This is a genomic window from Pseudomonas sp. R84, assembly GCF_009834515.1.
Lineage (GTDB): Bacteria > Pseudomonadota > Gammaproteobacteria > Pseudomonadales > Pseudomonadaceae > Aquipseudomonas.
Genome location: NZ_CP019426.1, coordinates 5,248,652 through 5,363,994, shown reverse-complemented (window position 1 = coordinate 5,363,994; position 115,343 = coordinate 5,248,652). Strand labels below are relative to the sequence as shown.

Sequence of the window (115,343 nt, the reverse complement as noted above, 5' to 3'; positions counted from 1 at the left end):
GTGCCTGTGGGTCGATACTCGCCATCGACTACGACCATCGACAGGTAACCGTTGGACAAGCCATCGGTTATGCCTCGGGCAAAGCCAACGATCTGCGCGCCGAGCAGGGCAATCGCCGTGCGTTGCGAGTGTTCGATGAGTTGTGCGAAATGTTCGCTGGAACCGGTACGGTGCCCCCAGCCATGTTGGCCGAGGAACAGCCGTACCGACTCCACTTCGTCAGATAGCAGGTCGCGTACGGTCAGGTTGTTGTTCATCTTCGCTTCGACTCCTTGTCAGTAATTCTTCGAGACATTGTCCATGTCGCTCGTTTTCAGGATCTGCCCCACGTCTGCATCGCGAATTCGACGAAGCGGCGCAGCTTCGGTAAACGATAGCGATCCGGAGCATAAAGCAAATGCAAGGGACGGCTTGGAGGTTGATAGTCGGGAACGACGGTCACCAGTTTGCCATCGCGCAGATCCTGTTCCACCAGCGCATCGGGCAGCATCACTATGCCCATGCCGGTGCGTGCGGCCTGATGCAATCCGGCGGAAGTGTTCATCAGCATCGGCCCGCTGACGTCGACGAGAATTTCTCCCTCTGGGCCGCTGAGACGCCAGCGTTTTTCCACCGATTGCCAATCGTCACCGGCAGGGTAGGCGAACGACAGGCAGTCGTGTTGTTGCAAATCTTCAGGGGTGTGCGGCATGCCGCGCCGGGCCACGTATTGCGGGGACGCGCACACAGTCAGTGTGTAATCGATCAGGGGGCGGGCGATCAGATTCGACTCCTCGAAATGCCCCAGCCGAAACGCCACGTCCAGACCACTTTCCAGCAGGTCGGGGCGGCTGTTGGTCAGCACCACGTCCATTTTGACCTGGGGATATTGCAGGGAAAATTCGCTGAGCGCCGGTGCCAGGCGCTCTACGCCGAAGGTCAGTGGAGCGGTAATCCGCAGCAGGCCACGCGGCTCATCCAGTGCTTGTTCCGCCAGCCGTTCGGAGTCGGCCACCAGTCCCAAGACATCCAGACAACGCAGGTAGTAAACGCTGCCGAATTCGGTGAGGCGTTGACGTCGAGTCGTGCGCTGCAACAGTTGGACACCGAGCCGCTGCTCCAGCGCGCGCAGATGATTGCCGACCATGGTCGTTGACATATCGCACTGCAACGCGGCCGCCGTCATGCTCCCGGCTTCGACTACTTTGACGTACACGCTCATCGCCTGGAACAAGTCCATTATCAAGCTCAGCTTTTAAATGAATGAAGTTTTACCGAGTTTATCCAGTTTCGCTGGCTAACCATACTGGCAGCACACCGACCTTCGCTGGAGTTTGAAGTCATGACCGCCGCCCTGATGAACACCTACCAACCACTGGCCTTGAGCTTTACCAAAGGCCTCGGCACCCGCCTGTGGGATCAGACCGGCCGTGAGTATCTCGACGCGGTGGCCGGTGTCGCGGTGACCAATGTCGGCCACTCGCACCCGCGGATTGTTTCGGCGATCAGCGAGCAGGCGGGATTACTGCTGCACACCTCGAATCTGTACAGCATCGACTGGCAGCAACAACTCGCCAAACGGCTAACCGAGCTGTCGGGGATGGAGCGGGCGTTCTTCAATAACTCTGGCGCCGAGGCCAATGAAACGGCGCTGAAACTGGCGCGTTTATACGGCTGGCGCAAGGGCATCGAACAGCCGCTGGTGGTGGTCATGGCCAACGCGTTCCATGGCCGCACACTCGGTACCTTGTCGGCCAGTGATGGTCCGGCGGTGCGCTTGGGTTTCAACGAATTGCCGGGGGATTTCCTCAAAGTGCCATTTGGTGATCTCGCGGCGCTCGAGCAGGCGCAGAGAAAGCACGGCGAGCGCATCGTCGCGATTCTCGTAGAGCCAATTCAAGGCGAAAGTGGCGTGCAACTGGCGCCGCCCGATTATCTGAAGGGTCTGCGTGATTTGTGCGATCGCCATGCGTGGCTACTGATGCTCGATGAAATCCAGACCGGCATCGGCCGCACCGGGCGTTGGTTCGCGTTTCAACATGAAGGCATCGTCCCGGATGTCATGACCCTGGCAAAAGGGCTGGGCAACGGCGTGCCGATCGGTGCGTGCCTGGCGCGGGGCAGGGCGGCGGATCTGTTTACGCCCGGCAGCCATGGCAGCACCTTCGGCGGCAATCCGCTGGCGTGTCGGGTCGGTTGCACGGTGCTGGACATCATCGAAGAACAGGGCCTGCTGGAAAACGCCCGGATTCAGGGGGAACGGCTATTAACTCGCCTGCGCGCAGAGCTGGCGGACAATCCCAATGTGCTGGCGATTCGTGGTCAGGGTTTGATGATCGGTATCGAGCTGAAACAACCGGTGCGTGATCTGACCCTGATCGCGGCGCGGGATCATGGACTGTTGATCAACGTCACGCGTGGCAAGACGATACGGCTGCTGCCACCGTTGACGATTGATGAGCGTGAGGTGGGGATGATTGTCAGAGGTGTGGGGCGAGCACTGATCGCGCATTGATGGCTTGTAAGTAGCACTGTGGGAGCGAGCCTGCTCGCGAAGGCGGACTATCGGTAGACATCTCTGCTGGATGATCGACCGCTTTCGCGAGCAGGCTCGCTCCCACATGTTCGGTGTAGACCTTAGTCCGGGTAATCCGCCAGATCCGGCGCCAGCATCCGCGTCTTCGCCGCGCCATTGGAATTGTGCTGAATGATCTCGCGCGGCTGCCCCTGCTCATTGAAAAACACCTGACCGATCCCCGCCGAATTCCACAGCCGTTCGCCCGCCTCAGCATGCTCGGGCGTATACGGCACGATGCGCATGCGTCGGCGTTTGGTAAACCAGTTCAGCGGTGACCGTGGCGAATAGAGCCAGCGGTTGAGACGGTCGAACCATTCCAGCAGGGTTTTCGGAAACTCGTTCTTGATCCCGCTGCTGGTGATCTGCCAGATTCGCGGGCCGGCCTTGCGGTGGCGGATAAGTACTTCGTAGACGAAGGAATAATGCACGTCGCCCGACAGAACCACGTAGTTACCCGGTGTTCGCGAGTGGCGGAAAATGTTCAGGATCACCTGCGCAGCACCGCGATGGGCCATCCAGTTCTCCGCGTCGACCAGTAGCGGGTAACCGCACCAACTGAAGACTTTCTGCACCGTTTCAATCAGCTTCACGCCGAAGATCGGCGCCGGGGACACGATGATCGCTGACGGATGATCAAGCAGCTCCTGTTGCAATTCGCTCAACGCCTCCCAATCGAGCAGGCCCGAGGGTTGCTTGAGCGCCATCTCACTGCGCCAGCGTCGGGTACGCGTGTCGATGACCACCAGCGCAGGACTGGTCGGCAATACAAAATGCCAATGCTGAAAGCGCAGCAGGTCATCGATCAAATCGTCCTGCACCGGGCTGTCGAGATACTGGTCATTGCCACTGGCGCTCAGCCCCAGGGTTTTTGCCAGCACATCCTTGAACGCATCGGGATTGTTGCCCCAGCCCTGACACAACATATAGGCGATCAACGCATTGCCGATAATGCGTTTGGAGAACGGATGGCCGTAAGCCGTTTCCTCCCATTGCGCAGACAGGTTCCAGTCATCGGTGATGTCGTGATCATCGAAAATCATCAGGCTCGGCAGATGCGCCAGCGCACGGGCGACCTTGTCCAATCCGGTCTTGAAGGCATCGATGCGAGTCTGTTCGAGGGCGTAGCGCTTGAGGCGTTCCGGCGTCAGTTCGGGTGCTTGCGGATCGATCAGCGACCAGGCCGTTGGCGACCACACCAGCAGATACATCGCCATGACTTCGGCGAATGTCACCAAGTGATTGTCAGCGCTGCTGCTGGTGAAAATCGGCTTACGTGCACCGCCGAAAAATCGCTCGCGCAATGTCTCGTTGCTCTCTAGCGCCGGTAACAAATCCGCACGGTGGTAGTAACTGGCCGGATGTTCGTAGAGCCTGGCGCTGTCGCTGACCACGGCGCCTTCGAGGTGTTCATCGAACAGGCCGAGTCGTGCGATCAGGGCATGAATCGCCCGCAACATCGGCCCGGCCACGTCGTCGGCGTAGACCTGATCGCCGCTCATCATCAACAGGGCGGGGCGTTGTTGCGGATCGGTTTCCGTCGCCAGTAATTGGTCGACGCACAGCAAACCATCCGCCGCCGGGTGATGCGGCTTGCGGCAGGAGCCATGTAGCAATTGATCGATCCGCGAGCGCAGGACGAAGTTCGGACTGCTTGCATCGCCGTACAGCAAATGCGCCGCCCAGTCGGCGATGCCCGTCGCGTTGTCGATCAGCAGGTCATAGTCGATCCTCGTATCGCAGGGCAGGGCGCTGTCGAGAGAAACGTCGATGAGATGAACAAACGCCTGACGACCTACGGGAATGACCGTGCATTTCTCCGCGTCGAGAGGAATGTCTCCTACACCTTGCAGGCGCAATGTCAGCGACAGCTGGCGCGTACCGATCAACCACAGCACCAACCGCGTCGGCTCCAGCCTGCGCAGCAGTGGACCGGCCAACACGGCAGGCAACGAAGTGGGATCAGCGAGGTGTCGGGACATCGGAGGGCAAAGCTCAAGGCGCACAGGCCGGCGATGATAGCGCAGCCGGCGCCTTGAACCCTTAAATCAGCCTTAAGAGTCGGCTTTTTGCACTTTCAGCGCCAACAAACGCCATTGCGCAGGCAGCGCGTCAACTCGCGGCTGCTCTTGCACGGAGCAATCGAAACGGTAGGTGACATCGTCGCCGTTCATGTTGCGCGCGGTGACGGTGTTGTTGAAGGTGTAGACCTGATCCTTGAAGCGGTGGCTGACCAGCGCTTTGCTGTCAGCAAAACGCGCTGAAGCGGGAAAGCGCAACGTGCTGGTCACAAACGGGCTGCACATGACATAGGCGATCATCGACTTGTCGGCCTGGGCGTCGCCACGCAATTTCTTGTTCAGCGCTGCCAGGGCCATGCGACCGTCATAGTCGCTTTGATCCAGCACGGTCTGTAGTCCGATTGATTTCGGCGCCCGGCCGGCATAGTTCGGCAACAGTGCGGAGTCGGCGGGAGAGGGCTTGTCGTCCGGCTCGATGGCAGCAAAAGCCGGTGCATCCTTCAAATCGGCTGCGGGTGTGACTGCCTCGGCTTCAGGCAATAGAGAGGTCGGCTCGGTGACTTGCGTGTTTTCAGCCTGCGCCGGTTCGTAGTCATGCGACGAAGGAAAAAGCGACAATGTAATCGACAGCACCACCATCGCCACAATGAAGCCGCCCGCTGCTCCAACGATATTGCCGTAGAAAATATTCCAGCTGCCACGGTTCTGCACCACCCAGCGCCACATGAACCCCCAAACCGCAACAATCGCCAGAAAACGCAGAAACTCCATTTGATCCTTTCCTTAAACCTTCAAAACCCTGAAATCAACGCACGCCCACAGTGAACGCTGACGATGGGCGGCAAGATAACAAAACACACGTGTAATACCAGTGACGAGAGCGCTGCTCAGTGAAAGTTGAGCGCGAAAAACACCAACGTCGTCACACCAGCAGCCAACCCACAGATGCCGGCGAACAGTTGGCGAGCCAGTGGATGCTCGGGCTGAGGGCGCCGGACCAGCCACATCCATACACCCGCCAGCACGCCGAACGTTGTCATCACTTGCAGCACGCTACTCGCCAGTTTCTCGGGTGAGGGAGGTACGTGCGCCGGGAAAAGGCCCGAACAGACCACTGAAAAAATCATTGCGACGATGAAGCCGCTGGCGGCACCCGCCAGGTTGGCGAGGATCAGGTTCCAGGCACCACGGGTCTGCACGACCCAAGCCCAAACGGCTGCCCAAACGAAAAAGTACAACACGGCCATCAAGGTGTTTCTCCCTCTGAAAATTGACTCCATCGAGGCGTTGGCGACCTCGTTACTGGCAGTGGACGGCAAGATAGCAAAATAGTAGCGTCGCGCCACTGCCCATCTCCGTAACGGACTACCCAATGCCAGTCAGTACCCATTGTTTGCGCCTGCTCTGCGCAATCACACTCGCCGCTGCAATGACCCCGGCATTCGCCGCCGTGCAAGAACACCCGGAAAACAGCTGGAAGTATTACGCCGGCAACTGCCAGCGCGTGCTGGAGAAAATGGCCGACGTGCAAAGCGACCGCACCACCACCTACGACGTGATGTTTGCCCTGGAAAGCAACCTGCGAACCATGAATGAACACCGCTCGAACCTGACGCCCGATCACCTCGGCTCCCGGGAATTTGCGCAATGCGAAGAGTTCGCGGGCCAGGCCGACGCGATGATCGCCCAAGGCAAAGCCGAGTTCGCCGCGAAAATGCAAGGTGCTGCAGAGGAAGGTCGCATCGCCCACCAGAACTCCCCCGAATACCAACGCGCCCGCGCCCTCGGCTACAGCGACGTCGGTGACATCTCCTTCCTCAAACTGCACGAAGACACCGACGGCGAAGCACGCTTGAAAACCATGCTGATCACCGTCGACGAAATCTGCGGCCAATACTTCCGCGCCACGCAATACGTGAAGCCGTATGTGATCTATACGGTTCGGCCTTCTGACGGCGGTTGTGGCGAAGTGAAACGCGTGGCGGTGGTTGGCGGCCGATCGGTGGAGAAGGGTGATTACATTGATGAGAAGGGCGAGTTTCAGTATCTGGGCTGGAAAAAACTTGTCGGCGCCGACGGGTTCCCAACCGATATCCGCGTGCTGAAAGCCCGTCGTTGAAACAAAGAAATACCGGGATGTTTTCTTGAAGATGAGGATGGACAGATGATCGACTTCAACAACAAAGGCTTCTTCAAACTCAAGCAGAACGATGAGTACGCCGAACGCGTAACCGCACTGTTGCTGGACGGCGAAGAAGTGATCGACTCTTACAAGGCCATGCGTGACGGCGTGGTGTTTACCAACAAACGCATCATCGCGGTCAACGTTCAGGGGATTACCGGCAGCAAGAAGGATTTCACCTCCTTGCCGTACAAGAACATCGTCGCCTACTCAGTGGAAACCTCTGGCACCTTCGATCTGGATTCAGAGCTGGAGATTTACTTCTCGTCACTTGGGAAAGTGAAGTTCGAATTCACCGGGAAGACGTCGATGGTGGAGATTTCCAAGTACATCTCGAAGCATCTGCTGTAACGGCTCAGCCCATTACAAGATGTCTCTCAAATAACCCTTGAGCGCAAGGAGCGGCTGATCCAGCTGCTCCAGCGAACGCGCCTCGCTGAACTCGGCGGACAACTTGTGCAACTCGCGCCCCAGCGGTTTTTCGACACCGCCCAAGGCGTCCATCGCCAAACCCAGGCATTCATTCATCTTGAACTGAATGGTCTCGACATCCCCGCGCCGCACCAATAGTTCGAAAATGTCTTTCTGGTAATCACCCATGACCATGTCGTCCCGCAGGATCGGGCTCAGGCCTTCTTCCTCGTAAGCGAGTTTGAGGGAGAAAAGGGCGACTGTTTCCAGTGACGTTTCCATGGGGTGCCTTTAGCGAAGTCCGTCAGTGTGAAAGTTGATGCCTGGAGGCAGCCACCCTTAGGTGCAAGATGCGCTGGGCTGCCCTCAGAGTGGCGGGATTATACGGAGCGGGATCAACAAGTGCAGCCCAAAGGCGAGGCCGGGCACACTGAAGCCGATCAATAACCTTCACGGGATTGAGCGGTATTTCCATCGGAGGTCGGCGAGTATTATGGTGAGCCCTCACACACTCGACGTTAACTGTTGGATACGAATGGAGTGACGACCATGGAATACGACGACAAACTGATGGAAGACGCCGTGCTTGCCCTGTTGGCAGCACTCAGTTCCGACGACGGCAATGCCTGGAAAGGATTCGATTTCGAGATCATGAACCGATTACATGAGCAGGGTTTCATCAGTAACCCGGTGAACAGGAACAAGTCGGTCTGGTTGACGGAGGCGGGGCTGGAGCGGGGGCGGCTGATAGCGGCGCGGTTGTTTGGGGGGAGTGCTCAGGCTGAGCCTAAAACCGACTCCGACACCTGAGTCCGCGCAATGTAACGTGCGACCCGCGCAGTGGTGAGCGTTCTGCATTGCGCGTCCACTTTATTGCAGACGAACAAAAAGGCCTTGCTAAGCAAGACCTTTCTTAATTTTGGTGCCCGAGGGAGACTGTCGGGTTCCATATAAAACGTGGCTTGCAGCGTGATTATGCCTTTGGGGATACAAGCTGGGATACATGGTATCGCTCGCTGAATCCGCGGTAACGGATTATACGAGCATTTGAGACAACTTCCCCAGCTTGAGTTTTAGCGACTGCTGAAGCTCATCATTGATTCCAATAAGGATCAGTGCTGCCCGCTCGTAGTCGGTCCGACCATTAAAGTGTAGCGCTTTCGCAATAGCGTTGAGCATCCCTGATTCTCTAACAGGGTAACGACATACGATTGCGTCAATGTCCTGAGCGTTGATCATCTCTCCGATGTGCTCCAGCTCTCGAGGATATGGGGATTCAAGCTTGAACTCGATATGGTTCTTCGCTCCTTCCATCATCATTTTTCTATCTGGCAGAGCAAGCAGGAGCTGGTCTCGAATGTGTCGCTCGGATATGCGGCTCGCCAGATGTTCAGATACTCCTTTGGCGGTCACTGCCTGTAACGCTGCCATATGCGCTTCATGCTGTAACTGTTCAACTGGTAGGCCAAACGTTTTGGCTTGCTGGGCGGCCAGTCCTGCTAACACATCAGAAGAATAATAGAGGCTTTCAACTGCGAAAATCGGTAACGGATAGATCCCATGGGACTCAAAATCGAGCACCTGCTGTTCGTCCATCCCATCGTGATCAATGAGACCGAAGGCTTGCGCCCTATGCATTTTTTCCACGGCTCGCAAACCTTCTACCGCCCTCATAACCTCTCGGCAGCTTTCACGCGATCTCACTGAGACCTTAGGGAAAAGTAGTGAATAAAGAGGATGGTCCAGGCTGTTGGCTGTTCCTTCTATAAACAATATCTTCTGGCGCGAACCGATCAGATCGACGCATAACCATTCTGGTATTTCTTCAGGGGCTTCCAAAACGTCTACTTGCCACGATTCGACTACGGTCCCAGACCATTTACAACCTCGAACGAGGATGATTTTCGACTCAAAGGAATTACCCGGTAGCTCTAACTCATGCGTGCATATGACAAAACCGCATGTAGGGCGTTCTGCAATGAGCGCTTTAAGCAGCGGAACGACGATTGCCGGGTGGAGATGAAGCTCCGGCTCATCAATTAGGAAAATGGCTCCATCAGGAGCTGCCACGACTTCAGCTGCAAAAATAAGGGCGGCACGCTCTCCATCAGACATTCGAGCAAAGCTGTAAACGGAATCGCCTTGCTGGGCTTTTAGTTCACCTTCAGAAATTAGAACTCGAACCTGCAGGTTTGACTGGGATAGCAGGGCATTGATGCGATCTAGAGGGGCGTTGTTTGACTGGAGTCGAGCAATCGCGCTCGATTGAGCACCTTCAGCTTTGATTTCGTTTGCGGCATCGACCTTGTACTGCAATTCAGCGCTTTGCAGGTCATGTATGGCTTTTTCATTTCTGGCCGTCCCTGATGTGACTTTCCACCGTGTGTCTGGATCTGCATCCCATTGAGGCAAGTTGATTGCTAAATCTCTTCTGGACGCAGCTGTCAAATTGAGACTTTCACGATCAAAGTATGCAGGTCGAGAACCTGGCATAAACACTAAATTTTTACCAAGCTTAGTAGAGAGCATTCCCACTAACGCAGATTTTCCGGTTCCGTTTCGACCAAGGATAAATATCGGGCAGCCTGGTTTGATCTCGATTTTTTTAGTGCCATCTTCCGTGTTGATCTCAATGACATTTAGTGTCCCTTCTGATTCACGCTGTTCCATATGCTCTCCTAGTTCATTAATTTTTATGAGCTTAAGCGGCGGTAGTCGTTTCCGCCAGAACATGGCCAAAAGGTGAGGGGGCCCCTGGGACCCGCCCTTGGGTACGGGGTCGGAAACCCGCAGGACTGTGTTAGTGGGAGGGTTTCAAAGTTACTGAAATTTCAGCCATTGAAATCGAAAGAATCCTGCTGAAAAAAGGCCATCGTTACCGCAGCGGTAACGATGGTCTTTTGTGTTGATGATTATGGACACCTTGGGCCGTCAACCAAGTCAACCTGTCAACCAATGTACAAAAATCAGCCACTGCCAAGATCACGCGGGTTTTATGCCCCGTGCCATTCAGAAATGCTCAGGGTCCCCGGCTACCTCTCAACACCTTGTGCAATTGCACTGGTGAACTGTGTGTTCACCCGGTTCACCCGGTTCACCAGTTCACTAAGCTGCGCACCTGTCCGCTAACAAAGTCCGGCGGGTTTCCGACCCCGTATGTGTCAAAAAGCCTCAGGGGCGCCGGCACCTGCTGAGTCTCATCGCTGATGGAACGCATTGCTAATGGGGGGCGGGGACGGATACCTTTCAAATGTGGTGTTACAAGTGTTACAGGTGTAACGTAATAGATTAAATAGTTGTTTTTAAAAGATAAAAGTAATGTAACACCCGCTAGTGGCTTACCTTGTGTCTGGTGTAACACTGCGGAACGGTGTTACGGGATTTTAAGGTCTCGTGTTGGACAAAACCTACAGGTGCAGGCTCCAAGCTCAGACTTTACCTACAGACTGGCACCCGCCCTATGCGTATCGGGCGGTGGATCAGGCTTCCTCTCATCGGTGCCGTGGCGTGTTGGTACGTAGCAATATCACGAGGGCAGCGGCACTGATAGAGAGAGCTTGAAGACTTGTGAGTAGGTTTGTCGTCGCTATGGGACTTCTTGGCCGTTTGCTGTCCGTCGCGAAGAAGATAGCGGTCAGGATCGTTCAGCAGATCATCCGTTCTCCGAAATCGCTTAGCTGCGTTGGAGAAAACCAACGAAGTCATACTTCGCCGCTGTATTTTTCCCTGTGACTATTCCGCTCAGAATCTCGGCGATCAATCGAGTACACCTATTGTTCTTCGAAACTCGTTAGATGAAGACTGTGAAGGCGTATTCACAGGCCCATCACACTAATACCCGTCGGCTTCCTTGCCATGCTTCGCCATGTTCGGTCTCACGTATCCCGATCCCCCTATTCCGACATTTTCTGATGAGCATTGTGCTGGCCGACCATTTCCAAGAAAGCAAGCAACCTTGCGGACATTACAGCGAGGGCTCATGTATATACTTCCTCGCTGAGCGGTTTACTGGTATGTGGTCCACTGAGCGAGGCTTTTGTGAGCGAGTACGATTTTTCGCGACTAAACGACAAAGAATTCGAAATCTTTTGTGCTGACCTGCTGAGCGCGAGGGAAGGGGTGAAATTCGAAAGATTCAAGCCCGGACGAGACGCCGGAGTGGATGGACGCTTTTTTAGGTCCGAGGGAAATGAGTGGATTCTCCAGTGTAAGCATTGGATTTCGACGCCGTTAGAAAAGCTAGTTAAATATATTGCGGACTCTGAAAGCGTTAAAGTTCAGAAATTATCACCGAGTCGATATATTTTAGCCTTGTCTCACTCGCTTTCACGTAATGATAAAAGCATTTTGATGCAAAAGCTTTCGCCATTTGTTTTGTCTCCATCAGACATACTAGGGCGAGAGGATTTGAGTGATATATTGGCCAAGCACCCAGATGTTGAAAGACGGCACTATAAGCTCTGGATTGCTAGCTCAAATGTCCTTGCGTATCTGCTCAACAAGCCTATACATGACAGGAGCCAATTTGAGCTTGGCGAGATAATTGAGGCCTCTAAGCTATATGTCGCTACAGTAAGTCACAATCAATCAATTGAAAAGCTGGAATCTACGAGTGTTGTAATTATCACGGGTCCAGCTGGGATTGGTAAGACAACGTTGGCAGGACAGATAATTTTACAGTATGTCGCGAACGGGTTTGAGCTCTCGGTAATTTCTGATGATATAAGAGAGGCTGAGGGTATTTTAGACCATGATTCAAAGCAGATTTTCTATTTTGATGATTTTTTGGGTCGTAACTACCTAGAGGCGCTTTCCGGGCATGAGGGTGGCAAGGTTGTGAGCTTTATAAGGCGCATAGTCAAAAACCCAAGGAAGCGCTTTGTATTGACATCTCGAACTACTATTCTCAATCAGGGGAAAATTTTAAACGATGTTTTCCATAACTCAAATATAAATCGAAATGAATTTGAAATTACGCTCGAGTCTTTGGCGAAGATCGATAAAGCGCAAATTCTCTATAATCATATCTGGCATTCTGAAATTGATGGTGAATACGTCGAGCAACTATACTCGCAAAGGCGTTATCGAACCATTATTGAGCACAGAAATTTTAATCCTCGGCTAATCCGATTTATTACCGATGCCCAGCGACTGGAGGATGTATCGCCAGAGTCCTACTGGACTCATATCACTGGTTTGCTAGATGATCCGTCTCAGGTCTGGGATCATCCATTTCAAGCGCAACTGGATGATTGCGGGCGTACTTTGGTTTTGCTGGTCGCTATGAACGGGCGCTTGATTACTGAGTCTGAGCTGTCAGAGGCTTTTGCGCGATATCTAGGGAGTCCAGGAGCAGCAAGTCTCACTGGAAAAAAAGATTTTCTACTAAACCTCCGTCACCTATCCGGTTCGATGATCACGAGATTCTTAGTAGGTGAAGGTCATCCTTTTGTCCGTCTATTTAACCCGTCTTTAGGTGACTTCGTACTCAACAGATATGCCACCAATACTCCTGTTTTACGGCAGTGCTTTTGCAGTCTGAAGACACTATCTTCGTTGAAGACGCTGAAGGATATGCTGGATAACAAGATAATCAATGATGGCGTGGCTACCGAAGTGATAGATCATATATTTGCATCCGTTGCAGATATGTTTTTTGTTGGGAGTAATGCCGAATTTGTAGCGCAGTTATGCATTGTAAGATCTGAGCTTGGTAAAAAATTTAACTTATCAGATCGAAGTTTATTAAAAGCTATTGATTTTATCGCTGGTGAAAAATGTGGAATATGTTTATTGGCGTCAGCACGAGTACTGTTGTGGGCGCTGCGCAATGGCAGTGTTGATAAAGTCGCAGTAGAAGCATTCTTGGTGGAGGCATTTACCAAAGATCCAGGTTATGACGAATTACTGATTTTAGTTCAGCTAGTCAAGTGCTTTGATGTGGTAGTACATCAATCGCTTTACGATGCATATGACCAAGCCATCACTGACCACCTAATCGCATCAGTTGAAGATGAGTTTCCAGATGAAGAAGTATTTGCTGATAGCATTTCGCAATCAGCAGCGCGTAGAAAGTTTATCGAACTAATGGATGAAAAAGCATTTGCATTGGGAGCTAATGATTCGTCCAATGTGGCAGACGCTGTTATAGGGTATGTTGATGTCGATAGATTTTACGATAAATATTTTTATGAAGCAGAGCGTGAGCCAGATTATGAGTTTTACAGAGATAAACGCATAAGCTGGTCCGAACAGTCGTTTAGTGCGGTCGATCCAATTGATGATCTGTTTTCCCGTGAATAAACGAATTTATCCTCGATAGACGCCAGGGATGAATCATCTGGTCGAGTAGTATGTACGAGAAAGTCGGCGAGGAAACTAAGAAGAGATTTCTGATTGAAATCGTACGTCGGGGGCGGTTATTGGTTTCATCGAAAGCCTTGCGGGGATCTCAAGACTCTGAAATGGCATTATTGCATGACGACACTGGCCCGTCGCATGTCTCGGTCTTACGAAACCAGCATCGACACCTTCAGGCTACCTCTTGAGTGCCGCCTTTCACATTGACGATGGCGTGGTATCCGATGTTAATCACCCTTAAGCCCGTGGACGCGTCGAGTGACCACTATGGGTCGTTAATTGTTATCGCGATGGGCCTGCAAGCTGTATTTGGTGCGCTTGTGAAACGGAGAGGTCACCCATTGAGCCAGGTTTTGTTAGATAATGAGTTTGGATTTTTCGCTAAACAATGTAAGGAGTGGTAATGAGGCGTACCGGAGGGAATAGACTTTGCGAATGCGGTAGTGGAAAAAAATCTAGGAAATGCTGCATGACTCAAGGCCAGGCTGCTGGAGCTCCTTCAAAGAACTTTGGCGCTTTGATTAATGATGCAGGAAATCTGGCTATGCGGGACTGCAAGAAGTCCAGAGAGTCTGCAATTGAACAATTAAAAGCTCTACTTGCAGTAGATGGGTTGTCAGAGAAAAATATCATAAATGCAACTTTGAGCTTGGCAGTCGCTTATCAGCATCAAGGAGAGCATAAAAACGCAATATCGGTTTTAGAAACTATAGAGTGTGGTGATGAAAGCGATTTGTCAGAAAAGGTAATGTATCAACTTGCTGTGTCTTATGGGGCGTTAGGCTTTACTGAGGGCGCATGTAAGCTATTTGAATCGATTTTCGACAATTGGAATTCTGGAGCTGCAGCTAATTCAGTTCAACGTCGTTTTCGCGGGCTCATGCTGATTGAGGCGGGCAAAGCATTTTCGTCAGATGGAAATAGGTTGAAAGCTATTGATTGCTGGGAGCAATCTATAAAATTATTACAAGAGTTTTCTGCGCGTGAGGCGGAGCACATTGGGAGGGCTCGCGCAAATTTGTCCTTGCAAAAGCTGTATAGCGAGGAAGAGAGCAAGCAGAAAGAAGGAGTTGAAGAACTAAATTTTTCCACAAATACCAAGCTTAAGATAGGAGATTTGAAGGGGGTAGCAAATAATTATTGCAATCTCGGTAGCTATTTTAGAGAACAAAAAAGATATGGCAGAGCAATCGCATATTATAGAAAAGATCTTTACCTCAGTCGATTGATAGGTGATAAGAGAGACTTGGCCAGTACCTTAGGAAATTTTTCGACCATTTATGCAGATCTGAAGCAGTTTAAACAGGCGAAAAAAATTCTAGCGGAGGCGAAAGCTATTGGTGAAGAACTTAAAGACGAGAGACTGTTGTATATTTCGGAGGCGCAACTGGGTTATATTAACAAACTTGCAAAAGAAGCAGGTTTGAGCAAGGTTGGTATTGGCGACAAAGCCCTCTGTGGTTGCGAAAGCGGGAAACTTTACAATGACTGTTGCGGGATGGCTGATTTTGAGCCTGTAAATCTATCGCACATTTATGGAGGAAAATCTGAAGAGGTTACGGAGCTTCACGAAGAGTTTTCGGTGCTGGGCATAACACCTTGTCCTCTTGATTTTATACTTCGGAAAATCCCAAATGGCTCAATGAGGCATTCGTGGATGGAGAATCATCTGCATGACGGCTGGGTGTCGATTACTGAACTGCCTGATATGGCTTCGATTCATATGTTTTCAGCGCAAGAAATGCTCAAGAAAGCATTGGATGACGATAGTCTTAGCTCTGCTTTAGCTACAGTGATTCTCTCAGTTTGTTACTTGGAGGCGTTTATAAATCAAATTTCCTTCTTTTTGCATCAGAATAAGGAAGATGAATATATTCGTACTCTGGATATTCCAGATCTGCTTATGGTGGAAGGACCGCTCGTCTACCAAAGAAAAGGTAGTTTGGAAACTAAATGGCAGGAAATTTCGGATTGTCTAAATGGCGAAGGATGGCTGAGCTCTCAGAAAGAGTGGCAGCAGGTAAAGGATGTCATCCATATAAGAAATGAGTTTGTACATTTCAAATCAAATGGTTACGAGCAAGTCGTACCGCCGCCTCGTAAAAAGGATGCCATTTATTCAAAAATCCCTCGATCTGTAGAGTTAAAAGATGTGCCTCATAGTTGGCCATTTAAATTTTTGACAGGTAGTTTGGCTCGCTGGGCGACTGAATCAGCTGAAGGTTTAGTTGATGTCCTTAAGAGTAGCTACTCGGAACATAGACGGCATAATCCAAAATCAACTATGAGCTCGTGATCCTGTATACGAAGGGGCTGAGCGCTTTTTTCTGAAACAGCCCGTGATCTTCTCAGCGGGAGCTAGAAATTATATCAGCCTAGTAAGGCGGCTGTGAGTTGACGATGAAATTGCTGCAGTAACTATTCACTAAAAAGGGCCCGAGTAGGCCCTTTTTCAGGTGACGCTGTATTACTTCTTCAACCACCCCTCTACGACAACCGCGCCGTGTGCTGCTTTCCACTCTTTTAGAGCTTTGTGATTCCCTCCTTTAGTTTCGATGACCTCACCGGTATTCGGGTTTTTGTACACCTTCAGTTTGCGTAATTTACGTGTGCTCGTGGCCGGAGACGCAGATTGGCGACGTGCATTCGTTTGCGGATCAAGCAGGTTAATAATGTGCTTCAGGCTGAAACCGTAATGTTCGAGCAGCTTGCGCAGCTTCGTTTCGAACTCTATTTCCTTCTTCAGTCCGTCATCACCTTTCAGTGCTTCCAGTGCCTGAAGCTGCTCAGCGAGGTGTTTTTCTAGCTGGCGGTACTCTGCGAGTTTGGACATTTTCTTCCCTTTTCGGAGTGGTCGTGCTTAGTGAATAAGATAAAATGAGCTAGTTATAGTTCAGCGCTATTTTCGACGGTTCAGTTGGCTGTCAATGTGCGTCATTTCCGATTTGATCGCGTTAATCGTCAGCGTTTGTATTGGACTGGATTTGCCCGGCCCTGCGTTGATGGTCTTTAGCAGGGCAATGAGGTGGGCCTTTCGAGTTTTGAGCGTGTCAGACCAACTGGCGCTGTTCTGTATCGGCTTGTTCATTACGTTCATCCTTACGTTGTTCCAGATTGCTCATGACTTCAGGTTGGTTCGGCGTCGCTAAGCCGTCGAGCTGGAACAAGTCCCGCGTGCGGTACTGGCGCTAGCGAGCTGATAGCTCTTCCCATGTCCACTTCCCAAAGTTCTCGCCTTGCTCTGGAACGGCAAGCTTCATAAGGCCAATCTGGTCACGGCCGAGCAGGTTGTAGTTCGCCCAAAGCTTTCCGCCAACCTCGAACAACGCCTTAGCGGCATCGTTCCATTGCTCTTCGAGTACCGTATGCGATAGCAACAGGGCGGTGCGCTCTATCTCTTTATGCTTTAGCTGTGCTTCTGCGATGTATTTATCTACGGTAACCAGCTCCTGCTCCAAGGCTGTCATGATCAGGTGTTGCCGACGATTGTGTTCGGTGGCCACCGTGAGGTTCTTCGCAGCCTTTTGCGCATCAGTATTAGCTGTCTTCTCGCCTTCGGTGTCGCCCCACGCGACAGCCTGCGCGTACGCCGTGGCGGCGTCCGTTTCGGCTTGGCGAGCTTTTCCCATGTCCTCTTCCGCCTGCTGCTGAATTTGCTCCAGGCGTGTGCTGAGGCTCTGACGTTTCTCCCTCAATTCATGCTCATCAGCGGTCCAGTTGTCCATCGCTTCGATGTAGCCAGCCATCAGGGAATCGCAGTTGGCGAGGTTTTCTCGGCGATTGATTCGCCGGTCCAACAGATCGGCATTGAGATTGCGCGAGTCGAATTTGCCTTTCAATTCGCTGTACTTTTCCCGCAGTTCGCGCTCGCGTTCCGGTTCAATGGCGTCGTCGCTTTCCAGTATCGTCTCGAGGGGCAGCATGTCTGCGTGCAGCTGTTCTGCCTCGCTGCGCAGATGGTCGCGACGGTCTTTAAGGTCTTGAATCTCGTTCATGTGTTTAGTCTCTGTTCAATTTGATTGTGGATTGGATTGAGTGGCTGGCGAGGCCGGAATAAGCCGGCGCTACCTCGATCAGCAGAGATGCCCTCAGGCAGCCCGAGCCTCGCTCTCATCCATTCCCGGAATCGTTTTCACTATGTAGCACCGTTGCGTGCCCAAGCCCGGCAACCGCGCCAAACTCGACGCCTTACCATCATTCCCCGGCTCAAAGACACCGCGCTGCAGAAGCTCTTTGTTCACCGCACTGATGTTCATGCCCCGGAAGATTTCCGAGCGCCATAACTCGGGGAGTACGTAGTAGGTATTGGTGGTGTGAAGGGCATCGCCCAAACCGTGCTCCAACGTCTTACGAAAACCTAGTCGGCCGATGGTGCGCGGCCCGTGCTCATCGATTTTTGCCGCCGCCGATTCCCAGCGTGTGAAGCGGCTTTCACCGAAGCGCTCAATGACTTGGCGAAGCCGCGCCAAGATCGCATCGCCCTCGAAGTTAGCGTCGTCGCCGTGCTACTTCGCACGGGCGGTCATACACATGCGAGCGAGGGCAAGGTGTGCTTGCCCGCTGGCGGATACTAGGTGTCATTGATCGATAAAAGCCTTCCCGCGAGCGCAGAGAATGCTTGCTTACAGGTGGTCGGGTAACACCGTAAAAGCGCATGCCGACTGAGTAAGGTCAGTAGAAGTGGTTGGCAGGCTTCAGCGGCGGGAGGGTGGCGTGAATGCACTGAACCCGGCTCGTCTTATGTCTATATCGGTAATGAGGGTTTTAACGCGTCGAGGCGAAGGAGTGGAGCAATGGGGCAATCGGTGCGAAATTGAGCAGCCGGAGTCGCGCTGATTAATTTCGAGGCAGCTAACGCAGCGCATGCGTGGCCGCGCAGGGGGATGAATGAGGATAGTGGGAATAAATCATTTTTCTACAGACGAAAAAAAAGGCCTTGCTAAGCAAGACCTTTCTTAATTTTGGTGCCCCGAGGGAGACTCGAACTCCCACTCCTTTCGAAAACGGATTTTGAATCCGCCGCGTCTACCAATTCCGCCATCAGGGCTCAATGGCGGCGAAGTATAGAGATGAGATTACCGTCGGTCAATCAGGTACATAGAGAATTTTCGATATTTCCGCTAGACTTTCCGGCCCTGCTAGACGAACCCCATCATGCGCGTTGCTGACTTTACTTTCGAGCTCCCTGATTCGCTGATCGCCCGCCACCCTTTGGCCGAGCGTCGCGGTAGTCGCCTGCTGACCCTTGACGGGCCGAGCGGCGCCCTCGCACACCGTCAATTCACTGATTTGCTCGAGCATTTGCACCCGGGCGATTTGATGGTGTTCAACAATACCCGGGTGATTCCGGCGCGGCTGTTCGGGCAGAAAGCGTCCGGCGGCAAGCTGGAAATCCTCGTTGAGCGGGTGCTCGATACGCATCGCGTGCTGGCCCATGTGCGTTCCAGCAAGTCGCCGAAGCCGGGTTCGAAGATCCTGATCGACGGTGGTGGCGAGGCAGAAATGCTCGCGCGTCACGATGCGTTGTTCGAGCTGGGCTTCGCTGAAGAAGTGCTGCCGCTGCTCGACCGCGTCGGGCACATGCCATTGCCTCCTTATATAGACCGCCCGGACGAAGGCTCGGATCGCGAGCGTTATCAGACCGTGTACGCCGAGAAACTCGGTGCGGTGGCGGCGCCGACGGCGGGGCTGCATTTTGATCAGTCGCTGATGGAAGCGATTGCGGACAAGGGCGTCGAGACCACATTCGTTACGCTGCATGTGGGCGCGGGGACGTTCCAGCCGGTGCGCGTCGAGAAGCTTGAAGATCACCACATGCACACCGAGTGGCTGGAAGTCGGCCAGGACGTGGTCGATGCGGTCGCAGAGTGCCGTGCGCGCGGTGGTCGAGTAATTGCCGTAGGCACCACCAGCGTGCGTTCGCTGGAAAGTGCCGCGCGCGATGGCGTGCTCAAGCCGTTCAGTGGCGACACCGATATCTTTATCTTCCCGGGCCGGCCGTTCCATGTGGTCGACGCCCTGGTGACCAATTTCCATTTGCCGGAATCGACGCTGTTGATGCTGGTTTCGGCATTTGCCGGTTATCCGGAAACCATGGCCGCCTACAAGGCTGCCGTCGACAACGGTTACCGCTTTTTCAGCTACGGTGATGCGATGTTCATCACTCGTAATCCCGCACCGACTGCCCCTGAACAAACAGGCCCAGAGGAAACAGAATGAGTCGCGAATGTCGCATGTCCTTTGAACTTCTGGCCACCGATGGCAAGGCCCGGCGTGGTCGCCTGACCTTCCCGCGTGGCACCGTCGAGACCCCGGCGTTCATGCCGGTGGGCACTTACGGCACGGTCAAGGGCATGTTGCCGCGTGACATCGTTGCCACCGGCGCAGAAATCATTCTCGGCAACACCTTCCACCTGTGGCTGCGCCCTGGCACTCAAGTGATCAAGGAACACGGCGACCTGCACGATTTCATGCAGTGGAAAGGCCCGATCCTCACTGACTCCGGTGGTTTCCAGGTGTTCAGCCTCGGCGCGATGCGCAAGATCAAGGAGGAGGGCGTGACCTTCGCCTCTCCGGTCGACGGTGCCAAAGTGTTCATGGGCCCGGAAGAATCGATGCAGGTGCAGCGCGATCTCGGCTCCGACATCGTGATGATCTTCGACGAATGCACGCCGTACCCGGCTGACGAAGACGTCGCTCGCGTATCGATGGAACTGTCGCTGCGCTGGGCGCAGCGCTCGAAAAATGCCCACGGTGAAAACACCGCGGCGCTGTTCGGCATCGTTCAGGGTGGCATGCACCAGGATCTGCGCATGCGCTCGCTCGAAGGCCTCGACAAGATCGGTTTCGATGGCTTGGCCATTGGCGGTCTGTCGGTGGGTGAGCCGAAGCACGAAATGATCAAAGTATTGGATTATCTGCCGGGCATGATGCCGGCTGACAAACCTCGTTACCTTATGGGCGTTGGCAAACCGGAAGATCTGGTTGAGGGTGTGCGCCGCGGTGTGGACATGTTCGATTGCGTGATGCCAACCCGTAATGCCCGCAATGGGCATCTGTTCATTGATACCGGCGTGCTGAAGATCCGTAACGCGTTCCATCGCCATGATGAATCGCCGCTGGATCCGACCTGCGATTGCTATACCTGCCAGAACTTCTCCCGCGCTTATCTGCATCACCTGGACAAGTGCGGCGAAATGCTGGGAAGCATGCTCAATACCATCCATAACTTGCGCCATTATCAGGTGCTGATGGCTGGTTTGCGCGAGGCTATTCAACAGGGTACATTGGCCGCCTTTGTCGATGCCTTCTACGCCAAACGCGGGCTCCCCGTTCCGCCTTTGGACTGAGTTTTCTGACCCCAAGATTCAACATTTGCAACTGGAGTGCTAAATGAGCTTTTTTATCTCTAACGCCATGGCTGACGCGGCTGCACCGGCTGCTGCCGGCCCAATGGGCGGCGGTTTCGAGTGGATTTTCCTGGTCGGCTTCCTGGTCATCTTCTACCTGATGATCTGGCGTCCACAGGCCAAGCGCGCCAAAGAGCAGAAGAACCTGCTGAGCAGCCTGCAAAAAGGTGACGAAGTTGTGACCACTGGCGGCATCGCCGGCAAGATCACCAAAGTGGCCGATGACTTCGTGGTTCTGGAAGTTTCCGACACCGTCGAAATGAAGTTCCAGAAAGGCGCCATCGCCGCCACGCTGCCAAAAGGCACGCTGAAAGCGATCTGAAGCAACAACTTCTACTCAATCGACGGGGCGCGCAAGGCGCCCCGCGTTCATAACGGGCGGCGTGATGCTGAACAAATATCCTCTGTGGAAATACATTCTGATCCTGGCGGTGCTGGCGATCGGTCTGATTTATTCCGCTCCGAATCTATACCCCGATGACCCGGCCATTCAGGTCAGCGGTGCAAGCACTGCGCTGCAAGTCAATCAGGCTGATCTGGATCGTGTGAGCACTGCGCTCAAGGAGTCCGGGATCAACGTCAAGGCAGCCACGCTGGCCGCCAACGGCAAGGGCGGTCTGATCCGTCTGAGCAAGGCTGAAGACCAGTTGCCGGCCAAAGACGTTGTGCGCAAGGCGTTGGGTGATGACTACGTCGTCGCGCTGAACCTGGCACAGACCACCCCGCAATGGCTGCGCAATCTGGGCGCGCACCCGATGAAGCTGGGTCTGGACTTGTCCGGTGGTGTGCACTTCCTGCTGGAAGTGGACATGGACAAAGCCCTCGATGCCCGCCTGAAAGTCTACGAAGGCGACGTCAAGAGCCTGCTGCGCAAAGAGAAGCTGCGCTATCGCAGCCTGCCGCAACTGGGCGGTGCCATTCAGTTGGGCTTCAGCGATGAAGACTCCCGCGAACAGGCCCGTGCACTGATCCGCAAGAACTTCAACGATTTCGACATTGTTCCGGCCGACCTCAATGGTCAACCGGTGCTGCGTCTGGCGATGACCCCGGCGAAGCTGGCGGAAATCCGTGAATACTCCATCAAGCAGAACTTGACCACGGTACGTAACCGCGTCAACGAGCTGGGTGTTGCCGAACCGATCGTTCAGCGTCAGGGCGCCAACCGCATCGTGGTTGAGCTGCCGGGCGTGCAGGACACTGCCGAAGCCAAGCGTATTCTCGGCAAGACGGCCAACCTTGAGTTCCGTCTGGCTGCTGAGCCGGGTGCTTCGAAAGCCACCTCCGAATCCTTTGAATTCCGTGAAGGCAATCGTCCGCCAGCGCAGATCGAGCGTGGCCTGATCATCACCGGTGACCAGGTTACCGATGCCAAGGCTGGTTTTGGCGAGCACGGCACACCAGAAGTGAACATCCGTCTGGATGGTCATGGTGGCGAGCTGATGAGTCGCGCTACTCGTTCGAACGTCGGTCGCAGCATGGCGGTGATCTTCATCGAACAGCGTCCGATCACCACTTACACCAAGCAAGTGGTCGATGGCGTCGAGAAAGACGTTGCGGTGCAAACGTTCAAAGAAGAGAAGAAGATCATCAGCCTGGCGACCATCCAGTCGCCGCTGGGTGCTCAGTTCCGCATCACTGGTCTGAACGGTCAGGGCGAATCGTCCGAACTGGCGCTGCTGCTGCGCGCCGGTGGTCTGGCTGCACCGATGTACTTTGCTGAAGAGCGCACCATCGGCCCGAGCCTGGGTGCTGACAACATCACCAAAGGTATCGATGCGTCGCTGTGGGGCATGCTGTTCGTGTCGCTGTTCATCATCGCCATCTACCGCTTCTTCGGCATCATCGCCACCGTCGCGCTGGCGGTGAACATGGTGTTGCTGCTGGCCTTGATGTCGCTGCTGGGTGCAACACTGACCCTGCCGGGTATCGCCGGTATCGTATTGACCATGGGTATGGCGGTCGACGCCAACGTGCTGATCTTCTCGCGGATTCGTGAAGAGATCGCCGCCGGCATGACCGTGCAGCGTGCAATCAACGAAGGCTTCGGCCGGGCATTCACCGCGATTCTCGACGCCAACCTGACAACGTTGTTGGTCGGCGGGATTCTCTTTGCCATGGGCACCGGCCCGGTCAAAGGTTTCGCAGTGACCATGTCCCTCGGGATCTTTACCTCGATGTTCACGGCCATCATGGTGACCCGCGCAATGGTCAACCTGATCTTTGGCGGACGTGACTTCAAGAAGTTGTGGATTTAAGGGGCTGCCATGTTACGTACAATCAACTTCATGGGCGTTCGCAACTTCGCGTTCGGCGTCACAGTATTCCTCACCTTGCTGGCTATGTTCAGTGTCGCTACCAAGGGCATGAACTGGGGGCTGGACTTCACCGGCGGTACGCTCATCGAGCTGACCTACGAGCGTCCGGCCGACGTTACCAAGGTGCGTGAGCAGCTGGCTACGTCGGGTTACCACGAAGCAATCGTGCAGAGCTTCGGCGCGACTACCGATCTGCTGGTGCGGATGCCAGGTGAAGACCCGCAACTGGGCCATCAGGTCGCGGAAGCGCTGCTGAAGGTCGGCGGCGACAACCCGGCAACGGTCAAGCGTGTCGAGTTCGTCGGCCCGCAGGTCGGTGAAGAGCTGCGCGACCAGGGCGGCCTCGGCATGCTGCTGGCGCTCGGCGGTATCCTGATCTACTTGGCTTTCCGCTTTCAGTGGAAGTTCGCGGTCGGCGCCATTGTTTCGCTGATTCACGACGTGATCGTCACCATCGGCATCCTGTCGTACTTCCAGATCACTTTCGATCTGACCGTGCTGGCGGCGGTGCTGGCGATCATCGGCTACTCGCTGAACGACACCATCGTGGTATTCGACCGGGTTCGTGAGAACTTCCGTGTGCTGCGCAAGGCAACGCTGATCGAGAACATCAACATCTCGACCACGCAGACCCTGCTGCGCACCATGGCGACGTCGATCTCCACCTTGCTGGCGATCGCCGCCCTGCTGTTCTTTGGCGGTGACAACCTGTTCGGCTTCTCGATCGCGCTGTTTATCGGTGTTCTGGCGGGTACTTACTCGTCGATCTACATCGCTAACGTGGTGCTGATCTGGCTGAACCTGACCACCGAGGATCTGATTCCTCCGGCCAACACCGAGAAGGAAGTCGACGACCGTCCATAACGGCCATCGTTTTCCCGGCTGTCAGCCCAAGAAAGGCGCGAGTTGAACTCGCGCCTTTTTTTATGCTCCAAGGCTGGGAGAAGCGCGGGCGCGTCCCGCATGTGATGGTCAGGAGGTTCATGTGAACAAGTCGTTGCTGGTTGGTGCGGTATTGGGTGCTGTCGGTGTGACTGCCGGGGGTGCTGTTGCCACCTACAGCCTGGTTAAAAGCGGCCCTGAGTATGCGCAAGTATTGGCCGTTGAACCGGTTAAAACACAGATCAAGACTCCACGTGAAGTGTGCAAGGACGTGACAGTGACTCGTCAGGCACCGGTAAAAGATCAACACCAGATTGCCGGTACCGTCGTCGGTGCGCTGGCAGGTGGTTTGCTGGGTAATCAGATTGGCGGCGGCACCGGCAAGAAGATTGCCACGGTCGCCGGTGCGGTCGGTGGCGGTTATGCGGGCAACAAGGTGCAGGAAGGCATGCAGGAGCGTGACACCTACACCACCACGCAAACCCGCTGCAACACGGTCAATGACATCAGTGACAAGGTCGTCGGTTACGACGTGCGTTACTCGCTCGATGGCAAGGAAGGCAAGGTGCGGATGGATCGTGATCCGGGCAACCAGATTCCGGTCGACAAGGAAGGCAAGCTGATTCTGTCGCAGAATGAGCCGGCTCAGTAAAGGCCGACTGTTTTAACAAGAAGCACCCTGCGGGGTGCTTTTTTTGTGCCCGCCATTTAAGCAGCACAGCAAATCCCCTGTAGGGGTGAGCCTGCTCGCGATAGCTATTTATCATTCAAAACAGATGGTGACTGGTACACCGCTATCGCGAGCAGGCTCACTCCTACATTGGTCTCGTGGTGTGGCGGGTGACGAATTCCAGGCATAAAAAAAGCACCCCAAAGGATGCTTTTTTCCTTTCGCGTGAAGCTTAGCGCTTCAGCGAAGCCGGCAGGTGCGGCTGGATCGCCGTCAGAACTGCCTTGAAGCATTTGGTGTTGCCGGCAACGATGTGGCCTTTTTCAAGGAAGTCGTGACCGCCGGTGAAGTCGCTCACCAGGCCGCCAGCTTCTTGAATCAGCAGGGCGCCTGCAGCCATGTCCCACTCGGACAGGCCCGATTCCCAGAACGCATCGAAACGACCGGCAGCTACATAAGCCAGGTCCAGGCTGGCGGAACCGGCGCGGCGGATGCCGGCAGTCTGGCCAACCAGAGCGCGGAACATGCCCAGGTAGTTGTCGAGGTTGTCCATCTGGTCGTCACGGAACGGGAAGCCGGTACCCAGCAGGGCGCCGTCGAGGCTGGTGCGGCCGCTGACGCGCAGGCGACGACCGTTCAGTTGGGCGCCGCGACCACGGCTGGCGGTGAATTCTTCCTGGCGAACCGGGTCCAGAACCACTGCGTGTTCCAGGCGACCGCGGTATTTGCAGGCGATGCTGACAGCGAAGTGAGGAATGCCGCGCAGGAAGTTGGTGGTGCCGTCCAGTGGATCGATGATCCACAGGTACTCTTCGCCTTCGATGCCGGTACCGGCGTGCAGGCCAGTCTCTTCACCGCGGATGGAGTGGTTCGGGTAAGCCTTGCGCAGCGCGTCGATGATTTTCTGTTCAGCGGCGCGATCGACCTCGGATACATAATCCTTGGCGTCTTTTTCGTCGACCTTGATGGTATCCAGGCGCTCGATGGAGCGGAAGATCAGTTCACTGGCGCTGCGGGCGGCGCGCAGCGCGATATTCAGCATGGGCTGCATGGATGTGTCACCTAAGGTTGTTAAAGAAAGCCGCGCATTCTATCAGAACTTTTCTTCAGGTGAAGGACGCTGTTCGCTTTCATAGCTTAACGGTAGGCTGTTCTGTAAGATTTGCACCCCTTTCCTGTGTCCGAGAGCGCCTCCCTTGCTGCAGAACATTCGTGTTGTCCTGGTCAATACCAGCCACCCCGGCAATATCGGCGGGGCCGCGCGCGCCATGAAAAACATGGGTCTGTCGCGACTGGTGCTGGTCGAACCGCGCCTGTTTCCGCATCACGAGGCCGATGCTCGCGCCTCCGGTGCCGGTGACATCCTTGAAAACGCGCAAGTCGTCGCCACCTTGGAAGACGCCTTGGTCGGCTGCAATCTGGTGCTTGGCACCAGCGCCCGTGACCGGCGTATCCCGTGGCCATTGTTGGATCCGCGCGAGTGCGGCACCAAAGTGGTCGAGGAGGCCGGGCAGGGCGCCGAGATCGCGCTGGTGTTCGGTCGTGAGGATTCCGGCCTGACCAATGACGAGTTGCAGCGATGTCACTTTCACGTGCACATCCCCTCCGACCCGGAGTTCAGTTCGCTGAACCTTGGCGCGGCGGTGCAGGTGTTGAGCTACGAAGTGCGTATGGCCTGGCTGGCCGCACAAGGTCAGCCGAGCAAGATCGAGAAAGAAGAAGTGGCCTCGGTGAAAAGCGCCGAGCTGGCGACCATGGATGAGCTGGAGCGCTTTTATGAGCATCTGGAACAGACGCTGGTCGCCATCGAATTCCTCGATCCGGAAAAACCACGGCACCTGATGGCGCGCCTGCGCCGGTTGTACGGACGCAGCTCGGTCAGTCGGGCGGAAATGAATATTTTGCGTGGCATCCTCACGGAAACCCAGAAAGCGGCCCGTGGTGAGCTTCTTAAGCGGAAGGACTAAATGATGTTTGAGCGTTTGCGTGAAGATATCCAGAGCGTATTCCATCGAGATCCGGCGGCGCGTAACGCTTTTGAAGTCCTGACTTGCTACCCCGGTATGCATGCAATCTGGATTCATCGATTGGCCGGCATGCTCTGGCGCAACGAGCTGAAATGGCTGGCGCGGCTGGTATCAAACTTCGGTCGCTGGTTGACCGGGATCGAAATTCATCCGGGCGCCAAGGTCGGTCGTCGTTTCTTTATCGACCACGGCATGGGCATCGTCATCGGTGAAACCGCTGAGATTGGCGATGACGTGACGATATATCAGGGCGTGACTCTCGGTGGTACCAGCTGGAACAAAGGCAAGCGTCACCCGACGCTGGGTGATGGTGTGGTCGTGGGCGCGGGCGCCAAGGTGCTCGGTCCTTTCACGGTCGGCGCCGGTGCCAAGGTCGGTTCCAATGCCGTGGTGACCAAAGAAGTGCCGCCAGGCGCCACGGTTGTCGGTATTCCTGGGCGAATCATCGTCAAATCCGATGAGGAGCAGGATGCCAAGCGCAAGGCCATGGCCGAGAAGATCGGTTTCGATGCCTACGGCGTCAGTGAAGACATGCCCGACCCGGTGGCGCGCGCCATCGGTCAGTTGCTCGATCACCTGCAGGCGGTGGACGGGCGGCTGGAGGGGATGTGCGGCGCGCTGAAGGATCTGGGCAGCAATTACTGTGCGAAAGATCTGCCTGAGCTGCGTGAAGAAGACTTCGCCTGCGTCAAAGGCAAAGACGAATCCAAGGCTAGCTGACATTCCCCTGTAGGAGCTGCCGAAGGCTGCGATACCTTGATCTTCTAACAGAGCAAAATCAAAAGATCGCAGCCTGCGGCAGCTCCTACACAGGCTTACGCCAGTCGGTGTGCCATTAGGCCGCAGACCCTGCTATCATTCGCGCGCTCTTTTGCGGGTAATCCTGACTAAAGTACTAGGTCTTAAAGTTGACTTAAATACTCGGGAATTGCATACTCGCCCCATTCTGAACTCCGTGGTAACTGTCCATGCGACTGACTACAAAAGGCCGATACGCCGTGACCGCCATGCTTGACCTGGCGTTGCACGCGCAGCACGGGCCGGTGTCCCTGGCCGATATCTCCGAGCGCCAAGGCATCTCCCTGTCCTACCTCGAACAGCTGTTCGCCAAGCTGCGCCGCAGTAACCTGGTTTCCAGCGTTCGCGGCCCGGGTGGTGGCTACCAGTTGTCCCGCGACATGCAGGGCATTCAGGTCGCTCAGGTGATCGATGCGGTAAACGAATCGGTCGATGCCACCAAATGCCAAGGCCAAGGCGATTGCCATTCCGGCGACACCTGCCTGACCCATCATCTGTGGTGCGATTTGAGCCTGCAGATTCACGAATTTCTAAGTGGTATCAGCTTGGCTGATCTTGTGACTCGCCGTGAGGTGCAAGAAGTAGCCCAGCGTCAGGACCAGCGTCGTTGCAACAGCAAGGCGCCACGCCTGGACAAGATTGAAGCGTCCGCCGTCGAATGACAGCCAAAGAGCTAGCGGCACGCCAGCCCTGATTTAGGAGATAGTCCATGAAATTGCCGATTTACCTTGATTACTCTGCGACCACCCCGGTTGATCCGCGTGTTGCGCAAAAGATGAGTGAATGCCTGCTGGTCGACGGAAACTTCGGTAACCCGGCGTCCCGTTCCCACGTATTCGGCTGGAAGGCTGAAGAGTCCGTCGAAAACGCCCGTCGTCAGGTGGCCGATCTGGTCAATGCCGACCCGCGCGAAATCGTCTGGACCTCGGGCGCGACCGAATCCGACAACCTGGCAATCAAGGGTGCGGCGCATTTCTACGGTTCCAAGGGCAAGCACCTGATCACCTCCAAGATTGAGCACAAGGCTGTCCTTGACACCATGCGCCAACTGGAGCGTGAAGGTTTCGAGGTCACTTACCTCGAGCCGACCGAAGACGGTCTGATCACCCCGGCCATGATTGAAGCTGCACTGCGCGAAGACACCATCCTGGTCTCCGTGATGCACGTGAACAACGAAATCGGCACCGTCAACGACATCGCCGCTATTGGCGAAATGCTCCGCGCCAAGGGCGTTCTGTTCCACGTCGACGCCGCTCAGTCTACTGGCAAGGTCGACATCGACCTGCAGAAACTGAAAGTCGACATGATGTCGTTCTCCGCTCACAAAACCTACGGCCCTAAAGGCATCGGCGCGCTGTACGTCAGCCGCAAGCCGCGTGTGCGCATCGAAGCGACCATGCACGGCGGCGGTCACGAGCGCGGCATGCGTTCCGGCACTCTGGCGACCCATCAGATCGTCGGCATGGGTGAAGCGTTCCGTGTAGCCAAAGAAGACATGGCTGCTGAAAACGTCCGTATCAAAGCCTTGAGCGACCGTTTCTACAAGCAGGTCGAGCATCTGGAAGAGCTGTACGTCAACGGCAGCCTGACCGCCCGCGTTCCGCACAACCTGAACCTGAGCTTCAACTACGTTGAAGGCGAGTCGCTGATCATGGCGCTCAAGGATCTCGCGGTATCGTCCGGTTCGGCTTGCACCTCGGCGTCGCTGGAGCCTTCGTACGTACTGCGCGCCCTGGGCCGCAACGACGAACTGGCACACAGCTCGATCCGCTTCACCTTCGGGCGTTTCACCACCGAAGAAGAAATCGACTACGCCGCGCAGAAAGTCTGCGAGGCCGTTACCAAGCTGCGCGCTTTGTCGCCGCTGTGGGACATGTACAAAGACGGCGTCGATATCTCGAAAATCGAGTGGGCGGCACACTAAATATAGAAGCCGCCAGATACAGATCCTGTAGCGACGTGGCGGTTTACGCAGCGCAGTTGCAGGGTCTCAAGAGCGGCCCTGATGAGTGAGGATTGAGAATCATGGCTTACAGCGAAAAGGTCATCGACCACTACGAAAACCCGCGCAACGTCGGCAAGATGAACGCGGAAGATCCTGATGTCGGCACCGGCATGGTCGGCGCTCCGGCGTGCGGCGACGTGATGCGTCTGCAAATCAAGGTCAACGACGCTGGCATCATCGAAGATGCCAAGTTCAAGACCTACGGCTGCGGTTCGGCTATCGCTTCCAGCTCCCTCGCCACCGAGTGGATGAAGGGCAAGACCCTGGACGAAGCAGAAACTATCAAGAACACTCAGCTGGCCGAAGAACTGGCCCTGCCGCCAGTGAAAATTCACTGCTCGGTACTGGCTGAAGACGCTATCAAAGCGGCTGTTCGCGATTACAAGCAGAAGAAAGGCTTGATCTGACTTTCTGGATTTGGCGACGAGTAAGGAGTCACCGATGGCTATCAGCATGACAGAAGCGGCTGCTCGACACGTGCGGCGCTCCCTCGACGGGCGCGGCAAAGGTGAAGGGATTCGTCTGGGTGTTCGCACCACAGGCTGTTCCGGCCTTGCCTACGTGCTGGAGTTTGTCGACGAGGTGGTTGCAGAGGATCAGGTGTTCGAGAGTCACGGCGAAAAAGTGATCATCGACCCGAAAAGCCTCGCCTACCTGGACGGCACCGAGCTCGATTTCGTCAAGGAAGGGTTGAACGAAGGCTTCAAGTTCAACAACCCCAACGTACGCGGTGAATGTGGCTGCGGCGAAAGCTTCAACATCTGAGGCTTGTCGTGGGTATTCCTTGTCATTTCGCTTTATTCGAGCTGCAACCGGGTTTCCGTCTGGATCTCGAGCAGTTGGCCACGCGCTATCGTGAGTTGGCGCGCGGCGTTCATCCTGACCGCTTTGCCGACGCTTCCGAGCGTGAGCAGCGGTCGGCACTCGAGCAATCTGCACGGCTCAACGACGCCTATCAGACGCTCAAGAGTCCGGCCCAGCGCGCACGCTACCTGCTGACCATCAGCGGGCATGAAGTGCCGATGGAAGTCACCGTCCATGATCCCGAGTTTCTTCTGCAGCAGATGCAATGGCGCGAAGAGCTCGAAGACCTCCAGGACAGTGCCGACCTCGACGGTGTCGCGGTGTTCAAGCGGCGCTTGAAAGTGGCTCAGGAAGAACTCAATGAAAGCTTCGCAGCCTGTTGGGATGATGCGGCGCAACGCGAACAGGCCGAACGCCTGATGCGGCGCATGCAGTTCCTCGACAAGCTCACCTACGAAGTGCGCCAGTTAGAAGAGCGCCTCGACGATTAACCCAGTGCCGCTCCGGTCGCACGCCTGATATACAGATAAGTCCTGATCACGATGGCCCTACTGCAGATCGCCGAACCCGGCCAAAGTCCTCAACCGCACCAGCGTCGTCTGGCTGTGGGGATCGACTTGGGCACTACCAATTCGCTGGTCGCTGCGTTGCGCAGTGGTCTTTCCGAGCCGTTGGCCGACGCAAACGGGCAGGTCATCCTGCCGTCCGCTGTGCGTTACCACGCTGATCACGTCGAAGTCGGCGAGTCGGCCAAGCTGGCTGCCGCTTCCGATCCTTTGAACACTGTGCTGTCGGTCAAGCGCTTGATGGGTCGTGGTCTGTCCGACGTCAAGCAATTGGGCGAGCAACTGCCCTACCGCTTTGTCGGTGGCGAGTCGCACATGCCGTTCATCGACACCGTGCAGGGCCCGAAAAGCCCGGTCGAAGTCTCCGCCGATATCCTCAAGGTCCTGCGTCAGCGCGCTGAAGCGACCTTGGGTGGCGAACTGGTGGGTGCGGTGATTACCGTTCCGGCGTATTTCGACGATGCTCAGCGTCAAGCCACTAAAGATGCCGCGAAACTCGCCGGTCTGAACGTGCTGCGTTTGCTCAATGAGCCGACCGCAGCGGCTGTGGCATACGGTCTGGATCAACACGCTGAAGGCCTGGTCGCAATTTATGACCTGGGCGGCGGCACCTTCGATATTTCGATTCTGCGTCTGACTGGCGGTGTTTTCGAAGTTCTGGCCACTGGCGGCGACAGCGCGCTGGGCGGCGATGACTTCGATCACGCGATTGCCGGCTGGATTATCGAGAGCGCTGGCCTGTCCGCCGATCTCGATCCGGGCGCACAACGCAATCTGTTGCAAACCGCTTGTGCGGCCAAAGAAGCGCTGACCGATGCGGCCAGCGTTGAAGTGGCCTATGGCGACTGGAAAGCGCCGCTGACTCGCGAAGCCTTCGATGCGTTGATCGAACCGATGGTCGCGCGCAGCCTGAAAGCCTGCCGTCGTGCCGTTCGCGATTCCGGCATTGAGCTGGAAGACGTGCACGCCGTGGTCATGGTCGGCGGTTCGACCCGCGTTCCGCGTGTTCGCGAAGCCGTTGCCGAAGCTTTTGGTCGTCAGCCTTTGACTGAAATCGATCCGGATCAAGTGGTGGCCATCGGTGCCGCGATCCAGGCCGATACCCTGGCGGGCAACAAGCGCGATGGCGGCGAACTGCTGCTGCTCGACGTGATTCCGCTGTCCCTGGGGCTGGAAACCATGGGCGGCCTGATGGAGAAGGTGATTCCGCGCAACACCACCATCCCTGTCGCTCGCGCACAAGATTTCACTACGTATAAAGACGGCCAGTCGGCCATGGCGATCCACGTCCTGCAGGGTGAGCGCGAGCTGATCAGCGACTGTCGCTCCCTGGCGCGCTTCGAGTTGCGCGGCATTCCAGCGATGGTGGCTGGTGCAGCGAAGATTCGCGTGACCTTCCAGGTCGATGCCGACGGTCTGCTCAGCGTTTCCGCTCGTGAGCTGGGTTCGGGCGTTGAGGCGAGCATTCAGGTCAAGCCGTCCTACGGTCTGACCGACGGCGAAATCGCCAAGATGCTCAAGGATTCGTTCCAGCACGCCAATGACGACAAGGTCGCCCGCGTTCTGCGTGAGCAGCAAGTCGATGCCCAACGCTTGATCGAAGCGGTGCAGGGTGCTCTGGAGGCCGATGGCGAGCGTTTGCTCGACGCCGAAGAGCGCATGGTTATCGACCTGCAACTGCAGGAACTGGCCGAACTGATGAAAGGTACCGATGGTTACGCCATCGAGCAGCAGACCAAGCGTCTGTCGCAAGTGACCGATGCTTTTGCTGCCCGCCGCATGGATCTGACGGTGAAAGCCGCTCTGTCGGGGCGCAATCTGAATGAAATCGAGGATATCTGATGCCGCAGGTCATTTTTCTGCCCCACGAGAAGTTCTGCCCTGAAGGCATGGTGGTCGAGGCTGCGCCCGGCACATCGATTCTCGAACTGGCCCACGAACACCATATCGAGATGGAAAGCGCCTGCGGCGGCGTGTGTGCTTGCACCACTTGCCACTGCATCATCCGCGAGGGTTTCGACTCGATGGAAGAGGCTGACGAGCTGGAAGAAGACTTCCTCGATCGCGCCTGGGGCCTGGAAGCGCAATCGCGTCTGGCTTGCCAGGCGATCGTCGGTGAAGAAGACATCACCGTCGAAATTCCGAAATATTCGCTTAACCATGCGGCTGAAGCGCCGCACTGACTGGTAAGACTGTCATGAGCTACGGTTGGAACGATGTTCAACGTATTGCAGAAGAACTGGCCGCGGCCAAGCCGGGTGTAGATCCGTTTTCTGTCAATTTCGTCGACTTGCAGCAATGGATCAAAGAACTGCCGGATTTTGACAACACCTCTGGTCGCGTAGGCGAGAAGGTGTTGGAAGCGGTTCAGACGCTCTGGGCTGAAGAATTGGACTGATCGTCCTCGCAGGTTAGGCAATACCCAAGAACCCGCGTATAATTCGCGGGTTTAATTTTTCGCAAATTACCGTTTCTGGAGTTACACCATGGCTGTTCAACGCACTTTCTCCATCATCAAGCCTGACGCTGTTGCAAAAAACGTCATCGGCGAAATCACCACCCGTTTCGAAAAAGCCGGCCTGCGCGTTGTAGCTTCGAAACTGAAGCAACTGTCCAAAGCTGAAGCTGAAGGCTTCTACGCTGAGCACAGCGCTCGTGGTTTCTTCGGCGACCTGGTTGCTTTCATGATCTCCGGTCCTGTTGTTGTTCAGGTTCTGGAAGGCGAAAACGCTATCGCTCTGAACCGTGAGCTGATGGGCGCTACCAACCCTAAAGAAGCTGCTGCCGGCACCATCCGCGCTGACTTCGCTGATTCCATCGACGCCAACGCTGTTCACGGTTCGGACTCCGAAGCCGCAGCTGCTCGTGAAATCTCGTACTTCTTCGCAGCTACTGAAGTAACCACTCGCTAAGCATTGGCTTAAGAGTGAAGGTGAATCCATGACTACATCGACTGTAAAAACCAACCTGCTGGGTCTGACTCAACAGGAAATGGAAAAATTCTTCGACTCAATCGGGGAGAAGCGTTTCCGTGCCGGTCAGGTAATGAAATGGATTCACCACTTTGGCGTCGATGATTTCGACGCCATGACGAACGTCAGCAAGGCCTTGCGCGACAAGCTCAAGGCTATTGCTGAGGTCCGTGGTCCGGAAGTGGTCAGCGAGGACATCTCCAGCGACGGCACCCGTAAGTGGGTGGTGCGCGTGGCGTCCGGCAGCTGCGTCGAGACCGTGTACATTCCCCAGGGCAAGCGCGGCACATTGTGCGTTTCGTCCCAGGCAGGCTGTGCCCTGGATTGCAGTTTCTGCTCCACCGGCAAGCAAGGCTTCAATAGCAACCTCACCGCCGCCGAAGTCATCGGTCAGGTGTGGATTGCCAACAAATCTTTCGGCAGCGTCCCGGCAACCGTCGACCGTGCCATCACCAACGTGGTGATGATGGGCATGGGTGAGCCGCTGCTGAACTTCGACAACGTCGTCGCCGCCATGCATCTGATGATGGATGACCTCGGCTACGGGATTTCCAAGCGCCGCGTAACCCTGTCCACTTCGGGCGTGGTGCCGATGATCGATGAGCTGGCCAAGCACATCGACGTCTCCCTGGCGTTGTCGCTGCACGCACCGAATGACGCATTGCGTAACCAATTGGTGCCGATCAACAAGAAATATCCGCTTAAGATGTTGCTCGAGTCGTGCCAGCGCTACATGTCGTCCCTGGGCGAAAAACGCGTGCTGACCATCGAGTACACCTTGCTCAAGGACATCAACGACAAGGTCGAGCACGCCGTCGAGATGATCGAGCTACTGAAGAATATTCCGTGCAAGATCAACCTGATTCCGTTCAACCCGTTCCCGCATTCCGGGTACGAGCGGCCAAGCAACAACGCGATCCGTCGTTTCCAGGATCAGTTGCATCAGGCCGGTTTCAACGTCACCGTCCGCACCACCCGTGGTGAAGACATCGACGCTGCATGTGGTCAATTGGTAGGGCAGGTGCTGGATCGCACCCGTCGCAGCGAACGTTACATCGCCGTGCGCGAGTTGAGCGCCGACAGCGATCTGGCACAGAACGCCGCGAACACAAATTAAGAGAGGATCTCTATGTCCCTGCGCTTTGCGCTGCTGTTGCTGTTGGCCAGCCTGTGTGCTGGTTGTGTCCTGTCGGGTGACTACAACCCGATGAAGACCAGCAAGGGCCGCGATGAAGCGCGGGCTGCCTACGTGCAGTTGGGGCTGGGATACTTGCAGCAAGGCATGACCGAGCGGGCCAAGGTGCCGCTGAAGAAGGCGCTGGAAATCGATGGTTCCGATCCTGACGCCAACGCTGCTCTCGGCTTGGTGTTCCAGTCCGAAATGGAGCCTGAGCTGGCCGACGAACACTTCCGCAAGGCTTTGTCCTCCCGTCCTGCCGATGCGCGCATCCTCAACAACTACGGCAGTTTTCTCTACGAAGAACAGCGTTATAAAGAAGCCTACGAGCGTTTTGAACAGGCCGCTGCCGATACCCTGTATCCTGAGCGTTCGCGTGTGTTCGAGAACCTCGGCATGACGGCCGCGAAGCTCGGTCAGCGTGATCTGGCGCAGCAACAGCTGGAAAAGGCACTGCGTCTGAATCGTCAACAACCGCGTGCATTGCTGGAAATGGCTGAGTTGTCCTTCGAAGACAGGCATTATGTGCCCGCGCGTGACTATTACGACCGTTTCAGCCTGCTGACCGAACAAAATGCACGTAGTCTATTGCTCGGCGTTCGGCTGGCAAAAGTGTTTGAAGATCGCGACAAGGCCGCCAGTTATGGCCTGCAATTAAAACGACTCTATCCCGGTACGCCGGAATATCAGCAATACCTGTCGGAGCAATGATGAAAGCGGCGCATCCCGAAGTTGTAGCAGCGAATCGCGTTAACCCCGGTGAGACCCTGCGCCAGGCCCGCGAAAGCAATGGCTGGTCGCTGGCCGAAGTGGCCCTCAAGCTCAACCTCACCGTGACTTCCCTGAGCAATCTTGAAGCCGGCGCCTTCGACAAGCTGCCGGGGCATACCTTCGCTCGCGGTTACATTCGCGCCTATGCCAAATTGCTCGGCATGGACCAGACCGTTCTGGTCCAGCAATTCGACCAGTCCACTGGCACTGATTCCCAGGGCAGCAACGTTCATGCCCTTGGCCGTATCGAAGAGCCGGTGCGGGTTTCCCACACCATTCTGCGTATTGTCAGCCTGCTGTTGCTGATCGCGGTCATCGGCGGCGGTTTCGTCTGGTGGCAGGATCAGACCTCGCTGCGCAGCAAGGACTTGACGTCGCTGGCGCCTGAGCACGTTGAAGTCGAAGGTGCTGACGGTACGACCCAGATTCACCCGATTGACGAGCCGGAAGACCAGGCTGTCGAGGAGAATCAGGCTGATACTTCCACAGCGCTGGCGCTGCCTCAGTCTGAAACCACCGCTGAATCGACCGGTGCCGAAGCTACCACCCCGGCAACCACTCCGGCCGCACCGGTTGCGCCGGCGGCAACGACGACCGCCCCGGCTCATACGCCAGCGCCAGTTGTCGCTACCCCGGCAACCCCGGCACCAAACGCTCCCGCGACTCCAGCACCGACCACCACTGCGCCGGTTGCTCCTGCTACCGCCGCGCCAATCGCAGAAGCAACCGCGCCGGTTGCAGGCGACGGTCAGGTCCAGTTGCAGTTCAGCGCCGATTGCTGGGCACAAGTGACCGATGGCCGTGGCAAAGTGATTTTCAGTGGTCTGAAGCATAAAGGCGATAGCGTCACCGTTTCCGGCAAGCCGCCGCTTAACGTACGTCTGGGTGTTGCCCGTGCCGCGCAGGTCAGCTACAACGGCCAGCCGGTCGATATCGCTCCGTTCACCAGTGGCGAGACTGCTCGCCTGAAGTTGGGTCAATAAGTCATGCACGGCGAATCTCCAATCAAACGTCGCGTTTCGCGCAAGATCTGGGTCGGCAACGTACCGGTGGGCGGCGATGCGCCGATCGCGGTGCAGAGCATGACCAACAGCGACACCAATGACGTTGCCGCCACTGTTGCGCAAATCAATCGTCTGGAAGCCGCCGGCGTCGACATCGTTCGCGTTTCGGTGCCGGACATGGACGCCGCCGAGGCGTTCGGCAAGATCAAGCAACTGGTCAAGGTACCGCTGGTTGCCGACATCCACTTCGACTACAAGATCGCCCTGCGCGTAGCCGAATTGGGTGTGGACTGCCTGCGCATCAACCCGGGCAACATCGGTCGCGAAGATCGTGTTCGTGCGGTGGTCGATGCGGCACGTGATCGCGGGATTCCGATCCGCATCGGCGTCAACGCCGGTTCGCTGGAAAAAGACCTGCAAAAGAAATACGGCGAGCCGACTCCAGCCGCGCTGGTTGAGTCCGCTCTGCGCCACGTTGAACACCTCGAGCGCCTGAATTTCCAGGACTTCAAGGTCAGCGTGAAGGCTTCCGACGTGTTCATGGCCGTCGAAGCGTACCGCTTGCTGGCGAAAGAAATCGTCCAGCCGCTGCACCTGGGCATCACCGAAGCCGGTGGATTGCGTTCGGGCACAGTGAAATCCGCCGTGGGCCTAGGTATGCTGCTCGCCGAGGGGATTGGCGATACTATCCGCATCTCGCTGGCGGCCGACCCGGTCGAGGAAGTGAAGGTCGGTTACGACATTCTCAAGTCTTTGCATCTGCGTTCCCGTGGCATCAACTTCATCGCCTGCCCGAGCTGCTCGCGGCAGAACTTCGATGTGGTGAAAACCATGAACGAGCTGGAAGGGCGCCTTGAAGACCTGCTGGTGCCGCTGGATGTCGCGGTGATCGGTTGCGTGGTCAACGGCCCCGGCGAAGCCAAGGAAGCCCATATCGGCTTGACCGGCGGTACGCCAAACCTGATTTACATCGACGGCAAGCCGTCGCAGAAACTGACGAATGACAATCTGGTGGACGAGCTGGAAAAGCTGATCCGCCAGAAAGCGGCCGAAAAGGTCGAAGCTGACGCTGCGGTTATTGCGCGCGGCTGAGCCTGACTGAAGAGCCGAACGAATTTAAGGATTTAAAGTGAGCAAGTCATTGCAAGCCATTCGTGGCATGAACGACATCCTGCCCGAACAGACCCCGCTGTGGCGTTATTTCGAGGGCACCGTAGCGCGTTTGCTGGATAACTACGGTTACAAGCAGATCCGCATGCCGATCGTCGAGTTCACCGAGCTGTTCAAGCGCTCGATCGGTGAAGTGACCGACATCGTCGAAAAAGAGATGTACACCTTCGAAGATCGCAACGGCGACTCCCTGACCCTGCGTCCGGAAGGCACCGCGGCGTGCGTGCGTGCTGTGCTTGAGCACGGCATCACCGGTGGCGGCCAAGTGCAGAAACTCTGGTACATCGGCCCGATGTTCCGCCACGAGCGTCCGCAGAAAGGTCGTTATCGTCAGTTCCACCAGATCGGTCTGGAAGTGTTCAACCTCGACGGTCCGGACATCGACGCCGAGCTGATCATCATGACCTGGCGCCTGTGGGGCGAGTTGGGTATCCGTGATGCGGTCAAGCTCGAGCTCAACAGTCTGGGCACCAGCGAGTCCCGTGGGCGTTATCGTGAAGCGCTGGTCGAGTACCTCTCGGCGCACCACGACAAGCTCGACGAAGACAGCCAGCGTCGCCTGAAAACCAACCCGCTGCGCGTGCTCGACACGAAAAATGCCGACACTCAAGCGGTGCTGGTCGATGCGCCGAAAATGGCCGACTACCTCGACGACGAATCCCGTGCGCACTTCGAAGGTTTGAAAGCGCGTCTGGATGCCGTTGGCATTCCGTACGTGCTCAACCCGAAGCTGGTGCGCGGCCTCGATTACTACAGCAAAACCGTATTCGAATGGGTTACCGACAAGCTCGGCGCCCAGGGCACTGTTTGCGCGGGTGGCCGTTACGACGGTCTGGTCGAGCAGATGGGCGGCAAGCCAACCACCGGCGTCGGTTTCGCCATGGGCATCGAGCGTCTGGTACTGATGCTGGAAACCCTGGAACAGATCCCGGAAGAAATCTCCCGTCAGGTTGATGTCTATCTGTGCGCCTTCGGTGAAGAAGCCGAGCTGGCCGGTCTGGCCCTGGCTGAACGGGTTCGCGATCAACTTCCAAACCTGCGTCTGCAAGTCAATGCCGGCGCCGGCAGCTTCAAAAGCCAGTTCAAGAAGGCCGACAAGAGCGGTGCGCTGTACGCACTGATCCTCGGTGACGACGAAATGGCCCAGCAAGTGGTAGGTTTCAAACCCCTGCGTGGCCAGGGCGAACAACAAAGCATTGCCTGGGATGCGCTCGCCGCTCACCTGGCCACCTGCGTCGTGCAGGGTTGAAGCTGTCCAAACAGCCGATTTAGCGATTAAGGAGTATTGGGGTGTCGAGTACCGAAGACGAACAGTTGGCGGATTTGAAGGACTGGTGGACACGCAACGGCAAACCTCTGGTCACCGGCGGCCTGTTGGCGCTGGTCATCGTGTTCGGCTGGCAGGCTTATCACAAGTATCAGAGCAACCAGTCGCAAGGCGCCTCGGTGCTCTATCAGCAATTGCTGGAAACCACGCTGACGCCTGATGGCAAGCCTGACGCGGCCCGCGTTGCGGACCTGGCCGGCAAGCTCAACAGCGAATTCGGCGGTTCTGCCTACGCGCAGTACGGCAGCCTGTTCGTGGCCAAAGTGGCGGTCGACAGCGGCAAGCTGGATGACGCCGCGACCGAACTGAAAGCCATTGTCGACAAACCGGCCAACCCGGCGCTGGGTGAAATCGCCCGTCAGCGTCTGGCGCAGGTACTGGGTGCGCAGAACAAGGCTGAAGACGGCCTGAAACTGCTCGACGGCGATGCCGACAAAGCGTTCCTGGCCACTCGCGAAGAACTCAAGGGCGACCTGCTGGTGCAGCTGGGCCGTACCGATGACGCGAACAAGGCGTATCAAAAAGCCAAGGCGGCACTGTCGGATGAAGCGGCGGTCGGTGGCCTTCAAATCAAGCTCGACGACCTGGCCAAAGGGGATGCGTGACGTGATCCGTTGGAAGCATGCAGCATTGCTGGCTCTGGCCCTTCTGGCCGCGGGTTGCAGCAGCAACAGCAAGAAAGAATTGCCACCGGCTGAACTGACCGACTTCAAAGAAGAAGTGGTTCTGCACAAGCAGTGGAGTCGTTCGATCGGTGACGGTCAGGGCGAAACCTACAACATGCTGGTGCCGGCGATCGACGGTGACACCATCTACGCCGCTGATGTGACCGGCGTGGTGATGGCCATGGATCGCGGCAATGGCGACGTGAAATGGAAGCAGGATCTTGAGCTGCCCGTCTCCGGCGCTGTCGGCGTTGGTTATGGTCTGGTGCTGATCGGCACCCTGCGTGGCGAAGTCGTCGCTCTGGACACCAGCAACGGTGAAGAGAAGTGGCGTGCTCGCGTAAACAGCGAAGTCCTCGCGCCGCCGGCTAACAACGGTGACGTGGTAGTGGTGCAGACTCAGGACGATCGTCTGATCGGCCTGGATGCCTCCACCGGTACCCAGCGCTGGGTGTATGACAGCACCCCGGCCGTACTGACCCTGCGTGGCACCAGTGCCCCGTTGGTGACCAACCGCCTCGCGGTGGCTGGTCTGTCGACCGGTAAAGTGGTTGCTCTGGACATTTCCAACGGCGTGCCGGTGTGGGAACAACGCATTGCGATTCCACAAGGTCGTTCGGAACTGGAGCGCGTGGTCGACATCGACGGCGGTCTGCTGCTGTCCGGCGGCACCCTGTACGTTGCCAGCTACCAAGGTCGCGTTGCGGCACTGGACCTGGAAAGCGGTCGTCAACTCTGGCAGCGCGATGCGTCGAGCTATGCCGGTATCGCTCAGGGTTTCGGCAGCGTTTACGTGAGCCTGTCTTCGGGCACCGTTGAAGGCGTCGACGAGCGTTCAACCACAGCATTGTGGAGCAACGATTCGCTGGCTCGCCGTCAACTGTCGGCTCCGGAAGTGTTCTCCAGCTATGTTGCAGTGGGTGACCTGGAAGGTTATCTGCACCTGCTGAGTCAGGTTGACGGTCGTTTCGTCGGCCGTGAGCGCATCGACAGTGACGGCCTGCGTGCCCGTCCGCTGGTGGTGGGTGACACGATTTATGTATATGGCAACAGCGGCAAACTGGAAGCCCTGACCATCAAGTAACAACTATGCTTGGGGTTAACACCCCCAGGCAGCTTCACTTGTGAGTATGAATGTGGGAGCGAGCCTGCTCGCGATGGGCGTCAACGATTACGCAGACGGCCTGAATAAACGCGGTGCCTTGGCGTTTTTCGCGAGCAGGCTCGCTCCCACAGAGAACACCCACAGTGTTGCCCCGAGCACCAGCCGCTGCCTCGCAGCGGCTTTTGTATTTTCTGAAATAACGAAGTGGAGAGCCGCATGGTTCCCGTAATCGCCCTGGTGGGCCGACCGAACGTCGGCAAGTCCACCTTGTTCAACCGCCTGACCAGGACTCGCGACGCCATTGTCGGCGACTTGTCCGGTCTGACCCGTGATCGCCAGTACGGTGAGGCCAAGTGGCAAGGGCGTTCCTACATTCTGGTCGACACCGGTGGTATCTCCGGTGACGAGCATGGTATGGACGAAAAAATGGCCGAGCAGTCGCTGCTGGCCATTGAAGAAGCGGATGTTGTGCTGTTCCTGGTAGATGCCAAGGCCGGTTTCACCGCCGCCGACCAGATGATCGCCGAACACCTGCGCAAACGTAACAAGCGTTCCTACGTGGTCGCCAACAAGGTCGACAACATCGACCCGGAAATGGCCCGCGCTGAGTTCGCTCCGCTGGGTATGGGCCACGCGATCCCGATCGCCGGTGCTCACGGCCGTGGCATCACGCAGATGCTGGAAATCGCCCTGGGTGATTTCCCCAAAGACGAAGAAGAACCGGAAGACGGCGAAGAAGAGATCGTTGCCGAAGGCGAGGAAGCCAAGCGCATTCCTGGCCCAAGCGAAAAAGACGGGATCAAGATCGCCATCATCGGCCGTCCGAACGTCGGCAAGTCGACCCTGGTCAACCGCATGCTTGGTGAAGACCGGGTTATTGTCTATGACCAACCCGGCACCACGCGCGACAGTATCTACATTCCGTTCGAACGCAATGAAGAGAAATACACGCTGATCGACACCGCCGGTGTGCGCAAGCGCGGCAAGATCCACGAAGAAGTCGAAAAATTCTCCGTGGTCAAAACCCTGCAGGCGATCAAAGACGCCAACGTAGTGATCTTCGTGATGGACGCCCGCGAAGGCGTGGTCGATCACGACCTCAACCTGCTCGGTTTCGCTATCGAGTCCGGTCGTGCGCTGGTCATCGCGATCAACAAGTGGGACGGCATGACGCCGAGCGAGCGTGACTACGTCAAAGTCGAGCTGCAACGTCGTCTGTTCTTCGTTGATTACGCTGACATCCACTTCATCTCGGCATTGCACGGCACTGGCGTGGGCAACCTCTACGCTTCCGTACAGAACTCGTTCAAGTCGGCGGTCACCCGCTGGCCGACCAACCGTCTGACCCAGATCCTGGAAGACGCGGTTGGCGAGCACGCGCCACCGATGGTCAACAACCGCCGGATCAAGCTGCGTTATGCCCACTTGGGTGGTGCCAACCCGCCGATCATCGTGATCCACGGTAACCAGATCGAGAAAGTGCCGAAGTCGTATGTGCGCTATCTGGAGAACACTTACCGTCGTGTGCTGAAGCTGGTCGGTACGCCGATCCGCATCGAGTTCAAGGGCGGCGAGAACCCGTACGAAGGCAACAAAACCACGCTGACCGACCGCCAGGTCAACAAGAAGCGTCGTTTGATGTCGCACCACAAGAAAGCTGACAAGAAGCGCCGCGACAAGAAGTGATTTATCACTTCGTGTAGGAGCTGCCGCAGGCTGCGATCTTTTGATTTTGCTTCAAAGACAAGATCAAGGGATCGCTGCCTTCGGCAGCTCCTACATGGGTTCGGCGATAAGAAGGGCGCTCACCAGAGCGCCCTTTTTTTATGGGCGCCGGATGGGCTATCCTCGGGCTCTCCCGCGCCGTCGTCAGAGCCGGGTGTTGAGCAGGGAACCCCCGATGATCACCAGTAAGCTGCCGAATGTCGGCATCACTATTTTCACGCAGATGTCTCAGCTCGCCGCGCAAACCGGCGCGATCAACCTGTCCCAGGGTTTTCCTGATTTTGACGGCCCGCAGTCACTGCGTGACGCGGTTGGTCGGCACATCGCCAATGGCCATAACCAGTATTCACCGATGACCGGTTTGCCGGCGCTACGCGAGCAGATTGCGGCGAAAATCGCTCGCAGCTATGGCGTGCAGGTCAATGCCGACAGCGAAGTGACGGTCACGCCGGGCGCGACCCAGGCGATCTTCTGTGCAATTCAAGCGGTTATCCACAGCGGCGACGAAGTCATCGTGTTCGACCCGTGCTATGACAGCTACGCACCGGCAACGGAGTTGGCGGGCGGTCGTTGCGTGCATGTGCAACTGAACCCGGACGACTTCTCCATTGATTTCGATCAGCTCGCCGCGGCCCTGAGCCCGCGCACGAAGATGATCGTCATCAACACCCCGCACAACCCGAGCGGCGCACTGATCAGTCGTGCCGAACTCGATCAACTGGCGGCGCTGATCCGCGATCGCGACATCTATCTGATCAGCGACGAAGTCTACGAACATCTGGTGTTCGACGGCGTGCCGCACGTCAGCGTGCTCGCCCATGAGGAGCTGTATCAGCGCGCCTTCGTGGTCAGCTCGTTCGGCAAGACCTATCACGTCACTGGCTGGAAAACCGGTTACGTCGTTGCTCCACCAGCGCTTACGGCCGAATTGCGCAAAGTTCATCAGTACGTCAGCTTCTGCGGTGTCACTCCGCTGCAATATGCGCTGGCCGATTACATGGCCGAGCACCCGGAACACGTTGAAGAACTGCCGGGCTTCTATCAGGCCAAGCGCGATCTGTTCTGCGATCTGCTGGCGCCGTCGCGCTTCACCTTCACCCGTGTCGCTGGCACCTATTTTCAGTTGGTCGATTACTCGCAGATCCGTCCTGACCTGAATGACGTCGAGATGGCCATGTGGATGACCCGCGAACACGGCGTGGCGAGTATTCCGGTGTCGGTGTTCTACCAGAATCCACCGCAAGGTCAGCGCCTGGTGCGCCTGTGCTTTGCCAAACGCGAGGAGACGCTGCGTGAAGCGGCGGCAAAACTATGCGTGATCTGAGTGCGTTACCCGATCTCAACCTGGCGCTCATCCAGACCAGCCTGGCCTGGCACGACCGTCAGGCCAACTTCGAGCATTTCGAGCAGTTGCTGGAGCAGGCGCAGGGCGCTGATCTGATCATCCTGCCGGAAATGTTCACCACCGGATTTTCCATGGAGTCCGAAACCCTTGCCGAAGTCGAGAACGGCCCGACGCACAAATGGCTGCGGGTTCAGGCGGCGAGGCTCGATGCAGTGATCACCGGCAGTGTGATTATCCAGGCCGCTGACGGCAGCCACCGCAACCGCCTGCTGTGGGCGCGACCGGACGGCGAAGTGTTGCATTACGACAAGCGCCATCTGTTTCGCATGGCGGGCGAGCATAACCACTACACCCCCGGCGAACGTCAGGTGCAGTTCGAACTCAAGGGCTGGCGGATTCGGCCATTGATTTGTTATGACCTGCGTTTCCCGGTGTGGAGCCGCGATGCCCAGGACACCGATCTATTGCTGTACACCGCCAACTGGCCAGGCGCGCGGCGTCTGCACTGGAATCGCCTGTTGCCAGCGCGAGCGATCGAAAACCTTTGTTATGTGGCGGCGGTGAATCGCGTTGGCACCGACGGCAAGGGCTTCGCGTATACCGGAGACAGTCAGGTGCTGGATTTCCAGGGTGAAACCTTGCTGGCGGCGGGGGAGGCGGATGGTGTGTTCAAGGCTGTGCTGGAAGCGGCTCCGCTCGCGGCGTATCGCGAGCGTTTCCCGGCGAATCTGGATGCCGACACCTTCGAGTTCACCTGAAAAGCAAAAGATCGCAGCCTTGGGCAGCTCCACATGGCGTACGACATCACAATGTAGGAGCTGCCGAAGGCTGCGATCTTTTGATCTTCAACAAAAAGGCCCCGGAGTTCAAACGCCGGGGCCTTTTGCATTTCAGCGGTCGATTACGCCGCTTTCGCCTCAGGCTGGCTCAGCGAGCGGTTCAGCGCGCTGAACAGGGCCTTGAAGCTGGCCGTGGTGATGTTTTCATCGATACCCACGCCGTGCACCGCACGTTCGCCATTCACACGCAGCTCGATGTACGCCGCTGCCTTGGCATTGGTGCCCGCGCCGATCGCGTGTTCGTTGTAGTCCATGATCTCCACCGGAACCGGCAGGCCGGCGACCAGTGCTTCCAGCGCACCGTTGCCTTTGCCGCGCCAGTGCAGGTTGGTTTCGCCCTGACCTTTGCTCGCCACTTCCACTTCGACGGCGCTGTTGCCGTTTTCTTCCTGCAGGCGATGGCTGACCAGCGCGTACGGGGTGTTGGCTTGCAGGTATTCGCTGATCAACAGCGAGTGGATCTGCTTGGCGGTCATCTCCAGGCCGAGACGATCGGTTTCACGCTGCACCACCTGGCTGAATTCGATCTGCATGCGACGTGGCAGGCTGATGCCGTATTCCTGCTCCAGCAAGTAAGCGATGCCGCCCTTGCCCGACTGGCTGTTGACGCGAATAACTGCCTCGTAGCTGCGGCCAATGTCGGCCGGGTCGATCGGCAAGTACGGCACTTCCCAAAGCGCGTCTGGTTTCTGCTGGGAGAAGCCCTTGCGGATTGCATCCTGGTGCGAGCCGGAGAACGCGGTGTGCACCAGGTCGCCAACGTACGGGTGACGCGGGTGAACCTGAATCTGGTTGCACTCTTCGACGACTTTGCGCACGCCGTCGATGTCGGAGAAGTCCAGCTGCGGGTCGAGACCCTGGGTGTACATGTTCAACGCGACGGTGACGAGGTCGACGTTACCGGTACGCTCGCCGTTGCCGAACAGGCAGCCTTCGACGCGATCGGCGCCAGCCATCAGGCCCAGTTCGGTAGCCGCAACGCCAGTGCCACGGTCGTTGTGGGTGTGCAGGCTGATGATCACGCTGTCACGACGGTTGATATTGCGGCCGAACCACTCGATCTGATCGGCGTAGATGTTCGGTGTCGCGCACTCAACGGTGGCGGGCAGGTTGAGGATCATCTTGTGCTCAGGCGTCGGGTTCCACACCTCGATCACCGCGTCACAGACTTCCTTGGCGAATTCCAGCTCGGTAGCGCTGAAGGTTTCCGGCGAGTATTCGAAGGTCCACTCGGTGTCCGGCTGCATCGCCGCGTATTTGACGAACAGCTTGGCCGCGTTCACGGCGATGGCCTTGATACCGTCCTTGTCCTGGTTGAAGACGATGCGACGGAAAGAAGGCGAGGTGGCGTTGTACAAGTGAACGATGGCTTTTTTCGCACCGCGCAGGGATTCGAAAGTACGCTCGATCAAATCTTCACGGCCCTGGGTCAGCACCTGAATGGTGGTGTCGTCCGGGATGTGGCCTTCTTCGATCAGGGTACGCACGAAGTCGAAGTCGGTTTGCGAAGCGGCCGGGAACGAGGCTTCGATTTCCTTTACACCGACCTGCACCAGGGTTTTCCAGAAGCGCAGCTTTTTCACCGCGTCCATCGGTTCGATCAGCGACTGGTTGCCGTCACGCAGGTCGGAACTGCACCAGATCGGCGCGGTGTCGATGGTTTTCGACGGCCAGGTGCGATCCGGCAGGTTGATGACAGGAAACGCGCGGTATTTCGAAGACGGATCTTTGAGCATGCTCATCGGGAAATTCCTTATTGTCTGGGCCGAAAAGAGGCGGCCTACCGGTGTTACGAATGTTCTGGGAAAAGCGTGGGACGAGGTGCCGCGATTCAGCCTGGCAGTCGTGCACTGACGAGGCACAGGCTGCGGTGCTGGCGAAGCTGAATGAGGGTGTGAGAGGTTTTCATGCCTTCAACCCTAACCGCGGGGGGAGAGGTTGGCAAGCAGTCGGAAAAAATTGAGAGGAATACTCGGAAAGCGGGTTTTTGCAGGATTTTATTGCGCTGGAGGTCGCTGATTATTGTGATATTTGCGCGAGGTTAGATTGGGGCGCAATTGAGTTTTTGAAGATTCATTGAGTGTGGCGGTGTTTGATAGGCCGCCTTCGCGAGCAGGCTCGTTCCCACAGGGGATCTTTGTTGTGATTAAGATCCCCTGTGGGAACGAGCCTGCTCGCGAAGAGGCCGGTCGCCTCAACACATATTCAAGGTTGAAATGCGCCAATGAAAATCGCCGGATCCACCCGCGCATCATTCAGGCTGACATTCCAGTGCATGTGCGGGCCGGTCGCGCGGCCGGTCATGCCAACCTTGCCGACCACCGCGCCGCGCGCCAGTTGATCGCCGACTTTCACATCAATCTTCGACATGTGGCAGAACATGCTGATAAAGCCCTGCCCATGGTCGACAAACACGGTGTTGCCGTTGAAGAAGTAATTGCCGGTGAGGATCACCTTGCCCGCCGCCGGGGTCTTGATCGGCGTACCCGCCGGCACCGCGAAGTCGAGGCCCGCATGCGGGTTGCGCTCTTCATCGTTAAAGAAGCGACGCACACCAAATTTGCTCGACAGCGGCCCATTGACCGGTTTGTCCAGCAGCAAATTGCTCGGTGTGTTCGGGCTGAAGCTGCGATACGCCTTGATCTGCTCGGCCAGTTCACCCTCGATGCGTTTGAGGTTCGACTGATCCGGGTTGACTTGCTGTTTGTTCTTCAGGGTAATGCGCTGTTCCGGGTATTTCTTGTTGCCCACGGTGAATGGCAGATTGCGCCCACCGCTGCTGATCTGCTGCGCGCCCGGCTTCACCGTCAACGGCACGCCGACAATCGCCAGCCAGTTGTTCTGTTCTTTCACCACCAGCACCGGTTTGCCCTGATACGTGGCTTTCGGTGCCTGCGCGGCCGCGCCCAGATCAACCACCGCCACGCCACCCGGCACCGGTTTGTTCAGCAGCCGGGTGATGTAACTGTCTGCGTGGGCATTGAAGGTCAGGCAGAGCAAAAACAATGGAGCGAGAAAACGCGGCATGGATCAGTCCAGTAAAGAGAGGGTGACAGGCGTCAGGTGATTGTCCTCGACGCGCACTTGCAGTTCGCCTTCGCCGAGTTTGGCTTTCAGGCGCTGGCCGGTGTGGGTCTGGGCGGCGTTGCGGATTGCGTGGCCACGCTCATCGAGCAGAATGCTGTAGCCACGACCGAGCGTTGCCAACGGGCTGACAACATGCAGCGTCTGCATCTGGCTGTGCAGTTGCAGACGGCGATTTTTCAGGCCTTCGCGCATGGCGCGGGGCAAGCGTTCGGCGAGGCTGTCGAGTCGCTGGCGCAGCATCGCCAATTGCCGTCCCGGATGTTGCCCGGCGAGACGGGTTTCCAGGCGGATCAAGCGTTCGCGGCGAGTATTGAGGTGACGCTCGAACGCCCGGCGCATGCGCATGTCCAGATCGTCCAGACGCTGCGCTTGCTGGCGCAGACGTTCACCGGGATGGCGCAGGCGACGGGCCATGCCTTCCAGGCGCAGGCGATCACGCATCAAACGGTCGCGCATGCGCATCACCAAGCGGCGATGCAGGCTTTCGACCTGACGGATCAGATGACTGGAATCCGGAGCGAGCAACTCGGCAGCTGCAGATGGCGTCGGTGCGCGCACGTCGGCAACAAAGTCGCTGATCGACACATCGGTTTCATGGCCGACGGCGCTGACAATCGGCGTCACGCACGCATCAACGGCACGGGCCACGGCTTCTTCGTTGAAGCACCAAAGGTCTTCCAGCGAACCGCCGCCACGGGCGAGGATCAACGCATCGAAGCCACGGGCATCGGCCATTTTCAGCGCACGAACGATTTGTGCGGTGGCTTCGCGGCCCTGCACGGCGGTCGGAATCAGCGTCAGTTGCACTTGCGGCGCACGGCGGCGGAACACGCTGATGATGTCGCGAATCACCGCGCCGGTCGGCGAACTGATGATGCCGATGCGTTGCGGATGCGCGGGCAGCGGCACTTTGCGTTCGGCACTGAACAGGCCTTCGGCGCTGAGCTTTTCTTTGAGTGCATCGAAAGCCAGACGCAGCGCGCCGTCACCGGCAGGCTCCACAGTGTCGAGGATCAGCTGATAGTCGCCACGGCCCTCGAACAGCGAGACCTTGCCGTGCACCTTCACCGCCAAGCCGTCCTTCAACGCCTGGCGCACTCGCGCGGCGTTCTGCCGGAACAGCGCGCAACGCACCTGCGCGCCGCTGTCTTTGAGGGTGAAATAGATGTGGCCGGACGCCGGGCGGGCGAGGTTGGAGATTTCGCCTTCGACCCAAATGTTGCTGAACACGTCTTCAAGCAACACCCGCGCGCGGCCGTTGAGCTGGCTGACGGTCAGGACTTCACGGTCCAGGCCAAGTCTTGCAAAGGGATCTTTAATCATGGGGCGCAGTTTAAAGGCATTTGCCGTTGAATCACCACAAGTCCCCTGTAGGAGTGAGCCTGCTCGCGATAGCGGTGTGTCAGTCGCAGGATAGGTTGAATGTTCAACCGCTATCGCGAGCAGGCTCACTCCTACAAGGGGGTTGTGAAGTTTTCGATGAAGTGGTGAATCAGCGGAGTGGGATTCTGGCGATAGGCGAGGGCGACGGTGCTTTGGCAATCGGGATCGGCCAGCGGTACAAAACGCACGCCGCTCGGGGCGATGTCCTGCATCGATTCCGGCAGCAGTGCAATGCCGAAGCCGGCCCGAATCAACTGTAGCTGCGTGGTCTTGCGCGACATCACCCGCGCCGCTTTCGGGAAGAAACCCTGGCGCATGCACAAGTCGGCACACAGGTAGCTCAGTCCGCCGCGTTGCGGGTGTGGAATGGAGATGAACGCTTCGTCCTTCAATTGCGCCAGATCGACTCGCTCAGCCTCCGCCAATCGATGATCCATCGGCACCGCCAGCAGCAACCGCTCAGTAAACAGCGGCACAATCTGAAGCCCTTCACGCTGGCGTAACACCGGCAGGCGCAGCAAGCCAATATCGAGTCGGCCCTCGGCCAACTCTTCCAGTTGCGCCTCGGAAGACAACTTGCCGATGTCCAGCGATACACCGGGTTGTCGCTGCAGATACGCGCCGATGTCTCTGAGCAAACGGCCGCTGATCGACACTGTGCTGGAATGGCTGAGGCGCAAGGTGCCGAGCTGACCATTGCCGACCTCAGTGGCCATGGCGCTGGCCTTGCTCAGCTCATTGAGCAGATTTCTTGCCCGCGGCAAAAACGCTTCGCCCGCCGCCGTCAGTCGGGGCTGGCGTGCCGTGCGTTCGAACAGCGGTGTTTGCAGACGCGTTTCCATGTCCTTGATTTGCCGGCTCAGCGCCGATTGCGCGATAAACAGGCGCTCGGCCGCCGCACTGAAACTGCCGCATTCGGCGATTTCCACGAAGTAACGCAATTGACGGGTTGAAAGCACAGCAATGCCTTTTTGAGATGGGTCGGTGGCTTTGAAGATATTAGTCGCAACGCTCGACGCTGGCTAAAGTCATTGCAGGCTTATTAAGGACGCGAATCGATGAGCGTGGCGGGATTGTTGAGTGACTGGGCGTGGGGCGCCGGCGGCTGGGCGGTGATTGGGCTGGGGATCGCCCTGGCCTATATCGTTTTCGGCATTGCCGGGTTCGGCACGGCGTTAGTGGCCGGGCCGATCCTGATTCTGTTCATGCCGTTGTCGAAGATCGTACCGTTGCTGGTGCTGCTGGATTTTGTCGCGGCGTTCGGCAACCTGCTGCCGTCGCGGCGGGATGTGGCGAAACCGGAGTTGTTGCGGCTACTGCCATGCATGGCGGTGGGCTGTACGCTTGGGGTTATTTTCCTGCTCAACCTCAAATCCGATGTGTTGCTGTTATTGATGGGATTGTTTATCAGCGCTTACGCGATTTACAGCCTGTGGGTGAAAGCGCGGCCGACGCAATTGTCGGCGGGGTGGGCGGTGCCGATGGGCACGGTGGGCGGGTTGTTTGGGGCGCTGTTTGGCAGTGGCGGCTTTTTATATGCGATTTATCTCAACAGCCGACTGCCGAAAGACTCAGCTCGGGCCACGCAAAGTGCGCTGATCAGTTGCAGCACGGTGGTGCGTTTAAGTCTTTTTGCCATCGCCGGCGTGTATGCCGAGCTACCCTTGTTGATGTTGGCGCTGTGTTTGTTACCGGCCATGGCGTTGGGATTGTGGATCGGGCGGCGGTTGACCATGAAGTTGTCGCGCGAAGCGTTTGTGCGGCTGGTGACATGGCTGGTGCTAGCGAGCGGGCTGGCGTTGATCGGGCGCTACCTCAGCACTTGACCGGATTTCGTCAGGGATTAAGCTGCCGGCCTTTAGGGCCTCTTCGCGAGCAGGCGTCAGAAGCCATACCGCAGGACTTTCCATGAATTCGCAAAGCATCATCGTCCCGAAAATCTCCACCCTGCCGGTCCACGAGCCCCGGGCGCGGGCGATCGTGCGCTGGCTGGTACGCAAGAACATCATCAAAGAAGAGCTGAGCACCTGTGGCCGCACCGGCAATCGCATGGCTTACGCGATCGCTGACGGCGCGCGCGCCGTGGTGCTGCACCCGCAAGCGTTGCCGTTTGGTGAGCCGATCAACGGCTTGGAGATCGTCACCAAACGCTGCATCTACACCCCGGCCAAAGGTTTTCTCGAAGAAGCCGGTTGCGCCGAGTGCCGTCGCGAGGTCGGCGAAGCGCTGTTCGAAAGCCTTGAAGACTGGTTTCCAGGTCGCACCGACAACTTCACTTGCCCGGAATGCGGGCATGAAGATGACATCAACGGTTTTCTGTTTTTGCAGGAATGTGCGTTTTCCAACCTCGGTTTCATCTTCAACAACTGGCTGGAGGCGGGCTTCAAGCAGAGCTTTATCGATGAGTTCGCCGATTGGCTCGATCAACCTGTCTCTTGGGTCAAGGTGGAGCTGTAGGGCCGGGGATCTCCGTACATCAGCAACATTGATATTAAGCTGAGTTTTACATTGAACAGCAGGGGGTGGATGACTATAATGGCGCGCTTCCATTTTCCCGCTCGGGAGCCCCCGCGATGCTGCGTATCAGCCAAGAAGCTCTGACATTCGACGACATTCTCTTAGTGCCTGGTTATTCCGAGGTGCTTCCTAACGAAGTCAGTCTCAAGACCCGCCTTACCCGTGGCATCGAGCTGAACATTCCTCTGGTTTCTGCTGCAATGGACACCGTCACTGAAGCCCGTTTGGCAATCGCCATGGCTCAGGAAGGTGGCATCGGCATTATCCACAAGAACATGACCATCGAGCAGCAAGCTGCCGAAGTGCGTAAGGTCAAGAAGTTCGAAGCCGGCGTCGTCAAGGATCCGATCACCATCGAGGCTGATGCCACGGTTCGTGATCTGTTTGAATTGACCCGCATGCACAACATTTCCGGCGTTCCGGTGCTGCACGATGGCGACCTGGTCGGCATCGTCACCTCCCGTGACGTGCGTTTCGAAAGCCGTCTGGAAGCCACCGTCCGTGAAGTGATGACGCCCAAAGAGCGTTTGGTCACGATCAAGGAAGGCGCGAGCAAGGACGAAGCACGCGAACTGCTGCACAAGCACCGCATCGAGCGCGTGCTGATCGTCGACGACAAATTCGCCCTCAAAGGCATGATGACCGTCAACGATATCGAAAAAGCCAAAGCCTACCCGCTGGCCAGCAAGGACGATCAAGGTCGTCTGCGCGTTGGCGCCGCTGTCGGCACCGGTAAAGACACCGGTGACCGCGTTGCCGCTCTGGTCAATGCTGGCGTGGACGTCGTGGTAGTCGATACCGCGCACGGTCACTCCAAAGGCGTGATCGACCGCGTTCGTTGGGTCAAAGAGAATTTCCCTGAAGTGCAGGTGATCGGCGGCAACATCGCCACCGGCGCCGCTGCCAAGGCTCTGGCCGAAGCAGGCGCTGACGCAGTCAAGGTCGGTATCGGCCCTGGCTCGATCTGCACCACCCGTATCGTCGCCGGTGTCGGCGTCCCGCAAATCAGTGCCATCGCCAATGTCGCCGCTGCCCTTGAAGGCACTGGCGTTCCGTTGATCGCCGACGGCGGCATCCGTTTCTCCGGTGACCTGTCCAAGGCCATCGTAGCCGGTGCTTCCTGCGTGATGATGGGCTCGATGTTCGCCGGTACTGAAGAAGCGCCGGGCGAAATCGAACTGTTCCAGGGCCGTTCGTACAAGGCTTATCGCGGCATGGGTTCGCTGGGCGCCATGTCCCAGGCACAAGGTTCTTCCGACCGTTACTTCCAGGACTCCTCGGCAGGCGCCGAGAAACTCGTTCCGGAAGGCATCGAAGGCCGTGTTCCTTACAAAGGCACCCTGAGCGCGATCATTCACCAGTTGATGGGCGGTCTGCGTTCCTCGATGGGCTACACCGGCAGCGCCAACATCGAAGAGATGCGCACCAAGCCTGAATTCGTGCGGATCACCGGCGCTGGCATGGCCGAATCCCACGTTCACGACGTGCAGATCACCAAAGAAGCGCCAAACTACCGCGTAGGTTGAGCCTTCAAGCAATAAAGTAAGCAACCGGGGCTGTTTGATTCAGCCCCGAGTTGTTTCTGAATCACGACTGTTTCTGAACGACTTAGACGAGACTGAATCATGGCCCTCGATATTCACGCTCACCGCATCCTGATCCTCGACTTCGGTTCGCAATACACCCAACTGATTGCCCGCCGCGTGCGTGAAATCGGTGTGTACTGCGAACTGCACCCGTTCGACATGGACGAAGATGCGATCCGCGAATTCGCTCCTAAAGGCGTCATCCTCGCCGGCGGCCCCGAGTCCGTGCACGTCGCCGACAGCCCGCGCTGCCCAAAGGCAGTGTTCGATCTGGGCGTACCGGTCTTCGGTATCTGCTACGGCATGCAGACCATGGCCGAGCAACTGGGCGGCAAGGTTGAAGGTTCCGAACTGCGTGAGTTCGGTTACGCCCGCGTTGACGTGGTCGGCAAGAGCCGCCTGCTCGACGGCATCGAAGACCATATCGACGCTGACGGCCTGTTCGGCCTCGACGTGTGGATGAGCCACGGTGACAAGGTCACCAGGATGCCGGAAGACTTCCACATCCTCGCCAGCACCCCGAGCTGCCCGATCGCCGGTATGTTCAACGACGACCGTGGTTACTACGGCGTGCAGTTCCACCCGGAAGTGACCCACACCAAGCAGGGCGGTCGCATCCTGTCGCGTTTTGTCCTCGACATCTGCGGCTGTGAAGCCCTGTGGACCCCGTCGAAGATCGCTGAAGACGCCATTGCCAACATCCGCGCACAAGTCGGCACCGACAACGTGCTGCTGGGTCTGTCCGGTGGTGTTGACTCCTCGGTGGTTGCCGCGCTGCTGCACAAAGCCATCGGCGACCAACTGACCTGCGTCTTCGTCGACAATGGCCTGCTGCGTCTGCACGAAGGCGAGCAAGTGATGGCCATGTTCGCCGAGAACATGGGCGTCAAAGTCATTCGCGCCAACGCTGAAGATCAGTTCCTCAACAACCTGGCCGGCGAAGCCGATCCGGAGAAGAAGCGCAAGATCATCGGTCGTACCTTCATCGACGTCTTCGATGCCCAGTCCAATAAACTGGAAAACATCAAGTACCTCGCGCAGGGCACCATCTACCCGGACGTGATCGAGTCGGCTGGCGCGAAAAGCGGCAAGGCTCACGTAATCAAGTCGCACCACAACGTGGGCGGCCTGCCGGAAGAAATGAACCTGAAACTGGTCGAGCCACTGCGCGAACTGTTCAAGGACGAAGTCCGTCGTCTGGGCCTGGAACTGGGCCTGCCGTACGACATGGTCTACCGTCACCCGTTCCCGGGCCCGGGTCTGGGCGTGCGCATCCTCGGTGAAGTGAAGAAGGAATACGCCGACCTGCTGCGTCGCGCTGACCACATCTTCATCGAAGAACTGCGCAAAGCCGACTGGTACCATAAAGTCAGCCAGGCCTTCGTGGTGTTCCAGCCAGTGAAATCGGTTGGCGTTGTTGGCGACGGCCGTCGTTACGCCTGGGTCGTGGCCCTGCGTGCCGTAGAGACCATCGACTTCATGACCGCGCGTTGGGCACACCTGCCTTACGAATTGCTGGAAACCGTCTCCGGCCGCATCATCAATGAAATCGAAGGCATCTCCCGCGTCACTTACGACGTGTCGAGCAAGCCGCCGGCGACCATTGAGTGGGAATAATCCCGCTGCAGGTTGATTAACGAAAAACCCTTGGCCTGAAGCCAAGGGTTTTTTCGTTTCATGCCCTGAAAAACAGTTAGCCGGGCAAGCGACTTTGCAGGGTCAAGCCGATCTCTATCAGGCGCTGGGATAACGCGCCGATGTCACGGAACATGATGCCGCTGATTCGGGGCATCGACTGTGCCCAGATGTAAACCTGACCATCCCCTCGGCGATTCACCATTGTTCGAACAATATTGCCGTCGCTGTTGCGACGCACAAGCGTGTATGCATTCTGGGTTTTTTCGAGCATGAACATGCCGTTGCGATTCAGCAGGGTATTCACTGTTGCCTCAGTCCAACGCGGCACAGGCGTTTCGATCTGCAAGCGCAGATCAGCGAATAGAAAGTCGGATGAGTTGCGCGTCGATGCCCCGTTATCAAACGGGCCCCGAGCGACTTCCAGTCCCGGGTCTATCCTGACGCCGGCCACTTCGGTGGATGTCGCTTCTTCAATCCGTAACCCGATGCCACCCCTGAGTTCGCTGATGCCGGGCAGATTTCTGAAGGTATTGGTGCTCGTTGCCTCGACCAGGGCAACCCATTTGCCTGGTCTGTTGAGGAGCTCGTCCCCCCACATGATTTGAGAGGCGAGCCGGGCGTGGATCATCTGCTCTTCGATCGAGGTCAGCGGTACCTTCAGTTTGTAACTGTGCGCGACTTCAAGACCTTGGGCCCGGATGCCATTGGCCTGGGCTGTCTTGACCAGTTCAAGGATGTTGAATCGGTCATCAGGGTCGGTGCCCAGGCTGGACAAGTAGCCTCGAAGATCCTCTGACATCTCTCCCGACAGGAAAAAGTCGTTGAGATCTGCCTGAGCAAAATCACTCAGCAAACCCCGTACGTACAGCGTGTTGATATGCCGTGCGAACGCCGGCATGTTTTCGATCATGAAGCGTGTGCTGGCGATGCGATCAAGGGTTTCGCCGACGACCAGTCCATCGGTATTGGCAAAGATGCGATCAATCAACTCAGCCGTCTGCATCGCGGCATCGATTGGCGGGATGACGGGCCGTGCGGGCAAGTTGGTCCAGTTCAGCTCGGAGTAATACTCTTTGGCTTCGTTTAGCAAGGACGAGCGTCTGTCGCGAAAATAGGCCGCATACGTATCGACACTTGATGGTTTACCGCGGTTTGCACTGGAGAGCTCGGCGAACGTCTCGGGCAAGTTCATTGCCCATCTTTTCATTCTCGCCATGTCCACGCCTTCGATGTCGTTGAGGGGCGTCACCAGGCGCAGTGGTCGCGCAACCGGTGAAACCGGTTCGACGAGGGGAAGCTCCGCTGACGGCGTTGATGAAGCCTGGGCCGAGGACGAGGACAGGTCGGAGTCCAGGAAACAGGCCTTGCCCACGCATTGGCCGCCTCCCCTGAGACGCAAGGCGGGTATGCGTTGCCACTTGCCGCTACTGCCGAAGCGTACTGGCAATGAGTAAGCGAACTGATTGGGTCGCTCGGGATTGACGATGGCCCAGTTGCCGGCGTCTTCGGAGTCGGCGAAGTAGCGCACGTAGTACGCGCTACCCTCCATTTCGATGGCATGGCCCGGATCCTTGTCCAGGCGGTAAATACCTTCATATTTGCCCGGCGCTGCCTCTACAGAGCGGTGGGCCAGTAATTCGTTGCATCGATATCGGGCAGGAATCTTTGGCAAGGGCGAACCTTGGCGCGCAGCAGCCGTGGCCAACGGCCGGATGGATGCGATGGGAGTCTCGGTGGGGATTTCGTTTGTCAGCTCAACGGCTACCTCTGGATCAACCACCGGGACTGGCGGTTGATCCAGAGGCGGCAAGAAGGGTGAGTCTGGCGAAGTGAACTCGATCAACCCGAGCATTTCTTCAGCTTCGGCAAAATCCACCTGCGGGCCCACTTCAAGTTGCGCGCCCGTGCTGATCAGAAACGGAATGCTGAACACAATGTCGATGGCATTGAGCACTGCACCAGTAACACCGGCCTTGCGTTCGGTGGGCGTAATGCCGTTGATGGCCTGATCGATGTTCAATCCCATGTTCGCGATGCTGGCGCCAATCAAAGGCAACGCCAAGGGCCAGCCCACCGCTGCCATCGGGCCGAATACTTTCAGCCCGGCACTCAAATAACCGATCCAGAGTTTTTTGCGCAGGTCGCTGTTGGACGTGAGCGCCAAGTGCGCCTCGGCAACCATGCCTGAACGTGTCGACTCGCTCAACCAAGTGAATGCGTCACCGCTGATCGCGACGTTGCTGCGATTGATCATGCGGTGATCGCTGTGACCCCAGGTGCTCACCAGGCGGTTCATCAGATCGGTGAGGTTTTCGTTGATGTGATTACGGTCAGCCAGCGGGAAATGCTGGAGAAATGCCGTGCGCTTGTCGTCTGAATTCATCTGCTCAAGTATCCACCAATGCAGATCCGCTTCATTGTCCTTAAAGAGGAATGCTCGGGCCTCGCCTGGCAAGTAAAGGGTCTGGCGGCCACTGCTTTCCACCAGACGCAGAGCATTGAAGGCGACGTGGCCATCGAGATCCAGCGCCCGCACTTCAGCACCGACCGGGTGTAGCGCTTGCAGCATTTGCAAGGTAACGGGCCAAGTGACGGGCCCGATGACCGAGCCGACGATGCGCTGAAAATCAGCGCCATCCAGGTCACCCTGCTGCAGCGCCTGCACAGCCAGACTGAGAAAGTTGCACTTTGCCAGGGCGCGGAAGTTATCCGCCGAGGTTTGCCAGAATCTCGTCAGTTGACCTGTGTAGCGCGCGCTGAAGTCGACATCCCAGAATGCCCTCAGCACATCGCTGCCGAGCAATCGCACTTCATTGCTCTGATTGAAGTTCTCTGCCTCCGGGCCATCCGAGTAGAAGCCGCAGTAGAGGCCAAGCAGATCTGCGTTGTCTTGATCGGTCGCGCGAAAGCGATGGATCACCAACTGCGTGAGGGTGAGCGTTTCGTAAGGTTTTTCCAGCGCATGTTCCCAACCAGTGAAGGTCAACGCACTGCTCTGCGCCGTTTTGAAACGGTGGAAGTAAATCCGGTCAGGATCGAGGCCGGACAGTCCTTTTTCCGCCAGGATTTCGTTGGCGACTTGCCGGGCTGCGTCGAGCAAACTCGGGCAGGTCTGCACGATAGTCGCGGCAATGGCTTTGAGGGCAGTTTTATCCGCTGCGTTTGGCAGGAGACGTCGTTCGGGTGAGGTCATGCGTTCTTCATCCTTGAGAAACAAAGATCGAGCATGACTGATTCGCGCAAGGGCAGTGCACTACCGGGCTACCGCATTGCCCTTGTTGATAATAGGGTGGGAGTGCTGGAGGAGGGCAGATTGCAGGACGTCCTGCAGGCGCTAGCTGGCTTCACAAGTGCGGAGGAAGCTTGATGAAAAATGCCCGTCAGTTTTGCTGACGGGCATTTTTTGTTGTCGGGTTTCCCCTGCTCATGTTTAACCGGAGAGCCTCAATCAGGGATCCGGCTACGCAATATCAGTCCGGTATCGGACAGCCGCTGAGACATGTCCTTCAGGTTGGCGTACGCGATGTCATTCACCCGCTGCCACGCAGGTCGGTGAAGGGAGACTTTGCCGTCGCTCAATCGAGTTATCGGCGTGCGCTGGAGCATGCCTTGTTTGCTGCGGTGGATCAGCGTGTAGCTGTCCCCCGCTTTTTCAAACAGATACATGCCACGCCTGTACAAAAGATTCTCCAGCGTCTCCTCGCTCCAGGCCTGCTCAGGTGCCTGAACTTTCAATCGCAAGTCGGCGCGCAGAAGGTCCGGATTACCTTGCCTGACAGCGCCGCCGGGCGAGCTGCCGCGTGGTACTTCAATACCCGGATCGACATCAACGCCCAGGTCTTCACCGGGGCCGACTTCAGCGATTCTCAGGCCGATTGCTCCCTTCAACTCACTGACACCCAGTAGTCCTCTGAAGGTGTTGGTGTTTTGAGCATCCGTCACGACAATCCATTTCTGCGGGCTGTTGAGGTAGACGTCGCCGGTCATGATGTTGTTTGTCAGGTAGGTGCTCATCATTTGCTCGTCGACGGAGGGCAGAGGTGTTTTCATTTTGTAGCTCGCGGCGCAGTCGAGCGCCTGGACTCGAACCCCGTTCGCTCCTGCTATCTGAACCAGTTTCAGTGGGTTGAAACGACCGCCCGGATCGGTGCCGAGACTGATCAAATAACTGCGCAGGTCCGCGGACATAATGCCACTGGTGAAGTAGCGATTCAGTTCAACCTGAGCGAAGTCACTGAGCAGCCCGCGCAGGTAGAGGGTTTTCGCGTGGCGGGCCAATGCCGGCATGCTTTCAATCAGAAAACGCATGCTGGCGATGCGATCAAGGGTTTCTCCTACCACCAGACCTGATGCGTTTTCAAAAATGCCATCGACAAGTTCGGCCAGTGGCATCGAGCCGCTGAGCTCGGGCAGCGTTGGCCGCGCGGGCTGGATCATCCACGGCAGATTCTTGAAAAAGCTTCTGGCTGAACTCTGCAGTAGCAGGCGTTTACCAACGGCATGCAGCTCGAACGGGTCGTCCATGCCAAAGCCACCGGCCCCGTCGGGCTGTAACTGGGCATGGGTTTCGTTGAGGTTCAACGCCCAGCCTCTTATCGAACGGCGCACGAGCGGATCGATGTCGTAGGCGCTGTTCACCGGACGTGGAGGGCGCGATGTCGAGGGCTGCGGTTCTGCCGCCTCTTCTGCGGGTATCTCGGGCGGTACGGGTTCGAAGGTATCGAGTTCGATATCCGGGGTGCATTTTTTGCCCATGCATTGACCGCCTCCTTTGAGTCCCAGTGCAGGCATCCGCTCCCACTCGCCTGCGCCATTGAGGCGGACCGGTAAGGCGTGGACAAACTGATTGGGTCGCTCCGGGTCAACGATTGCCCAATCACCACTACCGCGAGAATTGGCGAAGTAGCGCACATAGTAGGGAGTGTCATTCATCAGAATGGCGTAGGGCGGATCGGAGTCGAGACGGTAAACACCGTGGTATTTCCCGGACTCTTCGTCGAGTGCTGTGCCGTCGAGCAACTCGTTGCATTGATAGCGTTCGGGCACCGGCGGCGGTGCGGTTTTTTGCGCCGGGATCAGCACGGTCTCGTGAAGATTCGGCAGGGTGATATCGACATCGTCCGGCACCATGATTGGCGATGGGTTGTCGCTCTCGACAGCAGGACTCAAGGCTTCGTTGTACTCGGCCATTTCTACGGCCTCCGCCGCCTCGACTTCTGCGCCAACCTCCAGCATCGACCCGGTGTCGATAAGTAATGGGAGGTTGAATAACAGGTTGATGCCACTCAAGACTGCGCCCAGCAAGCCGGCCTTGCGCTCGGCCCTTGTCTTGCCGTTTTGTGCCTGATCGATATTCAGACCCATGCTGGCGAGGGTGGCGCCAATCACTGGCAATGCCAGTGGCCAACCGACAGTGGCCATCGGCCCGAACACCTTGAGGCCCCCACTCAGGTAGCCGATCCACAGCTTTTTGCGCAGATCGCCATTGGATGTCAGCGACAGTTGGGCTTCTGCAAACATCGCCTGGCGAGTCGAGTCGCGCAGCCAACTGAATGCATCATCGGTCAGCACCAGGTTTGTACGGTTGATCAGGTGATGATCGGACCGGCCCCAAGTGCCCACCAGGCGATTCATCAGATCGGTCACGTTCTCGCTCATGTGTTGACGGTCGGCGAGGGCAAAGTGATCCAGGAAGGACGCGCGGCGTTTCGCGTCGTTCATCTGCTCCAGCACCCACCAATGCAGATCCGCCGCCGTGTCCTTGATCACGAATGCTTCGGCCTCACCGGGCAGATAGATAATCTGCCGACCCGCAGAGTCAACAATGCGCAGCAACCGAGTGGCGACATGCCCGTCGACGTCAAAGGCATAAACATCCCCCGTTGCAGTTCGACTCGCTTGCAGCATGTTCAGGGTGACCGGCCAACTGACAGGCCCCACCACTGAATTTACCAGCCATTGAAAGTCATGACTGGTGAGCTGCCCAAGATCCAGAGCCTGCACCGCCCTGTTGAGAAAATTGCATTTGGCCAAGGTGCGGAAATCGTCGGCGTGAGTGTTCCAGAAGTCCGTCAGGATGGCGGTGTAGTGACCACTGAAATCGAGGCTCCAGAACGCTTTCAAAACCTCGTTGCCATGCAGTCGCACCTGATTTTTTTCGTCGAAATTCCCGGTTTGCGGACCTTTTGTATAAAAACCGCCGTACAGGTCGAGAAGATCGGCGTTGTCCTGGTCGGTCGCGCGAAAACGATGAATAACCAGCTGTGTCAGGGTCATCGATTCGTAGGGCTTTTCATCGATGTGCTCCCAACCGGTAAACGTGTGGACGCTGCTCTGGGCAGTCTTGAAACGATGGAAGTAAACCTGATCCGGATCGAGGCTCGACAAGCCGTTTGCTTCCAGTAGATCACGGGCAGCTTGCTGTGCTGCTTCCTGCAGGCCGGGGCAGTTTTGCACGACAGTAAAGGCGATCTTCTTCAGAGCCGCTTTGTCCGCGGCGTTAGGCAGGGGCGGTGGTAGGTGGGCGTTCATGCTTTCTCCATCCTTGAGAAAATGAAGGCCAAGCATGGCCTGTTCACTCAAGTGGAGTGCACTACATATGTACCGCACATTGTTGTTCGAAACGTGCGGGGGTCAGCGTCGGGCTACGTCGGAAAAGTAGAACTTGTCGAGGGTGTGCCGTGATTCGGTGTACTCGAACTGACGACCGTCCTGAAGGAAGGTCTGGTTGCTGACCACGATCACATGGCTCTGGCCGTCGAGGTCCAGGTGCAGTTGATCGTCCTTGCTGCGCGGCACGGCTTCGATGGTGCGTTGGGCGTAGGCAATCTGTAACTGCAGAGTCTGTTCGATATGGGCGTAGATCGACTGTTCGGCGATATCGAGAGACAGGCCGGGAATCACTTCGCTGACAAAATGGTTGATGTCGAGGATGACCCGTTTGCCGTCAATCCGCCGCACACGCTTGATCCGCGTGATGAGGCTGCCCGGTTCGGCATGGATGTGCTCAAGCAGGGCGCCTTCGAGCGGGATCTGGCTCATTTCGACCACTTCGGTGCTGACGTCGTTGCCCAGGCGTGGGTAGGTCTCTTGAAAGCTGACGATGCCACCGAGCTGAAACTCGATCGGGTTGGTCGAAAGCACGAAGGTGCCCTTGCCGTGGATCTTCTGCGCAAAGCCGCGCTCCTGAAGCAGTTCGATAGCCTTGCGCACCGTGCCACGGCTGGCCTGATAGCTGTCCATCAGTTCGGTTTCAGAGGGCAAGCGGGCGCCGCGCTCCAGGCGTTCAGTCGTGATGCTGGCCAGCAGATCGCTATAGATCTGGTTGTATTTGCTCATGGGGAGGCTCGGTGCCGACGGTGCTCAAAGCTTCGAACCTTACGGCCAGGGTAGGGCTTTGTCCATGTGGACGATGGAAATCGCCTTAGGGACGAGTAGGAAAATTCGTCTTCGGTCTGGCGGGAACATACATAAACAAACTCGTCTGTACGAGTTGTTGCATTAACTCGTACAGACGAGTATTTTTCGCTTCGGCGTGCTGCCAATAACAACAATCCCAGCGGAAGAACAAGCATGAGCCACGACTACCCGAACATCGCCGCGCAATTGCTGCAGAGCCTCGGTGGCAGCGACAACCTCGAACAGGGCGCCCATTGCGTCACGCGGTTGCGACTGGCCCTGAAGGACCCGAGCCTGGTCGACAGCGCCACGCTCAACCAGATCGATCTGGTCAAAGGCTCGTTCTTCACCGGTGGCCTCTATCAGGTGGTGATCGGTCCGGGTGACGTGGAAAAGGTCTATGCCGAATTGCGTCGGCAGACCGGTCTCGCGGCGTCGACCATCGCTGACGTCAAACAGAAAAGCGCCGAAAAGATCAACGCCATGCAGCGTCTGGTGCGGGTGTTTTCCGACGTATTCATGCCCATCCTGCCGGCGCTGATCATTGCCGGCCTGTTGATGGGCATCAACAATCTGCTCGGCGCCAAAGGTATGTTCATCGAAGGGCAAACCCTGCTCGATGCCTACCCGAAACTCGACGGGCTGTGGAGCCTGATCAACCTGATGGCCAACACCTCGTTCGTGTTTTTGCCGGCGCTGGTGGGCTGGTCGGCGGCCAAACGCTTTGGCGGCAGCGAGATCCTCGGCATCGTGCTCGGTCTGATGCTGGTGCATCCCGATCTGCTCAACGCCTGGAACTACGGCAAGGCCGTGGCCGGGCTGGACGGGCAGCAACTGCCGTACTTCGACATTCTCGGGTTGTTCCAGGTGGAAAAGGTCGGTTACCAGGGGCAGATCCTGCCGATTCTGCTGGCCGCCTACGTGATGAGCGTCATCGAAAAATGGCTGCGCGCACGCGTGCCCAACGCGATTCAGTTGCTCGTGGTTCCGATCACCACCATCGTCGTCACCGGCGTGCTGGCGCTGGCGGTAATCGGCCCGGTGACTCGCCACATCGGAATCTTTATCACCGAAGGGCTGGTCATGCTGTTTGACCTGGCGCCGATGGTGGGTGGCGCGATTTTCGGTCTGCTGTATGCGCCGCTGGTGATCACCGGCATGCACCACATGTTTCTCGCGGTCGATCTGCAATTGATCTCGACCCAGGGCGGCACCTTCATCTGGCCGATGATCGTCATGTCCAATCTCGCTCAGGGCAGTGCCGCCCTGGCGGTGTTCTGGATGACCCGTAATGCGCGGGACAAGAGCATGGCGTCGACCTCGGCGATTTCCGCCTACTTCGGTATCACCGAGCCGGCGATGTTCGGGGTCAACCTGCGTTACAAATTTCCGTTCTATGCCGCGCTCACCGGCTCGGCGCTGGGCTGCGTATTCCTTTCGCTGAACAAGGTTCAGGCCTCGGCCATCGGCGTCGGTGGCCTGCCGGGATTCATCTCGATCATTCCGCAGTACATCCCGATGTTTGTGCTGGGGATGCTGATTGCCATGCTCGTGCCGTTTGTTCTGACCTGTGCATTGAGCATGAAGATTGTCCGGCCCGGTTATCGGGTTGCCTGAATCGATCTGTAGGAGCTCGTAAAATTCAAGAGGGAAATGAGCCATGCAAGACTGGCAGCGTTCGGTGATCTACCAGATCTACCCGAAGAGTTTTCATAGCCACGCCGGCAACCCGACAGGTGATCTGCTCGGTATCGTCGCCAAGCTCGACTACCTGCACTGGCTGGGTGTCGATTGCTTGTGGATCACGCCGTTTCTGCGTTCGCCGCAGCGTGATAATGGCTACGACATCAGCGATTACTACGCCATCGACCCGAGCTACGGCAGCATGGCCGATTGTGAATTGCTGATCGCCGAAGCGGGCAAGCGCGGGATCAAGCTGATGCTCGACATCGTGGTCAATCACACCTCGATCGAACACATCTGGTTCCAGCAGGCGCGCAGCAGCCTCGACAACCCTTACCGTGACTTCTATATCTGGCGTGATCAGCCGAACAACTGGGAATCCAAGTTCGGCGGTTCCGCCTGGGAGTACGAGGCCCAGACCGGTCAGTATTACCTGCACCTGTTCGACCACACCCAGGCCGACCTGAATTGGGACAACCCTCAGGTGCGTGCCGAAGTGTTCCGGATGATGCAGTTCTGGCGAGACAAGGGTGTGGGTGGTTTTCGGCTGGACGTGATCAATCTGATCTCCAAGCCCGAAGACTTTCCCGAGGACAGCAGTGATGGCCGACGCTTCTACACCGACGGGCCGAATGTCCACGCGTACTTGCAGCAGATGCACCGCGAAGTCTTCGCAGGGCACGAGCTGATCAATGTCGGCGAGATGTCATCGACCAGCCTCGAACACTGCATTCGCTATTCGAATCCGCAGTCTAAAGAACTGTCGATGACCTTCAACTTTCACCACTTGAAAGTCGATTATCCGAACCTGCAGAAGTGGGTACGCGCCGACTTCGATTTCCTTCAGCTCAAGGGGATTCTGTCCGACTGGCAGACCGGCATGCAGGCCGGCGGTGGCTGGAACGCGCTGTTCTGGTGTAACCACGATCAACCGCGAGTGGTTTCGCGCTTTGGCGATGACGGCGAACACCGCGAGCTCTCGGCGAAGATGCTCGGCACTGCATTGCATTTTCTCCAAGGCACGCCTTTCGTGTATCAGGGCGAAGAGTTGGGCATGACCAATCCGGGGTTCGAATCGATCGAGCATTATCGCGATGTCGAGACGCTGAACATCTTTCGCCTCAAGCGCGAAGCCGGCAGCAGCGATGCCGACAACATGGCGGCGATCATGCAGAAGTCCCGTGATAACGGCCGTACACCGATGCACTGGGACGCCGGCCCGAACGCCGGTTTCAGTAGCGTCGAACCGTGGATCGGCGTGCCGGCGAATGCCGCGCAGATCAACGTTGCCCACCAGATCGATGATCCGGAATCGGTGTTGCATCACTACCGCCGTCTGATCGCGTTACGTCGCCACGAGCCGTTGATCACCGAAGGGCTGTACCGACAATTGCTGGCGGAACATCCGCAAGTCTGGGCGTATGTGCGTGAAGGTGATGCCGAGCGCCTGTTGGTGGTGAACAACTTCTACGGGACAACCTGTGAAGTGGAATTACCGGCGACGGTCATCAGTGAATCGATGAGCCAGCGCCAGTTGATCAGCAATTATCCAGAGGGCGCGTTGCGCAAGCGCCAGGTGACGTTGCGACCTTACGAGTCCTTCGTCCTGCACCTGATCGATCCCTGACCTTTAACTAAAAAAACAACGTTCAAAAAACACGCAGAGCACTGCGCGGGGGATTTCTGCGCGCCGAATTCATGCAACCAGACAATAAAAACAATGGGGTGGCTTATGAAAACAACAATAAATCGCAGCCTTGCAGTCGCAGGTTTTTGCCTGGCCTTACCGCCGAATTCACAAGCGCTGGAGTTCGGCGGTTACTTGCGTAGTGGTGTCGGTACGTCGGTCAACAGCAGCGGTCAGTCGTGCTTCCAGTTACCCGGTGCGCAAACGAAATATCGTTTGGGTAATGAATGCGAGCAGTACGGAGAGCTGGAGTTGCGTCAGGATCTGTACACCCTCGACGACGGTTCGGTCCTGAGCGTCGATGGCATGGCCTCACTGTATAACCGCTACGACCGCAGCCCCACCTTCAAAGAAGACAATGGTTCGATACGCTTGCCGCAGGCCTACGCACAGTGGTCGGCGGTGCCTGCGCTCAATGGCGGTTCGCTGTGGGCGGGGCGCCGTTACTACAAGCGCAATGACATTCACATTTCCGACTTCTATTACTGGAACCAGAGCGCCACGGGAGGCGGGGTTGAAGACGTGCTGATCGGCGACCTGAAATACAGCTATGCCTTCTCGCGCAAGGACAACCTGTACCAGAAGGACTACATCAATCGGCACGACTTCAACGTGGCCGGTTTCAAGACCAACCCGGGCGGTGAGCTGGAGTTCGGCTTGAGTTATATCGACAAACCCGACAGCCGCGATGCCCACCGAGGCTGGGCAATCACCACGCAACATGTGCAAAAGGATTTTCTCGGCGGCAAGAACAAACTGGCCCTGCAATACGGTGAAGGGCCGGGCACCGGGCTGGGTTATACCGGCAACGTCAAACTGGATGACGGCAACAAGAGTTACCGGATCGTCGAGTTTTTCGACTGGCAGGTGACCCCGCGTTTTGGCGGACAAATCGCGGCGGTGTATCAGAAAGACATTCGCCCGGACGGTGCCGATCAGAACTGGATCTCGTTGGGGGTACGGCCTGCCTACGCGCTCAGCGAACACTTCAAACTGGTGAGCGAACTGGGTCACGATCAAGTCGAAGCGCCGGGCGGCACGCGCAAGCTGAGCAAGTTCACGTTTGCCCCGACCTGGTCGCCCAAAGGGCCGGAGTTCTGGGCGCGTCCCGAGGTGCGTTTGTATTACACGTACGCCACCTGGAACGAGGCTGCCAAGCGTGCGGCCAACCAACTGGCGAAAGGTTCTGCGTTGTCCGATACCGGCGCCTTCGGTAATGCCCGCCACGGCGCGAATGTCGGATTGCAGGTCGAATACTGGTGGAAATAAGCGATGCTGATGGCGCGTCGCGCTCCATCGGCACTTCAAAGAATAAAACTGCAGGTGACGTCATGGCCACACCCCAACCCTTGCAACTGCTGGCTCCCTTGTCCGGTGTCCTGATGGCGCTTGAGCAAGTGCCCGATCCGGTATTTTCCGGACGCGTGATCGGCGATGGTCTATGCATCGACCCGACCTCGTCGACGCTGTGTGCACCCTTGGCCGGGGTCATTAGCAACGTCCAGGCCAGCGGGCATGCCGTGAGCATCACTGATGACAACGGCGTGCAGGTATTGATGCACATCGGCCTGGATACGGTGAACCTCGCCGGGCAAGGTTTCACCCGTCTGGTCGAAGAGGGGCAACGGGTTGCTGCCGGGCAGGCCCTGATCGAGTTCAACGCCGATTACATTGCCCGACATGCGCGCAGCCTGATGACGTTGATGCTGGTGGTCAGCGGTGAGCCGTTTACCTGGCTCGTCGCGTCGAGCGGACAGGTCGAAAGCGGTCAGCCGTTGCTTGAAATAGCCAGCACGCAGGCACTCAGCGAGGAAGCCGGGGCGTCAGAGGGGCAGGTTGTTTTCTCGCAACCATTGAAACTGCCCAATCCCAATGGTTTGCACGCGCGCCCGGCGGCGGTGTTCGCGCAAGCGGCGAAGGGCTTCACGGCAAAGATTTACCTGCATAAGCAGCAGGCTCAAGCCAACGCCAAATCGCTGGTGGCGATCATGGCGTTGCAAACTGCTTTTGGCGATAGCGTGCGGCTCAGTGCGGTGGGCGATGACGCTGACGCGGCAATCAATACGCTGACCCGGTTACTGACCGAGGGCTGCGGTGAAACGGTGACGTCGGTGGCGCCTGTCGATGTCGTCGCCACCGAGACGCTGACGCTGCTGCGGGGCATCTGCGCGTCACCCGGTTCGGCGTTGGGCCAAGTGCTGCAGATCAGCGAGCCGGTCTTCGACGTCAGCGAGTTCGGCGGCGGAGCAGAGGTCGAGTGTGCAGCCCTCGCCAATGCCCTGATCGAAGCCGATCTGGCCTTGCAGCATCTGCGTGATACCGCTGCTGGTGAAGCCGAAGCCGAGATCTTCAAGGCCCATCAGGAACTGCTCGAAGATCCGGGTCTGCTCGATCAGGCGCAAGTGTTGATCGACGAGGGCAAAAGCGCGGCCTTCGCCTGGCGCGCCGCCACTGAAGAAACCGCGATCATGTTTCGCCAACTCGGCAGTGCACTGCTGGCCGAACGGGCGGCGGACCTGACCGATGTCGGGCGCCGCGTGCTCAAGCTGCTTCTAGGGATTGGTGATCAGGTGCTGGAGCTGCCGCAAGGGTGCATTCTGATTGCCGATCAACTGACGCCTTCGCAGACCGCCGGCATCGATACCAGCAAGGTACTGGGTTTCGCTACGGTCGGGGGCGGCGCGACCAGCCACGTGGCGATTCTTGCCCGCGCCTGTGGTCTGCCATCGATCTGCGGGGTGCAGGTGCAAATGCTCGCGCTGAGCAATGGCACTCAAGTACTGCTTGAGGCCGACAAGGGCGAACTGCATGTGCATCCGGACCCGTCGGCGATCAAACAATGGCAGGCGCGCCACGCGCAACAGCGCCAACGCCATGAGCATGAACTGGCCAACGCGACCCTCGCCGCGCGAACCCGTGACGGGCATCACGTCGAGGTGTCGGCCAACGTCGCCTCATTGGCTGAAACCGAGCAGGCCATGGCTTTGGGAGGCGCGGGCGTCGGTCTGCTGCGTTCGGAATTTCTCTATCTGGGGCGCAATCACGCGCCGAGCCATGACGAACAGGTCGCTACTTACAGCGCCATCGCCCGCTGCGTGGGACCTGCGCACAATCTGGTGGTGCGCACCCTTGATGTCGGCGGCGACAAACCGCTGGCCTATGTGCCGATGGACAGCGAAACCAACCCGTTCCTCGGCGTGCGCGGCATTCGTTTGTGTCTGGAGCGCCCGCAGTTATTGCGTGAACAGTTCCGCGCCATGCTCGGCTGCGGCGAGCTGACGCGTTTGCACATCATGTTGCCGATGGTCACGCAACTCTCGGAGCTGCGTCTGGCACGGCAGATGCTCGACGAGGAAATCCTTGCGTTAGGGCTAACGCAACGACCGAAGCTGGGAATCATGATCGAAGTGCCGGCGGCGGCGCTGATGGCGGATCTGTTTGCGCCGCTGGTGGATTTCTTCTCGATCGGTACCAACGACCTGACGCAATACACCTTGGCGATGGATCGCGATCATCCGCGTCTGGCCAGTCAGGCGGACAGTTTTCATCCCTCGGTATTGCGTCTGATCGCCATGACTGTGAAGGCTGCGCACACCCATGGCAAATGGGTCGGTGTGTGCGGGGCGATGGCCTCTGAACGTCTGGCGGTGCCGCTGTTGCTGGGGTTGGGCGTGGATGAGTTGTCGGTGAGCGTGCCGATGATCGCCCCGGTCAAGGCAGCAGTGCGCGAACTGGCGCTGGCGGATTGTCAGATCATCGCGCAACAGGTGCTCGGTCTGGAAAGTGCCGGGCAAGTGCGCGAGGCGTTGCAGCTGTTTCACGAGGCAACCGTCGATACTTTACGGGCTCTGGAGAACTGAACATGTTCGATCAATTGCAGAAGGCATTCTGGAAAGCCCTGACCCCGGATCTGGTCGTGGACACACCGACAGCTGCGGCCGAGCCGAGCGATGGGTTGAGCGCCGATATCGTCGCGGCGCTGGGGGGGGTGGATAACCTGAAGTCGCAGCAGCCGCTGGCGTTGACGCGGGTGCGGGTGGTGTTGCGTGATGTGTCGCATATCGACCAACACGCATTGAGCGCCGCCGGTGTCGCGGGCGTGATGCCCTTGGAGGGCGGTGTGGTGCACCTGATTACCGGGCTGCGATCTTAAGTCGGCAGGTGATGTGCGGCCTCAGGTCGCCCTTACTGTTTCTCAACCGCAGGTGTATCGTATTCGCCTTTTGCAGGCCTTCAGGGCCTGTCGCTGATACGTGAGGTAGTTGAGTTCATGTCCTTTACCCGTCGCCAAATCCTCGGTGGCCTGGCCGGTCTTGTTGTCGTTGGTGTCGGTGCGGGGGGCGCGTCGCGGTATTGGCTGGGAAAAATGGCCGACGCCGAGGCGGGCCACGACTATGAGCTGATCGCCGCACCGCTCGACGTCGAGCTGGTGCCGGGGCACAAGACCGAAGCCTGGGCATTTGGTCCGTCGGCGCCGGGCACCGAGTTGCGAGTGCGTCAGGGTGAATGGCTGCGGGTGCGCTTCATCAACCACCTGCCGGTGGCGACGACCATTCACTGGCACGGCATTCGTCTGCCGCTGGAAATGGACGGCGTGCCGTACGTCTCGCAACTGCCGGTGTTGCCTGGTGAATACTTCGATTACAAATTCCGCGTGCCGGATGCCGGCAGCTATTGGTATCACCCGCACGTCAGCAGCAGCGAAGAACTCGGGCGCGGGTTGGTCGGGCCGCTGATCATCGAAGAGCGCGAGCCCACCGGTTTCAAGTACGAAAAAACCTTGAGCCTGAAAAACTGGCACATCGATGAGGAAGGCAATTTCGTCGAGTTCAGTATTCCCCGTGAAGCGGCTCGTGGCGGTACGGCGGGGCGGTTGTCGACCATCAACGGCGTGCCGAACCCGGTGATCGAACTGCCGGCCGGGCAGATCACCCGGGTGCGCTTGCTCAACCTCGACAACACGTTGACTTACCGCATCAACATTCCCGGCGTCGAAGCGCAGATCTATGCGCTGGACGGCAATCCGGTCGAGCCGCGCCCGTTGGGCAAGGAATACTGGCTGGGCCCGGGCATGCGTATCTGTCTGGCGATCAAGGCTCCGGCGGCCGGCGAAGAGTTGTCGCTGCGCAATGGCCCGGTACGTCTCGGCACCCTGCGTTCGGTGGCCAATAACGAGGCGCCGACCGACTGGCCGAAAGCGCTACCGGCCAACCCGGTGGCTGAGCCGGACCTGGCCAACGCCGAGAAACTCAACTTCAATTTCGAATGGGTCGGCTCGGTGTCGGTCAACGTCGACAATGGCCGGCCGCCGAGCCTGTGGCAGATCAACGGCAAGGCCTGGGACATCACCGACAAGACTTGCGCCGACCGGCCGATCGCCAGCCTGAAACTGGGGCAGAGTTATATCTTCGAATTGAAGAACATGACCCAATATCAGCACCCGATCCACCTGCACGGCATGAGTTTCAAGGTGATCGCGTCGAACCGGCACAAGATCATTCCGTATTTCACCGACACCTATCTGCTGGGCAAGAACGAGCGCGCGCAAGTGGCGCTGGTGGCCGATAATCCGGGGGTGTGGATGTTCCACTGCCACGTGATCGATCACATGGAAACCGGCCTGATGGCCGCCATCGAGGTGAAGTGATGCGCCAGATTCGCCCTGCCGCGATCATCGACCGCAGCCGAGACCGTGACTTCATGCGTGAAGCCCTGACCCTCGCCGCACAAGGCGCCGCGCTGGGTGAAGTGCCGGTGGGCGCGGTGCTGGTGCAGGACGGCGAGATCATCGGGCGCGGTTTCAACTGCCCAATCAGCACCAGCGACCCGAGTGCCCATGCGGAAATGGTCGCCATTCGTGCGGCCGCGCAGGCAGTGGATAACTATCGGCTGCCGGGCAGCACGCTGTATGTGACGCTGGAACCGTGCAGCATGTGCGCCGGTTTGATCGTGCATTCGCGGGTGGCGCGGGTGGTGTATGGCGCGCTAGAGCCGAAGGCGGGGATTGTGCAGAGTCAGGGACAGTTTTTCACCCAGGGATTTTTGAATCACAGGGTGTTGTATGAAGGCGGGGTGTTGGCGGAGGAATGTGGCGCGGTGTTGACCGAATTCTTTCGCGCCCGAAGAGCAAAAAGCCCCTCACCCTAACCCTCCCGAAACGTCGGACCGCCCGTAGGGAGAGGGGACTGACCGAATTGGATGGGCGAGGTCCGCCGACCTGAGATACCGAGTCGAACTCAAGTTTAGAAAAGCCCAAAGATCGGCCCCCTCTCCTTGGGGAGAGGGCTGGGGTGAGGGGGGGGCTCTCCTCGGTGATTGGTCGGATTACTTCTTCGCGACAATCACCGCGCGCATCGGTGCCGGCAATCCTTCAATCGTTTTGCTGTGATCTTCCGGATCAAGGAAATCACTCAGCGACTGATACTTCATCCACTCGGTACCACGCTGTTCTTCGACCGTTGTCGTGCTCACATCCACACACTTCACATCAGTGAACCCGGCACGACGCAACCACAACTCCAGCGCCGGCACCGACGGCAGGAACCACACGTTACGCATTTGCGCATAACGGTCTTCCGGCACCAGTACCTGATGTTTGTCGCCTTCCACCACCAGCGTTTCCAGAACCAGTTCGCCGCCCTTGACCAGGCAATCCTTCAGCGCCAGCAAATGTTCGATCGGTGAGCGGCGGTGATAGAACACACCCATGGAAAACACCGTGTCGAAACCTTCCAGATTCGGCGGCAGGTCTTCGAACGGAAAGGGCAGGTGCCAGGCATTCGGTTCTGACAGATAACGCTGCACCGCCTGGAACTGGCAGAAGAACAGCCAGTTCGGGTCAACACCGATCACACTGTTCGCGCCGGCACCGAGCATGCGCCACATGTAATACCCGTTGCCGCAACCGACATCGAGGATGCGTTTACCCTTCAAGTCGAGGTGCGGAGAGACACGCGACCACTTCCAGTCCGAACGCCATTCGGTGTCGACGTGCACACCAAACAAGTCGAACGGCCCTTTGCGCCACGGCGACAGGCCCATCAACGCGGTGTGCATCTGCGCGCGGGTTTCGTCGTCGCAATCGGTGTCGAGTTTCAGACCGTTGAGCAGATCGATTTCGCTCGGCTGAATCTTCGGCAAGGCATCCAGCGCACTTTGCCAGCGCTCCAGATCGCCGTGACCTTTCTCCATTTTCTTGTCGAGTTGCGCTTGCAGGGTGTTAGCCCATTCGGCCAGCGGTGTGCCGGCCAGACGGCGGGCGAGGGGGGACAGATCAATCATGGCAAGGCAATCAACGAGGCAAAGTTAAGACACTGGAACCACGGCACGACTTTCGAGAACCCGGCGGCCAGCAGGCGTTCGCGGTGTTCTTCGAGGCTGTCGGGCTTCATGACGTTTTCGATGGCGCTGCGCTTCTGGGCGATTTCCAGTTCGCTGTAGCCGTTGGCGCGTTTGAAGGCGACGTGCAGATCAGTCAGCAATGCGTGTTCTTCGGCATCGTTGAAGCGCAGCTTCTCCGACAGAATCAGCGCGCCGCCGGGCAGCAACGATTGGCGAATGCGCGAGAGCAACGCGGTGCGCTGATCGGGGGCGATGAATTGCAGGGTGAAGTTCAGCGCCACCACCGAAGCAGGTTGAAAGTCGAGGGCGAGGATGTCGCCTTCGATGACTTCCACCGGCAGCAACTCTTGGAACATCGAATCCTGACCGTTGAGGTATTCGCGACAGCGCTCGACCATCGCTGCAGAGTTATCCACAGCGATCACCCGGCAACCGTCGGTACGCACGTGGCGGCGCAGGGCTTGAGTGACCGCGCCCAGCGATGAGCCGAGGTCGTAGAGCACGCTGTTCGGCTGGGCGAACTGCGCGGCGAGCACGCCGAGGTTTTCGACGATGGTCGGGTAACCCGGCACCGAGCGCTTGATCATGTCCGGGAACACCCGCACGACGTCTTCGTTGAAGGCGAAGTCAGGTACCTGGGCCAAAGGCTTGGCGAAAATGCGATCGGGTTCTTTGCTCACGGCGGTTCCGGCGGTGTCGGTGGAAAGGCCGGCATTTTAGCCAAAGTGGCGTCGGGATGCTTGGGTTGTCTGATAAAGCGGCAAATCAAAAGATCGCAGCCTGCGGCAGCTCCTACAGGGGAATGCGGTTTTCTGTAGGAGCTGCCGCAGGCTGCGATCTTTTAAAGGCTGGCGCGTTTACTTTGAGAGAACGCCGAGGCGGCGATGCCCCATTGGCCAAGCCAGTAGCTGAGGATGATGACGTAAGGTGCGGCGTGGAAAGGGGCGACGAAACGGTCGATACCAATCACGCTGTCTGAGAACACAAACGCCAGCGCACCACCCGCCGCCAGTAGCGCCGAACGTTTCGGCACATCGGTGCCGAGGCGAGCGAGGGCGCGCCAGAGCATTGCGCTGATCGCAGTGCCGTAGACAATCACCGGCGCCAGCAACGGCCCAAGCCCGCTGGAAATGAGCATCCCCAGCAACACCGCGCCGACACCGAGTGCAAGCACCAGCGGCAGAATTGCCAGACGCTTGCAGTCACTCAGATATGCCTTCAGATACGCCAGATGCGCGACCAGAAACGCGCCAAGTCCGAATACAAACAAATCCCCCGGCCAAGCGAGCAACACATCACCCAGCAACGAGAAAATCAGACCAAGACTGATCCAGCGCCGATAGTCGCTGGGCGGCGCATCATGTAGCCAGCCGAGCAGCGCCAGCACCGGCAGCGGCTTCACCAGCAAGCACAGCAGCGCCGCATGGGTGCTGACGCCGTAGAGAAACGTCACCGCGCCCATCAGCGCCAGAATCAGCCAGCCCACGATCAGTTCACCGAAATGGCGCAGTCAAAGGTTTCCACCGGCAACACTTCCGGTGCCCATGGCTGTTGCGAGGTCAGACGCAGACGTCCGGTGCCGGGGGCGAATGCCTGGAAACGCCAGGTCGACAAACCCGCAGCACCGACCACACCGGCATCTTCCGGATTGCTGTAGACCTCGGGGCTGAGTGCACGCAGCACGCCGCCAGCCGAGTCCTGAATGGCCCAGCGATAACCGGTGGTCGGGTTGCTTGGCAGCATGATGATGAGGTTTTGCCCGTTGGTCAGCCGCACCGGGCATTCGCTTTGTTTTTCCACGGTCACGTTGTGTTTCGGTTGCGTGGCGCAAGCGGCAAGCAACGAGAGGGCGAGGGGGAGAAACAGGCGAGTGGGGGACATAAGGTCAGCGGCTCCGGCGTTGGCGACGAACGGCGAGCATAACTGAAGATGAGACAAAGTGTGACAACACCAAGCCCTCACCCTAGCCCTCTCCCAGGGGGAGAGGGCTGAGCGGGGGATATTCCAGAAGTCCACCGACCTGAAATAGATCATTGAATCCATAATCGACTCGGTGTTTCAGGTCGATGTATAGCGCAAGACAACTCGGTCGGCTCCCTCTCCCTCAGGGAGAGGGCTGGGCGGGCGGCGTTCCGATGAGGGGCTGTCTGTCAGAACAGGATCTTCGCCACATCCGCAAACTTCTTCGCGAAGTGCACGGTAATCCCTTCCTTCAGATAATCCGGCAATTCCTCAAAGTTACCCCGGTTCGGCTCCGGCAAAATCAGCTCAAAAATCTTCTGCCGTCTTGCCGCAATCACCTTCTCGCGCACCCCGCCAATCGGCAGCACATGCCCGGTCAGGGTCAGTTCGCCGGTCATCGCCACGCCTTTTTTCGGTGGCTGATTACGCGCGAGCGAGAGCAGGGCGCTGGCCATGGTCACGCCGGCGCTCGGACCGTCCTTGGGTGTCGCGCCTTCCGGTACGTGCAGGTGGACGAAGGCTTCGTCGAAGAACTTCGCGTCGCCGCCGAATTGTTTCAGGTGCGAGCTGACGTAGCTGTAGGCGATCTCCGCCGATTCCTTCATCACGTCACCGAGTTGCCCGGTGAGTTTGAAACCGCGATTGAGTGTGTGGATCCGCGTCGCTTCGATCGGCAAAGTCGCGCCGCCCATGCTGGTCCAGGCCAGACCGGTAATCACGCCAGTACCAGACAGCACTTGTTCGTTGCGGAACACCGGATGACCCAGTGACGCTTCGAGATCTTTCGGCCCGAGTTTGATCACCGCTTTCGGCTCGTCGATCAGCTTCATCACCGCTTTGCGCACCAGTTTGCCCATTTGCTTTTCCAGCTGGCGCACGCCGGCTTCACGGGCATAACCGTCGATCAAGGCTTTGAGCGCGCTGTCGCTGATGCTCAGGCTGCCCTTGGACACGCCGGCCTTTTCCAGCAGTTTTGGCCACAGGTGACGCTTGGCGATGGCAACTTTTTCTTCGGTGATGTAGCCCGACAGGCGAATCACTTCCATGCGGTCGAGCAACGGGCCCGGAATCGAGTCGAGGGTGTTGGCGGTGCAGACGAACAGGACTTTCGACAGGTCCATGCGCAGGTCGAGGTAGTGATCGAGGAATTCGACGTTCTGTTCCGGGTCGAGGGTTTCCAGCAGCGCCGAGGCCGGGTCGCCCTGGTAGCTCTGGCCCATCTTGTCGATCTCGTCGAGCATGATCACCGGGTTCATCACTTCGACGTCTTTCAACGCCTGCACCAGTTTGCCCGGCTGCGCGCCGATGTAGGTGCGGCGGTGGCCCTTGATCTCGGCTTCGTCGCGCATGCCGCCGAGGCTGAAGCGGTAGAACGGCCGGCCGAGGGATTCGGCGATGGATTTGCCGACACTGGTTTTACCCACGCCCGGCGGGCCGACCAGCAGCACGATGGAGCCGCTGATCTCACCTTTATAAGCACCGACGGCGAGGAATTCGAGGATGCGATCCTTGATGTCGTCGAGGCCCGCATGGTGTTTGTCGAGGACTTTGCGCGCGTGCTTGAGGTCGAGTTTGTCGTCGCCGTAGACGCCCCATGGCACCGAGGTCGCCCAGTCGAGGTAGTTGCGGGTCACCGCGTATTCCGGCGAACCGGTCTCGAGGATCGACAGCTTGTTCATTTCTTCTTCGAGGCGCTTCTGCACCTGCGCCGGCAGGACTTTGCCCTCCAGGCGTTGTTCGAACTGTTCGAGGTCGGCGCTGCGGTCGTCCTTGGTCAGACCGAGTTCCTGCTGGATGACCTTGAGTTGTTCCTTGAGGAAGAATTCGCGCTGATGCTCGCCGATCTTGCGGTTAACTTCCGCCGAGATTTCTTTTTGCAGACGCGCGACTTCGACTTCCTTGCGCAGCATCGGCAGGACTTTTTCCATGCGCTTGAGCATCGGCACGCAGTCGAGCACGCCTTGCAGCTCGGGGCCGGTGGCGGAGGTCAGGGCGGCGGCGAAGTCGGTCAGTGGCGACGGATCGTTGGGGCTGAAGCGGTTGAGGTAGTTCTTCAGCTCTTCGCTGTACAGCGGGTTGAGCGGCAGCAGTTCCTTGATCGCGTTGATCAGCGCCATGCCGTAGGCCTTGACCTCGTCGGTCGGTTCGGTGGGCTGGTGCGGGTATTCGACTTCGACCAGATACGGTGGGCGGTGGTGTTTGAGCCAGGTTTTGATGCGTACGCGGCTCAGGCCTTGAGCAACGAATTGCAGTTTGCCGTTCTCGCGGCTGGCGTGGTGGACTTTGACCAGGGTGCCGTATTCGGGGAGGGCGCCGGTGTCGAAGTGGCGCGGGTCTTCCTGGGGCGTGTCCATGAAGAACAGGGCCAGGGAGTGGTGTTCGGATTTGCTGACCAGTTCGAGGGTTTCGGCCCAGGGTTCTTCGTTGACGATGACCGGCAGGACTTGGGCCGGGAAGAACGGGCGGTTGTGGATCGGGATGATGTAGACCTTGTCCGGCAGGTTCTGGCCGGGCAGGGCGAGGCCTTTGCCGGAGGAGGTGTGTTCGATGTTTTCGGCTTGGCTGTAGTCGTCGGGGTTTTCCGGGAATTCTTGCTGGTCGCTCATGGGGCACCTGCGCAATGGGATATGGGTCTTAGATGGGGCAGGGTTTGGGTGGTTTCAATGGGGGGGATGTTTCTGCTTGTGTGTTCAGGGTTTTGACAGGGTTCACGCTTTGGACTTGGCGGCCTCTGGGCCGACCATGTTGGGGGTGTGTTGGGTGTGTATATCCGTTTTTTCGGTAATGGCGGCTTAGGGTTTCGCCCTGACGGCGACTCACTTTTTTGACAAACGCCTCAAAAAAGTAAGCAAAAAAACGCTTGCTCCTACGTGCGGCCCGCTCGCTGGGGATCGGGGTTCCTTCGCTGCGGGATCGATCCGGGCGCAGCGCCTCCGGTTTGCTTCGCTGCACCTCCTCTCGCTGTGTTTGGCTTCGCCAAACGGTCGCTGCGCTCCCACGCCCGGATCAATCCCTCCGCTCAGCCTTCCGACGTCGCCCGTGGATCAAAATCAAGAGCTGCAGCCGAGCTAACGCTCATCCTGTTGAGTGGTGAAGAGCATGCGGTCCGCTTTTGTTCGGTGTTGGATTCGCCCCTCACCCCAGCCCTCTCCCGAGGGAGAGGGGGCCGATTTGTGTGTTTTTCAAAGTCTGAGTTCAACTCGGTATCGCACCTCGGCGTAGCTCTGCCAAACACCTCGGTCAGTCCCCCCTCCCTCTGGGAGAGGGCTAGTGAGGGGCTTTTGATCTGATTCAGAATCTGAGTCCGGCTCGGTATTTCACGTCGGCGTAACACTATCAAACACCACGGTCAGTCCCCTCTCCCTCCGGGAGAGGGCTAGGGTGAGGGGCTTTTGATCTGATTCAGAATCTGAGTCCGACTCGGTATTTCACGTCGGTGTACCTCTCCCAAACACCTCGGTCAGTCCCCTCTCCCTCTGGGAGAGGGCTAGGGTGAGGGGCTTTTGATCTGATTCGGAACTTGAGTTCAACGCGGCATTGCACGTCGGCGTACTTCTGCCAAACACCTCGGTCAGTCCCCTCTCCCTCCGGGAGAGGGTTAGGGTGAGGGGCTTTTGATCTGATTCGGAACTTGAGTTCAACGCGGTATTGCACGTCGGCGTACTTCTGCCAAACACCTCGGTCAGTCCCCTCTCCCTCCGGGAGAGGGTTAGGGTGAGGGGCTTTTCGGCTGTGTTGTTGGCAATGCGCAGGTGACGGCTGATGTTTATTTCACCTCGGTCAATTTCACATCATCGACCAGCATATCGATCAAGCTCTGCAGGTATTTGAAACCCTCATCTTTCTTCCCCCAGCGATCAATGAAAAACAAGCCGTGGTCATTGACCTGGATCGGTGTCACAACGATGTCGCCGGTCTTGGATTTATGCACCAGTCGGGGCCCGTCCGTGCCCGTACGTTCGATCATGAACATCCCGGAATGGGTTAATTGGGTGCGGCTGACAGACGGCGTCGGGTCCGGCTGCTTCGTTCCGGCGACGGCCACTTCCATCAGGAAATCGCTGCGCAAGGCCCGGCTATTGGTGCCGCGTTTGCTGTCCACCACTTCCCACGCCCCGCGGTGGATATCTCTGGCCAGTTCCTGAGCAGTGTCGCGTACCTGGAGACTGACCGCCGAGAGGGTATCCGCCAGACCCGGCACACCCAGGTTGTAGTTGGTGTGGGCGTTGCCGATAAGGGCTACCCATTTATGCGGTCCGTGTGCCAGTTGGTCGGCTTCGATCACTTGGGTGGCAAAATAGCTGAACATCTCGTTTCGCGAGATATCTTCGTCGTACACACCCTTGAGGTGGTAAGACGCGGTGCAATCGAGTGCCCTGATACGGATGTTGTATTTGGCCGCCGCCTGACAGACCTCTGTGTACGTATCGTTACCGTCGTAGGTGGGCAGGTGGCCACGGTCCTGGACGCTTAGATAAGCCTTCAGTCGGTCCGGCATGCGCTGTGTCCGATAGAAAATATCCAGATCGGCCTGGTGCAAATCGGTGAACAGATGTTCCACGTATAGCGTGTCATAGCCGGCTTGCTTAAGCGCTTTCATGTGCTTTTTCAGCAGCGCTTTGCTCGCTATGTGGGAATGGGCCTCGCCGATCAGCAGGTTCAAGCGTCCGTCGGCCAGCAGCCGCAAAAACTCCTCGAACGTTGTGTCGGAGGTGAGCGTCGGGAGCGTGGCCGCTTCGGGGGGCGTGTAGTGAGCAAAAGCATCACTGGCCTTTTTCTCCAGGCGCCCGCGGTTGGCGATGAACGCCTCGAACGCCCGTTTTTCACGCGGTACGGTCGGGGTGTAGCTTGAATCCATGGCGTAGGGCTGATGCAGCATTTGCGCAATATCATCGCGCATGGAGGGCGCGATATCGTATTCGCTGAAATGCTCGACAGCAGGGGCAATCGGTGCGGGCCGGGAGACGGGCTGAGGCGCCCTGTACGCCGTCGGCCATTGCACCCGATAATCGCCCCTGGCGGCCGTATCCCCGGCAATGGCACCGGCCGAATCGAGGGCGATGCGTGCCGGTTGATCGAGTGCGACATCTTCCACGCGCACGGCAACGGCCGCGTGCAGGTCGGCCAGGCCGGGAGTCTTGTCGAAAGTGCTCATGCGTGATTGTTCGGTGAGGACCACCCAGCGTTCCTCGGGCGCATCGGCGCTATCGGCAGCCAGCGTCTTGTGTGAATAGAAATTCCTGATGCGGTTACTGCGTGGGGTTAATGGCGAGACGTCGTTGAGTACCATCGCTCCTTCCAGTTGGTAGCTGGTCGAAGCATCCAGCGCATGGATTTTCAGACCCTTTTCGCGCGCTGTACGCACCAGTGCCAGATAAGAGAATGGCGCGTTTTTCTCATGGCCCAGCGCACGGTCGACGGCTTCAAGATGGGTTTTGATGTGTCTCCAGGTTCCGCCCTTGTTCATTTTTTCCAGCTTGATATTGAAGACATCTCCTGCCAGATATTCCACGTAAAGTCGCTTGAAGCCGTTTTTGACGAGGTCGTCCAGATGATCGATCAGCAGTTTTTTGCTAGCGATCGAAGCGGGCAGGGCGCCGATCACCAGATTTTTCCCTTTGACGGCGTCGCTGGCGATCAGCCGGGCAAATGACAGGTCGTCGCTGACTGTCGGGACTTCGGCGCGGGCTGGTAGCGGGGCAAGTTCGGCGAAATGCGCGGTGGCGTCTGTGCTGAGCTTTTCGACCTGCTTCAGGTAGGCGGTGCGTGTCGAGGCGAGTTCATCGACTACGCCGGCAATTATCAGGTAGGGACTGTTGGCTATATCGTCCTGCCCGCGCATGAGGATGTCCTCGCGGGTTTGCGGATTCATCACCGTTTCGATGCGTTGCCGGTATTTGCGCTCCACGCCATATACCTTGTAGGGGCCGGGTGTCTCCGGCACGGCTTGGTACTTGGGCGCGCCGCCGGCCATGCCGCTGCGTACCATCATCCCGTCGGCGTTGCGCACGGTCAGGATGCCGGTAGAAACAAGGTCGGGGGAATCCGGCTTGCTCCGATAGAGCAAATAACGCCCGAGTGCGTCAGGACTGTTCGCGGTAAAGAACAGCTGATTTCTGAAAACCACCACGCGCATGTCATCCCATTCCGGTTTGGGCGCCACTTGATCGATCACGGTCATGACACTCTGTTGTTCGCTGCTGGCACTGGCACTGGCGATGCTCTGACGCAAAGGCCGGCGCGCCGGCTTGAGCGAACGCAGCGCCGGACGCAGGTCGGTCAGCACCGCGCCGGCACTGTTGAACAAATAACCGAGCAAATGCTGGAAAGCTTCGCCGTGGTCACCCTGGCGGTACGCGTGCAGGGCGAGCATGGCGTCCTTGAACGCCAGGAGCAGACCGGTGCTCAAGCTCAGCAGCGGGAATGGCGCAGTGGCAATGGCGCTGATCCATTCGACACTGGTCCAGACCAGACTGGCAATCATCTCGGCCCGGTTGGTGGTGGTGGCGTTAACGTCGTCGATGCGCCGTTGCAGTTTCATGTCGTAAAGGGCCGTGCGCAGATCACTGACCGCCGCGACTGCGCGGGTCGAGTCGTAACGTGCAGGGCTGGGTGTGGTTTTATTGAGGTCTTTGGGCAGCCCTTTCCTGATGTTTTCAAGGTGCGTGCGAACCCGGGTCCGAGCGCTGACGCCGACGCGCAAGGTCAAATATTCGAGCATGCCGGACTGCTGTTGAAGCAGGTAATTGAACAACCGCGCTTCGCGAAAAGCGACGCCGTCGGGCGCCTCGGGGGTGTAAAGCAGGGCCGGGTTGTCGCCATGGCTGAACAGCCACGCATCGAGCACCCATTCGCCGTCGATCATCAACCGCTGGAGCGGATATTTCGTGCGCATCGACCCGGACGTCTCAGCCATACTGTCGATACTTTGCTCCAGCCATTGCAGATCATGGCTGGCGATATGGCCTTGCAGCTGGCATTCCAGCGCGGCGCTTTTCATCTGGCGCTGGGTAATGGCCAGGGTCGCGTTGCGTCTGAAGTCGTAACCTTCGCTCGTCGAACTTTGCAGTTCAGCCTTGACCTTGGTGATGTAGCGCTGGCCGATCCACACACCGGTAACCGAGCGCGCGACATTCTGTGCACTCAGGTTGCTGATATCGATACCCTGCGGCCCTCTGAAGCGCGCCGAGCGGGAAAATTTCTCATCGAGAAAACCGATGCCGTCGGCGTAGCCGTCGCGATAAAGCGCTGTGTAGGTCAAAGGTTTTGGCGTCCACGAGCGCACGAGGGAGGTCGGCGAGTAAGCCCACACGGTATCCGGATCGACATCGTTGGTGGTGCGCCTGAGCAAGCGGTTCAAGCTGATTTTTGCTTGTTCGTGCACATAGTCATCAAAGACCGCAAAGCGACTGCCCGACAAGGCGTGGCTGTTGAACGCACGCAAGGCGCCTTCGGCGTCTTCGCTCAGGGTCGTCAGCTTCCTGCGGTTGGCGGCAGTGGTGGCGCGATACCACAGCGGTGTACAGAAATCGTAGTCGTCTATCCGTTTGGCCAGCAAAAGTTCAGCCATCGTACGCAGGCAATCGGCATGACTGTCGGTGTAATCGAACGTGACCTTTTGATGCTCCAGCGCCTCAGGCTTGAAGCTCAGCCCAGCCAACACGTGGCGCAGCTTCGCGCGAAAGCGCATGGGCGCGCGGCTGATCAGGTAGCCGGCCATGCTCTCGGCGACATCACTGTGCCTGGCCCAGCCGAGCAGGTGGGTCTGGCATTCGCGCTCACTGTCGAAGGCCTGGAATTGTTGCGCTCGCGGCGCCTGTGGCGTGCACAGCAACAGCCGTTTGAGCGCACCGCCGTCATCGTTCTGGCGCAGTACCCACAAGTCCTGCAACTGGGCGCCGTGCAGCGACAGGGTGGCGGCGCGCAGGCGCGGATCGCTGCCGTCGCGCAGACGCTGAATCAGTTGCAGATCACTGTCGAGCAGGTGCCCTTGCAGCACCGCCGTGTGAGCGAGGGCGACGATACGTTGATCGAGCATCTGCCTGATGGCGGGTTTGATCGCGGGCTTGGTCTGTAGCGCTTTTTGCAAATGATTGAAGTCAATTCGAGGCTGTAGCTCCACGGCTTGCTTGATCAGCCATGCCGGCGTCACGTCAACGTAGGCTGGCGGCAAAGGCGCGTCATCGTAGGTGAGGGTGGTGTGCTTCAAAAACGCCGAACCCGGTAACTCATCGCCGGTGTGCGGGCCGCGCAAGGACAGCTCGAGCAGACTGGATTGATGCACATAAACGCCGTAGCCCGGCACTCGACGATCGGTCGAAAGGTTTAACTTTTCCGGCTCTAGATCGTCGATTTCCAGGTCTTCGCTCAAGCGTTCCAGCCATTGCTGGCGGGCCAGTGCCGTCAGGCTGAAGACCGGCTCCATCAGGTCGAGCAGGTGTTGCCGCGCCTGCTGGTAATTGCCTAGATGCTGCGCCAGCGCGTCTTTTTGCGCGGTGCTGGCGCTTCGAAACCAGTCCGGCGCGCTATAGCGCAGGTGGCGTTCGAACAAGGTTTGCGCGCGTAATGCCAGACGCGGCGTGATATCCGGCAGGGCGGCAGCAATTGCGCGCTCCAGCGCTGTAAGCAATGGCTTGGGGTCTTGCTGCGGGTTATCGGCGAAGCTCAAGGCGCGCTCGATATCCTGCGTGCGTTTTTCGATCAGCGCGTCGTAGGTGTGTTCGAACAAGGGTGTGCTGTCGATCGGCGCGAGCAGCAGCGGCCAGATCCCTGCTGCGCCCACGGCGTGAAAGCGTGTCGGCAGCATGGACATGAACGCCTCGCGACCGCTGGCCCGGTTCAGCGATGTACGCAGGTGACTGTCGAGATCAGCCAGGGAGTTGAAGAACTCGATGCCTCTTGCGGGGGTGAACAGCAGGGCGAACCCCATGCTCTGGTCGGTCTGCAAGTCCTTGACTCGGCGAGTGTTCTTTTCCGTGACAACAAAGGCGCCGGCCAGCTCAACGGTGGTGTCTTGATAGTTGAACTGCAGCGCGTACATGGCCGGACGCAGCATCGGGGCCAAATCGAGCTTTTGCAGCAGTTCACCGGCTTGCGGGTGCAACAGGCGGTCGGTGACAGCCTGCCTGGCTTCGTGGCCGATGGCGGTGAAGCCGGCGTCATGTTTAAGAAAGGTTTTAGCTGGCTTGTCGTCGATCCGGTCGCTCTGATCCATGTTGATCAGTTGGGTGGCCAGTCTGACTTTCAGCGTGGCGATCAGCTGTTTGCCTGCATCGCTTTGCAGATCGCTGTTATCCAACGCCTGATACAGCGCGCGGCTGCGTTGCAGGTAGCTTGTTCGGTAGGTGTTCAATTGCTGGTCGAGGCGTTTCAGAAAGGCCTGTTCGGTGGTCGGTGGCTGCTCGGGAAGCAATGGGGTTGGTGTATCAAACAGGTGATGGCCGATCGCGTTGAGATCGTTTTTGATCTCTTCGGACGTGGGAGCTGTGGCGGGGTTCATGGGCGCTTTTTCATGCTGAGGGTGAGCGGGCAGCATGGCGAGCGGCAGTGGGGGACGGGTGGTATCTATGTATGGGGGGAGTGATTTTTCGATGTGTTCGATTTCGTCACCCCCCAGACCTGCTCGCGAAAGCACTGTGTCAGTCACTCAAACGGCTGAATGGGCTGACGCCTTCGCGAGCAGGCTCGCTCCCACAGGGGGTTAGCTGTGTGTTGGAGATTGCGGGATTTCGTGGTTATCCAGCACGCGGTTTACGGCCAGTTCGGCGAGCATGATGATCTGCTGAATCGCCAGAATCGTCCGTCGTTGCGGCAGGTCGATGTAGGCGGCGATGTCGCTTGTCATCAGGCTGGCCTGGGCTAGGGATTCGCAGGCGTGGACCAGCAGGCTTTCGCTGTCCTGTTCGGGGGCGACCTGGAACATGGTGCTGGGTTTGTGGAAACGCAGGGTCAAGGCGTTGGGTTTGAGGTAGTGGTCGAGGGCGCGTTCGGCGGCTTCGTGGAATTTCTTGGAATCGGGGGATTCGTAGGGCGAGGTGTCGTTGGTTTCGGGGGGATTGGGTGTTGGCTTTTTCATGGTGAATACTCAGTTGGTGAAAGTGGAGCTGCCTTCGATTGCCGCGACGCAATCTGAGGTGGCAGCTGTACGCGGGTTCGCGGACCGATAACTGAGAAATCGGCATACCCCCAACGAAGGTATCCCGCGCACAGCCGCCATGACACAAACAACGGGCACCGAGGTGCCTTCAGGTTGGCGATTATGCATCAGTTATCGGGCCGCGACGCCCCATCGCTGAATTTGCAGCGACCCCCAGAGCCTATCCAGCCGATTTCCGAGACACAACCGACGCGACTTGTCGGAAAACTCCGCGCCACTTTCAACGTCTGTAGGACCAGCACATTTCCCACAGACAAACACTTTTCAACCTGTGGGAGCTAGCCTGCTAGCGATGGGGCCCTGTCAGTAAACACAGATGTTGAATGCCAGACCGCACTCGCTCGCATAGCTCGCTCGTAAAGGAAATTCGCCATTTTTAGCAGATTATTTAGTACCCAACCGCGCCGGCATCATCACCCACCGGATCGTTTGTTCAAATACGCCGTAGTGCAATTATTTTCCCATGTTCGCTGGATTGTAGTAGTTACACGCAACGATTTCAGAAACCTCATAGGTAGTTGATGTGTATGGTCCATTTGCGTCGCAAATCTCACGGGTTTTATTAAATAGCTCCCCTGGTGCATAGGCTCGCCAGTACATTTTCTTCTTCGAATTTGCTGCGCAACTGTATTCGCTAGGTGTAACTCCGATAGCCTCTAGCTGTCTCAGCGCTGTATTGCAATTTGTTTCCTTTACTATAAGTACTTCGGCTTTAACAAGCGTTGAAGCGCCCAACGCTAAGATGGCTAACAAGAGCGCAGCGCGCCTGTTTTCTGGATTGCTCATGGGGGGATTCCTTGAATATTTATGGGAACTCCTGAACTCCCGGAACCAAGCATCAGGAGGTGCGCAGCTACTCGCCTGGCGAGAGGTGCTATTCACACGACTGCATGGTTATCTTTTTTTACTATGGGGGGTACTGTCATAGTTGACAGGTTTTTAGTTTGTTTTTACCGAATATTTATCGGGCTAATGCCATTTGGTTTTGGAGGCTGAGGTGAATCTACCGGGGTCGCTCTTTACAAAGTCGTTAATACTCCGCATCGGATTAATCTTTATCTCGAATGCGTATTGAATACCTGTCAACTCTGACAGTTGACGGTTTCTGCAATGTTAAACGACATTGGCAGGGCGATTTCTCCCGCTAGGGAAGTACGCACAAAATCAAGGAGATAAGTCATGAGTTACCCTATTACGACGAACTACCGAGGCTGGACCATTCTGGAACATGATCCTGCCAACTCAGGCGACCGTTTCCAGATTGTCTACTCCGGTGGGCAATCTGGCGGTCTGTTTAAATCGTTGGCGGATGTACAACAGTCAATCGATTTTCAAATAGCTAACAGCAAAGGCAAAAGAGGATAGGCTTCATTGATGCCACACGCTTTGCCGTGGATGGAGCATTTTGGGCGCTCCTCTATGTAAAAAGGCGCCACCCTTCACAGGGGGGCGCCTTTGTTCTACCGCCGCTAAAACTTATTCCGGCAGTTTGTACGCAATCACGTAGTCACCCATCTTGGTGCCCAGCGAACCGTGACCGCCGACAACCAGCAGCACGTATTGCTTGCCGTCCTTACCGGTGTAGGTCATCGGCGTCGCTTGGCCGCCAGCCGGCAGACGCGATTTCCACAGCTCTTTACCGCTGTTCACGTCGTACGCGCGCAGGTACTGGTCGAGGGTGCCGCTGAGGAAGCCGACGCCGCCAGCCGTGACCATCGAGCCGCCCATGCTTGGCACGCCGAGGGTGAAGCCGATCGGGATTGGCGAGCTGTCGCGGCTGGTGCCGTTTTTGCGTTTCCACACGACTTTGCTGGTGGTCAGGTCGATACCGGCGACGTAGCCCCAGGCCGGGGCCTGGCACGGTACGCCGAATGGCGACATGAACGGGTGCATGATCACCGCGTATGGCGCGCCGGTGTTCGGTTGCACGCCAGCGGTTTCGCTTTCGCGTTTGCTGCCGGCGGCGACTTGCTCGCGTGGCACCATTTTCGAAACGAAAGCCATGTAGTTCGGGCTGGTGAACAGGATCTGACGAACCGGGTCGACCGAAACGCCGCCCCAGTTGAACACGCCGACGTTACCCGGGTAGATCAGGCTGCCCTGTTCCGACGGCGGGGTGTACTGGCCTTCGTAACGCAGTTCTTTGAACTGGATGCGGCACAGCATCTGGTCGAACGGACTCGCGCCCCACATGGCTTTTTCGGTCAGTTCCGGGGCCAGCAGGTTGAGGTCCGAACGGGCCTGGGTCGGTGCGGTGTGGTCGCCTTTGACGGCGCCTTGCGGGACCGGGATTTCCTTGATCGGAATGATCGGCGTGCCGTCACGACGGTCGAGGACGTACAGGCTGCCCTGTTTGGTCGGGGCGATCAGCGCCGGTTTCACGCCGTCGGCGGTTTTCATGTCGAGCAGGGTTGGCTGGCTGCCAACGTCCATGTCCCACAGGTCGTGGTGAGTGAACTGGTAGTTCCAGCGCACTTTACCGGTGGCCAGGTCCAGAGCAACTACACCGGCGCTGAATTTCTCGGCGCCCGGGGTGCGGTCAGCGCCCCACTGGTCTGGGGTCTGGTTGCCCAGTGGCAGGTAAACCATGCCGAGTTTTTCGTCGACACTGGCCAGCGACCACATGTTCGCCGAGTTGCGGCTGTAGGTTTCGCCCGGTGCCAAAGGCTCGGTGGCGTCTGGCTTGTCGCTGTCCCAGTTCCATACGAGGTGGCCGTCGCGCACGTCGAAAGCGCGGATCACGCCCGATGGCTCGTTGGTCGATTCGTTGTCGGTGACGTGACCGCCCATGATCACCAGATCACGGGTAATCGCCGCTGGCGAGGTGGAGTAGTAGCCACCAGCGGTGAACGGGCCGATGCCTTGGGTCAGGTCAACCACGCCTTTGTTGCCGAAGCCTTCGCAGATCTTGCCGGTGTCGGCGTTCAGGGCGATCAGGCGAGCATCAGCGGTTGGCAGGTACAGACGACGCGGGCAGGCCTGAGCAACGGCTTTGCCGGCTTCGGAAATCACCGCCGAGGCAGCGTTTTCAGTTTTCGCGTAAGCGGCTTCGTCGTAGTACGACACGCCACGGCAAGTCATGTGGGCGAAGCCTTTGAAGCCGACCGGGCTCTTGATCTGTGGGTCGAAGCGCCACAATTCTTTACCGGTGTCCGGGTCCAGGGCCAACACTTTGCTGTGCGCGGTGCAGGCGTAGATCATGCCGTTGGCTTTCAGCGGGGTGTTTTCGTTGGTCAGCTCAACCGGGTCATCAGCGGTCGGCAGGTCGCCGGTCTGGATGCGCCAGGCTTCTTGCAGCTTGCCGACGTTGGCCGGGGTGATCTGCTTCAGCGGCGAGTAACGGTCACCGAACTCGGTGCGGCCATAGGCCTGCCAGTCGCCATCGGGCATGGCTGGCGCGGTGCTGGTGGTGTCCGCGGTGTCGCGGCCCAGTTCACCGAAGGTTTCACCCGGGTGGGTGAACAGGCTGGCCAGAGCGGTGACGCCGGCCAGCACCACGGCGACGGTCAGACCGCCAGTGCCCATCGGTGCCGGGCCGTCAAGCAGCAGCGGACGACGGAACCACGGCAGCAACATCACGAAGCCGAGGACGAACCACAGGGCCAGACGTGGCACCAGTTGCCACCAGTCCAGACCGACTTCCCACAGCGCCCAAACGGTGCTGGCAAACAAGACGATGGCGTACAGGCCCAGCGCCGCGCGACGGCGCATCAGCAGCAGGATGCCGCTCAGCGCAATGCCGATACCGGCCAGCAGGTAGTACAGCGAGCCGCCGAGCATGCTCAGCTTGACCCCACCGGCCAACATGGCCAGGCCCATCAGTAGAAGCAGAATGCCGAGCAGGCTCGGTAGCAAACGGCCCCGACTCGAAGCACTTTCGGTGCTCATAGTGTGATTCTCCGTGACGTTTTATGTAGTCCCGCGCTGTAGTCACTTTAGATGACGATTTGGCACAGGCATGGTTCAGATAAAAACTTGTCTAGCTAACGAAATTTATCTGTAGGAGTGAGCCTGCTCGCGATGGCGGTGTGTCAGGCAATATCTGTGGTGGCTGACTTACCGCTATCGCGAGCAGGCTCACTCCTACATTTGATCCGTGGTGTGCTTTAGAACGAGGACTGGATCTTGATCCCGCCGATCAGGGCGTCGTCGACGTTGTTCACGCCACCGGGGTGGCGGATGTATTGCAGGTTCGGGCGTACGGTCAGCCAGTTGGTCACGTGCACGCCGTAATACAGCTCGGCGCTGTATTCGGTGTCTTGCGGCGGCAGGAACGACGGATCGTCATAGTCGTAAACGGCGTTGGCGCGGTTACTGGCTTCGGCGTTTTTGCGGAAGGCCGGGTTGACGTGCACGCGGGCGAGGGCGAAACCGATGTCATCCTTGGCGCGCGCGTCGAACGGGCCTTTGTAGGTGATACCGGCCTGCACGTAGTTGTCGATCGCGTTGGTTTTCTTGTCGTGCATGGTGCCGTTGGCGAACACGCTGAGGCCGCGCGAGTTATCGCTGGCGATGCTGGTGATCTGCTGCTGAACACCCAGCCACACGCCGTGTTTGCTCGACGCGCTGCGATAGGCTTCGCCACTGAGAGCCGCCGGTTGGCCGTGGCTGTCTTTATAGACGTCGCTGGCCTTCGCATTGCTGTAGTAATAACCAGCGCGGTATTCGCCCGCCAGGCCGTTGAGCTTCGGCGTCCACACCAGTTCGATCGGCAAGATCGCGCCCTGCGTGCCGCTACCGCTGAGTTTGAAGCCATTGCCGCGATCGAGGTTCGACGGGTTCTGCTCGTAGGCGCCGACCTGTGCATACAGCTCCGGGGTCAGGTGATATTTGACGCGCAGCGCCCATTGGCTGACCGGCCAGTTGTACCAGATGCCGCCGACCCAGTTGCCGACCTGCGAACCGCAGAACGCGAGGTTCTGGAAGTCGCACGGGAAGCTGTTGAAGTCTTCGCCTTCGCCGAAGCGTCCGACCTTGATGTCGAGTTTCTGATCGAAGAATTTCTGCTGGTACCACATCTGCGTCAGGCGCGTGGTCTGGCCACGGCCCCAGACTTCCTGGGCCGAGGTGAAGCCGCCAACGCGCGGATCGTTGATGCGGTCGTTGCTGATGTTGTTGCCGCTGCGTTTGGTGATGGTCAGTTGAAACTCGGCGTCTTCCCAGCCGAGGATCTTTTGCAGGTCGAGGTGCGTGCCCAAGCCGAACTGATCGCTGTAACGCGCGGTGCGGTCGTGATCGTAGCCACCGTGCAGGTTGCTGCCCATTTCGCCGGTGTAATCGAGCTTGAAGTCGTAGCCTTTTTCCGAGAGTTCGGTGCGCGTGCCGTTCCAGTCACCGAGCATGTACGGTGATTCACTGTCGAACGCGGGCGCCGCTTGGACGCTGGTGGCGAGGCCGAGAGCGGTGCAGCCGCCAATCAGGCGCAGGGTTGAGATAGCGCTGTCTCGGGAGAAGGAAAAATCGGGCATGGCTAAGTCTTTTTTTGGTGTTGTCGGGGTGCGGGCTGAGTGCTTCAATAAGTCGCAGGCAGTGAAGCGATTCAGCGGAAGGGCGGCAGGATAATGATCTGTTACAAAAAGACAAAGGCCTTTTGTGAACATGCAGCGTTTCGGATTCGGTAACAGTGCGGCAAACGGGCGCATTGTCGGCCGGTTCGCGGCCTGCGATCTTTTCAGGTTGGCCTACATTTGAAGGTAGGCCTTCCACCCGGACACCCCCTCGGCTAAGGTGCGCGGCTTCTGCATTTTCACTTCGCCCAAAGGCCTGGCATGAACGAACAAACCCCCGATCCGCTGCACGGCGTCACCCTCGAACAGATCCTCAATGCCTTGGTGAGCCATTACGAATGGTCGGGGCTGGCTGAGCGCATTGATATCCGCTGCTTCAAGAGCGATCCGAGCATCAAGTCGAGCCTGACGTTCCTGCGTAAAACCCCGTGGGCGCGGGAGAAGGTCGAGCGTTTATACGTGAAGTTGATGCGCACCAAGCGACCGCTCTGACATGGACGCCGGTTGTTGGCGTCGTCGCCTGATCACCTGCGCAGCCATACTGGGCTGGGCGGGGTTGGGCATTCAGCTTTACCTGATTTTTTTCGCGCGCTTGAGCGTCGGCGCCAGCCTGTTGGGCGGGCTGGTGAGCTTTTTCAGTTACTTCACGATTTTGACCAATACGCTAGTGGCGACGGTGCTGACCTGTGCCGTGACCGCTCGCGAATCAGCTCCACGCCGCTGGTTTTTACAGCCGTGGGTCAGCAGCGGGATTACCGTGAGCATTGCTGTGGTCGGGCTGGCCTACAGCATTTTGCTGCGGCATTTGTGGCACCCGGAAGGTTGGCAATTTATTGCCGATGAACTGCTGCACGACGTGATGCCGTTGCTGTTTCTGGGTTATTGGTGGTTGTGCGTGCCCAAGGGCACCTTGCGCTGGTGGCATCTGCCGGTGTGGCTGATTTATCCGCTGGTGTATTTCATTTACGCCTTGCTGCGCGGGCATTTGCTTGGCGCGTATGCGTATCCGTTCATTGATGTGGCGGTGTTGGGTTATCCACAGGTGCTGGTCAATGCCGGGGGGATATTGCTGGGGTTTGTGGGGATTGGCTTGGTGGTCATCGGCCTCGACCGCTGGCAAGCCGTACGAAGTTAAAGCACCTGTAGGAGTGAGCCTGCTCGCGATGGCGGTGGAACAGTTGCAAATTTATTGACTGACACTCCGCTATCGCGAGCAGGCTCACTCCTACAAGGGATATCACTCTTCTTCGGATCCCTCGGCGCGCCAGTAGCCGACGGCTTTGATGAGTTGCTCATCCAGCCCATGCTCATCGATCAGCACCCGGCGAATCTGCCGTGAAACTTTCGTTTCGGTCGCGACCCACGCATACAGATTGCCCGTGGGCACCTGCAATTGCTTCACCGTCGCCAGCAGGTTGTCCTTGCTCCCTTCGCGCAACACCCAGATCACATTGACCTGCGCCGCGCTCTCCAGCACTTGCTGTTCGGCGCCGTTCTCCACTTCTATCACCACCAGCGCCTTGCGATTGGCCGCGAGGCCTTCGAGGCGGCGGGCGATGGCGGGCAGGGCGGTTTCGTCGCCGATCAGCAGGTAGCTGTCGAAAATGTCCGGGACGATCATCGAGCCGCGCGGGCCGCCGATGTGCAGGAATTGTCCTGGCTTGGCTTGCTCAGCCCAGGTCGACGCAGGACCGTCACCGTGCAGGACGAAATCGATGTCCAGTTCCAGGGCATCAAGGTCGTAACGACGCGGGGTGTAGTCGCGCATTTCCGGTTTCGGCCCATCGTCCTTGCCGGCGCCGAGCACCATGGTTTCGAGGGCTGCAGCCTGTTCGGCATTCTGCGGGAACAACAGTTTGACGTGGTCGTCGGTGCCGAGGCTGATGAACCCGGCCAACTCCGGCCCGCCGAGGGTGATGCGGCGCATGCGCGGGGTAAGGTCGACCACGCGCAGGACTTCCAGTTTGCGGCGTTTGATTTCGTGCATCACGCGATGAATGGTTTGGCTATCGACTGCAGTCATTGGCTTTTCTCCGAAACAGGTTGCACGGCAGGGCCGTCGACGATGGCTTTGGCGGTGTCGTTGAGCAGGTCACGCACGCGCAGGATTTCTGCCTCGCTCCAACGGCCGTGATGCATCTGCAAGGCGTGGCGCAGGTTATGCACAGCCTCATGGATTTCCGGCGGACGATCATGGCCGCGCAGTGAGCGTTTGCTCACATCGATACGCATGCGCACGCCATCCAGCGCCACGGCTTGTTCGCTTAAAGACAAACGACCGGCGTCGGTGACGCTGTAACGTTTCTTGCCGCCCTCGGCGTCGCCGGTGATCAGCTCGCTTTCTTCGAGAAAGGTCAGGGTCGGGTAGATCACGCCCGGGCTTGGGCTGTAGGCGCCGTCGAACATGCCCTCGATCTGGCGGATCAGGTCGTAGCCGTGGCACGGCTGCTCGGCGACCAGCGCCAGCAGCAGCAATTTCAGGTCACCGGGGGCAAACACCCGTGGGCCACGGCCGCCGCGCTCGCGTCCAGGGCGTTTTTCGAAGCCGTCACGGCCGTCGCCGTGTTCGCGGTGGGGGGAATGATGGTCTCTCATTTTGTCTTCTCTCGTCGTGTTTAGATACAACTTAAGATATATCTTAATGAGCTTGCAAGACGTTTTTTCCCGAGAAAGGGCCTCGGCTGACGAGCGGCAAAAGCGCTTCAGGCGCAAGCAGCGAATTTCGCCCGGTTGTCGGAAACGATAACTTGAAAGTTAAAGTCATCGCTCTATTCGCTGTAGAGTATATGTTCTAAATAGCAATAAGTTGCCGTACTGGAAGGGCAAAGTTGCTGTATGGTTTTTTAGCTGAAACTGTCTGTAGGGTGGAACTTACAGTCACTGTTTCGAATGGCTGTTTTTTGTTCTTTTTTCTTGCGGGTCATAGGGTTGATTAACTACGAGGTTGTCGGAAGTTGCCTGCTTACATTCCAGAGACAACAGCCGATGATGCCCCGGCATTGAAAGTTCAAGTTGATCTGACGCAACTCGGGCAGAGATTCGGGCACTCAACTTCTTGAACTTTTAATGCTCATCCCCCTATCAAGAAAACAGGTACATAACGATGTTCAAGAAACTCGCAATCGCCGCTCCACTGGCTCTTCTGGCACTGGGTTCCACTGGCGCATTCGCCGCTGGTGAAGCGTCGCACTCGATCAGCCTTGTCGCGCATGTGCCGACCAACGGTTTCTATGTCGTGCCGACCGATCCGGATCTGGTCAACAAGGATCAGGACATGAGCTATCAGCCGACCACTGGCAAGATGCGCGACGTCAACGGCTTCTTCGATGTGCGCAACAACAACGGTTCGGTACACGCCAGCCTTGAGAGTCAGCCGAAACTGGTGGCCGGCAACACTTCCATCGACCTGCAAGTCCTGCTCAACAACAAGGAACTGACCCTGACCCCGCAAATGGTCGTGGGTGAATCCGAGTCGGACGTCAACTATCGCGCCCCGCTGAAAATCAGCGCCCGTGGCAGCAACTTCCAGCCGGGTGATTACACCGGTTCCGTGGCGATGATTTTTGATGCAGTGCCACCGGTCAACTGATCGCGTGAACACGCATTAAGCGCCCGACCCTACAGCGGCGTTAACCGACGGGGCAGGCACAAGTGTTTGCCCCGTCGGACTTCCATTGTTTGTAATCAGAGTACGAGTTCATGTTCCCGATGACACCCATCGCGGCTGCGCTTGCGCTGTTGTTTTGTGCCAGCGCAGCCGTGGCTTCCAGCAACGCCGGTACGACACCTCGCAGTCTGTTGGCGCAGGCCAAAGGTTTGCCGGCGGATTTCGAGGAGCATTTCTTTGATGTGCCTCTGGCGGTGCGGGTCGAAGTCGACCAACAACCGCTGGGCGAGGCCATGGTGGTGTTGTCCCGCGATGATCGCATCACCCTGCTCGAATTCACCGACACCAGCGAAAACCGTTTCGGCCCTGCCGAACGGGAAAAGTGGGCGAGCTTTCTCAAACCCGGCGTGCCCTTGGGGGCGTGCAGCGGTTCGTGCCCGGATCAGTTTCTGGCGGTGCACTACAACCTGGAAAACTCGCTGGTATCGATCGCCACCGAAAACGCTGAGCGCGATGTGGCCGCCAAGCGCTACTACGAGCAGCCCGAAGGCGGCAGCAGTGGTTTGATGGTGCGTAACCAGCTCAATCTCAATGGCGGTCAGGATCAGGATCTTGGTGGGCGCTTCGGTCTTGAAGCCAGCTCAAGCCTGGGCAACTGGAGCCAGACGCTCAACCTGCAAATGGCCCGTCTCGGTGGCCCGGACGACAAGCTTTATCACGCAATCCACGAGTTACACACCCAGCGCGAACTGCAAGGCAGTTTTTTCCGTCTGGGCTATTTCACCCCTAATTCCGAAGGGCTGACCCGCCAGCCGCGCACGTTCGGCACCAGCCCCGACACCGCCGTCGGCGTCATGTATGGCAGCTCCGACAGTCTGGCCATCAACAGTCCGATGCCCAGCGTTTATCCGATCTATGTCACCGCCAACCGCCAGGGTTCGGTGGAAATCTGGCGCGATGGGCTGCTGATCAACACGCAATCAGTGCCCGCCGGTTTGCAGACCCTCGATACCCGGCCATTGCCCGGTGGCATCTACGAAGTGGAAGTGCGCCTGATCGAAGACGGCCAGATCACTTCCACCACCCAGGAGTTGGTGTACAAGCCCAACAACTGGCGCAACCTCGACGAGCGCTGGCGCTACAACCTGTTCGCCGGCGAAGAAAAGAAGTTGCTGAGCAACTGGGACACCCAGTCCAGCGGAAGCCCCACGGCCGGCGCCTCGGTGAACTATCTGCTGCATCCTCGGGTGATTCTCGGTCTGTCGGCGCGGCAGATTCGTGAAAAGCTGCAGTACGGCACCTCGGTCGACTGGACCCTGGCCAATCACATCAGCCTCTATGCCAACGTCTATAAAACCGAGGACTACGGCACCGGTCTCGACCTGCAAAGCCTCTATAACTACGGCTCGGGCAGCGTGGTGGTCAGCCACACCCGCAGTTGGCTCGACACCACGTACACCTACGACACCTTGCCCGACGGCACCCGCGTTCGCCCGCGCAATGTATTTGTCGGCCAGACCAGCAACTCCTCGCTGGCGCTCAACCATCGGCTCACCAGCAAAAGTTCGGTCAATGCGCGGATTGCCCACAGCGAAGGCAACGTCGAAGGCATGGGCGTGGACCTGGGCTGGACCCAGCGCACCGAGCTGTTTGGCAGCGATGCCAGTTGGCGCCTGTCGCTGTTCGATCGGCCGGGCAGCTACAGCAGTGGCGATGCGCGCAATCGCGGGGTCGACCTGAGCGTCAACCTCGCACTCGGCGCCCCGGGTCAGCAGATCACCGGCAGCATCGGCTCACGTACGGCCCGCGACGGCGCGCGTGACAACAATGCCTCGCTCGGCTGGCGCAAGGATTTCAAGGATCACGTGCTGCAAAGCGTGTCAGTCACCGCACTCACCGACACCTATGGCCTGGGCATGTCCAGCCTGACCAATTTCCGCACCGATGCGGTCAATGGCGATGCGTTTGTCCAGCGTTCGTCCTACAACGGCAATTTCACCGGCGGCCTCAACGTCGACAGCACGCTGGTGGTCGGCGGCCAGCAAATGCTCATGACCAGCCAGAGCGAGGTGCGCGGCGCCGGGTTGATCGTCGACGTTGAGTCGGACATCGAGGACATCGTCCTGCGGGCCGACGATTACAGCGGCGGCGGGGCGGCCTTGAAACCGGGGCGCAATTTCATCCCGATCACGGCGTATCAGAACAGCTCGGTGAGCTTCGACTTCGAAGGCAACAACGTACCGGCGGCCACCATCGAGCCGGCGCGCAGCCGTTATCACCTGAACAAGGGCGGCGTGGAGTATCGCAAGGTGCGCGTGATGAAAACCCTGACCGTGCTCGGCCGGCTGATTGACGAGCAAGGACGACCGCTCAAGGGCCATCACGTGATCAACCACGCCAGCCGAGGCGTGACCGAAGTCGACGGCTTCTTCTCGATGGAAATGAATGCCGGCTCACCGACTCTGGAAGTGCGTCAGGGCAATCAGTTGCTCTGTCAGTTCCGCCTCGATGCCGACAGCCACCGCAGCGAAAACAATGTGTTGATGATCGGCGACCTGCGATGCACGCCGGACACGCTGGCCGACGTGACGACCACAGAACAGAAGGCGGGTTGAAGGGATGAAATTATTAGCAGGAAGCTTGGGATTGGCGCTGACGCTGGCTGTTGCCACGGCGCAGGCGGCCAGTCATGAAATTCGCGCGATGTTCCAGCCGGATCCTTCGCAGCCGAACAAGAACGTGTTCGTCAACAAGACCCCGAACAGCGGGTACTGCGCCACTTTTCCGAATCAGTGTGTAGAAAACGGCATGTTCAGCATTCAATTGCCGGTTCGTTTCAGTGCCAATCATATTGGCGCCAATTGGGGCGTCGGGATCAAAGCACCTGCCAATTGGCGGCGACTGACGGTGACAAACACGGAAACGCAGGAGACGGAAACCGTTGAAGTGCGTATTAGCGGTATCGGTTCTAAATATGTGCTGACTCGCCCGGCACACGAACTGGTCGGCGTGGATGACGAACTGCTGGGCCACCAGCGACTCTGGGAAAGCAGCAGTTGGGTCTACGCCGCTGCGCCCTGCCGGTACAGCGGCGTCGGTGTGCCCTATCCTGCCAGCTACCGGTTTTTCTGGAAAACTCCTGAGGAGGCGCACTGCGTCAAGAAGTCTACGGCGGTCATCGGGCCGATGTACTTCGACACCCTCGACTTTGCTTATGAACTGCGCACGCCCAATCCGCTGAGCATGTCGTCGGGGCTGTATACCGGCTCAATGACCTACAGCCTTGGCAGCGGTGGCGATTTCAGTATGGGCGCCGATTTTCAACCGGACGACGACAGCCTGACCCTGGACTTCGTGCTCGACGTGCAGCACACCCTCAAGATCGATCTGCCACCGGGTGGCAATCAGGTGTCACTGGAACCCGAAGGCGGGTGGGCCGGCTGGATCGACAGCGGGCGCAAGCCGAAAAGAATCTTCCGCGATCAACCGTTTTTCATTTCGGCTTCATCACGGTTCAAAGTGATGCTGCTGTGCAACTCGCAGGGAGGCAACGCTTGCAGCCTTGGCAGCCCGAAAGGCGATACCGCCGAGGTTGAAGTTTTCATGACTCTGCCAGCAGGCATCACCCATTCCGGCGGCAACACCGCCACCCGACTGCCCTTGAGGTTCAACAATTGGATCGGGCCTTTCCAGCCTGGGCTGTATATCGATCGCAAGCCGGGCACGTTGCATTTCGACATGACCCCGTTCGCGATCAATTTCCTGCTTCAACCCGGCAAGAACGACCGGCTGCGCGGCAACATCACCATTATCTGGGACTCGGAAGCGTGACTGCTCCCGCCGGGCCATTTTCACTATTCAGGAGTTGAAGACGATGAACCGTGGTTTTCTGCTGAGCCTGCTCAGCGTGTTTTGCCTGACAGCGCAGGCTGGACCGCAGATCAATGTCGGCACTGTGTACGACTATCTCGATGCCGACAAAAGTACCTACCTCAAACGGGTATTCAACAGCGGTGACGCCACCGCGTTCGTCAAGATCAATGTGCTGGAAATCGTTTACGGCGCCGATGGCACCCCACAGGAAATTGCCGTCGAAAATGCCGCCGACGGTGCCTCGCGCAATGGCCTGATGGCCAGTCCGGCGCGATTGATCGTGCCGGCCCAAGGCATGCAGGGCACGCGGCTGTTGTACATGGGCGCGCGTGATCGCGAGCGCTATTTCCGTGTGCGTTTCGTTCCGGTGGTGCCGGAACAGGAAGACGATTTTGTCGTCAGCAGCGAAGAGCGCGACGACTACAAGAAGTCCCTCACGGCGGGCGTCAACGTCATGACCGGTTTCGGCACGATCTTCTTTGTGCGGCCCAAGGATGCCCGCTTCGCCACGGTCGTCAACGACACCGACAGCCGTTACGAACTGCGCAACGACGGCAACACCGTGATCATCGTCGACGAGTTCAAAAGCTGTTCGCTGACCAAGGAAGCCGACTGCGGCGCCACCACCAAACACCATGTGCTGGCCGGCAAAACCTTTGCCTTCGATAAAGAGAAAGGTCGCGAATACCGCTTCTTCCTGATCGAAGGCAGCGAGAAAAAAACCATGAAGATCGCCAGTCGCTAGGCAGTTTTTCCAATGACGCATCGGGTAACCCACATGATCAAGCAAACCATCGCCGGCGCGCTGTTGGCCGCCACCGCGCTGACTGGCGCGGGGGCGTGGGCCGCGCGCGAAGAACATACCTTCGAAGTGTCCCTGACCATTCCCAGTCGCCCGTTCTACATCATTCCGGTCGAGCCGGACTGGATTCATCGCCCGCAACGTCTGGCTTGGGATTACCCGCGCGCCAGGCTCGGCGGCCTTGAGAAAAATTTCGATGTGCGCCATGACAGCAGCGCGATCGAGGCACGCCTGGGGGTCGAGCCGTTCCTGGAAAACGGCCGCCCCGGCGAAATCATCGAGCTGCAGGTCACCTTCAATGGCGTCGAATTGAGCTCGCACATCATCCCTCGCCAAGTGCTCTCGCAGGAGGAAGCCGCCACCGGCAAACGCGTGGCGTTGAAAATCGAACCGATCGAACCCGTCGGCGGTTATCGCTCCGGGGATTACAACGGCAACGTGGTGTTGCTGTTCAACGCGCGGGCGCCGGATGCGCAATGAAAGCAACACAGATCAGGCTCATCAGAGGCAGGACGAATAATGAAAAGGTACATTTGGCTGGGGGTGCTGGCCGTGTTGAGCAGCCCGCAGGCGCAGGCGATCAATCAGGAAATCCGCGCCTTGTTTCAACCGGATTCTTCCAGGCCGGACAAGAATACGTTCGTCAACAAAACGCCGAACAGCGGTTATTGCGCGACCTATCCAGGTCAGTGTGAAAGTCACGGAATGTTCAGCATCGAATTGCCCGTACGGTTCCGCTCAACTCGCTATCTGGATCTCTTTGACTGGGCGGCGGTAAAAGCGCCCGCCAATTTGCGGCGTCTGACCGTGACAAACAGCCAGACGCAGGAAACGCAATCCCTGGAAATACGCATCACTGGCATGGGCTCCAAATATGTACTGAGTCATCCGGCGGTGCGGCTGGCTGGTGGCAACAATGCACTTGAAGGCCATTCCAGATTATGGGTCACGGGGAATTGGGTACAAGGCATACCGGCCCCTTGCTGGCACAGCGGCGTTGGTGCCTACGAGGCAGACAGCTGGCGGTTCTTCTGGAAAACCACACAGGAAGCCCACTGTTTCAAAGTGCCGGCCTACCATATTCCGTCGATGTACTTCGACAAGCTGGACATCACCTACGAGCTGCGCACCCCCAACCCACTGACGATGTCTACGGGCCGCTACACCGGTTCATTGACTTACAGTCTGGGACCAGGACGTGATTTCGACATGGGCAAACTGTTCCAGCCGGACGACAGCAGCCTGACCCTGGATTTCGTCCTGGATGTGCAGCACACCCTGAAGGTGGATATCCCACCCGGCGGCAATCACATCGCACTGGAGCCCCAAGGCGGCTGGCAGCGCTGGCTCGACAGTGGACGCAAGCCTGTGCGGCTTTTTCGTGATCAGATCTTCCATATCTCGGCGTCGTCGAAATTCACCATGAAGCTTGAGTGCGAGCACTCTTTGGGCTCAGGCTCGGGCTGCGCCATCATGGACCGTCAATCGGGTTTCGCCGGCCCGGTCGCCGTCAGCGTCAGTCTGCCCAATGGCCTGACCGACAGCGCCGGCCAACCGGTACGGCGCAAACTGTTGGGGCGTGAAACTTCCGGCACCTTCCAGCCCGAGCATTACATCGAGCGCAAGCCGGGCACCCTGCACTTCGAGATCGGCGAGCAGGACACCGACTGGCTGATCAAACATGCCACGGACAAACCCTATCGCGGCAATATCACGGTGATCTGGGATTCCGAAGTCGGTTAGACGCGGTGCCGCTCGGTCAGCCTTGCGGGTTGGCCGAGTGACGCCCCGTTGCCTTCAGAGCCCTGCGCTGATCATCGCTTCTAGGGTCAGGCGTCGTGACAGTTCTTTGCGTTCGTAGCCGATGTCATCGAGCAGTTTGTTGTAGCGCGCCTCGCTCATGACCTCGCCACTGAAGACATCGGCCTGGGGAATGCCCAGTTGTTTCGCCAGACCCTCCATTTTCCGTGCGAGCTGATTGAGCGGCGTTTGGGGCGTGGCATTGGCCCATTGCGCCTGGGCCTCGCGCAACTCATCAAGCAGCCCGGGCTTTTCCTCGAACAGACGGTCATTGGTTTCGTATTGCGTCGGATGGGTCTTGCGCAGGTGTTCCTCCCAGAAGTTATCGGGGGCCAGATCGATCATGGCACTGACCAGGCCGTCGCCTTTCTCCCGGTTCATGATCATGTCGTGGGCGCGGTCGATTTGTTTGGCCTTCACGCCAGAGCGCAGGTCATAAAGCATGCCCTGAGATTGCCAGGGCAGTTCCAGCTTTTCTGCCAGCCCGGTCTCGAACGCAAGATAGATTTCCACTTCATCGGGGGGGGGATTGCCGGGGTCGATCAGGTGTTGTTGCTCTTGCCGGCTGAATTCGGCCTTGGCTTCTTCACCGACATTTTTCAACCGGGCGGCGCTGCGTGCCAAGCCCACGAGTGTCTCGTCCAGTACTTTGCTGGAGGTTGGCGCAGCGTAGGCTTTTGACACCAGAACCTTGATGCCCAGCGAGTTGAACAGTTGCGCGCCAAGGTCCCCGCAATCATCCGGCGAGACGGCCTGCTTGAACAGTTTTTCACGCAGTTTCGTATCCAGTGACGCGGCTTCGATCATGTCCCAGACGCGCTGGGTCAGTTGTCGGCGTCCATCGCCGGTGAGGTAGTCCCGGCTCTCGCGCTGTTTGCGAATCACGCTGAAAAAGCCCTCGGAATCAGGCTCATCCATCAGGTCGTGCCAGGATTCTTCGCGATACTGCCTGAGTGCCTGCGACGGGCTGTAAATCTGCGCGTCGTTATCGAATTCCTGCCAATGACGAAGCTCGTCGGCGACATCCTTTGAATAAGCTGGCTCGATGGAAAAACCGGTGGATTTTCGGTAGTTGCCAAACCGCACCCGGTCTTCATTCGAAAGCCTCGCTGTATCGAAACGCGTGCGGCTGAGCACGAAGGCTTGATCGGAACCCGGTTTGACCTCGGGCAACGTTCTGATTGGCGTCGAACGCATATCGAGCATAAAACCGCGCGGCCTGTGTTTATCGACATTGCCGACTTTGAACAAGCCTTCGGGCCATGTCTCTATGCCGGTCTTGGCGAGGCTCAGCGAGCGCAAGCGGTACATGCCAGCGACATTGGGCGGTTCGTGCAATGGATTGCCATTGAGGTTGAGCGACTGGAGGCGGATCAGGCCACCCAGACGTTCGCTCGCTTCTGCCGTCATGCGGATGCGGTTGTCCGTCAGGTCCAGTTCCTCCAGATGACGCATTTGCCCGAGGCTGGCAGGAATATCGGTCAATCCGCATTGGCGAGCGCTCAACTGGCGTAATTTGGGAAAGCTGCCGAGCAGTTCATCGGCGTTGGTAGGCAGATGCCGGTTGTCCAGTCGTAGCGCGGTGATTTGATCGAGGTGTTGCTGCATGCCGGGTTGCTTGCGCAAATCGCGCCACCAGCGCAGTAGATCGCCGTTCACAAACTCCGAAGACAGATCCAGGGTGTAGCCCTGTCCGGGGAACGGGCCGCGTTCGCCAGGCATTTCGCTACGGCGTTCGAAGCACGCGATCAATTGGTCTCTGACGCGCTGTCCGCCGTTCAGCGTGAAATCCATATTGACGCCCGGCGCAAATTCTCCGGAAGGTTGCAACTCATCAGGGTAAGTGTGGCGCCAATTCTGTAGCGTTTCCTGAAAGTGCTGGCGTTCTTTCTCCAGACGCTCGATGCCTTCGGCGGGATCGCCATCAATGCGCAGCTTTTCGATGAATCGCTGCACTTCATTTGCGCGCATTCGCGGGTAGAGGTCACTGACGCGCTCCGCTGGAGTCGAGCCGCGTAGCCAACGCGGCCAGCCGCGCACCAGCGTTTCGGTTTCGATACTCGCCACCGCGCGAATCGGCGGCTCGGCCAGCACCGCTCGACGCTCGGCAGGCGCGGCTGATTGTTCCATGAGCCAGAGTTTGAGCGGGCGGCCCTGACCGCGTTGATAGCCCACACTCGACAACGTTTCGGCCGGCACGGCCTGCAGAATCGATTGGTAAAAATCGTCGGCGGCGTGCAGCGAACGGTTGTCGGCATTGAGCACTTCGTAGCGGCCATGTTCGTCGCGGATCAGCCGCCTGACGGTGGTCGCCTCTTCGGGGCCGACGCTGCAACGCAATGGCCCGTCATAGCTGCCATCGCGGACTTCGATACGCAGATCGGCAAAGGTGTCGGTCTGCACGCGCAAGGTGTTCAGCGCGAGCCGCTCGGTGTCGGCGGTCAGCCATTCGTCGCGGTAGAATCCGTCGTAGGCGCGCACGGCAGAGGCTTCGAAATTCAGTTCGCGGGCCTGAGTCTTGAGGCGCAGCGGCAGACGGTTTTCGTCGGCGATACGCTGCAGCTCAGCGGGTGAGGCCTGCGCTACGAGTTTTTCCGCCAGCGGCAGTGGCAGTTCCGGGAAGGTCCGCCTGACCACGCGCAAATCGACTTTGCCGGATTGTTCGGTGGCCTGGTACATGCGGTCGGCCACGGCACTGCGGCGCTCATCGACAGCGTCGGCGAGGCGACTGCGCAGTGCGCTGACGCGTTCGTTACGGGCGACCTCGCTGCCGAGCAACTGCTTGAGATCGTCCTCGGCGAGAAAATCCACCACGCGCTCCGGCAGCCGGCCCGCGTTGAGGTCACCTAGGCTGATGCTCAAGGTCTCGGCGACTGGTGCCTGCGGGTTGCCATACTTGTGCGAATAGCCGGTCAGGCTGGCATCCGCGTAAACCTCCAGCGCTTTGCCGGTCGGCCAGCCCGGCAAGCCAGTCAGCATCGGTTCCAGCCACACCGCTTGCGGGTCGATCGGCCGGCCTGCACGGATATCGCTGGTGGCCGCACGCACATCGTCGTAAGCGCTGGCGCGTTTGAGGGTGTCGGCCAGCAGCGGTGGTGGCGGGCTGTTTTGCACATGCATCTGGCGCAGCATGTCGTGATCGGTGCCGCTGCTGATGCGGATCTGCTCCAGCTCCGAAGGTGAGAACCGTTCGGCACGGTGGCCCAGTCGGCGCATCAATGTGGCATCGGTCCAGTCTTGCGGAGTCTCCGCTTCATGCAGCCAGGCGCCGTGGCCGTTGTGTTCGATCTTCGGGCGGTAAGCGTTGCTGCGTTTCGGGTGTTTGATGTGGTGGGTTTTGGAGTACGCGTCGGAGTAGGCTTTTTCGACACTGTACAACTGGCCCTCCAGCGACACCAGCTTCTCCTTGCCATAGTCATGCAGGCCCTGGGGATCGGGTTTCGAGTCGGCGGAGAGGGTCAGTTCCTGTCGCGCATAAGGGGCCAGATCCGGGTGCCACAGACTGGGTTGGCCATCGGGTAGCCTGACCGCTTTCATGTTGTCGACCAGCTTCGACAGCTTGACCTTGAACACCTCGCCAATCTGCGCGCCCGCCGCGAACGCGGCCAGTTGAATGACGTCAGTGACCACGCTGATCACGTGGCCGGCGGCTTCCTGCCACAGACCTTCGGCCAGATCGACCACGCCTTCGATGACATCCGTGGTCAGTTGATAAGCGGTGTACGCCATCATCACTTCGCCCAGCCCCGGCACGAACGGTGTGGCGATCAGCAGCGCCGCATTGAAAATGTCCGAGACGATCTTCTTGAAATTGTCCCACCAGGCCCAGCGTGCCTTGCTGTCGGTGTCGGCGGTGGAGACGGCGATTTCCCGGGCATCATTGAGGATCTTGTTGAGTTTCTGCTGGTAGGCATGGCGCCAGTAATCGCCTTGCAAGGGTTGGTTCTTGAACTCCAGGTTGGGGTTCTCCACAGGAACCTCGCGCCACGGTGGGCGTTGATCGGTCGGATCCTGGCGCGGGTTGTACCGGACGATGAACAAACGTTGCTTGAGTTCGGCAAAAAAATGCCCGCGCTGCTGCTGATCGACAAACTGGCTGAAGAACTGCCGATAGGTCTGGCCGGTCGAGGCGCAAAGTTTGTCCTCGCGCAACTGGCGCGTCAGTTCATCCTTGAACGCCTTGAGCGAAGCGTATTCCTTGAGCGGATGATCGGGATCATGCGGGATGTAGACGATCAGGCGCCGCACGCCACGGCTGTCCCGTGTGCCGTGCAATAACAGCAGCACGCCGGTCAGGCGGGTACCGAGCAGTTTCAGATCGCTGCAGCGGATCGAGTGGCCGTTGAGCAGCAACGGCGATTTGTCCTCGGCGAGGTTGAGCACCATTTTGTAGGCGTCGTATGGGATCTCTTCCTTGATCAGAGCCAGATGCGCGGCCACGGCAAGGGCGTCTTTCTGACTGCTGTTGACCTTATATTGCAGGACGCTTTCGGCGACGGGTTCGCCGGGCAACAGGTAGCTTTCCAGGTGTTTTTTGTATTGCTCGCCAATGTCCAGATCACGGCACAGCGCCTGGAACTGGCTGATGGGCATGTGCTGTTTGATGGCCAGTACATCGAACAAACCACGCTCATCGGGTTTGCTGATGTAATCCGAACCATGACCGACCGTTTCACTGCTGGCGAAGTTATGCAATGCGGCGTCCAGCAGCGACACCGTGCGTGTAACGACACCCTGGGAAACGTTGATGTTGTACCAGGGTTTTTCGGCGGGAATGTACAGGCGCAAATAGGTGGTTTTGACGTCGGGTTCGATGCCATGACGTTCCTTGATCTTCGCCTTGAGCAAAGGCTCGGCGAAGGCATAAAGATCGGTTCTGGCGAGCAGATGATCCACCTGATTCTGCGAGTTCCATGCCTTCAGATTGGCGGCAGAGAGCTTGGCCAGATAAGCCGGGGGGGCCGTGCTGTACCAAGGCTGAATCGTCAATGGCGTGGCGGCCAGTGCGATACCTCGATTGAGGGTGGCGCCCTTGAACGCGTCGTTGACGGTTGCCTTGATGAAGTCGTAATGCTGCCCTTTTTCCGTGATTGCGATGGGCAGGGGAGGGAGGGTCATGGCCAATCATCCTTGATTGTTGAGGAATGATCAGCCTACTCACGGCAGGGCAAAACAAAAGTTCAAAGATCGGGAGGCAAACAGCGCTACTGATGGCGAACCCGACGAAAATTCGAATCTGAAAAATACATAAGTACCACCCGCTACAGCGAAAAAACGTCACCCTGATGCAGAAATACCTGACACGAATTGTTACCTCGCTGTAGGGAGTTGCGGTTCAAGCATCGCCACGCTGGCGGTTTGCGTCGGCTTGCATTGCGAGTCGCTGCCCGGTTGCAGATACGGCGTGAGAATCGGTGCCATGCCCTTGAGCACCTGCACGGGCAGGGCCGAGGTGAACTTGAAGTTCTCTGCCGAGCGCCCTGGAACGAACGCGGTGAGGGTGCCGAAATGGTGATCGCCGATGTAGAACACGAAGGTCGCCGTGCGGTTGATCGACTTCGAACTGAGGATGCGTCCGCCCGAACCGATGGCCTCGATGCGGTTGTCACCGGTGCCGGTCTTGCCACCCATGGCCAGTGGGCTGCCATCAGCCAGTTTGAAACTGCCGGAAACACGTTTTGCCGTACCGGCGTCGACCACTTGCGACAACGCTTCGCGCATGGCTGTGGCGACCTCGGATGGCATCACTCGTTTGCCGACGTGCGGGTCGTTGACCAGTTGCGTTTCGTAGGGTGTACCGGCGGCGAAATGCAGGCTGTCGATGCGCAGGGTCGGCATGCGCACGCCATCATTGAGGATGGTCCCGATCAATTCGGCGAGTGCGGCGGGGCGATCGCCGGAGCTGCCAATCGCGGTGGCCAGCGACGGCACCAGATGGTCGAACGGATAACCGACTTTCTGCCAGCGCTGGTGAATATCGAGAAACGCCTCGATCTCGAGCATGGTGCGAATACGGCTGTCGCGGGCGCCCTTGTGCTTGCTTTTGAACAGCCAGCTGTAGACTTCCTGACGTTCGAAATGGCTGGCCTTGACGATCTCGCTGAAGGTCGCGTCCGGGTGGTTCAGCAGATAACCCATCATCCACAGGTCCAGCGGATGCACCTTGGCGATGAAGCCTTGATCGGGCAAATCGTAACTGCCGGGACCGTAGGAGTCGTAGAGGCGGATCAGGCGATCATCGGTGAGTTTTTCGTTGAGCCTGGCGCCTTTCAGGTGGGAACGGACGAACGTGTTGAAGTCTGCCTGACTGGCATCGGGCAGCAGGTAGCGATGCACGGCGGCCATGCGGATCGGCGTCGGGCGCATGCTGTCGAGGAATGTGTCGAGACGCGCCTGAGTGTCTTTGTTTTTGTACTTTTTCCAGAACTTGAGCTGGAACGAGGTGCCTTCGCGGTCGGCGAAACTGGCCAGGTATTCCTGGCGACGCGGGTCACGATCATCCTTGAGTAATTCGGCACTGCTGTTGGGCCCCGAATAAGTGACATAACGCACCACATCGCGCATCAGCCGAATGAACGGCAGGTTGATCGATTCGCGCAGGGCATCGCGCAGGGTCGGCAGGCGGCCGTTGTCTTCCTTGCGAAAGTTGTGGAACGTGTGCAAGCCGCCGCCAGTGAAAAACGCCTCGCCGGGGCTGGCTGAATATTTGCGATCGAGTGCTGCGCCGAGCAGCTTCGACAGGTCGTGATCCTTGTTCTGCATCAGATAATCGATGACCCACTGGCTCAAGCGATCCTGATCGGGAATTTCGACCTTTTTCAGCTCCGGCACGCTCATGGCGCCGTACTTGTCGTGCAGCTCGGCGATGATTTGCAGGTACGTGGTCAGCACACGCATTTTCGCCGTTGAGCCGAGTTCGAGCTTGCTGCCTTCGTTGATGTCGAACGGCTGGTCGGTGCTGTCGGTCTGCACCCGCACGCGGGAACCGTCCGGGGTCAGTTCAAAGAGGGTGAAGCTGTAGCGCACTTGCGTAGTGCTGGTCGGCGTCAACAAGCGTTCGCCGAGCAGGCCGATTTCAGCGGCGTAGGCCGGGTCGGCAAGTTTTTTCAGGTACGCGGTGGCTTGGGTTTGCAGCTCGCCCTGCAGGGTGCTGGTGGCCGAAAGGTCGAGGCGGTCGAGATCGTACAGCGGCCGGTTGAGCATGCTTGCCAGACGACTGCGGGCGGCGCTGATGCCCTTGTTGGTTTCGATCGGTTGCATGGTCGGCTGGGTCTGCCAGTCGCGGTAGCTGACCTTGCTGGCGAGGGCGGCATCGGCCAATGCGCCATCGATCACCGCGTTCTGTTTGAGCAGACGCAAGTGGCTGTCGGTAAGGTCGGCGAGTTCCTCGCGGCCCTTGGTCAGATAATACGAAGGGCGGCGCTGGGCGATCATCAACGAGAGCATCTCGCGCAGAGCCAGGCCTTTGGCAGCCATGGTTTTCGGATCCGTGGCCGGGCTGTTCAACTGTGCGTTGGCCTGGTTGAAGTCACTGCCGTACCAGACGCGCAAACCTTCCGCCATGCCATGCACTTCGCCATGCCCCGGCACCGCCGACAGCGGCACGCTGTTGAGGTAATCGCGCACGATGTTCTGCCGTGCCCCCAAGGTTTGCGGCCCAGGCTGATAGGCGCGCACGCTGGCCGACATCATCTGCCGCAGCTTTTCGGCGCCGGACACCGTCAGACCTTCCGGTGAATGCCGGTACTTTTCCAATTGCGTCGCCAACGTACTGCCGCCCGCCGATTGTCCCGGCAGACGCAGCAATTTGGCGACTTGCGACCACGCCGCCATGCCGAAGCGCGGCCAGTCCACCGCCGGGTTGGCCAGCGGTTGTTTCGGGTCGAGCAGAAAACGGTTTTCGATGAACAACAGGCTGCTGACCACCACCGGCGGAATGGCTGCGAAGTCGGCGTACAGCTGTTGTGGATAGTTGTACTTGTACAGTGGCGCAGCCCGGCAGTCGGTGATCGACAGCCCGGCCTGGATCTTTTCCGAGTAAGGCACGAACAGGCCTTTATCGGTGTAGCTGAGCAATGCCGGAGAAAAACGCGTCTGCTCGGTAACGACATAGTTGCGTTTGAGCAGGCGCGGCAGGAATTCATCGAGGGAGCTGTAACCCAGGCGCAGATCGAACGGCCCGTTGCCCGGATAACGAATCGCTTCGCTGGGTCCGGGTTCGAGATGGTAAGTCAGCGAAGCGGCGTATTGGCTGAGTTCGCGCGACTGAAAGCGCGAGGTGCGCATTTCTTTGGATGCGGCCAGCCCTACCACGATCGCGATAATCACCAGCAACAACCAGAAAGCCTTCCACCCGTGCCGATTGCGGCGGGGTTTTTCAGGGACAGGCGCTTCATCCACACGGTCAGTCGGAACCACGGCTTTACTCGAATCGGTTTGCCACAAAGCGCCCATAGTCGATTGATCCATTCACGCAGATTGATCGGACTTGTCTGAAGCTTAGACGGTGGTTGGGGCTGGTGAAAAAAATGTGCGGCCAGGGAAGCGGCAAGGGGCCCGGCAAGGGGCGTGCGATGCGACGGTGCGGTTTGCAAGGCTGCGCATCCAGAGTTGTAATTGTAACTTTATAGAAGTGCTTATTTGTATGAATGTAAGTTGCTAAAGTCTGGTAGTACTCGAAGGCTTCGCCCGTTGAATGTTTTGAGGTTAACTCCGGCTTCAATATTATTTGTCTAGGGTGAAGTGATGTTTAAATCTCATGGTCAGGTTTTCAGTATTGCAGAGCATGTTGATGTTGTGACGGCGGCAACGCCGTCGCCATTGTTGAATATGTCAAAAGAAAACCTGGAGATGTTAAAAAGTTTTGGCGCCGATGCACCGCAATGGCTGAAGAGTGCGTCGCCGAAACAGCGCGACGATGCTCGACGCCTGATAGAGGAAAGTATAACGGAGCACACCGTGTTGAATAACGCCATGGCCTCCGTGAAAACACCGCATGAATTCGCCGCGCCCAGGCTTGCCAAGGCCATCAAGGACAGGTGCGGCCTGGATCTGGACGTCAATCGGGTGCTGGTCGATTTGTCCGGCAAGAGTGATTTTCACACCTCGCAAGTTCCGCCCGCTTCGCTGCTTGACGCCGCCCTGCATAACCATCCGGCTGAAAAAAAGGCGATGTTGTTTTTCAAGCCGCATTGTTTTACGACAGCCCCAGGAGGGAAGACAGTCGAAGTCGCACTTGAAGTTCATGAGTTCATCGCGTTATGCCGTCAGCTGGATATCGGCAAACAGTATCAGGCCCACTTGCATACTGAACTTCACTGGGAAGATGCCAGTGCTCGGAGCAAGCTGAATAAGCTGTTCGTCAACTACCAGAAAGCGGCGCTGAAGGCGGCGAGTTATATTGCATTATGTAAGGGTGATATTCGCCCGGAACATTTTGAAGCGTTGATGTCGAGTATAGCCGGGAAGGAACCTGTTCACGTCGACGGTAAGACGCTGTGGTATCGCAGCTTGAGTTTCAATGAGTTGCCCGTACACAGCTGTATCATTTTCGAGATCGCCGATCCGGACGATGAAAGCATTCTCGACGACCTGCTGCCGACCGTTGACGGTTTCGCCAAGAACGATTTCATCGCCTACATTCCCGACGACCCTGATCATCCCGTAAAGCATTACGCCACAGTGACGGAACTCAAGGCCCGATTGATCGAACAGTTCGTGCGTCGCGCTGAAAGTGACTCGCCCAGGGCGCCAACGGCCTATCAACAATTCTTCAGCCGTTTCATGCGTTACAAGGACCGTTCGACGTTCTACTACAGCTTTACCGAAGAGGTTCCAACGGCGTCGGGCAAACCACGGCTGTGGGATCACGAAACCCGTCGGCAAAAGCATGATCCCGATTTTCTTCTGCAACTCAGGGTACTGGATCCTTCAGGCGATCCTTGGGCCCAGCACTATGACATCTGGACAACGTTGCAGCGGGAGTTCAACCAGCGGATTTTCCGTGATGCCCGCGATGCCGCTGTGTCCAATGCCGACGCCGATGCACGGGACACGCAATCGTTGCTCGCCCTATCCCTCGAGCTCGGCCTGGCCGCACTCAATGTGCTGTCTTTTGCCGTGCCTCCATTGGGGTTGGTCATGCTCGGGGTGTCGGCCGTGCAGTTGATGGACGAAGTGCTGGAAGGGCTTGAGGAACTCAGCAAGGGCGACAAGGAAGCCGGCTGGGAACACATCACCGACGTGTTGGAAAATATCGGCATTGGTGTGGCGACGCTGCCGTTGCTGGCCGGCGTTCATTCGGAGTTCACGCCGATCGAGATGCCCGGTGGACACAAGCGTTTGTGGAAGCCTGACCTTGCACCTTATCGAAGCGACGTGTCGTTGGTAGATGTGGAGCCTGATGCACAGAATCAGTTTGCGATCGGCGCCAGTCGCTATGTGAAGGTCAAGGACGGCGTCTTCGAGAAAGTCATCGAACCGGCCACCGGGCAATCGAGAATTCTTCACCCGAACAAACCGCAGGCTTACCAGCCGATTGTTGAACAGGACGGGGCTGGCGAATGGCAACATGCGTTGCCGTCTCCTTCGACATCCGTTGAACCGACACCTGCCGGGTTCAGTAACAGGGAGTTTCGTCGCTATGCCGTCAGGCCATCCGAAGTAGCGCGCCTCAGCCCGGCAGGCAAAGGGATCTTGCAAAGCGCTGACGGGCAACGCCGTTATATTCGCAATATAGATGAGAGGGGCAAGGTCGCGGTGTACCGCGTCAAGAATGATTTCACCCTGAACGCGGAAGTGGTCGACGTCATCCTTGTCGATTCCAGTTACGACGAACTGGCGGCTCGCAGGTACCGGCAAGTGGCGCCGGATCAATGGCAACCGCAATCGCTGTTCGGCGGCGATATCACCGATGATCTTCATGACACGGACGACGTCAGCGGACCGCAGCCAGGCCCCTCTGGCAGACCGGTCTGGGCGCGCCCGTCTTTCCACCGCGAGCGTTTGCCCAACGGTCTGTGGGAACCGCGGATCGAAGTGGTCACGCTCAACGATGTTCGCCATCTTTCCTACGATTGGGGACCCTTTGAATATGTCCCTTTCACCGCCAGGCCCACGAATATTCGTGAGGCCCTGGCGGCTCCGCAATTCGATAATCTTTCTATCTGCACTGATCTTTTCAAGCCCCAGTTTTGGTCGGATATCCGCAAGGTAGATCCGCAAATGGCCAATACCGAAGGCGGAGGGCAGATGATTTTTTCCATGCAAAGGATGACAACTTCCGGCGTGATCGAAGGCGAATTCAACGCTATCAGCGTGTGGAGCGATCTTGACAAACTGCCACACCAGACCAACGCGGTATTGGGATATTGGGCTCCTCAGGGAGGCTATGTGGACATTCCCGTTCACCCTGGACTGGGCGAACCCGATCATGTGTTTACGCCTGGGTTCAGCGGCTGTTCTTTTACCGTGGATCAGATGGGGAAAGATGTCCTGCGCGTGAGGCACGTGGAGGCTGGCAAGGAAGCTGCGCAATACAACGATCTGCCTGCGCACGAACATGGTTGGGGGTTGAGTACCGCCATGGAGTTTCCGGATTACGGGTTGCGTAATGATGAAAACGGCAACGCGTACATGATTCTGACGGGGTTTGCTTACATGAAATATGAGCGTTTGACGAAGGAATGGATGCTTCACTACCAAGCCCAGTATGGTGCGCCGACCATTGCCAAATACTCCGTAAAAGATCCTGGTTATTTTGAACCGCCAACCCGTGTGGCCAAAGCTTTTGCTCAGGACAAGATCATCAGAACCGGTTCCAGAGTCGTGAAAACCGTGGTCACCCCGACACAGCAAAGTAACGCGGCTTGAGGGCGGATTCCTGAGGATAAAAACCGCACGTTGAAAAGACGACGCACCAAGGTTGTGCAATACTCGCCGCCGTTTTTAGTGGCGAGTTTTCCTACCTCTGCCAGTTGATCTACTCGACCAGCTCGTGCATTGGCGGCAACTCCCGCTGAATCTTGTGATTTATAGAGTGAAAAGACCTGCACCAAGGTTTTTATACTGCACGCCCCGCTGATCTTTCAGGTTGCCCTGCAAGACGCGTCTGCCCACAAAGCAGGCGCGGTTTCATTTCCAGCCAAGGCTTATCGGCCGACGCTTCGATACTCGGTGGTCATATCCAATAACAAGACGAGGTTGCACCCTATGCCAGTCGGCAATCAACTGCCTCACGGCGACACCGCTCAGGGCGGACCGCTCAAACGTGAACTCGGCGAACGGCATATTCGCCTGATGGCGCTCGGAGCCTGTATCGGCGTCGGTCTGTTTTTAGGTTCGGCCAAGGCCATCGAGATGGCCGGCCCGGCGATCATGCTGTCTTATATTCTCGGTGGGCTGGCAATCCTGGTGATCATGCGTGCCCTCGGCGAAATGGCCGTGCACAACCCGGTCGCTGGCTCGTTCAGCCGCTACGCACAAGACTACCTCGGCCCGTTGGCAGGCTTCCTCACTGGCTGGAACTACTGGTTTCTGTGGCTGGTGACCTGCGTCGCGGAAATCACCGCAGTGGCGGTGTACATGGGCATCTGGTTTCCCGATGTACCGCGCTGGATCTGGGCGTTGGCCGCGCTGATCAGCATGGGGTCGATCAACCTGATCGCGGTGAAGGCCTTCGGTGAATTCGAGTTCTGGTTCGCGCTGATCAAGATCGTCACGATCATCGCCATGGTCATCGGCGGCGTCGGCATTATCGCCTTCGGTTTCGGCAATGACGGTGTGGCACTGGGGATTTCCAACCTCTGGGCGCACGGCGGCTTCATGCCCAACGGCGTGACCGGCGTGCTGATGTCGCTGCAAATGGTCATGTTCGCCTACTTGGGCGTCGAGATGATCGGCCTGACCGCCGGTGAGGCGAAGAACCCGCAGAAGACCATTCCCGATGCAATCGGATCGGTGTTCTGGCGGATTCTGCTGTTCTACGTCGGCGCACTGTTCGTGATTCTGTCGATCTACCCGTGGAACGAAATTGGCACGCAGGGCAGTCCGTTCGTGATGACCTTTGAGCGTCTGGGCATCAAGACCGCCGCCGGCATCATCAACTTCGTGGTGATTACCGCAGCATTGTCGTCGTGCAACGGCGGCATCTTCAGCACCGGGCGCATGCTCTACAGCCTGGCGCAGAACGGCCAGGCGCCGGCCGGTTTTGCCAAGACCTCGAATAATGGTGTGCCACGTCGTGCGCTGTTGCTGTCGATCGGGGTGTTGCTCTTGGGCGTAATGCTCAACTATCTGGTGCCGGAAAAAGTCTTTGTCTGGGTGACCTCGATTGCCACCTTCGGCGCGATCTGGACCTGGGTGATGATCCTGCTGGCCCAGCTGAAATTCCGCAAAGGCCTGAGCGCCAGCGAACGTGCCGGCCTCAAGTACAAGATGTGGCTGTACCCGGTCAGTTCGTACTTTGCCTTGGCGTTTCTGGTGCTGGTGGTCGGCCTGATGGCGTACTTCCCCGACACCCGCGTGGCGCTGTATGTGGGACCTGCGTTCCTGGTGCTGCTGACCGTTTTGTTCTACGTGTTCAAGTTGCAGCCGAGAAGTGCATCGTCCGTGGCAGTGCGTTCGGTCTCGTAATTGCCGAAACGCGACGGGTCAAAGTAAAAGATCGCTTCCAGTAACAGTATCTACATGGTTTTAATTGTGTAGGTCTTGTTGCGGGATGTGATCTTTTTCTGTTTTAACAGTGTTGCGTGTTTTCTCTCCCGTATTTTTTCAATGCATATGTTCGGATGTATAGTGTAATAAAGCTCGATGACTATTGCTCTGAGTGTAATGAATAGTGGACTGGTCAAGGTTTGTTAGAGTCGGCTATGGCATGCTGTGCGCGGCTACTAATATGTAATCGGTAACAAGTTGGTGTGTTGTGTATTTAATTGTCGTATATGCAGCTTGTTACTTCTGTAGTTTGTAATGGTTTCTGGCTTTGTGTTTTGGCGTTTTTCATTATTTACTTTTCATTCAATTTAATCCGTCAAGGAAGATCGAATGTACGAATATAATGAGTCCGTTATTGATACAGCTTCGTCCGCTGTCGATAATCAGTCTGAAGTAATTACAACCTACCTGGAAGTTGAAAAAATCTTGCCGCACAAGTTTGGCGATTTTGGTGGAGCAATGTCTTGGCCAATTCCATTGACGACTGCTGAACAAAAAG

87 protein-coding genes, 1 tRNA gene and 2 pseudogenes (2 of these 90 running past the window's edge) are annotated in these 115,343 nt (G+C 57.8%); 56 read left to right on the top strand and 34 right to left on the bottom strand.

The window, feature by feature from the left end; all coding sequences use genetic code 11:
* Both PspR84_RS23625 and PspR84_RS23620 read right to left on the bottom strand, forming a co-directional pair.
* A protein-coding gene (locus PspR84_RS23625; RefSeq protein WP_160059332.1) for a GNAT family N-acetyltransferase crosses the window boundary here: on the bottom strand, nucleotides 1–257 show its 5' portion. The gene continues 148 nt to the left of window position 1, outside the view; the window shows 257 of its 405 coding nt (coding positions 1–257); the start codon lies at nucleotides 255–257; its stop codon lies off the left edge, out of view.
* Between the two features lie 56 nt (nucleotides 258–313).
* The gene (locus tag PspR84_RS23620) at nucleotides 314–1,219 is read right to left on the bottom strand and encodes a LysR family transcriptional regulator (RefSeq protein ID WP_160059331.1); all 906 of its coding nucleotides are present in this window, start codon (nucleotides 1,217–1,219) and stop codon (nucleotides 314–316) included.
* A gap of 102 nt (nucleotides 1,220–1,321) precedes the next feature.
* Between PspR84_RS23620 and PspR84_RS23615 the strand changes: the two genes are divergently transcribed.
* Complete coding sequence (locus PspR84_RS23615) at nucleotides 1,322–2,494, top strand: aspartate aminotransferase family protein (RefSeq protein ID WP_160059330.1); 1,173 nt, start codon at nucleotides 1,322–1,324, stop codon at nucleotides 2,492–2,494.
* A 122-nt stretch (nucleotides 2,495–2,616) separates the two neighbouring features.
* Here PspR84_RS23615 and PspR84_RS23610 read toward each other — a convergent pair whose 3' ends face one another.
* The 3 genes from PspR84_RS23610 to PspR84_RS23600 form a co-directional block, all read right to left on the bottom strand.
* The gene (locus tag PspR84_RS23610; RefSeq protein WP_160059329.1) at nucleotides 2,617–4,536 is read right to left on the bottom strand and encodes an alkaline phosphatase D family protein; all 1,920 of its coding nucleotides are present in this window, start codon (nucleotides 4,534–4,536) and stop codon (nucleotides 2,617–2,619) included.
* Between the two features lie 72 nt (nucleotides 4,537–4,608).
* On the bottom strand, nucleotides 4,609–5,346 hold the full coding sequence (locus tag PspR84_RS23605) for a hypothetical protein (RefSeq protein WP_160059328.1): 738 nt from the start codon (nucleotides 5,344–5,346) through the stop codon (nucleotides 4,609–4,611).
* A gap of 116 nt (nucleotides 5,347–5,462) precedes the next feature.
* A complete protein-coding gene (locus PspR84_RS23600; protein ID WP_160059327.1) occupies nucleotides 5,463–5,822 on the bottom strand; it encodes a hypothetical protein in 360 nt (119 codons plus the stop codon).
* Between the two features lie 125 nt (nucleotides 5,823–5,947).
* Here PspR84_RS23600 and PspR84_RS23595 point away from each other — a divergent pair, with 125 nt between their 5' ends.
* A complete protein-coding gene (locus tag PspR84_RS23595; protein ID WP_160059326.1) occupies nucleotides 5,948–6,694 on the top strand; it encodes a hypothetical protein in 747 nt (248 codons plus the stop codon).
* A gap of 45 nt (nucleotides 6,695–6,739) precedes the next feature.
* The gene (locus tag PspR84_RS23590; protein WP_007916917.1) at nucleotides 6,740–7,108 is read left to right on the top strand and encodes a PH domain-containing protein; all 369 of its coding nucleotides are present in this window, start codon (nucleotides 6,740–6,742) and stop codon (nucleotides 7,106–7,108) included.
* Nucleotides 7,109–7,120: 12 nt separating this feature from the next.
* Here PspR84_RS23590 and PspR84_RS23585 read toward each other — a convergent pair whose 3' ends face one another.
* The gene (locus PspR84_RS23585; protein WP_160059325.1) at nucleotides 7,121–7,450 is read right to left on the bottom strand and encodes a hypothetical protein; all 330 of its coding nucleotides are present in this window, start codon (nucleotides 7,448–7,450) and stop codon (nucleotides 7,121–7,123) included.
* A 267-nt stretch (nucleotides 7,451–7,717) separates the two neighbouring features.
* Here PspR84_RS23585 and PspR84_RS23580 point away from each other — a divergent pair, with 267 nt between their 5' ends.
* Complete coding sequence (locus PspR84_RS23580) at nucleotides 7,718–7,978, top strand: DUF6429 family protein (RefSeq protein WP_160059324.1); 261 nt, start codon at nucleotides 7,718–7,720, stop codon at nucleotides 7,976–7,978.
* A 225-nt stretch (nucleotides 7,979–8,203) separates the two neighbouring features.
* Here the strand turns inward: PspR84_RS23580 and PspR84_RS23575 are convergent, their stop codons facing one another.
* Entirely contained in the window at nucleotides 8,204–9,838 is a 1,635-nt protein-coding gene (locus PspR84_RS23575; RefSeq protein ID WP_160059323.1) for an AAA family ATPase, read from the bottom strand.
* Between the two features lie 1,368 nt (nucleotides 9,839–11,206).
* On the opposite strand from PspR84_RS23575, the gene PspR84_RS23570 reads away from it, so the two are divergent.
* Together PspR84_RS23570 and PspR84_RS23565 are read left to right on the top strand one after the other, a co-directional pair.
* Nucleotides 11,207–13,471, top strand: coding sequence for a restriction endonuclease (locus PspR84_RS23570; RefSeq protein ID WP_160059322.1), 2,265 nt, complete (start codon nucleotides 11,207–11,209; stop codon nucleotides 13,469–13,471).
* A gap of 526 nt (nucleotides 13,472–13,997) precedes the next feature.
* Nucleotides 13,998–15,824: a tetratricopeptide repeat protein gene (locus PspR84_RS23565; protein ID WP_160059321.1), complete on the top strand. Its 1,827-nt coding sequence runs from the start codon at nucleotides 13,998–14,000 to the stop codon at nucleotides 15,822–15,824.
* A gap of 171 nt (nucleotides 15,825–15,995) precedes the next feature.
* Here PspR84_RS23565 and PspR84_RS23560 read toward each other — a convergent pair whose 3' ends face one another.
* The 5 genes and pseudogenes from PspR84_RS23560 to PspR84_RS23540 form a co-directional block, all read right to left on the bottom strand.
* The gene (locus tag PspR84_RS23560; protein ID WP_160059320.1) at nucleotides 15,996–16,361 is read right to left on the bottom strand and encodes a histone-like nucleoid-structuring protein, MvaT/MvaU family; all 366 of its coding nucleotides are present in this window, start codon (nucleotides 16,359–16,361) and stop codon (nucleotides 15,996–15,998) included.
* Between the two features lie 66 nt (nucleotides 16,362–16,427).
* Nucleotides 16,428–16,616 carry a hypothetical protein gene (locus tag PspR84_RS23555; protein WP_160059319.1) on the bottom strand — a complete coding sequence of 63 codons (189 nt, stop codon included), beginning with the start codon at nucleotides 16,614–16,616 and terminating at the stop codon, nucleotides 16,428–16,430.
* Nucleotides 16,579–17,523, bottom strand: a pseudogene (locus PspR84_RS23550) (chromosome segregation protein SMC). The gene PspR84_RS23555 and the pseudogene PspR84_RS23550 overlap by 38 nt, the downstream one beginning before the upstream one ends.
* A 93-nt stretch (nucleotides 17,524–17,616) precedes the next feature.
* Nucleotides 17,617–18,018, bottom strand: a pseudogene (locus PspR84_RS23545) (DNA/RNA helicase, superfamily II protein); the annotation flags it as partial.
* A 472-nt stretch (nucleotides 18,019–18,490) separates the two neighbouring features.
* A tRNA-Leu gene (locus tag PspR84_RS23540) sits at nucleotides 18,491–18,575 on the bottom strand.
* 107 nt (nucleotides 18,576–18,682) lie between these two features.
* Between PspR84_RS23540 and queA the strand changes: the two genes are divergently transcribed.
* The 6 genes from queA to PspR84_RS23510 all read left to right on the top strand — a co-directional run bounded on the left by queA (nucleotide 18,683) and on the right by PspR84_RS23510 (nucleotide 24,786).
* Complete coding sequence (gene queA / locus PspR84_RS23535; protein ID WP_160059317.1) at nucleotides 18,683–19,747, top strand: tRNA preQ1(34) S-adenosylmethionine ribosyltransferase-isomerase QueA; 1,065 nt, start codon at nucleotides 18,683–18,685, stop codon at nucleotides 19,745–19,747.
* A 14-nt stretch (nucleotides 19,748–19,761) separates the two neighbouring features.
* On the top strand, nucleotides 19,762–20,877 hold the full coding sequence (gene tgt / locus PspR84_RS23530) for a tRNA guanosine(34) transglycosylase Tgt (protein ID WP_163004798.1): 1,116 nt from the start codon (nucleotides 19,762–19,764) through the stop codon (nucleotides 20,875–20,877).
* A gap of 43 nt (nucleotides 20,878–20,920) precedes the next feature.
* Entirely contained in the window at nucleotides 20,921–21,259 is a 339-nt protein-coding gene (yajC, locus tag PspR84_RS23525; protein ID WP_007916913.1) for a preprotein translocase subunit YajC, read from the top strand.
* A gap of 64 nt (nucleotides 21,260–21,323) precedes the next feature.
* Entirely contained in the window at nucleotides 21,324–23,192 is a 1,869-nt protein-coding gene (gene secD / locus PspR84_RS23520; protein ID WP_160059316.1) for a protein translocase subunit SecD, read from the top strand.
* Between the two features lie 9 nt (nucleotides 23,193–23,201).
* Nucleotides 23,202–24,116 (top strand): protein translocase subunit SecF, encoded by a 915-nt coding sequence (gene secF / locus PspR84_RS23515; protein ID WP_007916909.1) that lies wholly within the window; start codon nucleotides 23,202–23,204, stop codon nucleotides 24,114–24,116.
* A gap of 121 nt (nucleotides 24,117–24,237) precedes the next feature.
* Nucleotides 24,238–24,786: a glycine zipper 2TM domain-containing protein gene (locus PspR84_RS23510; protein WP_007916907.1), complete on the top strand. Its 549-nt coding sequence runs from the start codon at nucleotides 24,238–24,240 to the stop codon at nucleotides 24,784–24,786.
* Nucleotides 24,787–25,036: 250 nt separating this feature from the next.
* Here the strand turns inward: PspR84_RS23510 and suhB are convergent, their stop codons facing one another.
* A complete protein-coding gene (gene suhB / locus PspR84_RS23505) occupies nucleotides 25,037–25,855 on the bottom strand; it encodes an inositol-phosphate phosphatase (RefSeq protein WP_016984379.1) in 819 nt (272 codons plus the stop codon).
* Nucleotides 25,856–26,000: 145 nt separating this feature from the next.
* Here suhB and trmJ point away from each other — a divergent pair, with 145 nt between their 5' ends.
* The 21 genes from trmJ (at nucleotide 26,001) to PspR84_RS23400 (ending at nucleotide 45,023) form a co-directional block, all read left to right on the top strand.
* Entirely contained in the window at nucleotides 26,001–26,771 is a 771-nt protein-coding gene (gene trmJ / locus PspR84_RS23500) for a tRNA (cytosine(32)/uridine(32)-2'-O)-methyltransferase TrmJ (protein WP_008084663.1), read from the top strand.
* Between the two features lie 3 nt (nucleotides 26,772–26,774).
* On the top strand, nucleotides 26,775–27,551 hold the full coding sequence (gene cysE, locus PspR84_RS23495) for a serine O-acetyltransferase (protein WP_007916901.1): 777 nt from the start codon (nucleotides 26,775–26,777) through the stop codon (nucleotides 27,549–27,551).
* Nucleotides 27,552–27,799: 248 nt separating this feature from the next.
* A complete protein-coding gene (iscR, locus tag PspR84_RS23490) occupies nucleotides 27,800–28,291 on the top strand; it encodes a Fe-S cluster assembly transcriptional regulator IscR (RefSeq protein WP_003227911.1) in 492 nt (163 codons plus the stop codon).
* Between the two features lie 47 nt (nucleotides 28,292–28,338).
* A complete protein-coding gene (locus PspR84_RS23485) occupies nucleotides 28,339–29,553 on the top strand; it encodes an IscS subfamily cysteine desulfurase (protein ID WP_034156255.1) in 1,215 nt (404 codons plus the stop codon).
* Between the two features lie 101 nt (nucleotides 29,554–29,654).
* Nucleotides 29,655–30,041: a Fe-S cluster assembly scaffold IscU gene (gene iscU / locus PspR84_RS23480; protein ID WP_007916892.1), complete on the top strand. Its 387-nt coding sequence runs from the start codon at nucleotides 29,655–29,657 to the stop codon at nucleotides 30,039–30,041.
* Between the two features lie 34 nt (nucleotides 30,042–30,075).
* A complete protein-coding gene (gene iscA / locus PspR84_RS23475) occupies nucleotides 30,076–30,399 on the top strand; it encodes an iron-sulfur cluster assembly protein IscA (RefSeq protein ID WP_003227904.1) in 324 nt (107 codons plus the stop codon).
* A gap of 8 nt (nucleotides 30,400–30,407) precedes the next feature.
* The gene (hscB, locus tag PspR84_RS23470; RefSeq protein ID WP_007916889.1) at nucleotides 30,408–30,929 is read left to right on the top strand and encodes a co-chaperone HscB; all 522 of its coding nucleotides are present in this window, start codon (nucleotides 30,408–30,410) and stop codon (nucleotides 30,927–30,929) included.
* A gap of 51 nt (nucleotides 30,930–30,980) precedes the next feature.
* Nucleotides 30,981–32,846 carry a Fe-S protein assembly chaperone HscA gene (hscA, locus tag PspR84_RS23465; protein ID WP_160059315.1) on the top strand — a complete coding sequence of 622 codons (1,866 nt, stop codon included), beginning with the start codon at nucleotides 30,981–30,983 and terminating at the stop codon, nucleotides 32,844–32,846.
* Entirely contained in the window at nucleotides 32,846–33,187 is a 342-nt protein-coding gene (fdx, locus tag PspR84_RS23460; protein WP_007916885.1) for an ISC system 2Fe-2S type ferredoxin, read from the top strand. The genes hscA and fdx overlap by 1 nt, the downstream gene beginning before the upstream one ends.
* Before the next feature lie 14 nt (nucleotides 33,188–33,201).
* Nucleotides 33,202–33,402, top strand: a complete 201-nt coding sequence (gene iscX / locus PspR84_RS23455) for a Fe-S cluster assembly protein IscX (RefSeq protein WP_160059314.1) — start codon at nucleotides 33,202–33,204, stop codon at nucleotides 33,400–33,402.
* Nucleotides 33,403–33,490: 88 nt separating this feature from the next.
* Nucleotides 33,491–33,916, top strand: coding sequence for a nucleoside-diphosphate kinase (gene ndk / locus PspR84_RS23450; RefSeq protein ID WP_007916882.1), 426 nt, complete (start codon nucleotides 33,491–33,493; stop codon nucleotides 33,914–33,916).
* Nucleotides 33,917–33,944: 28 nt separating this feature from the next.
* Nucleotides 33,945–35,093, top strand: a complete 1,149-nt coding sequence (gene rlmN / locus PspR84_RS23445) for a 23S rRNA (adenine(2503)-C(2))-methyltransferase RlmN (protein ID WP_077574427.1) — start codon at nucleotides 33,945–33,947, stop codon at nucleotides 35,091–35,093.
* A gap of 12 nt (nucleotides 35,094–35,105) precedes the next feature.
* Complete coding sequence (pilW, locus tag PspR84_RS23440; protein ID WP_160059313.1) at nucleotides 35,106–35,864, top strand: type IV pilus biogenesis/stability protein PilW; 759 nt, start codon at nucleotides 35,106–35,108, stop codon at nucleotides 35,862–35,864.
* Complete coding sequence (locus PspR84_RS23435) at nucleotides 35,864–36,907, top strand: RodZ family helix-turn-helix domain-containing protein (protein WP_160059312.1); 1,044 nt, start codon at nucleotides 35,864–35,866, stop codon at nucleotides 36,905–36,907. Before pilW ends, PspR84_RS23435 begins: the two co-directional genes overlap by 1 nt.
* 3 nt (nucleotides 36,908–36,910) lie before the next feature.
* Entirely contained in the window at nucleotides 36,911–38,020 is a 1,110-nt protein-coding gene (gene ispG / locus PspR84_RS23430) for a flavodoxin-dependent (E)-4-hydroxy-3-methylbut-2-enyl-diphosphate synthase (RefSeq protein WP_003227888.1), read from the top strand.
* 37 nt (nucleotides 38,021–38,057) lie between these two features.
* Nucleotides 38,058–39,347 carry a histidine--tRNA ligase gene (hisS, locus tag PspR84_RS23425; protein WP_027612134.1) on the top strand — a complete coding sequence of 430 codons (1,290 nt, stop codon included), beginning with the start codon at nucleotides 38,058–38,060 and terminating at the stop codon, nucleotides 39,345–39,347.
* Between the two features lie 41 nt (nucleotides 39,348–39,388).
* Nucleotides 39,389–40,030, top strand: a complete 642-nt coding sequence (locus PspR84_RS23420) for a tetratricopeptide repeat protein (protein WP_007916865.1) — start codon at nucleotides 39,389–39,391, stop codon at nucleotides 40,028–40,030.
* The gene (bamB, locus tag PspR84_RS23415) at nucleotides 40,023–41,174 is read left to right on the top strand and encodes an outer membrane protein assembly factor BamB (RefSeq protein ID WP_038362973.1); all 1,152 of its coding nucleotides are present in this window, start codon (nucleotides 40,023–40,025) and stop codon (nucleotides 41,172–41,174) included. Before PspR84_RS23420 ends, bamB begins: the two co-directional genes overlap by 8 nt.
* A 237-nt stretch (nucleotides 41,175–41,411) precedes the next feature.
* Nucleotides 41,412–42,881: a ribosome biogenesis GTPase Der gene (gene der / locus PspR84_RS23410; protein WP_064118932.1), complete on the top strand. Its 1,470-nt coding sequence runs from the start codon at nucleotides 41,412–41,414 to the stop codon at nucleotides 42,879–42,881.
* A gap of 214 nt (nucleotides 42,882–43,095) precedes the next feature.
* Nucleotides 43,096–44,244 carry a pyridoxal phosphate-dependent aminotransferase gene (locus tag PspR84_RS23405; protein WP_160059311.1) on the top strand — a complete coding sequence of 383 codons (1,149 nt, stop codon included), beginning with the start codon at nucleotides 43,096–43,098 and terminating at the stop codon, nucleotides 44,242–44,244.
* The gene (locus PspR84_RS23400) at nucleotides 44,232–45,023 is read left to right on the top strand and encodes an amidohydrolase (protein WP_160059310.1); all 792 of its coding nucleotides are present in this window, start codon (nucleotides 44,232–44,234) and stop codon (nucleotides 45,021–45,023) included. Before PspR84_RS23405 ends, PspR84_RS23400 begins: the two co-directional genes overlap by 13 nt.
* A 143-nt stretch (nucleotides 45,024–45,166) precedes the next feature.
* On the opposite strand, the gene leuA is transcribed toward PspR84_RS23400, so the two are convergent.
* The 4 genes from leuA to PspR84_RS23380 all read right to left on the bottom strand — a co-directional run bounded on the left by leuA (nucleotide 45,167) and on the right by PspR84_RS23380 (nucleotide 50,533).
* Entirely contained in the window at nucleotides 45,167–46,846 is a 1,680-nt protein-coding gene (gene leuA, locus PspR84_RS23395; protein WP_016984364.1) for a 2-isopropylmalate synthase, read from the bottom strand.
* A 463-nt stretch (nucleotides 46,847–47,309) separates the two neighbouring features.
* Nucleotides 47,310–48,131 carry a M23 family metallopeptidase gene (locus tag PspR84_RS23390; protein WP_160059309.1) on the bottom strand — a complete coding sequence of 274 codons (822 nt, stop codon included), beginning with the start codon at nucleotides 48,129–48,131 and terminating at the stop codon, nucleotides 47,310–47,312.
* Nucleotides 48,132–48,134: 3 nt separating this feature from the next.
* A complete protein-coding gene (gene xseA, locus PspR84_RS23385) occupies nucleotides 48,135–49,514 on the bottom strand; it encodes an exodeoxyribonuclease VII large subunit (protein WP_160059308.1) in 1,380 nt (459 codons plus the stop codon).
* A 131-nt stretch (nucleotides 49,515–49,645) separates the two neighbouring features.
* Entirely contained in the window at nucleotides 49,646–50,533 is an 888-nt protein-coding gene (locus PspR84_RS23380; protein ID WP_160059307.1) for a LysR family transcriptional regulator, read from the bottom strand.
* Between the two features lie 99 nt (nucleotides 50,534–50,632).
* Between PspR84_RS23380 and PspR84_RS23375 the strand changes: the two genes are divergently transcribed.
* The 4 genes from PspR84_RS23375 (at nucleotide 50,633) to guaA (ending at nucleotide 55,294) form a co-directional block, all read left to right on the top strand.
* A complete protein-coding gene (locus PspR84_RS23375; protein ID WP_160059306.1) occupies nucleotides 50,633–51,400 on the top strand; it encodes a sulfite exporter TauE/SafE family protein in 768 nt (255 codons plus the stop codon).
* A gap of 82 nt (nucleotides 51,401–51,482) precedes the next feature.
* Nucleotides 51,483–52,031, top strand: coding sequence for a sugar ABC transporter ATPase (locus PspR84_RS23370; RefSeq protein ID WP_077574417.1), 549 nt, complete (start codon nucleotides 51,483–51,485; stop codon nucleotides 52,029–52,031).
* A 116-nt stretch (nucleotides 52,032–52,147) separates the two neighbouring features.
* Complete coding sequence (gene guaB / locus PspR84_RS23365; RefSeq protein ID WP_007916845.1) at nucleotides 52,148–53,617, top strand: IMP dehydrogenase; 1,470 nt, start codon at nucleotides 52,148–52,150, stop codon at nucleotides 53,615–53,617.
* A 99-nt stretch (nucleotides 53,618–53,716) separates the two neighbouring features.
* Nucleotides 53,717–55,294 (top strand): glutamine-hydrolyzing GMP synthase, encoded by a 1,578-nt coding sequence (gene guaA / locus PspR84_RS23360; RefSeq protein WP_160059305.1) that lies wholly within the window; start codon nucleotides 53,717–53,719, stop codon nucleotides 55,292–55,294.
* A 76-nt stretch (nucleotides 55,295–55,370) separates the two neighbouring features.
* On the opposite strand, the gene PspR84_RS23355 is transcribed toward guaA, so the two are convergent.
* The 3 genes from PspR84_RS23355 to treR form a co-directional block, all read right to left on the bottom strand.
* Nucleotides 55,371–58,508, bottom strand: a complete 3,138-nt coding sequence (locus tag PspR84_RS23355; RefSeq protein ID WP_160059304.1) for a membrane-targeted effector domain-containing toxin — start codon at nucleotides 58,506–58,508, stop codon at nucleotides 55,371–55,373.
* Between the two features lie 251 nt (nucleotides 58,509–58,759).
* Nucleotides 58,760–61,897 (bottom strand): membrane-targeted effector domain-containing toxin, encoded by a 3,138-nt coding sequence (locus PspR84_RS23350; protein WP_238785165.1) that lies wholly within the window; start codon nucleotides 61,895–61,897, stop codon nucleotides 58,760–58,762.
* Nucleotides 61,898–61,948: 51 nt separating this feature from the next.
* The gene (treR, locus tag PspR84_RS23345; protein WP_160059302.1) at nucleotides 61,949–62,653 is read right to left on the bottom strand and encodes a trehalose operon repressor; all 705 of its coding nucleotides are present in this window, start codon (nucleotides 62,651–62,653) and stop codon (nucleotides 61,949–61,951) included.
* A gap of 234 nt (nucleotides 62,654–62,887) precedes the next feature.
* Between treR and treP the strand changes: the two genes are divergently transcribed.
* The 7 genes from treP to tadA all read left to right on the top strand — a co-directional run bounded on the left by treP (nucleotide 62,888) and on the right by tadA (nucleotide 72,230).
* The gene (gene treP / locus PspR84_RS23340; protein ID WP_160059301.1) at nucleotides 62,888–64,330 is read left to right on the top strand and encodes a PTS system trehalose-specific EIIBC component; all 1,443 of its coding nucleotides are present in this window, start codon (nucleotides 62,888–62,890) and stop codon (nucleotides 64,328–64,330) included.
* A gap of 43 nt (nucleotides 64,331–64,373) precedes the next feature.
* Nucleotides 64,374–66,023 (top strand): alpha,alpha-phosphotrehalase, encoded by a 1,650-nt coding sequence (gene treC, locus PspR84_RS23335; RefSeq protein ID WP_160059300.1) that lies wholly within the window; start codon nucleotides 64,374–64,376, stop codon nucleotides 66,021–66,023.
* Between the two features lie 105 nt (nucleotides 66,024–66,128).
* On the top strand, nucleotides 66,129–67,352 hold the full coding sequence (locus PspR84_RS23330) for a carbohydrate porin (protein WP_160059299.1): 1,224 nt from the start codon (nucleotides 66,129–66,131) through the stop codon (nucleotides 67,350–67,352).
* A gap of 62 nt (nucleotides 67,353–67,414) precedes the next feature.
* The gene (gene ptsP / locus PspR84_RS23325) at nucleotides 67,415–69,943 is read left to right on the top strand and encodes a phosphoenolpyruvate--protein phosphotransferase (RefSeq protein WP_160059298.1); all 2,529 of its coding nucleotides are present in this window, start codon (nucleotides 67,415–67,417) and stop codon (nucleotides 69,941–69,943) included.
* Nucleotides 69,944–69,945: 2 nt separating this feature from the next.
* On the top strand, nucleotides 69,946–70,236 hold the full coding sequence (locus PspR84_RS23320) for a PTS transporter subunit EIIB (protein WP_160059297.1): 291 nt from the start codon (nucleotides 69,946–69,948) through the stop codon (nucleotides 70,234–70,236).
* A gap of 117 nt (nucleotides 70,237–70,353) precedes the next feature.
* Nucleotides 70,354–71,730 (top strand): multicopper oxidase family protein, encoded by a 1,377-nt coding sequence (locus PspR84_RS23315; protein WP_160059296.1) that lies wholly within the window; start codon nucleotides 70,354–70,356, stop codon nucleotides 71,728–71,730.
* A complete protein-coding gene (gene tadA, locus PspR84_RS23310) occupies nucleotides 71,730–72,230 on the top strand; it encodes a tRNA adenosine(34) deaminase TadA (RefSeq protein WP_034156281.1) in 501 nt (166 codons plus the stop codon). Before PspR84_RS23315 ends, tadA begins: the two co-directional genes overlap by 1 nt.
* A gap of 177 nt (nucleotides 72,231–72,407) precedes the next feature.
* On the opposite strand, the gene cmoB is transcribed toward tadA, so the two are convergent.
* The 8 genes from cmoB to PspR84_RS23270 form a co-directional block, all read right to left on the bottom strand.
* On the bottom strand, nucleotides 72,408–73,364 hold the full coding sequence (cmoB, locus tag PspR84_RS23305) for a tRNA 5-methoxyuridine(34)/uridine 5-oxyacetic acid(34) synthase CmoB (protein ID WP_160059295.1): 957 nt from the start codon (nucleotides 73,362–73,364) through the stop codon (nucleotides 72,408–72,410).
* On the bottom strand, nucleotides 73,361–74,104 hold the full coding sequence (cmoA, locus tag PspR84_RS23300; protein ID WP_007916813.1) for a carboxy-S-adenosyl-L-methionine synthase CmoA: 744 nt from the start codon (nucleotides 74,102–74,104) through the stop codon (nucleotides 73,361–73,363). Before cmoA ends, cmoB begins: the two co-directional genes overlap by 4 nt.
* A gap of 161 nt (nucleotides 74,105–74,265) precedes the next feature.
* Nucleotides 74,266–74,910: a lysoplasmalogenase gene (locus tag PspR84_RS23295; RefSeq protein WP_174244478.1), complete on the bottom strand. Its 645-nt coding sequence runs from the start codon at nucleotides 74,908–74,910 to the stop codon at nucleotides 74,266–74,268.
* 2 nt (nucleotides 74,911–74,912) lie between these two features.
* Nucleotides 74,913–75,305 (bottom strand): protease inhibitor I42 family protein, encoded by a 393-nt coding sequence (locus PspR84_RS23290; RefSeq protein ID WP_007916811.1) that lies wholly within the window; start codon nucleotides 75,303–75,305, stop codon nucleotides 74,913–74,915.
* 269 nt (nucleotides 75,306–75,574) lie between these two features.
* Nucleotides 75,575–77,992: an endopeptidase La gene (lon, locus tag PspR84_RS23285; protein WP_160059294.1), complete on the bottom strand. Its 2,418-nt coding sequence runs from the start codon at nucleotides 77,990–77,992 to the stop codon at nucleotides 75,575–75,577.
* 1,160 nt (nucleotides 77,993–79,152) lie between these two features.
* A complete protein-coding gene (locus tag PspR84_RS23280) occupies nucleotides 79,153–84,885 on the bottom strand; it encodes a membrane-targeted effector domain-containing toxin (protein WP_160059293.1) in 5,733 nt (1,910 codons plus the stop codon).
* A 201-nt stretch (nucleotides 84,886–85,086) separates the two neighbouring features.
* Nucleotides 85,087–85,461: a DUF6124 family protein gene (locus PspR84_RS23275; protein ID WP_077574401.1), complete on the bottom strand. Its 375-nt coding sequence runs from the start codon at nucleotides 85,459–85,461 to the stop codon at nucleotides 85,087–85,089.
* 534 nt (nucleotides 85,462–85,995) lie between these two features.
* Entirely contained in the window at nucleotides 85,996–86,328 is a 333-nt protein-coding gene (locus PspR84_RS23270; RefSeq protein WP_160059292.1) for a hypothetical protein, read from the bottom strand.
* Nucleotides 86,329–86,721: 393 nt separating this feature from the next.
* Here PspR84_RS23270 and PspR84_RS23265 point away from each other — a divergent pair, with 393 nt between their 5' ends.
* Complete coding sequence (locus PspR84_RS23265; protein WP_160059291.1) at nucleotides 86,722–86,907, top strand: hypothetical protein; 186 nt, start codon at nucleotides 86,722–86,724, stop codon at nucleotides 86,905–86,907.
* Nucleotides 86,908–87,018: 111 nt separating this feature from the next.
* Here the strand turns inward: PspR84_RS23265 and PspR84_RS23260 are convergent, their stop codons facing one another.
* Together PspR84_RS23260 and PspR84_RS23255 are read right to left on the bottom strand one after the other, a co-directional pair.
* Entirely contained in the window at nucleotides 87,019–89,430 is a 2,412-nt protein-coding gene (locus PspR84_RS23260; protein ID WP_160059290.1) for a glucose/quinate/shikimate family membrane-bound PQQ-dependent dehydrogenase, read from the bottom strand.
* 218 nt (nucleotides 89,431–89,648) lie between these two features.
* Nucleotides 89,649–91,010, bottom strand: coding sequence for a carbohydrate porin (locus tag PspR84_RS23255; protein WP_160059289.1), 1,362 nt, complete (start codon nucleotides 91,008–91,010; stop codon nucleotides 89,649–89,651).
* 300 nt (nucleotides 91,011–91,310) lie between these two features.
* On the opposite strand from PspR84_RS23255, the gene PspR84_RS23250 reads away from it, so the two are divergent.
* Nucleotides 91,311–91,541, top strand: a complete 231-nt coding sequence (locus PspR84_RS23250; protein WP_007916799.1) for a VF530 family protein — start codon at nucleotides 91,311–91,313, stop codon at nucleotides 91,539–91,541.
* Nucleotide 91,542: 1 nt separating this feature from the next.
* On the top strand, nucleotides 91,543–92,184 hold the full coding sequence (locus PspR84_RS23245) for a Pr6Pr family membrane protein (protein WP_160059288.1): 642 nt from the start codon (nucleotides 91,543–91,545) through the stop codon (nucleotides 92,182–92,184).
* A 102-nt stretch (nucleotides 92,185–92,286) separates the two neighbouring features.
* On the opposite strand, the gene PspR84_RS23240 is transcribed toward PspR84_RS23245, so the two are convergent.
* Complete coding sequence (locus PspR84_RS23240) at nucleotides 92,287–93,072, bottom strand: siderophore-interacting protein (RefSeq protein ID WP_160059287.1); 786 nt, start codon at nucleotides 93,070–93,072, stop codon at nucleotides 92,287–92,289.
* Nucleotides 93,069–93,644, bottom strand: a complete 576-nt coding sequence (locus tag PspR84_RS23235; protein ID WP_160059286.1) for a PadR family transcriptional regulator — start codon at nucleotides 93,642–93,644, stop codon at nucleotides 93,069–93,071. The genes PspR84_RS23240 and PspR84_RS23235 overlap by 4 nt, the downstream gene beginning before the upstream one ends.
* Nucleotides 93,645–94,152: 508 nt before the next feature.
* Here PspR84_RS23235 and PspR84_RS23230 point away from each other — a divergent pair.
* The 6 genes from PspR84_RS23230 to PspR84_RS23205 all read left to right on the top strand — a co-directional run bounded on the left by PspR84_RS23230 (nucleotide 94,153) and on the right by PspR84_RS23205 (nucleotide 101,074).
* A complete protein-coding gene (locus tag PspR84_RS23230) occupies nucleotides 94,153–94,638 on the top strand; it encodes a CS1 type fimbrial major subunit (RefSeq protein WP_160059285.1) in 486 nt (161 codons plus the stop codon).
* Nucleotides 94,639–94,748: 110 nt separating this feature from the next.
* Complete coding sequence (locus PspR84_RS23225; RefSeq protein ID WP_160059284.1) at nucleotides 94,749–97,271, top strand: CS1-pili formation C-terminal domain-containing protein; 2,523 nt, start codon at nucleotides 94,749–94,751, stop codon at nucleotides 97,269–97,271.
* A 4-nt stretch (nucleotides 97,272–97,275) separates the two neighbouring features.
* Nucleotides 97,276–98,487 carry a hypothetical protein gene (locus PspR84_RS23220; protein ID WP_160059283.1) on the top strand — a complete coding sequence of 404 codons (1,212 nt, stop codon included), beginning with the start codon at nucleotides 97,276–97,278 and terminating at the stop codon, nucleotides 98,485–98,487.
* A 43-nt stretch (nucleotides 98,488–98,530) separates the two neighbouring features.
* Entirely contained in the window at nucleotides 98,531–99,274 is a 744-nt protein-coding gene (locus PspR84_RS23215; protein WP_160059282.1) for a molecular chaperone, read from the top strand.
* A gap of 33 nt (nucleotides 99,275–99,307) precedes the next feature.
* Nucleotides 99,308–99,811: a fimbrial protein gene (locus PspR84_RS23210; protein ID WP_238785164.1), complete on the top strand. Its 504-nt coding sequence runs from the start codon at nucleotides 99,308–99,310 to the stop codon at nucleotides 99,809–99,811.
* A gap of 39 nt (nucleotides 99,812–99,850) precedes the next feature.
* Entirely contained in the window at nucleotides 99,851–101,074 is a 1,224-nt protein-coding gene (locus PspR84_RS23205) for a hypothetical protein (protein WP_160059280.1), read from the top strand.
* Nucleotides 101,075–101,128: 54 nt separating this feature from the next.
* On the opposite strand, the gene PspR84_RS23200 is transcribed toward PspR84_RS23205, so the two are convergent.
* Nucleotides 101,129–106,249: a DUF6543 domain-containing protein gene (locus tag PspR84_RS23200; RefSeq protein ID WP_160059279.1), complete on the bottom strand. Its 5,121-nt coding sequence runs from the start codon at nucleotides 106,247–106,249 to the stop codon at nucleotides 101,129–101,131.
* 192 nt (nucleotides 106,250–106,441) lie between these two features.
* Nucleotides 106,442–109,585 (bottom strand): transglycosylase domain-containing protein, encoded by a 3,144-nt coding sequence (locus PspR84_RS23195; protein WP_160059278.1) that lies wholly within the window; start codon nucleotides 109,583–109,585, stop codon nucleotides 106,442–106,444.
* A 291-nt stretch (nucleotides 109,586–109,876) separates the two neighbouring features.
* Here PspR84_RS23195 and PspR84_RS23190 point away from each other — a divergent pair, with 291 nt between their 5' ends.
* The 3 genes from PspR84_RS23190 to PspR84_RS23180 all read left to right on the top strand — a co-directional run.
* On the top strand, nucleotides 109,877–113,002 hold the full coding sequence (locus PspR84_RS23190) for a DUF6543 domain-containing protein (protein ID WP_160059277.1): 3,126 nt from the start codon (nucleotides 109,877–109,879) through the stop codon (nucleotides 113,000–113,002).
* Nucleotides 113,003–113,341: 339 nt separating this feature from the next.
* Nucleotides 113,342–114,763, top strand: a complete 1,422-nt coding sequence (locus PspR84_RS23185; protein ID WP_160059276.1) for an amino acid permease — start codon at nucleotides 113,342–113,344, stop codon at nucleotides 114,761–114,763.
* Between the two features lie 411 nt (nucleotides 114,764–115,174).
* Nucleotides 115,175–115,343 carry the 5' end (the start) of a hypothetical protein gene (locus tag PspR84_RS23180; RefSeq protein WP_160059275.1) on the top strand. It continues 3,080 nt past the right edge of the window, so only the first 169 of its 3,249 coding nucleotides appear in the window; its start codon is at nucleotides 115,175–115,177; its stop codon lies off the right edge, out of view.

Coding starts and splice junctions, on each gene's coding strand:
- PspR84_RS23620 (WP_160059331.1), bottom strand. CDS start 1,219: ATGGACTTGTTCCAGGCGATGAGCGTGTACGTCAAAGTAGTCGAAGCC.
- PspR84_RS23615 (WP_160059330.1), top strand. CDS start 1,322: ATGACCGCCGCCCTGATGAACACCTACCAACCACTGGCCTTGAGCTTT.
- PspR84_RS23610 (WP_160059329.1), bottom strand. CDS start 4,536: ATGTCCCGACACCTCGCTGATCCCACTTCGTTGCCTGCCGTGTTGGCC.
- PspR84_RS23605 (WP_160059328.1), bottom strand. CDS start 5,346: ATGGAGTTTCTGCGTTTTCTGGCGATTGTTGCGGTTTGGGGGTTCATG.
- PspR84_RS23600 (WP_160059327.1), bottom strand. CDS start 5,822: ATGGCCGTGTTGTACTTTTTCGTTTGGGCAGCCGTTTGGGCTTGGGTC.
- PspR84_RS23595 (WP_160059326.1), top strand. CDS start 5,948: ATGCCAGTCAGTACCCATTGTTTGCGCCTGCTCTGCGCAATCACACTC.
- PspR84_RS23590 (WP_007916917.1), top strand. CDS start 6,740: ATGATCGACTTCAACAACAAAGGCTTCTTCAAACTCAAGCAGAACGAT.
- PspR84_RS23585 (WP_160059325.1), bottom strand. CDS start 7,450: ATGGAAACGTCACTGGAAACAGTCGCCCTTTTCTCCCTCAAACTCGCT.
- PspR84_RS23580 (WP_160059324.1), top strand. CDS start 7,718: ATGGAATACGACGACAAACTGATGGAAGACGCCGTGCTTGCCCTGTTG.
- PspR84_RS23575 (WP_160059323.1), bottom strand. CDS start 9,838: ATGGAACAGCGTGAATCAGAAGGGACACTAAATGTCATTGAGATCAAC.
- PspR84_RS23565 (WP_160059321.1), top strand. CDS start 13,998: ATGACTCAAGGCCAGGCTGCTGGAGCTCCTTCAAAGAACTTTGGCGCT.
- PspR84_RS23560 (WP_160059320.1), bottom strand. CDS start 16,361: ATGTCCAAACTCGCAGAGTACCGCCAGCTAGAAAAACACCTCGCTGAG.
- PspR84_RS23555 (WP_160059319.1), bottom strand. CDS start 16,616: ATGAACAAGCCGATACAGAACAGCGCCAGTTGGTCTGACACGCTCAAA.
- queA (WP_160059317.1), top strand. CDS start 18,683: ATGCGCGTTGCTGACTTTACTTTCGAGCTCCCTGATTCGCTGATCGCC.
- tgt (WP_163004798.1), top strand. CDS start 19,762: ATGTCCTTTGAACTTCTGGCCACCGATGGCAAGGCCCGGCGTGGTCGC.
- yajC (WP_007916913.1), top strand. CDS start 20,921: ATGAGCTTTTTTATCTCTAACGCCATGGCTGACGCGGCTGCACCGGCT.
- secD (WP_160059316.1), top strand. CDS start 21,324: ATGCTGAACAAATATCCTCTGTGGAAATACATTCTGATCCTGGCGGTG.
- secF (WP_007916909.1), top strand. CDS start 23,202: ATGTTACGTACAATCAACTTCATGGGCGTTCGCAACTTCGCGTTCGGC.
- suhB (WP_016984379.1), bottom strand. CDS start 25,855: ATGCAGCCCATGCTGAATATCGCGCTGCGCGCCGCCCGCAGCGCCAGT.
- cysE (WP_007916901.1), top strand. CDS start 26,775: ATGTTTGAGCGTTTGCGTGAAGATATCCAGAGCGTATTCCATCGAGAT.
- iscR (WP_003227911.1), top strand. CDS start 27,800: ATGCGACTGACTACAAAAGGCCGATACGCCGTGACCGCCATGCTTGAC.
- PspR84_RS23485 (WP_034156255.1), top strand. CDS start 28,339: ATGAAATTGCCGATTTACCTTGATTACTCTGCGACCACCCCGGTTGAT.
- iscU (WP_007916892.1), top strand. CDS start 29,655: ATGGCTTACAGCGAAAAGGTCATCGACCACTACGAAAACCCGCGCAAC.
- iscA (WP_003227904.1), top strand. CDS start 30,076: ATGGCTATCAGCATGACAGAAGCGGCTGCTCGACACGTGCGGCGCTCC.
- hscA (WP_160059315.1), top strand. CDS start 30,981: ATGGCCCTACTGCAGATCGCCGAACCCGGCCAAAGTCCTCAACCGCAC.
- fdx (WP_007916885.1), top strand. CDS start 32,846: ATGCCGCAGGTCATTTTTCTGCCCCACGAGAAGTTCTGCCCTGAAGGC.
- iscX (WP_160059314.1), top strand. CDS start 33,202: ATGAGCTACGGTTGGAACGATGTTCAACGTATTGCAGAAGAACTGGCC.
- ndk (WP_007916882.1), top strand. CDS start 33,491: ATGGCTGTTCAACGCACTTTCTCCATCATCAAGCCTGACGCTGTTGCA.
- rlmN (WP_077574427.1), top strand. CDS start 33,945: ATGACTACATCGACTGTAAAAACCAACCTGCTGGGTCTGACTCAACAG.
- pilW (WP_160059313.1), top strand. CDS start 35,106: ATGTCCCTGCGCTTTGCGCTGCTGTTGCTGTTGGCCAGCCTGTGTGCT.
- PspR84_RS23435 (WP_160059312.1), top strand. CDS start 35,864: ATGAAAGCGGCGCATCCCGAAGTTGTAGCAGCGAATCGCGTTAACCCC.
- ispG (WP_003227888.1), top strand. CDS start 36,911: ATGCACGGCGAATCTCCAATCAAACGTCGCGTTTCGCGCAAGATCTGG.
- bamB (WP_038362973.1), top strand. CDS start 40,023: ATGCGTGACGTGATCCGTTGGAAGCATGCAGCATTGCTGGCTCTGGCC.
- der (WP_064118932.1), top strand. CDS start 41,412: ATGGTTCCCGTAATCGCCCTGGTGGGCCGACCGAACGTCGGCAAGTCC.
- PspR84_RS23405 (WP_160059311.1), top strand. CDS start 43,096: ATGATCACCAGTAAGCTGCCGAATGTCGGCATCACTATTTTCACGCAG.
- PspR84_RS23400 (WP_160059310.1), top strand. CDS start 44,232: ATGCGTGATCTGAGTGCGTTACCCGATCTCAACCTGGCGCTCATCCAG.
- leuA (WP_016984364.1), bottom strand. CDS start 46,846: ATGAGCATGCTCAAAGATCCGTCTTCGAAATACCGCGCGTTTCCTGTC.
- PspR84_RS23390 (WP_160059309.1), bottom strand. CDS start 48,131: ATGCCGCGTTTTCTCGCTCCATTGTTTTTGCTCTGCCTGACCTTCAAT.
- xseA (WP_160059308.1), bottom strand. CDS start 49,514: ATGATTAAAGATCCCTTTGCAAGACTTGGCCTGGACCGTGAAGTCCTG.
- PspR84_RS23375 (WP_160059306.1), top strand. CDS start 50,633: ATGAGCGTGGCGGGATTGTTGAGTGACTGGGCGTGGGGCGCCGGCGGC.
- PspR84_RS23370 (WP_077574417.1), top strand. CDS start 51,483: ATGAATTCGCAAAGCATCATCGTCCCGAAAATCTCCACCCTGCCGGTC.
- guaB (WP_007916845.1), top strand. CDS start 52,148: ATGCTGCGTATCAGCCAAGAAGCTCTGACATTCGACGACATTCTCTTA.
- guaA (WP_160059305.1), top strand. CDS start 53,717: ATGGCCCTCGATATTCACGCTCACCGCATCCTGATCCTCGACTTCGGT.
- PspR84_RS23355 (WP_160059304.1), bottom strand. CDS start 58,508: ATGACCTCACCCGAACGACGTCTCCTGCCAAACGCAGCGGATAAAACT.
- treR (WP_160059302.1), bottom strand. CDS start 62,653: ATGAGCAAATACAACCAGATCTATAGCGATCTGCTGGCCAGCATCACG.
- treP (WP_160059301.1), top strand. CDS start 62,888: ATGAGCCACGACTACCCGAACATCGCCGCGCAATTGCTGCAGAGCCTC.
- treC (WP_160059300.1), top strand. CDS start 64,374: ATGCAAGACTGGCAGCGTTCGGTGATCTACCAGATCTACCCGAAGAGT.
- PspR84_RS23330 (WP_160059299.1), top strand. CDS start 66,129: ATGAAAACAACAATAAATCGCAGCCTTGCAGTCGCAGGTTTTTGCCTG.
- ptsP (WP_160059298.1), top strand. CDS start 67,415: ATGGCCACACCCCAACCCTTGCAACTGCTGGCTCCCTTGTCCGGTGTC.
- PspR84_RS23320 (WP_160059297.1), top strand. CDS start 69,946: ATGTTCGATCAATTGCAGAAGGCATTCTGGAAAGCCCTGACCCCGGAT.
- PspR84_RS23315 (WP_160059296.1), top strand. CDS start 70,354: ATGTCCTTTACCCGTCGCCAAATCCTCGGTGGCCTGGCCGGTCTTGTT.
- tadA (WP_034156281.1), top strand. CDS start 71,730: ATGCGCCAGATTCGCCCTGCCGCGATCATCGACCGCAGCCGAGACCGT.
- cmoB (WP_160059295.1), bottom strand. CDS start 73,364: ATGATTGATCTGTCCCCCCTCGCCCGCCGTCTGGCCGGCACACCGCTG.
- PspR84_RS23290 (WP_007916811.1), bottom strand. CDS start 75,305: ATGTCCCCCACTCGCCTGTTTCTCCCCCTCGCCCTCTCGTTGCTTGCC.
- lon (WP_160059294.1), bottom strand. CDS start 77,992: ATGAGCGACCAGCAAGAATTCCCGGAAAACCCCGACGACTACAGCCAA.
- PspR84_RS23280 (WP_160059293.1), bottom strand. CDS start 84,885: ATGAACCCCGCCACAGCTCCCACGTCCGAAGAGATCAAAAACGATCTC.
- PspR84_RS23275 (WP_077574401.1), bottom strand. CDS start 85,461: ATGAAAAAGCCAACACCCAATCCCCCCGAAACCAACGACACCTCGCCC.
- PspR84_RS23270 (WP_160059292.1), bottom strand. CDS start 86,328: ATGAGCAATCCAGAAAACAGGCGCGCTGCGCTCTTGTTAGCCATCTTA.
- PspR84_RS23265 (WP_160059291.1), top strand. CDS start 86,722: ATGAGTTACCCTATTACGACGAACTACCGAGGCTGGACCATTCTGGAA.
- PspR84_RS23260 (WP_160059290.1), bottom strand. CDS start 89,430: ATGAGCACCGAAAGTGCTTCGAGTCGGGGCCGTTTGCTACCGAGCCTG.
- PspR84_RS23255 (WP_160059289.1), bottom strand. CDS start 91,010: ATGCCCGATTTTTCCTTCTCCCGAGACAGCGCTATCTCAACCCTGCGC.
- PspR84_RS23250 (WP_007916799.1), top strand. CDS start 91,311: ATGAACGAACAAACCCCCGATCCGCTGCACGGCGTCACCCTCGAACAG.
- PspR84_RS23245 (WP_160059288.1), top strand. CDS start 91,543: ATGGACGCCGGTTGTTGGCGTCGTCGCCTGATCACCTGCGCAGCCATA.
- PspR84_RS23240 (WP_160059287.1), bottom strand. CDS start 93,072: ATGACTGCAGTCGATAGCCAAACCATTCATCGCGTGATGCACGAAATC.
- PspR84_RS23235 (WP_160059286.1), bottom strand. CDS start 93,644: ATGAGAGACCATCATTCCCCCCACCGCGAACACGGCGACGGCCGTGAC.
- PspR84_RS23230 (WP_160059285.1), top strand. CDS start 94,153: ATGTTCAAGAAACTCGCAATCGCCGCTCCACTGGCTCTTCTGGCACTG.
- PspR84_RS23225 (WP_160059284.1), top strand. CDS start 94,749: ATGTTCCCGATGACACCCATCGCGGCTGCGCTTGCGCTGTTGTTTTGT.
- PspR84_RS23220 (WP_160059283.1), top strand. CDS start 97,276: ATGAAATTATTAGCAGGAAGCTTGGGATTGGCGCTGACGCTGGCTGTT.
- PspR84_RS23215 (WP_160059282.1), top strand. CDS start 98,531: ATGAACCGTGGTTTTCTGCTGAGCCTGCTCAGCGTGTTTTGCCTGACA.
- PspR84_RS23210 (WP_238785164.1), top strand. CDS start 99,308: ATGATCAAGCAAACCATCGCCGGCGCGCTGTTGGCCGCCACCGCGCTG.
- PspR84_RS23205 (WP_160059280.1), top strand. CDS start 99,851: ATGAAAAGGTACATTTGGCTGGGGGTGCTGGCCGTGTTGAGCAGCCCG.
- PspR84_RS23200 (WP_160059279.1), bottom strand. CDS start 106,249: ATGACCCTCCCTCCCCTGCCCATCGCAATCACGGAAAAAGGGCAGCAT.
- PspR84_RS23195 (WP_160059278.1), bottom strand. CDS start 109,585: ATGGGCGCTTTGTGGCAAACCGATTCGAGTAAAGCCGTGGTTCCGACT.
- PspR84_RS23190 (WP_160059277.1), top strand. CDS start 109,877: ATGTTTAAATCTCATGGTCAGGTTTTCAGTATTGCAGAGCATGTTGAT.
- PspR84_RS23185 (WP_160059276.1), top strand. CDS start 113,342: ATGCCAGTCGGCAATCAACTGCCTCACGGCGACACCGCTCAGGGCGGA.